We start from the raw sequence: 115343 nt of genomic DNA, 5'->3' as shown, positions 1-115343 counted from the left end.
GCGCTGTGGGGCTGGGCCAATTACGCGCCATACATCCTCGGCGAAAACGGTTTGGCGGCGTACCCGAACGTCAAGCGCCTGTTCGATGAAATCAGCGCTCGCCCGGCGGCCGTACGTGCTCACGGCCTCAAAGAGAAGCTGGTACTGAAAGCGGAATTCGACGAAGAAACCCGTCGCAATCTGTTCCCGCAGAACCAGGCGCAGTAATCCATTCCCCCGCATGCGAAGGTGATGAAATGAGTGATCAAGTCGCGTTTATCGTTTACCTGCCAGCCAAACCGGAACGCTTCGCCGAAACAAAGGAGCGCCTGCTGGATGTGGTGCACCAGATGTCAGCCGAGCCGGACTTCGTCAACACCTGGGTCCACCAGTTGCAGGACGAGCCGAACACTCTGGTGCTCTACGAAACCTGGAACTGCAGCAAGGAAGACTTCATCACCCGTCACCTGAGCAAGCCGTATCGCCAGGACTACGAAAAGCTATTGCCGGAGCTGTTGGCCAGCGACCGTCGGATCGAGTTTCTGGACGTGATCGAGAGCTACCCGGTGCGCCGCGACGTGTAACAGCGTAATCCCCGTGGTGAGGGCCAACCTCTCACCACGGGCACTCTTATTACTCGGCGGCGTCGAGTTTATCCAGCGCCTGGTTCACCGCCAGCTCCCCAAGCATGATGACCTGCGCAATGCCCAACAGCGAATTGCGACGGGTCCCCTCCATATGATCCGCCAGGTCCATGGCCATGACATTGGCCGATGCCAGCGACTCGCACGCATGGCTGAGCAGGGTCTGGACATCGAGTTCCGGGTTGACGCTGAACATGCTGTCGAGTTGCCTTGGCGTGGCGTTGATCAGGGCAATGTGCGCGGCAGGATTGGCGTAGAAGTCGAGGGCGAGTTTGATGGTCTCTTCGAGCTTTTCTTGGTCAGCGCTTTGGGCTGAAGCGGACAGGTCCGGGCTGGGGGGATTGGGTGTTGGTTTGGGCATAGATGGAGCTCCGATGCTACTTAGAAGGAGCCATCAACCTCTCGCTACCAAACGGAGGGTGGCGGCCATACGAAGGTTGGTAGACCGGGCATCGGAACCGGCGCCCCCGAAGGAGCCCTGCGCATGGCCACCATAAAACGCAGCCCTGAGAAAGGGCCGAACAAGGTGACGCTATGCGTCGATGCTGAGGGTCTACCAAACCCGATCACTGTGTTTTCAGCGACCGGAAAACAATAGAACCCACCCCAAAAGCGCACAAGCCGGCGGATTCTTACGTACCTGTAGGCAACGACGCAAGGTGTTGTAGCTTTCATGAAGTAACGCTGAGCGCGGTTAAACAAGCCTTCGTAAATACGTTGATTCGCCGTAAACGCGAGGTTCAAAAGCTTTTCGCTCACCAGAACCCGACCACCCGTTAGCCCACACTGGAATGCTCCACGACCTCCATGGGATGATCGCCCCCACCGCGAGACCACCCTGGAGATTTTGAATGTCACTGTTGAGTAAAAAAGCCGTTGTCCTGCTGCTGGCAGTGGCTGCCAGCCTGGGGGCTTTGAATGCACAGGCGGCTAAAGAGACAGCGCCCGCGCAAAACGTCTCGATGCTGGGCGGAAAATTCAAATTCAACCTGCCCAAGGGCTTCGTTGCCAATCCGCTGCCGGCGGACGCGACCGGTGCGAGTGGCACCATGTACACCAACGCAACCACGAAAACCGTAGTGATTGCCGCTGAAAACACCATTCCTGGTGGCGTCAACGCCAAGGACAACGACGGTGAGTTCCTCGACGCCACGGCGTCCGACTTCGCCACTCAACAAGCCAAGGCACTGCCGGATTTCACCAAGCTCAGTGAGAAAAGCCTGACCCAGAAAGGCACCGGCCTCGGTCTGCGGGAGATCGACAGCATCGCCACCCAGGGCGGCGGCAAGACCCTCGATACCACGCTGATGGCCGCCTCGGGCACGCGCATGGCGCTGGTAAAGGTGATTTCCCGTCTCAGCGACAACGCCGGCCACGAAGCGCTGGTTAAACAGATCGTCAGCGGCAAGTAAGGCTCAGGGGTTGAGGCGCTGCAACCAGGCGCTCAAATCCTGCATTTCGGCGGCACTGATGTTGTGGCCAACGCCTGGGTAGGCATGAAATTCAGGCTTGAGTGACAGGCTCTGCAACAGGCTGTTGGCCTCGGTGCCGTCGTTGAAGGGAAGGCGTTTGTCCGCCGTGCCATGCCCGATGAAAATCGCCAGTTTCTGAAGTTTTTCATCGGGTTTGAGCTCGGACTTGAGCACCGGCAAGATCCGCCCGCTCAACGCCGCGATCCCGCCCACGGCTTCGGGATGACGCAACGCGACCTCGTAAGACATGATCGCGCCTTGGCTAAAGCCCACCAGGAAAACCTTGTTCGGTACTGTGTGATATTTCTTCGCAGCCTGTGCGACGAAATCCAGCAACACCGGGCCGCTGGCCTTCAGGTCATCCGTCTCGCCGTTGTAGGCACCTTCTCCCTTCTTGCGAAACCACTGATAGCTGCCCTCCTCCATGACCATCGGTGCGCGCACCGATAGGTAGTTGTAGTGGGCAGGCAATTCATCCTTGATACCGAACAGGTCCTGTTCGTTACTGCCGTAGCCGTGGAGGAAAATCACCAGGGGCTGATTGACCGATTCGGGGTTGGCCTGCTCCAGGTATTTGAGCGGCAGATCGGTGTGCAGCGGGGTTTCAGCGTGGACGGCGGCGGACGCCAGGAGTGTCAGCAGAGCGAGAACCTTCAACATAAACCTTCCTTCACAGAGCGCAGGATTCGGGGTTGAGCCTAACATTTCCTGTTGCCGATGCACTCGCAGTGCTGCTGATACCGCTATCGCCGGCAAGCCGGTCTCGCTCCCACAGGGGGAATGCATTTCAACTGTGGGAGCGAGCCTGCTCGCGATGAAGGCATCAGCGACACCAAAGCATCCCGGTCAATCGTTAATCAACTTCCCAACGCGGATCGGCTCGCGCCCCGCAACTTTCGCCTGCCACGTCCCCGGTTGCGTATACCGCCCGCGATCAATCGCAAACAACACGCCACTGGTGCCGGCGCACACAGTGGTCACCCGGTCGCTCAACGGGTCAACCACTTCAAACAGTGCATCGCCCTTCTCGACCCATTCACCGGCCTCGCGCAGAAAACTGACCACGCCATGATGCGGCGCAAACAGGTATTCCGTGCCTTCAAACGGCATGCCTTCACAACATTCACTCGGTGCGGCCGGCCAGGTGCCTTTGATAAAACCCTGTTCGGCAAGGAAGCCGAGAATGGCCTCGCAATTGGCCTGAGCCTGATCGACCCGGGTATCGCCCATGCTGCCCAGCTCCAGCGTTGTCGCCAGGTTGGCCGGTGGAATCGCCGCCTCGGGGAATGCCCTGGCCAGGCGCAACCATGGCGAAGAACAGGATTCATCGAAAGAACTGCCGCCGGAATCCTCACACAGCAGCGCAACGCCCGCCTTCAGTCGAGCCGCCAGGGACTTCCATTGCGACCAGTGTTGCGGCAGCGCATAAATATGAATCGCCGCTTCGAAATCGCAATGCAGATCGAGGGTGATGTCGGCGTCACAGGCATGGCGCAGCAGCAAGCGATGCATGGCTTCCAGCTGCGACTTTGGTGCAGGCAAACCGTCGAGAACCTGGCCCATGGCCTGGCGAATCAACGCGATGTTGACCTGGGCATCGGCGCCCAACTGATCGCCGATCAGCTCACCGACCGGCACGCTCAGTTCAACGAACGAGCGGTTGAAATTCTTGCCGCTGCCAAGTTCGAAACGGCCCATGTGACTGCCTTGCAGGTGTTGGTCCAGGCCGATGGGATTGGCCACGGGAACCAACTCGATCACGCCTTGCAACTGACCTTGGGCTTCGAGTTCGGCCAGGCGTTTTTTCAGCTCCCACGCCGTGCGCATGCCCGGCAGTTCGTCCGCGTGCAGGCTGGCCTGGATGTAGACCTTGCGCGAGCCCGTGCCGTAACGAAATACGCTGAGGGTACGTTCGGAGCCCAGGTGGCTCCAGGGCAATGGGTGGTCGATGCGTAGCATGAAACTACTCCTTCAATATCAAACACTGAGACCCCCTGTGGGAGCGAGCCTGCTCGCGATAGCGGTGTGTCAGTCAATGTTTTGCTGTCTGACCCAACGCTATCGCGAGCAGGCTCGCTCCCACAGGGTTCTCGATTCATTAAAGAGAACATAAAAAAAGTGGCAACCGCCTTCACGGTTGCCACTTTCTTATACGGCTGGATTACTCGCCGTAAACATCAAAATTGAAGTACTTGTCCTGCACTTGCTTGTACTTGCCGTTGGCACGGATTTCAGTGATGGCGGTGTTGAATTTGTCCGCCAGCTCTTTATCACCCTTGCGCACAGCGATGCCGGCGCCGCCGCCGAAGTACTTGGCGTCTTCGTAGGTTGGACCCACAAAAGCGAAGCCTTTGCCTGCGTCGGTTTTCAGGAAACCGTCGTCGAGGTTGACCGAGTCGGCCAGCATCGCGTCGAGGCGACCGGAGACCATGTCCAGGTTGGCTTCCTGCTGCGAGCCGTAACGCACCAGGACAATACCGGCCGGTTGCAGCACTTCAGTGGCGAAGCGGTCGTGAGTACTGGCGCGCAGTACACCGACTTTCTTGCCCTTGAGCTCGGTCAGCGGGTCTTTGACGTCGGTGCCTTCCTTCATCACGAAGCGCGCCGGGGTGTGGTAGTACTTGATGGTGAAATCGACGTTTTTCTTGCGGTCGTCGGTGATGGTCATGGACGACAGGATCGCGTCGATTTTCTTGACCTTCAGGGCCGGGATCAGGCCGTCGAACTCTTGCTCGACCCAAGTACATTTCAGTTTCGCCTGCTCACACAGCGCGTCGCCGATATCGACGTCGAAACCGGTGAGTTTGCCGTCAGGGGTTTTCATCGAGAATGGCGGGTAACCGGCTTCGATACCGATGCGGATCGGCTTGGCGTCATCGGCCACAGCGGTCAGGGACAACATCGACAGTGCCAGGGCACCGAACATCACTAGCTTCTTCATTTATAACTCCTGTGGGCGGAGGCTTTTATTGGCAGCGTTCGATTGGTAGCGTTCGGTCAGCGCTTTTTTGTTGGAGAAAACCGAAGTGGCGGGCAGTCTAGAGCGGCTTCAGGCGCGTAAATTGTGCATATGCGACAAATACTTATAAAAAAGGCGAGCTGAATGAACGATGAGATTCGCACGTTGAACCTGATCCAGCACCACCCCGCCGAAGGACCGGGTGCAATTGCCGACTGGGCTGCCTCCCGGGGATTGTCGCTGAACGTCTACCGCGCCGACCTCGGTCAATTGCCGCCAGTCAGCGCGGAACCGGCGGTTTTATTGGGCGGGCCCTATGAGTCCAACGCCGGCCCCGCGTGGCTGGAGGCTGAACGTCAGTGGCTGGCGCGCAGCCTGGAACAGGGCGCGGCGGTGTTTGCGATTTGTCTGGGGGCGCAGTTGTTGGCACTGAGTCTGGGCGGGAATGTGCGGCGAATGGATCGGACCGAAACCGGCTGGACGCCAGTGCGCTTTGCCGATGGCCAGGTATTGAAGGTGCTGGAATGGCACGAAGACGCCATCGACTTGCCGCCCGGCGCGCAGCTACTGGCCAGCAGCGACCGGTGCGAGCAGCAGATGTATCGCGCAGGGCCTGCGCGGGTGGGTTTGCAGTTTCATCCGGAGTGGAATGCCGAATCGGTGGCAACGCTCAATGCGCACTTTGCCGAGGAATCGCCGCTGCCACGGGGAGCACCGGACAGCGCCGCCCATGCCGCCGTTTTTGACTGGTTGCAGGTGACGCTGGATGAGTGGTGGGCATTAGCCAAAGATCGCAAGAACACCCCAAATTTGTAGGAGCCAGCTTGCTGGCGAAAGCTCTGGAAACTTACGTCGATCCTGAGGCCGCCATCGCTGGCAAGCCAGCTCCTACAAGGGAATGCGTTTCATGTTGGAACTGCGTTTTCAGCATTCGCAGCCGATGGCAGCTGGCCGATGCACCTCAGTACTCAACTCAAACCCTTCATCCAGCCACCCGGTCACTCCGCCGATCATTTCCTTGACCGGGTAGCCCAGAGCCGCCAGTTTCACCGCGGCCTTGTTGGCACCATTGCAATGCGGCCCGGCGCAATACACCACGAACAGCGTGGATTTCGCCCAGGTTGCCAACCCTTCAGCAGTCAGCAGTCGTCCCGGAAAATTGATCGCGCCCGGCACATGACCACGCTCAAACGCCAGCGGACCGCGCACGTCCAACAGCACAAAATCCACTTCACCTGCCTGCTGGCTGCTGTGGACGTCGGAACAATCGGTCTCGAAGGTCAGACGGTTGCTGAAATGCATCAGGGCAATGGCCGATGGGGCAGCGGGAATGTTGCGGACCAGGCTGGTCATGAGCGGTACTCCTACGTTTGGGTGGGTGTGAGAAGACTTTATCCGCCGTGCACTTGCGGCTAAAGTGGCGCACAAGACACCTACCGGGAATTTTCCGCCAAATGCAGCCCAACCCTGGATTAGTCGCGATTCTGGCCTACGACGGCCTCTGCACCTTCGAATTCGGCATCGCCGTGGAGATCTTCGGCCTGGCGCGCCCGGAGTTCGATTTCCCGTGGTACGAGCACCGGATCGTCGCCGTGGATCAGGGCCCGATGCGCGCCATGGGCGGCATTCAGGTGCTGGCCGATGGCGGCATGGAACTGCTCGGCGACGCCCGAACCATCATCATTCCCGGTTGGCGTGATCGCAACGCTGCGGTGCCTGAAGCGTTGATCACCGCCCTGCGCCAGGCCCATGCGCGGGGCGCACGGTTGCTGTCGATCTGCTCAGGCGTGTTCGTCCTGGCAGCGACCGGTTTGCTCGACGGTCACGGTGCCACCACGCATTGGCGCTACACCTCGGAACTGGCGGCGCGCTTCCCGAACATCCTGGTGGCCCCTGACGTGCTCTACGTCGACTCGGGCCAACTGATCACTTCGGCGGGCAGTGCTGCTGGTATCGATGCGTGCCTGCATCTGGTGGCACGGGATTTCGGCACCCAGGTGGCCAACTCGGTGGCGCGGCGGCTGGTGATGTCGCCGCAACGCACCGGCGGCCAGGCCCAGTTCATTCCGACGCCGGTCAGTCCTACGCCGCGCAGCGATCTTTCCCGCGTGATGCAGTGGGTTCGGGAGCGTTTGCATGAACCGCTGGAGGTCCGCGACCTGGCCAGCGAGGCGGCCATGAGTGAGCGGACATTCCTGCGTCGGTTTACCGAAGCCACGGGCATGCCGCCCAAAGCGTGGTTACAGCATGAACGCCTGGCGCGGGCCCGTGAATTGCTGGAGAGCACGAGCAGAAACACCGACCAGATCGCCGAGCAGTGTGGTTATCGCTCGGTGGAAAGTTTCCGGGTGGCGTTTCGCAACGTGGTCGGCGTGCCGCCGTCGGTGTATCGGGAGCGGTTTGGGCGGGAGATTGAAGCGAAGATTTGAGGTGTGTTTGAGGGCCCCTTCGCGGGCAAGTCGGATCGCCGCACCGCTCGCTCCTACAAGGTATACGTGATCTTTGTAGGAGCGAGCGGTGCGGCGATCCGACTTGCCCGCGAAAGCGGCTTCATGGCTTACGCAAAAGGTACGTATCCATAATCCACCCATTAGCCAGCCGCGCCGCCTTGCGCACTCGCTCGATCTCGTCCGCCACGTCCTTGAGCTTGCCGCTGATGAGGATTTCATCCGGTGTCCCCAGGTAAGCCCCCCAGTAAATCTCTGTCTCCTGATCCGCCACCTGATGGTAGGAATCTTCCGCGTCGAGCATCACCACCAGGCTGTCGGCTTCGCTCACCTGCCCTGCCGCCAGCCGGCGGCCCGTCGTGATTTCGAATGAGCGCCCGATCCGGTTCAGCGGCACTTTATGCTGGGCTGCCAATGCCTGAACGCTGGTGATACCGGGGATCACGTCGAACTCGAAGACGCAGCGACCGGACGCCAGAATCGCCTGCAAGATCCGAATGGTGCTGTCGTACAACGCCGGATCACCCCACACCAGAAATCCGCCACACTGGCCGTCGGACATTTCCTCATTGATCAGCCGTTCGAAGGTCAGCTGCTTGGCAAGGTTCAGGTCTTCCACACTGGCCTTGTAGTCCACCTCTCCGCGCTCACGCTCCGGGCTGTGGGCTTCAACGAAACGGTAGGCGTGATCAGTGATGTAGCGCTGGCAAATCTCACGGCGCAGGTCGATCAGTTTGTCTTTGCTCTGGCCCTTGTCCATGAGGAAAAACACATCGACGAGGTTCAGAGCCTTCACGGCCTGCATCGTGATGTAGTCGGGGTTGCCGGCACCGATGCCGATGACCATCAGTTTTTTCATCAACAGGCTCCCTCAAGGTCTGTGCCCAACACACGTAAGCGCCAGCGACCATTGAAGCGCAATTCGATGGCTGACAGCGGTTCGACATCGATCAGATTGAACGCGGGACTTTGCAGCACATGGGTCAGCGCCGCGCGAATGACAAAAGGGTGGGTGATGGCAACGCTGTGCCCCGGTGTTGCCTCCAGGGTTTTCAGCCAGGCGGCCACCCGCTCGCCGAGTTGCGCTACCGACTCGCCACCGTGAGGCGCCGAACGCGGATCATCGAGCCAGGCCTGCAAGGTCTCGGGTTCGGAACGCTGCAGGTCGTCGATCCGCAAGCCATTCCAGCGCCCAAAATCACACTCCCTCAGCGCCTCGACAATCTCCACGTCATCGGCGAACAACCTGGCGGTTTGCCGGGTCCGCAATTCCGGACCGCAGAACAGGCGCGATGCCTTCTTGAGTCGGTAACCCAACGAACCTCTTGCCGATTGCCAATCCATCTCCACCGGCTCATCCGTAGGAAAACGCGCCAATTTCTGTGCGACGGTTCGAGCGTGGCACATCAGGGTCAAACGGGTCGCCTGCACGAAGGATCACTCGGTAAAAGGAAAGGAAAACAGCGTCACGCCGCCAACAATCACGCAATTGTGCCGTAAGAAACACGATTGGGGGCGTTTCGTTTTACCCCTTGCCAACGCTTGTCGCCCTTAAAAAACCGCTATCTCCGACACCCCTGTAAGCGAGGACCTACAAGGCTGAGCGACTTTGGTGTAGCCCCCGACATACGGGCATTTCGCCCCATTTTAGGGCCAGAAATGGCCGAGCAAAAATTCACTAGACATGGGGCGATCGTTCCATAAATACTGCCGTAACGGCTAATCTAAACAACACCCTCATCCAGCAGGAGCCCGGATGCCCGCTTCCAGCAACATGCACCACCGCCTCCGCACCCAGAACCCGACCGACAGTGTCAGCATGACGCTGCCTGCGGCAAGCAGCGACTGACTGGATAAGAAAAAGAGTGGCGCCTGGCAAACAGCATCAAGCGACCGCCGATTCAATGCGTGGAAACCGACAGTGATAGTCAGGTTCGTGCCAACCGCCGAACCCTTTGATACAGGAGTGCATCCATGCTGGTCTTACGCCCAGTGGAGTTAACCGACCTGCCCCAGTTGCAGCGACTGGCGCAAGAAAGCCTGGTCGGCGTGACGTCCCTGCCGGACGACACCGAACGCTTGCGCGAGCGGATTCTCGACTCCTGCGCCTCGTTCGATAAAAACGTGCAACAGCATGGCCCGGAAAACTACTTCTTCGTGCTGGAGGACCTGACCACCCGGCGCCTCGCGGGCTGTTCGGAAATCCTCGCCACTGCCGGTTTCGGCGAACCCTTCTACAGCCTGCGCAACCGGCATTTCACCAGCGCCTCGCGAGAACTGAACATCGAGCACGGCGTGCCGGCGTTGTCGTTGTGCCACGACCTCAGTGGCCACACCTTGCTGCGCGGGTTTCACATCGATGCGGCACTGGTGCGCACACCGTCCTCCGAATTGCTGTCACGGGCGCGCCTGATGTTCATCGCCGCGCACCTGCCGCGCTTTGCCGAAGCGGTCATCACCGAAATCGTCGGCTTCAGCGATGAAGAAGGACGGTCGCCGTTCTGGGATGCACTGGGCAAACACTTCTTCGACCTGCCCTACACCGAGGCCGAGCGGCTTTGCGGATTGGAGAGCCGGACATTTCTTGCCGAACTGATGCCGCAATATCCGATCTACGTGCCGATGCTGCCCCAGGCCGCGCGGGACTGCATCGGCCGTATTCACCCCGATGGCCAGGAGGCCTTCGATATCCTTGAGCGCGAGGGGTTCGAGACCAACAGCTACATCGACCTGTTCGACGGCGGCCCGACCCTGTATGCACGGCTCGCCAACATCCGCACTATCGCGCAAAGCCAGAATGGCACCGCCACACCGGGCTCGACCATCGATGCCCGCGGACGCTACCTGGTGAGCAACGATTCACTGCGTAACTATCGCGCCATCGTCGCCGATCTGGACTACACCGCCGGGCAACCCGTGGTCCTCAGCGCCGAGATGTGCGAGGCACTGAATGTCACCGACGGCAGCCCGATCCGGGTGATCGCGCTGTGAGCATCCTCGCGTCCAGTGCCCAACGACAGCGCTCGAGCCTGCGCGTAGAAGGAGCTGCATCATGATTGTCCGTCCGGTCCAGATCACCGACCTGCCCGCCCTGTTGGCGCTGGTCCGGCAGGCCGGCCCCGGCTTTACCACCCTGCCCGCCAGCGAGGACCGACTGGCGCATCGAGTGCGCTGGGCGCAACGGACTTTCGCGGAACAGGTTGAACGCGCCGATGCCGACTACCTGTTCGTGCTCGAAGACGACGATCAGCAAGTGGTGGGTGTCAGCGCCCTGACAGGGGCCGTTGGCCTGCGTGAGCCCTGGTACAACTATCGAGTGGGACTGACAGTCAGTGCGTCACCGGATCTGGGCATCCGGCGGCAAATCCCGACACTGTTCCTGAACAACGAAATGACCGGGCAATCGGAGATTTGCTCCCTGTTCCTGCGTCACGATCAACGCCACGGCAGTAACGGTCGATTGTTGTCGTTGGCGCGCTTGCTGTTTGCTGCCGAGTTTGCGCACCTGTTCGGCGAGAAGCTCATCGCCGAACTGCGTGGCAGCGCCGACGAGCAAGGCTGCTCGCCATTCTGGGACAGCCTGGGCCGGCACTTCTTCAAGATGGACTTCAACCATGCCGATCACTTGTCGGGGCTGGGCAGCAAATCGTTCATTGCCGAACTGATGCCACGCCAACCGCTGTATACCTGCCTGCTCACCGAACAGGCCCAGGCCGTGATCGGCAAGGCTCACCCGAATACCGAACCGGCATTGAAAATCCTCACCGCCGAAGGTTTCACACACAAGGGTTACATCGACATCTTCGACGCCGGCCCGGTCATCGAAGCACCGCTGTCGAAAATCCGCACGGTGCGCGACAGCCAGGCGCTATCGCTGGTCATCGGCACGCCAGACGACCAGGCGCCGGTCTGGCTGATCCACAACCGCCGACTGGAAAACTGCCGCATCACCGCCGCCCCCGCCAGGCGGGTGGGCAACAGCCTGATCGTCGACCGGCTCACCGCCAAACGCTTGCAACTGCAACCCGGCAACTCGGTACGCGCGGTGCCGCTGCTCAATCAACAGCAGCAGGCTGCGGCGGCTTGAAGCAACCTCACGCCTCTCAACGGCGGTTTCGATCAGGCCCGCCCTGCAAATTCGTCATCATTCTTCCCCCCTTTGCGTGATAGCCTTTTGTTTTTTCGGCGTTGACACTTTTGCTCAAGCCCTTCCATTCCATTGGTGGAACTCATATGTCCAGGCTTTCACATCAAGATTTGCGCCGTAACTTCCGTGAACTGTTCGCTTCCAAAACCTGCTATCACACCGCGTCGGTTTTCGACCCGATGTCGGCACGCATTGCTGCGGACCTGGGTTTTGAAGTGGGGATCCTGGGTGGGTCTGTCGCATCGCTACAGGTGCTGGGCGCACCCGACTTTGCCCTGATCACCCTCAGTGAGTTCGCCGAGCAGGCCACTCGAATCGGCCGTGTCGCCCAATTGCCGGTAATTGCCGACGCCGACCACGGTTATGGCAACGCCCTCAACGTAATGCGCACCATCGTCGAACTCGAACGTGCCGGCATTGCTGCCCTGACCATCGAAGACACCCTGCTGCCGGCGCAATTCGGCCGCAAGTCCACCGACCTGATCGGTGTCGCGGAAGGTGTCGGCAAGATCCGCGCAGCGCTGGAAGCCCGGGTCGACTCGGAAATGGCCATCATCGCCCGCACCCACGCGGGCATCCTGCCGGTACAGGAAATCATCAGCCGCACCCAGCAGTACCAGAAGGCCGGTGCGGACGGGATTTGCATGGTGGGCGTGCGGGACTTCGACCACCTCGAACAGATCGCCGAACACCTGAGCGTGCCACTGATGCTGGTCACTTACGGCAACCCGCTGCTGCGCGACGACAAACGTCTGGCGGAGCTGGGCGTGCGGGTCACCATCGACGGTCATGGCGCTTACTTTGCGGCGATCAAGGCGACTTACGACAGCCTGCGCGAGCAGCGGCAGATCCTCACCCAGACCTCGGACTTGAGCGCTACGGAACTGACGCATACCTATACGCAGCCTGAGGAATACATCCGTTGGGCAGAAGAGTTTATGAGCGTTAAAGAGTAATTGCTGTGTGAGCCGTTCTGACGCCATCGCCAGCAAGAACGGTGCAAAACCCTGTAGGAGCTGGCTTGCCAGCGATAGCGGTGCAACCGCCAATGAAGATGTAAAGCTGACGGCCTCTTCGCCGGCAAGCCGGCTCCTACAAGGGATTTGTGCAGGCTTTCAGACCGGATCGAACAGTTCGTGACTAGGTTCGCCCTCGCCGCTACAGATAACCCGATTGCGGCCGGTGGTCTTGGCCTGGTAAAGCGCCTGATCGGCGTCGTTGAGCCAGAGCGTCGCGTCTGTGTGCGCCTGGGTGAAAGCCGCAAGGCCGATGCTCAGGCTGACTTTCAGCGCCGGGCTCTGTTCGTAACTGAGGGTGGCGAAACGATCCCGCAGGGCATCCATGGCCGCCGCGGCGCTGCCGAGCGCAAGGTCCGGGAGAATCACACAGAACTCGTCACCGCCGTAGCGGCCGGCCACGTCAGTCGCCCGAAGGTTCTGTTTGAGCACCTTGCTCAACTGCCGCAAGACGATATCCCCGGCGACATGCCCGTAGGTGTCGTTGATGGCTTTGAAGTGATCGACGTCGATCAACGCAATAGCCCCACCCCGATTCTGTCGTTTACAGCGCTGGAATTCGACTTCCAACTGGTCCTTCCAGGCACCATGGTTGAGCAGGCCGGTGAGGCTATCGGTGCGACTCAGGGCGAGCAATTCGCGCTTTTGCCGGCCAAGCGTGGTGGCCTGGCGAAAGCAGATCCAGCCCAGCGCCAACGGATACAGACACAGCAAGGGTAAACAGGCGTACAGCTGCAGTTGACTGGTTTCAGGAATGAAGGCCGGCGCAAACAGAAAGTATCCAACGCAAACGCCCAGAAGTTGCGCAACCGTGCCCACCAGCAGGAATCGCAAACCGCCAATGGCCACATTGTTCATCGCCATCATGGCAATGGTGGTTGCGCTGGGCAGCGGATTGAATTGCATGGCGGCGACCCAGAAGCCGCCGAGAAAGGCGTCGACCAGCAGGTTACGGTGTTCGGCGTGGTAGGGAACCTTCGCCCGACGCGCCCATTGGTAGGCCACGTGTGGCCAGAAGATTCCGTTGAAGAGCATCATCGCCCAGACCCACAATGGTGGATCAAGCGGGTACATCGCGGCGGCCACACACACCAGTCCCGCGGCTAGCCCCAGGCTTCGCGATGCATAGAGCCTCCTGGCCAGTGAAAGTCCTTTTCCTCCCGTTTTTCCCATAAGGCCTCTGTACCGCTGAACGGAACCTGATCACACCTGGGGTTGCGGGTGTGCTCGAAGTCTAACAGGGCAACGTCAAATAGCCATCACCGGCCAGCAGTCTGAATACCGCGGTATAGACAGGAGGCGAGCCCCAAATGTTTGGCTATACCTGAAGAGACAAATAACGAGAAAAAAAGGAGGCCCATGCAGACTTTCCAAGTGTTGATCATCGGCAGCGGTTTCGGCGGCCAGTGTGCGGCGATCAATTTGCTCAAGGCCGGCATCGATGATTTTCGTCTGTTGGAACGTCGGGACTTCTTCGGCGGCACCTGGTGCCAGAACACTTACCCCGGCGCCGCCGTCGATGTGCCCTCGCCGCTGTATTCGCTGTCCTTTGCGCCCTATCGCTGGACGCAAATGTTCGCCGAACAAGCCGAATTGCACCGCTACACGCAGCACGTGGTGGAGCAATTCGGCCTGCGCGACAGGGTGGAACTGGAGGCGAACGTCGAACGCATCGAATGGGACGACGACGCCAAACGCTGGGCGGTGCACACCGCGAGCAAAGGCACGTTCTACGCGCAGTTCCTGATCAACGCCACAGGGCCGCTGAGCCAGCCCGTCGTCCCACGCTTCGAGGGCCAGGAGCGCTTTCAGGGCAAGACTTTTCATACCAACCATTGGGATCACGCCTACGACTATCGGCATAAACGCGTCGCCATCGTTGGCAGTGGCGCCAGCGCGGCCCAGGTGATCCCGGCGATTGCTCCGGACGTCGCACATTTGCATGTATTCCAGCGCACACCGCACTGGGTGCTGCCACGGGGCGACCGCACTTTTGGGCCTTTCCAGCGCTGGTTGCTCGGCCTTAAACCCGCCTACAAGCTGCTGCGCTGGATGATCTACTGGCAATTCGAAACCCGGGTGATTGCCTTCAAGTATTCGAAACCGGCCATCCGCATGGTCCAGCAACACGCCCTGCGCTTCCTCAAACGACAAGTGCCCGACCCTGAACTCAGACGAAAACTGACACCGGACTACGCCATCGGCTGCAAGCGAGTCATTGTTTCAAGCACCCTGTACCCGGCACTCGGCCGCGACAACGTGACCTTGCACAGCCGCGAGCAAGGCATTGCCGCCATCGACGAAACCGGCATCGTCATGCAGGACGGGCAGCATATCGACGTGGACCTGATCGTCTGGTCCACCGGTTACGACGCCACTGACGGCGTCATTTCCTACCCGGTCAGCGGAAAAAACGGCAAGCAACTCAGGGATTTCTGGGCGACCTACCCTCGCGCCTACCTCGGCACCAGCCTGCCGGACTTCCCCAACCTGTTTATCGTCACCGGTCCCAACACCGGTATCGGCCATACATCGGCGCTGTTCATCATCGAATCGCAGATGAATTACATCCTCGACTGCATTCGCACGTTAAAAGAACAGGGTTTGCGCAGCATCGAAGTACGCCCCGAGGCAGAACGTACCTACACTGAAATGATCCACCGGGAGATGGAACGCACTGTATGGAAGTCAGGAGGCTGCCACAGTTGGTATCAAAGCAAGAGCGGTCATGTAATCGCCATGTTTCCGGGGTTCAGTTTCAGCTACCACCGATTGACCCGGGCACTGAAACCCGCCGATCACATGCTGTCCTGATCAGAGAGAAGGGAGACGCCTGATGCTTTTGTTGGTTGTCGCTATCGCAGTTTTCGCGGCCTGGAGCTGGTTGAGCTACCCGGCCATCGGTTATTGGCTCTATGACTTGAACATGGCGGCCGAAGCCAAGCTGTATCGGCTACACAAAATCGTCGTGCCCATCGCCGAAATGACCGTCTCGACCTGGCAAGGCGGGCCTTATGAAGCGTCAAGCAGTGTGCTGATGCTCCACGGCTACAGCGCCGACAAGAACATCTGGCTGCGTTTCGCCCGGCACTTTGTCGGCAAATACCGGGTGATCATTCCCGACATCGCAGGGCATGGCGAAACCGGCTTCAAGGCCGGCGGCGGTTATGACATTCCCTTGCAGGCCAAACGTATGATCCAGTTGCTCGACGTCTGCGGCGTCGAGAAGGTCCACGTGATCGGCAACTCGATGGGCGGCTACATGGCGGCCTGGCTCGCGGCCACCTACCCGGAGCGCATCGCGTCGGTCGCGCTGATCGACCCGGCCGGTGTCACCGCCCCCGAAATCAGTGACCTGGAACGCCACCTGGCCCAGGGGCACAACCCGTTCCTGGTTCACTCCCGAGAAGAATTCCGGCGCTTCTACGCCATGACCATGGCCGAACCACCGTGGGTGCCCGGCGTGGTGCTGGACGCCATAGCCCAGCGTTATGAACAGTCCCGGGATGAGTTGGCAGAAATCTTCAGCGATTTTCGCGCCAGCCCGCCGATGGAGCCAAAACTGCCCGACATCAAGTGCCCGGCGCTGCTGCTGTGGGGGCGCAAGGACCGCTTGATCGATGTCAGCAGCGTGGCGATCTGGAGCAAAGGCATCGAGGATCTGCGTGTAGAAATCTGGGACGGCATCGGCCATATGCCGATGGTCGAAGAACCAGGGAGCACGGCGCGGCTATATCGGGAGTTTTTGGCATCCCAGCGCTCGGAAAGCCCTCAGGACCAGAGGATGCATTGAGCAAGCAGTCCTTGAAAGAATGAAGTTCGTAAGATTCTTCGTTTGTCGGCGGCGCTGAAGGCTGCGATCTTTTCCGCATCCTTTACGTCACCGCGCCAGGAATTTTTTCATGAGCCACCCGAGCTTTGTCAGCCCTGACCTGATCCGCCAACGCTTCTCCAAAGCGATGTCCGACATGTACCGCGAAGAAGTGCCGCTGTACGGCGCGCTGATGGAACTGGTGGAACAGACCAACCGCCATGTACTGGAGAGCGACCCGCAGATCGCCCGGCAGTTGAACAGCACCGGTGAAATCCAGCGTCTGGACCTGGAGCGTCATGGCGCCATCCGCGTCGGCACCGCCGCTGAACTGGCCACCCTCGCCCGGCTGTTTGCGGTGATGGGCATGCAACCGGTCGGCTATTACGACCTGACCCCGGCCGGCGTGCCGGTGCATTCCACAGCGTTCCGCGCGGTGCATGAAGCCGCACTGCAGGTCAGCCCGTTTCGAGTGTTCACCTCGTTGCTGCGTCTGGAATTGATCGAAGACCTTGAGCTGCGCGCCTTTGCGCAATCGGTGCTGAATAAGCGCTCGATCTTCACGCCAAAAGCATTGAACCTCATTGATCGTGCCGAAACCGAAGGTGGCCTCACCGAGCCCGAGGCCCAGGATTTCGTCGAGCAAGCGCTGGAAACCTTCCGCTGGCACCACAGCGCGACGGTCACCGCCGAGCAGTACCAGAAACTCAGCGCCCAGCATCGCCTGATCGCCGACGTGGTGGCGTTCAAGGGCCCGCACATCAACCACCTGACGCCGCGCACACTCGACATCGACATCGTGCAGGCGCAAATGCCGGCCCACGGCATTACCCCTAAAGCGGTGATCGAAGGCCCGCCACGCCGGCAGTGCCCGATCCTGTTGCGCCAGACCAGTTTCAAGGCGCTGGACGAGCCTGTTGCCTTCACCGATCAGGCCGAAAGTCGTGGCAGCCACAGTGCGCGTTTCGGTGAAATCGAGCAGCGCGGCGCGGCGCTCACGCCTAAAGGACGAGCGCTGTATGACCGTTTGCTCAATGCTGCTCGCGACGAACTCGGGGACTTCCCCAACGAAGGCAACGCCGCACGCTATAACGCGCTGATGACGCAGCATTTCAGCGAATTCCCTGACACCGTCGAGGGCATGCGCCTACAGGAACTGGCGTACTTTCGCTATTTCGTGACGGAGAAAGGCGTAGGAGCGCAGGCGCTTAAATCCTTGTCGCTAGAAGATCTGCTCAGCGATGGCTATTTGCGGGTTGAACCGCTGGTTTACGAAGATTTCCTGCCGGTCAGCGCGGCGGGGATTTTCCAGTCAAACCTGGGGGATGCCGCGCAAACCCACTACGGCGAGCATTCGAACCAGCAAGCATTCGAGCAAGCCCTGGGACGATCGACCATCGACGAGTTGGGGTTGTATGCCGAGACGCAACGGCGCTCGATCGAGGAATGCTTCGCAACGCTCCGTTAATCCCCCCTTGTAGGAGCCGGCTTGCCGGCGATGGGGCCCTTGGACTTGTATTGCTCTTCAGGGCCTTATCGCCGGCAAGCCGGCTCCTACAAGGTTCGTGGTTATTTCAGCTTCGCCAGCAGCGCTTCAGCCGCCGCCTCGGACGACGCCGGATTCTGCCCGGTCAGCAGCAGACCATCGGTCACCACATAACTCGCCCAGTCATCTCCCTTGGAATAAATCCCGCCCTTCTCCTGGAGCATGTCCTCCACCAGAAACGGCACCACATTGGTCAGTTGCACCGCCTCCTCCTCGGAGTTGGTGAAACCGGTCACACGCTTGCCTTTGACCAGCGGTTGACCATCCGCGCCCTTGACGTGACGCAACACGCCCGGCGCATGGCAGACCAAAGCAACCGGCTTGCCCGCCTTGTAAAACGCCTCGATCAATGCGATCGAAACCTTGTCTTCAGTCAGATCCCACAACGGGCCATGCCCGCCCGGATAGAAAACCGCATCGTAATCTTCGGCTCGCACGCTGCCGAGCAACGCGGTGGACGCCAATGCGGACTGGGCTGCAGAATCCTTGCGAAAACGCTCCGTCGCAGCGGTCTGCGCATCGGGCTCATCGCTTTTGGGGTCCAGTGGCGGCTGGCCGCCCTTGGGCGACGCCAGCGTCAGCTGAGCGCCGGCGTCTTTGAAAGCGAAATACGGTGCCGCGAATTCCTCCAGCCAGAAGCCGGTTTTCTTACCGGTATTGCCCAATTGATCGTGGGACGTCAAAACCATCAGGATTTTCATGTCGCGCTCCTTGAATGTGGGAAATGTACGGTTTTCTCAGCGCAGTTTTGACCACCCGGCTGCGCAGTTCGTTGCACTTGTTACACGGGTTCTCTCAGTGATGGCCAACCGCCTTGATGCGCAAGAAGTTGCGCAATCGACCGAGCAAATCCTCCGGTTTCACTGCACAACATCCGGCTAATCAGGGCCTCCAGCCGAGTGCGCAAGAAGTTGCGCAGTGCTGCGCAAGTTCTTGCGCACATTACGCGTAGATCCTTGCGCGGCGTTTCAAAAACAGTCGCAAAACCATCTCAAAGCTTTGTTTTATATGGCTTTTATCGTTTATGGCACGGACCTTGATAACAGTCATGCACCCACCGGGCGATACCGCCTCCCGGGCACCTTTATTTATTCAGCAAGGAGAGCATCCATGGCAACACCAGCGTACATGTCCGTCACTGGCGAAAAACAAGGCCTGATCACTGCCGGCGCCTTCACTGCCGACTCCGTTGGCAACACCTACCAGGAAGGCCACGAAGACCAGGTCATGGTTCAGGCTTTCAGCCACGACGTGATCATCCCGCGTGACCCGCAATCCGGCCAACCGACCGGTCAGCGCGTACACAAGCCAGTCGTGATCACCAAGGTCTACGACAAGGCTTCGCCTCTGCTGCAAGCGGCTCTGACCTCCGGCGAGCGCATGAGCGAAATCGTTATCCAGTGGTTCCGTACTTCGGCTCAAGGTACTCAAGAGCACTACTACACCACCAAACTGGAAGACGCGATCATCGTCGCCATCAACAACAAAATGCACAACTGCCAGGATCCAGGCAACTCGCACTTCACCCACCTGGAAGAAGTGCAGTTCACCTACCGCAAAATCACCTGGACCCACGAAGTATCCGGTACTTCGGGTTCCGATGACTGGCGTGCTCCAGTCGTTTAATTACGGCTGATCGTTACAAGCATCGGCCAGCTCTGCTGGTCGATGTTGTTTACGCCCCTCCAGAATTTCGCGTGCGTTGATCCGCTTTGCGGTTGTCGACGAACGCCGCTCCACAGCACGAGGAACAAGGGATGTTCGCGCCGGCCAATCAGACTCACTTTGCCCTGACCATCGAAGGTCTTTCCAGCGACTTCCAGGTTTTATCCCTGCAAGGTCGGGAAGCCATCAGCCAGCCGTTTGTGTTTGAGGTGGAACTGGTCAGTGAAAAGCCGTCCCTGGACCTCGAAAGCCTGCTGCACAAACCGGCCTTTTTGCAGCTCTCGCCCAACGGTAGCGGCATCCATGGCCAGATCTATCGCGCCGCCCAGGGTGATTCCGGCAAACGCCTGACCCGCTACGCGGTGACCCTGCGCCCGCAACTGTCCTACCTCGCGCACCGCATCAACCAGCGCATCTTCCAGAACCTCACGGTACCGAAAATCATCGGTCTGGTCCTCGAAGAGCACGGCATCCAGAGCAATGCCTACCAATTCAAAGTCGGGGCGATTTATCCCGAGCGCATCTACTGCGTTCAGTACGATGAATCGGACCTGCAATTCGTCCAGCGCCTGTGCGAGGAAGAAGGTATCCACTACCACTTCGAGCACAGCGCCACAGCCCACAAACTGGTGTTCGGCGATGACCAGACGGTGTTCCCGAAACTCGCGCCCGTGGCCTATCAGCAAGATTCCGGCATGGTCGCCAGCGACCCGGTGATCAAGCGCTTCGACCTGCGCCTGGAAACCCGCACCAGCCGCATCACCCGCCGCGACTACGACTTCGAAAAACCGCGCATCAACCTCGAAAGCGAACACCGTGGCGACGCCCTGCCCGACCTCGAAGACTACGACTACCCTGGTCGCTTCATCGACCGCGAACGCGGCAAGCACCTGGCCAAACGTGCCCTCGAACGTCACCGCAGCGACTTCCAGCTGGGCGAAGGCAAAAGCGATCAGCCGTTGCTGGTCAGTGGCCATTTCCTGGCCCTGACCCAACACCCGAAAGCTAAATGGAACGACCTGTGGCTGCTCACCGAAGTCCTGCACGAAGGCAAACAGCCGCAAGTGCTGGAAGAGTCGGTCACCAGCAGCACGACCAACCTGAAAGACGACTTCCATCAGGGTTATCGCAACCGCTTCCAGGCCACCCCGTGGGACGTGCCGAACCGCCCGCCGCTGACGCAGAAGAAACCGCGCATTCTCGGCAGCCAGAGCGCCGTGGTCACCGGGCCAAAAGGTGAAGAAATCCACTGTGATCAGTACGGCCGCGTCAAAGTGCAATTCCACTGGGACCGCGAAGGTCAGGCCGACGACAAGACCAGCTGCTGGCTGCGCGTCTCCTCCGCCTGGGCCGGTGCTCACTACGGCGGCATCGCCATCCCGCGAATCGGCATGGAAGTGCTCGTCACGTTCCTCGAAGGCGACCCCGACCAGCCGCTGATCAGCGGCTGCCTGTACCACAAGGAAAACGTCGTCCCGTACGCCCTGCCGGCGAACAAGACCCGCACCACCTTCAAAACCCTGAGTTCACCGGGTGGCGCAGGCTTCAACGAACTGCGCATCGAAGACAAGAAAGGCCAGGAACAGATCTTCCTCCACGCCCAGCGCGACTGGGACGAAAACGTCGAACACGACCAGAAGATCCGCGTCGGCAACGAACGCCACGACACCGTGGAGAAGAACAGCTACAGCGAATTCAAGGCCGAAGAACACCACACCGTTTATGAAGACCGCAAAGTCGAAGCCCGCGCCAACGACCACCTGACCGTGGGCGTGAACCAGCACATCAAGATCGGCACCGGGCAATTCATCGACGCAGGCCAGGAAATCCACCTGAGCAGCGGCATGAAAATCGTGCTCGAAGCCGGCAGCGAACTGACCCTGATCGGCGGCGGCAGCTTCATCAAGATCGATGCCGGCGGCGTCACCATGAGCGGGCCGGCGATCAACATGAACTCCGGTGGCGGACCGGGCAGCGGGACAGGGGCGGCGCCGATATTGCCGGGGCCGTTGAAGCAGGCGGATGCGGATAAGGCCGGGCAATTGCTGGTGCCCGCGCAGCGCCAAGCGTTGATGCAGAAGAAGCCGATCTGCGCGATTTGCGAGAAGGCCAAACTGGAGGCGCAAAATGCTTAAGTCCGACTGGACGCTGGAAAACGGGTTGCCCCAAGGCCTGCCGTGGAATGGCACCGTCGGATTGTTGCTGGATGGCGTCAGCGTCGAGAAACTGCCCCAGCACCTTTATCAATGGTCGGATGACCCGGTGTTCGAGCCGCTCTACCTCGGCACTCAGTGGGCGGAATTGGGCGACGTCTCGCCGTGCCTGGTTCAGATCAACGCACAGAGCAATCCCATCCTCGCGAAGTTTCTCGCCGAGCCCCGCCAGGAGTGGGGCTACCTGGTGTTCAGCGATCAACCCTGGACACAAATGGTCGAGCACTTCCGCTGGCTAACCAGCGTCATGCACCCTCAGGGTGAAGAAGTCCTGCTGCGCATCGCCGACCCTGCCGTGGCCCACGCATTGCTCGGTCACGCCGAGAGCATCAAGGACCCTACCCTGTTCGGCCCCTGCTCGCAGGTCGTTGCCGCCGACGCGGCATTGGGTTGCTGGCACATCAACCAGCGACCGGGCAAAGCCCCTGAGCCGAACCACAGCAAACGCTATCGCTTGAGCGACGAGCAACTCAGCCAACTGGATGAAGTGAATTTCCGCAGCATCGTCCTGCGTCTGGACCAGCACATGCACGAATACTTCCCGTCCTATCAGGCACAATCGATGCCGCTGCACCGCTGGGAACACCTGCACGCACTGGCCTCGACCTCCTACGATCGCGGCTTCAACACCGAACTCGACATCACCCTCTACGCCAACATTCACGGGTTCCTCGGCGAGCGAGCGCTGGAGGAGCATCCGGACCTGGATGCGATACTCAAGACCCCTTCGGAACAAACGCCCGCTCAGAGACTCGAACGGGTCGCTGATATTGCCCAGGAACGGGCCGAAACCCTGCACAGGAATCAAGGATGACCACGCCAACATCGGCCGGCAAAAGCCCGAACAACGTTGCAAAAAGCCAGGACGACGGCAAGTGCTCCCTGGGTGGCTGCCCCCTGATGAAGGCCAAGATCCAGCTCATCCCGCTGCGTTATGGCCTCGTCGAACGGCTCGACCCATCCAGTGCACTGGCGATGCCGTACAAGACCACTTCCCGTCCACTGGGCATTCGCTTGATCCGCGACGGCTGGCTCTACGTCATCGTCGACAAAAAACCTCAAGCCGTCATGCACGAATACCGCATCCAGAACGGCATCGTGACCCAACTGCTGTGGGAAAAAGGCGAGATCACCGCCAACAAACGCGAAAGCAACGTAGGCGAAGCCGTGTTGGTCTTCCCGCGTTCGAGCAAGCTCTACGTCAACTACTCCGAAGTGCAATGGACCGCCGCCAAATGCGCGCAGGTCATCAAGCACAAGTCCGAGCGTGAATACTTCATGCAGGCAGTGGACCTGACCAAGGCTGATCCGGAGAAAGGCGCGGCTAATCTGCTGACGCCGAGTCAGGCGGAGAAGTGGATTGCGGAAGTGGCGGAGCAGCCGAGTAAATCACCGGCAGCTGCAGGGGCTAAACCAGAGGAAAGCAAAGACTATCTCTGGGAACAAGCGTCGCACTTCAAGAAAACTCAGCTGGGTGCGCTGAAAAAACAAGTGAAAGCGGAAAACGAGCGTGATCACCTGTACCTGGTTGTGCAAGACGATTTAGGTGTTCTGCGCGACCTTGCCGAGCATCAGGATTTGGTAACTGGCTGGATCAGTGACTGGAGTGACGCTGAAGCCAATCAAAAGAAGTATGTGTTTGGTTGCTACATCGAATCGTTGTACACCGTAACCGGCGAAACCATTCTGAATGCCGCCCAAGGCGACCCGCGTTTTGCCGAACTCAAGGACGAAACAAGCGAAGACCAGCGGCAATCGATCGTCGACTACGTCAACGTTAAAAATCAAACGCAGTATTCGGGGGTAGGTACACATCGTGGGGCAATTGCGGCTTCGAAGTCACGGATGCGTTCGAGTCTTCGATCGCTATATTCCAAATACGAAGATCTGATCGAGACCATCGAAGACAACGCAGATGACGCGCTCGACGGCGCTAAAATGGGACAACAGGGCATAAACGATTTAATCGATCGGCCCGCCATGGAAGCCTTCCTGAAACAGCAACGCGCCCAACTCAGTCGTTGGAACAAACGACTAGATCTGATCAGCGATGATCGTGCGAACCTGATCAGTGAGGAACGTTTCCAGCGTTCAGCCTGGTATTTCGACCCCAAATTTGGCGATCAACTCGAAACGACTCTCGCGACTGAATATGCCTGTATGAGAGACATTTGCCGAACAGATAAAGCAACTGAAAAGCTTGCCGATCTGATCGAGAAACAACCAGGTTTTACCGTACCAACCTTCTTTACCTTGAGTTTGACTGATCAGAAGGACATGCACGCCAAGGTCACATCCTTCATCAAGTCCCTGCGCGATACCTATATGGTCAAAGACGACTATCAAGGTGCACAGGCACTCAGCGGAAAATTTGGCAATCTGCTTACTCAAAACCTCGCCTCCGCGATGCAGTTGAGTGAAAACGGCATTATTCTCGGTCAGTTGCGCAACACTGCGTATGAACCGGCAAAGCAATTGCGACTGGCAGGAGCGCTGGATGAGGCCATGCAAGCATTACGCAGTGGTCAGCCACTAGATCCCGCAAAAGTATTGCGCCGAATTCCTGGATCGGCCTGGATAGATGTTCTACGTGCCTTTGGTAAGGGGGGATTACGCTGGAATTTGCCTCTGTCGGTCAAATAAACGCCTTCAAAGCTGATATGGCCAAACTGATAGATCTGCGCCAGCAAATGACCTCGTTGAAAAATCAGATTCGGCAAACCCTGGCCAACGAACGCAAAGGCCGGGCACCAAAAGGCGGCTACAAGACCTTGGTATCTCGCCGCAAAGCCATTCAACAGACAGTCGCTCCACTTGAAGGGCGGGTAGCTCAGGCCATGAGCCCTATTGGTGACGGGCCGGGTAAAGCTGCCTTCAAGATCAAAGGGCTTAACAATGCTCAGGTGCTTGAGTTTGAGCGGATGGCCGATGACTATCGGCTCAAGCGACCTTCCAAAGGAATAAGCAAGGCTGTTTTCGCATCAGCTGGAGGGGATTTGTTTTCTTCAGCGGCAGCGGTTCTACAAATCATCAGCTTTGCGACTGTTTATAGTGAATTCTCTAGAAAAAAAGAAGCGGACTTCTCCGATAAGTTGTCAGTAGCAAATGCTCTCTTTTCAATGATTGGTGGGACTATTGCCGCAGCCCAAGGAATTGCCATTACCGGCCTTTCTGTCGCAATTGAAAACTATGCGAGTGCCGCAGCTAAAATTGGATTAGCCGCCAAATTAGGCAAAATTACAGGAGTATTGGGACCGTTCTCATACCTTTTTGGCGCTATTGCCGCAGGTACGGGTTTGTACGGAGAAAAAGGGTCTGCCGCGAGGTGGACCGAAGCTTTACGGTCGGGAGATGGCGCCAAGCTAGCTGGGGCTAGCATGACGCTGGCTGGGGACTCCGGCCAACTAGTTGTCAATGGCTGGGCGACCGCACGAACAGTTCAATACACGGTTGAAGCAATGACAAATGTAAGTCAGGCGCGCGCTCTTGCGTGGGTTACGGCTGGTGGTAAGTTGCTCAGCGTCGCCGCAAGGGCCAACCTGATTGGCCTAGTCCTGACAGGACTCCAATTGGGTGGTGAGTGGCTTTACAACCGTAACAACAAAACCGAACTGGATAAGTGGCTGCTTAAAGGTCCTTGGGGCAAACAGAGCACGAACCGAAGTCTTGCCGAGGAGCGTTTGATGTTAGCAAATATTACTGCTGCTCCTCAGATAGCCCTACAGCAAATAAACAGCAAACCCATGGCCGTCTTGAGCGTGCCAGGGATGACAGCCAACGATCTGGAGGATGTCAGTTTCTGCCTCAGTGCTTACTGGCTAACTAACCATCAGCGCAACGACTGGGAAGCGTGGAGTGAACCACTATTGTATCAACTCAATTTGCTAGGCGCCCCGGGCGAGCCTCTCAAGCTTGGCTTGGAAATATTCCAACACGAAGCTAACGCCCAGCATGGCCTGGCCGTGGTTCTACGCTACCACCCCGTAGCCGGTGATAAAGCTTTCCAAGAGAAACGATTCGAAACCACGACCCTAAACGCGCAGAATGGCAAGCTGCTTCAATCGGTATCTGTATTAAGGACACGTACTACGGATGCCCCTTGGTTGCTAGTAACTAGCGACTCCCTGTAGTTGCCTAACTCGCCTACACTTTTTCGGTTGAATTGCATGCCATCCAAACCAGAACAGCAAGTCGAACTTGACCTCAAAAACCACCGTCCCATGGCGGGTGAAACTCGTCGTTTTGCCACAGGTGAAGCACTATTTTTCTCTCCGTTGCCAGTTCCTACCGGGCAAATCCCAATGGATCTCGGCGGAAGCTTCGTTGAAGTCAACGACACCTACCTGGACTTGGGCAGCAGCAACCTCAGCAAATCTTTCCAAGCACGTTTAGCTGTTTCGCTTCCTACAGTCGTAGTTCTCGTTTGTCTGTTTGTTCTCCCAACCTTGATGGGCTTCGCAGCATTCATAAATCCATTCGGTAGAAGCTTTTGGTTTTACTTCAGCGATTTTTTTGAGTTTGGACTATCACTAGCGCTCTGGTGTGGAGGAGGAGCAGCGCTGATCGGCCTGTACGCGATTATCAGCACCACCAGAAGCAAAGCCCGTACCCGACCTATCCGATTTAACCGTCAGCGCCGAGAGGTCTGTTACTTCCCGGATGGTTCCGACGAACCAGTGATCCAGCCTTGGGAAGACACGGTTGCGTGGATCTCAGTCAGCACCGGATTTACAGGAGTAGGCGTAATCAGTAGCTACACCTTTGGCATGGCCATAGATAATCCCAAGGCCGATACTGTGCACTTTCTTGTACAAGAGGTCATGACTCCTATTCATGGACTAGGCAAATGGGAAGCCATACGTGTCTACATGGAAAAAGGTCCAGAATTCTGCCCTGGCAAAGCACCCTACGAGGGTCGTCACACCTTCGATAAAGAACGACAAGACATGCATGAGGAATACCAGCACAACGAGCGTTCTGCTTTAGGCGTTGGCTGGTGGTACCTGACACACCTGATCACTTGGTGGCGTTTTCCGTACTGGGTAGCGGAATGGGACCATCGTTTCAGCATGAAGTCTCTACCTGAATCCATTGCTGAGTGGTCTAAACCTTTACCGTCTGAGCAATGGGCCAAGCCGAGCCAAGCTTTGAAAGAGCAAAGCGCCAAGATCGAGAAGGCCTTCGCTCAGGGACAAGATTTCATGACTTACTTCAAGGCAGATCTAAACGTAAATATGACAGAAGAATCGATAAATATCTGAATGGAAACGATGAGCCACGTCATTGAAGCATAAATAAGACTGACTACCTCATGCCGGAGACTTTAAAAGTGAATCCGGCACAGAGGTTGCCTACTGAGCACCTCGACCTATACCTACTGGTATATCACTTCAAGGCAATTACATAGAGACACCAACGACGTTTATTTGGACTTCGCTGTCGGCGTGCAAACTTCTAGTTCATGGCTCGGGCAGGCATCGGCTCGGTAATGTTCATCACCCTTTTCTTCCTTTTTGTATCAGGTTTTGGCTCGTGACTGAGAAGAGACGCTCAGCCTTTCTGGACCAGCTGGATAGATTTTTTATAAACTTCTCCTTGGGCACTCATAAGCCATGACTATCTAATCACATCCACCAAATCTCAAACATCCGGTTAATCTGATGCCAGTATCTGACAATGACACAATCGAAGAAATCAATATAAAACTTCAACGCCCGACAGCCGGAGAAGTACGTAAGTTTGCGACGGGCGAGGCCGTATTCCTGGCTCCACTCCCCGTCCCTACTGGCGACACCGCTATGGACTTAGATGGAAGCTTCATAGAAGTTAATGAATCTTATCTCGACATTGGAAGCAGTAATTCCAACAAGGCATTTCAAACACAAGCTATGATTGGACTCGTCATGGCTTTTATAATTACATGCGTTGTGATCGGCCCCCTTATCATTGGCCTAACAGCTTTTGGGGATCCTTATGGCCGAAGCTTTTCAGATAATTTTTTAGAGTTTTTCTTTCCAGGATTGGAATTTGCTATGTGGGGGGCCTTGGGTTTCTCAGCTATGGGGATTTACGTAATTCTCAGCAGTACTTTTAATAAAACTCGAAGCCGTCCAATCCGCTTCCATCGACAACGACGCGAGGTTTGCTTCTTTCCCAACGGGTCCGACGAGCAGGTCATCCAGCCATGGGAAGAAATGGTCTCATGGCTTTCCGTCAGCACGGGCGTTACAGGTGTAGGCGTCATGAGCAATTACACTTTTGGAATGGCATTCGACGACCAAAAACATAATAAAGTGCACTTTGTTAACCAACAAGTTATGACGCCGACCCATGCATTAAGCAAGTGGGAAGCAATACGTATCTATATGGAAAAAGGCCCGAAATTTTGCCCCGGCAAGGCGCCATATGAAGGTCGACACACATTCGATCAACAACGTGAAATCATTAGTCAGGAATACCGCGAAGGCGACCGCTCCGCGCTTGGAGTTGGTTGGTGGTACTTTTCCCATCTAATCACCTTGTGGCGTTTTCCGTACTGGGTAGCGGAATGGGACCACCGCTATAGCATGAAGTCCTTACCTAACTCCATTGCTGAATGGTCAAAACCTCTACCGCCTGAGCAGTGGGCCAAGCCGAGTCAAGCTCTGAAAGAGCAAAGCGCCAAGATCGAGAAGGCTTTTGCTCAGGGACAAGATTTCATGACTTACTTCAAGGCAAATCTAAACGCAAACAAGACAGAAGAATCGATAAATAACTGAATGGAAACGATGAGCCACGTCCTTGAAGCATAAATACGACCGACTACCTCATGCCGGAGACTTTAAAAGTGAATCCGGCACAGAGATTGTCTACTTATCACCTAGGCCAGTGCCTACAGGTCTTCCGCCTTTCAGTGCTCGCCAGCTGCATCGTGACACCAACGATGTCTTTCTGGACTTTGCAGTCGGCCGTGCAAATTTCGAGTTCATGGCTCGTGCAGGCATCGGTTCGGTAATGTTCATCACCCTCTTCTTCCTTTTTGTATCAGGTTTTGGCTCGTGGCTGAGAAGAGACGTTCAGCCTTTCTGGACCAGTTGGATAGATTTTTTTACAAACGCCTACGTCCAGGGATTCATCTGGTGTCTTTCCGCTGTTTACGTTTGTATATTTTGTTATGCAGTCCGCCAGATCACTGTTCACCCCCCTATCCGCTTTAACCGACAACGCCGTGAAGTTGTGTTCGTACCAAAAAAGGGAGCCGCGCCACGCTATGTCCCTTGGGAGGAGGCAATCGCTTGTGTATCCGCGGGCCAGCTTATTACTCAATATGCGGTGATGCCCGAATACAAGCTAATGATCGGTTTGCGTGATAGTGCCAGTGGCGATGTCTTGTGGTCCGTAGTGCCGAGCAGCAGTTTGAGTCTGGCCGTGTCCGAATGGGAGGCGATCCGCATGTACATGGAAGTGGGAAGTTTCGCGCTGCCATCTGATGAAACGGAAGAGTTTGAAGAAGGCAGCGTTCCCTTTTTCCACTTGTGTCGACGTAGCTACCGCGTGGATCACTCATTTCTACGCTACGTAGGGGGTTTTCTGGTCATTCAATTTTTCAGCGGCTGGACTTTGCCGTGCTATATCTCTGGCTGGGTCAACAACCGCCCAAAAGCCGCCTTCCCTAAAGAAGTCCTAGAGTGGTCAAAACCTCTCAACGTCGAGCAACACGCTGTGCCAAGCGAAGCGTTACTCGAGGAAAGCGCTGAAATCCGGAAGGCCTTTGCCAAAGGGCAAAACCTGCTGGATTACTTCAAGGTGAAATTTTCCGAACCGGCTAAAGAGCCCACAGTGGATGCGTCCTAGGCCGAATACCGTTTATGGCTCTCCGAATGACACCTATCTCTGCGCAGCACGACGAGTTCGATATTAAACAGCAGCGCCCTGCCGCCGGTGAAACTCGTCGTTTTGCTACTGGAGAGGCTCTATTTTTTTCGCCACTGCCGGTGCCTACCGGGCAAATCCCCATGGATTTCGGCGGAAGCTTCGTTGAAGTCAACGAGACATTCCTCGACTTGGGCAGTAGTAATTTCGGCAAGGCTTTCCAAGCTAGGGCAATGATTGGGCTCGGTATGATATTCATCTTCTCATGCCTGATTGTTTTGCCTTTGCTTGCAGGATCTACTACTTGGGGAAATCCATTTTCCGAATCCTTTTGGGACAGAGCTGCAGGTATGTTCCATTTCGGTGTGACCTTTAGTCTTTGGGGAGGAGCAATAGCCGCGCTTCTCGGTACTTACGTTATTTTGAGCACTACCAGAGCGAAGTCCCGCACCCGTCCAATTCGATTCAACCGCCAACGTCGTGAAGTCTGCTTTTTCCCCGAAGGTTCTGACGCTCCTGTCATTCAACCATGGGAAGAGACAGTATCTTGGCTCTCAATCAGTACAGGTGTGACTGGAGTGGGGGTAACAAGCGCCTATACCTTTGGTATGGCGTTCGACGATTCCAGAGCTGACGTAGTGCACTTTGTGAGACAAGGAGTAATGACTCCTACTCATGGCTTGGGCAAATGGGAAGCCATACGTGTCTATATGGAAAAAGGACCGGAGTTCTGCCCTGGCAAAGCCCCCTACGAAGGGCGTCACACCTTCGATAAAGAACGACAAGACGTGCACGAGGAATACCAGCACAACGAGCGTTCCGCTTTAGGCGTTGGCTGGTGGTACCTGACACACCTGATCACCTGGTGGCGTTTTCCGTACTGGGTAGCGGAATGGGATCATCGTTTCAGCATGAAGTCCCTACCTAACTCGATTGCTGAGTGGTCCAAACCCTTACCGTCTGAGCAATGGGCCAAGCCGAGCCAAGCTTTGAACGAGCAAAGCGCGAAGATTGAAAGAGCCTTTGCTCAAGGACAGGATTTCATGACGTACTTCAAGGCCAACCTCAGCAAAACCGAGGCAAAGGAATCAGCGGATAGTTCGGCATTATGAGCGTAGAGATCAAACAGCCCGGTGATTGGCGGGACTTGAGCAATCAGCGCCCTGTCGCTGGTGAGACCCGACGTTTTGCCACTGGCGAGACATTGTTCTTTTCACCACTACCCATTCCTACCGGGCAGACACCAATGGATTTGGGTGGAAGCTTTCTTGAGGTCAATGATACTTATCTCGATGTCGGTAGTAGCAACTTCAATAAGGCTTTCCAAGCCAGAGTGATGATCGCAAGTGTAATGCTCTTGTTGATTGTAAGTTTGATAGTAGGACCTTTTATCGCAGGCTTGATGAGTATCGGTGATCCCTACGACCGAACATTTATATACATTTTCAAAGAGTTTTTTCCCATGGGTGCTGCCATCGGCGCTTGGGGAGCGGCAGGCGCAGCGGTTTTAGGACTGTATGCAGTGATCAGTACCACCCTCAATAAATCCAAGACCCGCCCCATCCGCTTCAACCGCCAGCGCCGCGAAGTCTGTTTCTTCCCCAACAACTCCAACGTACCCGTCATCCAGCCATGGGAAGAACTGGTCGCCTGGCTCTCAGTCAGCACCGGTTCAACAGGCGAAGGCATCATCAGCACTTACACCTTTGGCATGGCCTTCGACGATCCCAAGTCCGACACAGTCCACTTCGTAAACCAAGGCGTAGCAACACCCATCCATGGCTTGGGCGAGTGGGAAGCGATCCGCGTTTATATGGAAAAAGGACCGCAGTACTGCCCCGGCAAGGCGCCTTACGAAGGCCGCCATACCTTCGATCAAGAGCGTGCCGATATGCATGAGGAATACCAGCACAACGAGCGTTCCGCTTTAGGCGTTGGCTGGTGGTATCTGACACACCTGATCACTTGGTGGCGTTTCCCTTACTGGGTTGCAGAGTGGGACCATGGCTACAGTATGAAAGCGCTGCCGGACTCGATTGCAGATTGGTCGAAACCACTGCCGCCGGAGCAATGGGCAACGCCAAGTGCCGAGTTGGTTGCACAGAGCGCCAGGATTGAAAAAGCCTTTGCTCAGGGCCAGAGCTTCATGGAGTATTTCAACGCCAGTAAGCACCCGATGCAAAAAACAAGTTAAGAAAAACGGGCGATCAAATGATCGCCCGTTTTTTATGCACGCTCAGCCAATAAACTCTCTTCAACCTCATACTTGACCACCACCCGATTCTTATAAAGCCGCGTACTCTCCAACACCTGACTCTCCTGCCCCTTGCTCCTCACATCCCGCCAGATTTCATTCTCCCGAAACACCCGCCCGCCTTCACGCACAAACCGGTGTTCCCGTTGATAAACGTGATACCGAAACGCCCGGATCTGATCACACAACAACTCCCCTTCCAACTGCTGCTCAGCCACTTTCAACTTCAACTGAAAGTGCCGATCCGTCGGGTTGTGCAACACCAGGTCGATGTAGTTGTAAAAGATTGCCGCCCCGGAACCGAATGGCAGCACACGCCCCTCGTCAGGAAATGGGTCGAAGCTGTGATTCGATCGTTCGACTACCAGCAGCGGGGAGTGAATCGCCATCCAGTGGATCAGGTTGCTTAGTTGGCAAATCCCGCCACCGACGCCGCTGCGTGCTTCACCAAAGGACAGTTCCATGCCTTCGACGTAACCGCGTTTTCGGGTCGGTCGGCCGACCAGACGGCAGAAGGAAAAGTATTCACCGGGGCCAATGACCACGCCGTCTATTGAAGCCACGGCCAATTTCAGGTTCACGACTTTGTTGTGTTGCAGCTGCAAATCGGAGTCGCCGAGTTTGCGGATCAGTTTGGAGGTGTGTTTGAGGTATCGGTACGGCAAGCGCTCAAAGGTGTCTTTCGGGCGAGCGTAACGTTTGCGGGAGAAGCGCCACGCCAGTTGGCGGAACAGTCTTTTTTGCCACACGCGCAGCCAGTAGAGGGCCGGGTGATAAAGGGAGAGAGGTTTCATCCGTGTCAGAACGGCGGCTGCCGTTTTCATCCTTTACAAGAAATGCTGGGCATCCTATCGGATTTATGCAGTGCATATTGCACTTGAAGAAGGTGTTCGCCCAGTGTAATGGCCTCGGCAATCCATGCACTGGTAAAGAGCCCTGACACTGGGCGAACGGGAGGGATTTTAATAGAAGTTGGCGGATATGTCCGTGTGCATAAACATGAAATTTGTGTACACAATGTTTAACAAAATGTCGATTGCAATATTACACCGACAACTTTTTAAACCCACCAGTTAGACCATTAAATCTGATCATTCCTATACAAGAAACTGTACAGGAATGATCAAGCTGTAGAGCCAAGACTCAACTTTAGTGTTGAGTGGTCACTTTCAATACATCGGTATACGTCACGACGACGCTCTGCCCTACTTTCAAGTCTTTCAGTTTTTCCTGAACTTCAGGCTTTTCAACGTTGACGGTTTTCGAGTGTCCGCGGGGCCCCTTGAAGGTCACCTGGTTTTTCGCCACATCAATTTTGGTGATTTGCAGTTGTACCTGTACCTGACGGAAGGCTTCACCCCCAGGGTTGGGGTCGTCTTTGGTGGCGCGGATTTCTCCGGTGCGTTCGGTAGAGCCCGGCAGACCTTTGTCGACATCAGTGTCGAGGTAAGCGGCGACCGAGCGGATCACTTCGACGGTGACCTTATCACCGACCTTCAGGTTACCCAGATTCTTGGCTTTGTCGCTCAGTTGTACATTCACCTCACGGCCTTCAGCACCTTCAAGGACGACTTGATGGTTGGCGGCGTCTACGGCCAGGACTTTGGTCGTGACTTGATCGGCTTCAACGACGGCAGACAACGGAATGTCCGCTGCCACGGCGCTGAAGCTGACAGTGGACAGCACGGTGGCGAGGGTGATGGCTTTGGTCAGAGCATGAAGTTTCATAAGCGGAACATTCCCTGTGGTGGATGGCAGCAGACGGCTCTGAATCGAGGTTCGGCGCCGTCTGTGCCACTGAGCATAGACGCTGTTCAGCGATTGTCCGCCGTCTCTTGCACGGGTGGACGCGGTACGTCGGAGTATTTCGAGGCACGCGCTGTCGAGAGCTGCGACTCAATACCCGGTCATTTCCAGATAGCCCTGCCCCGCATGACTGCCGCTCAGGCGCACAGGGCCTTCCCAGTATGGAATGCGCAAATTCATCCAGGCATTGCGATTGAGGGCATCGAGGGTGATGTCGAGGTGCTTGGCGGGGATTTTGATTGACCAGCGCACCGGCATCGAACGACCGGCGACTGTCGCGGTGTCTTGTGGCGTGAGGATGATGTCGGCGGCGTGCAATAACTGAGTCTGGCCCTGCGCGTCGATCCAGGTGCCGGTGAGATACGGCTCGCCGTTTTTCTGCCGCATGCGGTACAGCATGACCTGTTCGCCGCTGTCCAGGTGCAGGGAAAACCAGTCCCACCCCGTCTGATTGGCGGTCAGCGGCTGGCTGCTCCACTCGCGGTCAAGCCAGGCTGGACCGCTGACCTGATAGGCCTTGCCGTCGATATCCAACGTGCCGCTGGCCTGGAAAAACGGCTGGCTGTAGTAGTACGACGCCTGGCCCTGTTCGGATTTCTGACTGAAACCCTTGTCGCCCTGAAGCACCAGTGGACGCGTGGACGTCAGCCGCAGCTGGTAGCCGAACGCCTTGTCGCGGGCACTGAGTTGAAGCTCCGCCAGAGGATCGGCGCCCTGGCTGCTGAATCGCCAGTCGTCGATCCACGCATTGAACGGGTCAAGACTCACACCCGCCTGACCAACGCCGCCCCGGGAATAACGCTCGGCAGCATGATGCACCGTGGCAGAGGTCACCGCAGCATGCCCCAACCAGATCACCTGATTGCCCCAACCCGCCACCTCGGGCGCGGCTTTCAACGCACTGCGAAACAGCGTCCATTGCACGCCGAACTCGCGGCCCTGATCGTCCTTGAGGTTAGCCGTGACGTACCACCACTCGATCCGAAAGCCATCGTGGGGACCGTGATCCGCCGGGAAGCTGAACACCCGGCCGGGCACTACCGGTGTGAACGCGGCGGCTTCACCCCCGAGCCCGGCGAAGCCTTTTTCAACCGGCGCCGTGTCATCGCAGCCGCTCAAAAAAAGTGCCAGCAACAACGCGCCGAGCTTAATCCTCATGAGCAAACGTCCTCAGCAGGTCCGCCGGTTGCGAGCGATACAGCGCGTACAGCGGCCACGCCGACGCCAGCAAAGTCGCGAACAACGCCAGCCCCATCAACTGCAACAGCTGCAACGGAAAGACCCGCAACGGCAGGCGCCAACCGAACGCCTGAACGTTGATCACCGTGTCCAGGCACCACGCCAGCGCGATGCCCAACGGCAACGCCAACATCAGTGTCAGCACCGCCAGCAGCCAGGTTTGCCCGAGGTTGAGCAGCATCAATTGTCGGCGCGTCACGCCCAGCGCCCACAGGGGCGCGAGTTGTCCGAGGCGGCTCTGGCTCTGGGTCAGCAGGCTGATAAACAGCGCCACGCCCGCGACTGCAAGGGTCAGGCTGTTCAGTGCGGCAGTGGCGGCGAAGGTGCGTTCGAACACTTGTGTGGACCAGCCCTTGAGCCGGGCCTGATCGACGATGCGACTGTCATCGAGGGCGAAGCGCGCTTGCAGGGTTTGCAGGAACGGCGCAATCAACGGCGGGTCGATGCGCAGGTTGAAACGGTTCGGCGTCAGTTGCGGCCAGCCGCGCAGCAGATGATTGACGTTGACCAGGAGGTGACCCTTGGGGTTGCCGTAGTCGGCGTAGATCCCGACGATTCGCGGCGACCAGGGGCCCGCCGGTGTGGGAATCGTCAGGTGGTCGCCCAGATGCACTTTCAACCGCCGCGCCAGTTGTTCGCTGAGCATCAAGGCGTCGTCCTTGGCCAGCCGGTCCCACGGGTTGTCGCCCAAGGCCTCCAACAGCGGCCAGTGCTGGCGATAGGTCGGGTGATCGATCACGCCGAACACGTCCGCCGGCCAGCCTTGCAACTGGATCGACACCTGCCAGTTGGGCAGCACCGCACTGAGGGAGGGTTGCTGTTTGAGCCAACTCTGCAGTTCTCGGGCCTGGGCCGGATTTTGCGGGTTCACGTAGAGCTCGGCAGTCAGGCGTTGTTCGAGCCAGTTGCTGAAGGTCTGGCGGAAACCGGCGGTCATGCTGCCGGCGCCGATGTTCGCCGCCAATGCCAACAGCAGCGCCATCAGCGCCAGGCTCAGGGCCGGCAGTTGCTGGCGGCAATCGGCGAGAAACCATTGGCCGAGCACCGAGCGGCTGCGCTGCAGCGTCAGGTTCAGCACGCTGTTGAGCACCACCGGCAGCGCCAGTGCGGCACCGATCAACAACGCCGCCATCAGCACAAATCCACTGGCGAGACTTTCGCCCCGGATCAGCGCCAGCAACGCGATCACGCCGGCAATCGCCGCGACCCACGCCTGGCGCCGCAACCAGCGTGCGTGAGCCTGATGCCAGGCTTGCGGATCGGCCAGGGCCAGCAACGGCAGACGCGCCGCCCGCAACAAACTGTTGGCACCGGCCAATAACGCGCCGAGCAGGCTCAGGCCGACGCCACTGAGCCACCACCATGGGCTGAGGCTCAACTGCCCCGCCACTTCGGCACCGTACAAACCGCGCAAACTGGCGGCGACATCCGGCAGCAGCACGCTGGCCAGCAGGTAGCCGCTGGCAACCCCGGCGAGGCCGCCGAGCAGTGCCAGGCCGCCCAGTTCAACAGCGAGGCAAGCGATCAACATCCGTGCGCTGACACCACAGGCGCGCAGGGTTCGCAGCAGCCCTCGGCGTTGTTCCAGCGCCAGCCCGATGGCCGCGTGAACGATGAACAGGCCGACCACGAAAGACAGAAAACCCAAGGCATCGAGGTTCAGGTGAAAACTTTCGGTGAGGCGCGAGAGGTTGTTTTCTTCGCCGCTGCTTTTGAGTTGGAGCTGGCTTTTGAACTGATCCGGCAAGGTGGCGGTGAAATTCTTGGGCAGCAGCAGACGTGACAGTTGCTCCGGCAGCCCCAGAATCTGCTGGGCGAAGCCGATATCCACCAGCAAAACGCCGGGGGCCATGTCGGTTTGAACATGCAGCGGCGGTAAAGTCGCCCCGCTCAACGTCAGTGGCTGCTCGCCTTCGCGCATGCCCAACGCTTGCAACGTCTGCGGCGAAATCCAGGTGCTGCCCGGCGGGCTGAAAAACCGGACGATCTGCTCGATGTCCAATGCCCGCCCGGCCACCGCCGAACCGGCCGGCAGCGACACCGGCTCGATGCCCATCAGTTGCAAGCGCTGGTCTTCATGGCCCTTGAGCGTCACCCGCCCTTGCAGCACCGGCGACACAGGCCAACCGTCGCGGCGCAGTTCGATAAACAATGCCTGAGAAAAAGTCCCGCCACCGGGTGCGCTGAGGCTGGCCTGCGGCTCACCACCGATCAACTGACTGGCCCGCGCATAACTTTCCCGCGCCTGACTGTTGAGCGCCTGCACGCCGGTCAGCAGGCTGGTGGCCAGCCACAGCCCGGTCAGCACACTGAAAAATTGCACCGGGTGCTGCCGCCAATGGCTGAGCAGCGCCCGCAACGTCTCGCGAAAGACTCGCACCTCAGTGCTCGTCCGCGCCAGCCAGACGGCCACGGTGCAGCACTACTTTTTCAGCCAGGCGCGCGGCCACTCTCGGGCTGTGAGTGACCATCAACAACGTCGTCGGACTGTCGTCGAGCAGTTCCAGCAACAACTTCAGCACTTCATCGCTGGTGGCTTCATCGAGGCTGCCGGTGGGTTCATCGGCCAGCAGCAATTTGGGTTGCGATGCCAGCGCCCGGCCCAGCGCGACTCGCTGTTGCTGGCCGCCGGACAACTGCTCGGGATAACGCCGCAACACATCGCCCAGGCCCAGACGCTTGACCAGATGCGCCTGCCAGCGCGCATCATGCCGCCCCGCCAGCCGCGCCTGGAACGCCAGATTGTCCTCCACGCGCAAACTGCCGATCAGGTTGAACTGCTGGAACACCAGGCCGATTTCGGTGCGTCGCCAGTTCGCCAGTTGCCCTTCACTCATCCGTTCAAGCTGATGTTCACCACTGCGGATGCTGCCGCTATCGACCTTGTCCAGCCCGGCGATCAAATGCAGCAAGGTACTTTTGCCGCTGCCCGACTCGCCCATCAGCGCCAGGCTGCTGCCGGATTTCAGCGTCAGGTCGACACCTTGCAGCACCGACAGCGGACCTTGCGGAGTGGCGTAGCTTTTGAAAACGCCTTGGACCGAAAGCATGGGTGAACCTGTTTGAGGGGCGTGGGGCAAAGGATAGCGGCCGCGGAAGTGGAGTTGGGACAAATTTCAGGTTTGCGTTGCACGTTAGGGCCCCATCGCGAGCAGGCTCGCTCCCACATTGGATCTTCGTTGCGCCAAAGATCTAAGGTGGGAGCGAGCCTGCTCGCGATAGGGGCAACTCATTTTCGGCTCAAAAACTCAGCACTTCACCCCCACCCACGTAAAACACAACGGCAATTGCGCCTCTCGCTGCTGATACTGATCATAAATCTCCTCCCGATTGGAGTGCGGATACTCCTTGAAGTGGCTGATCTGCAACCCCGCTTCGATGGCGCCGGTGAACATCTCGCTGAGGGTATGGACGAACCAGTAGGACGTCGCGGCTTGCTGTTCGACTTTGCCTTCGTAGACGATCGGCTGGTCCTGCACGAAAGGTTCGCGGCGGAAGTACGAAGTGACCGGGCGAAAGGGATCGTCTGATTCGGGGTCGAACATTTCCAGGAACGGGTGGGTTTCGTACACCACCAACGCCCCGCCGGGCTTGAGGGTGCGGGCGACGTGGCGGAAGAATTCGCCAATGTCCGGCATCCAGCCCAATACGCCGATGGTGATCAGGGCCACATCGAACCGGTGGTGCAGTTCACTCGGCAGGTGATGAATGTCGGCCTCGACGAATTCAGGCGCGTGCGGCGAGCGGGAAGCCAGTTCCCGCGCCTGATCGAGAAACGCTGCGGACTGGTCAACGCCGACGACGCTGCGGGCACTGAGCGCAAACAGTGAAAGACTTTCGCGGCCGTTGTTGCAGCCCAGTTGCACCACGTCCTTGCCGTCGACCCCAACCTGCTCCAGCACACCGCGCAACGTGTCGTCGATGCAGCAGAAATCGCCCAGTGCCACGGCCTTCAACAGTGACGGCCATTCGGGATTGTCTTTGTGGTGTCGGGCGGAGTCATTCCACGCATCGCGGTTGCTGGCGATGGCTTTTTCTTTGGTCAGCATTTCCATTGCACGCTCCAGAACTCGGGTTTATCAGACCGGCCCGAGTCTAGATCAGCGTTTTTGAAAAACCCATGTAGCGTTTGTTGGAATGTTGTAAGCCGGCAACGCGCCCGTACGGCAGCTATAGTTAATGGCCTTGGGGAATTGCGGGACAACCGATTTCGCAGGTGCTGCCATGAAACACACCGATTTGATGCTGTTGCTCATCTTCTGCCTGACCGCCACCACGGGGGTTCACGCGGATGACAACCTGACGCCGCCGTCCGGGTACAGCAGCGAGTTCAACTATTACGGCGAAAACCAGCCGTTCGCCCACCCCGTTCCGCCGACGCTGAGCACGGTGCCACCGCGCTCGTACATTCCCACGGCGCCGCAGGATTTCATCCCGATCTCCAGCGAGCACGTGTTCTCCGATTCACGGTTGCCGACCGTCGCGGATGCCACCGTCCGGGTGTTCATCCGCTCCTATGACCCGGAACTCGGCGTCTACGTGAACGAAGAAGTCGTCGACCCGACGTGCCTGCTGGCCTGCCTCAGTCGACAGGGCCAGGCGACGCCCGTCTACCACTGACGCTTGTCCGGGCGGGCGAGGCCGAGTTTTTCGATCCGGTAACGCAGCATGTCGCGGCTCAAACCCAGCAGCCGTGCGGACTTGGTGACGTTCCAGTCGGTCTTGTCGAGCATCTTGCGCACCATGTCGCGCTCGACCTCCGGCAGGTTCATCGACTCGTTGCCGTTGTACGCCGGGCGCACTTCATTATGGGGCGCCTCGGGCATCGCCACCGGCTCGTCCACCAGGCTCAGGCAGACGTTCAACTGGTGCGCGGCGATGGTGTCGTACTGGGCCAGCAGCACGGTTTGTTCGAGCATGTTGCGCAACTCGCGCACGTTGCCCGGCCAGCTGTAGCTCATGAGCAATTCTTCGGCCTGTTCGCTGAAATGCAGGTTCGGTTTGCCATAGCGTTTGCCGTGGATGGCGAGGAAGTGCCGGGCCAGCAACAGGACGTCTTCGCCACGGGTATAAAGGCGCGGCACCTTGATCGAAATGATGCGCAAACGGAAGAACAGGTCGCGGCGGAACTTGCCCTGCTGGACCATTTGTTCGAGGTTGCAATTGGTTGCGCTGATCACCCGCAAATCAACCTTGCGCTCCTTCACCGAACCGACCCGGCGAATGGTCCGGTCTTCCAGCAGCTTCAGCAGTTTGGCTTGCAGCAGCAGGTCCATTTCCCCGACTTCATCGAGAAACAAGGTGCCGCCATCCGCCGCTTCCACAAGGCCGACGCGACGGTCCTTGGCGTCGGTGAATGCCCCCTTCTCGTGGCCGAACAGCTCCGACTCCACCAGATTGGAGGGAATCGACGCGCAGTTGAATTCAATGAACGGGCCCTTGCTGCGCGGGCCATCGAAATGCAGCGCGCGGGCCACCAGTTCCTTGCCGGTGCCCGTCTCGCCTTCCACCAGCACCGGCGGCAAATCGGCGTTGGCCATCCGGCGCTCGGCGTCGAGCAACTGGCCGATGGTGTTTTTCAGAAAGACCATGGGCCCCGATTCGCCGATCAACGCCTGCACCCCCGACTTCTGCGCTTCGCGTTCCTGATAGAACGACAGCGTGCGCTCCATCCGCTCGGTGGCCAGGGCCTTGTCCAGCAACAGCTTGAGTTCCGGCAGCGCCACCGGTTTGGTGACGTAATGGAACGCGCCTTCTTTCATCGCCACCACGGCGTCTTCGACATTGCCGTAGCCGGTCATCATGATCACTTTCAGGTCCGGCGCGCTGATACGCAGCTTCTGGATCAGATCGTGACCGCTCATGCCCGGCAACGAGTTGTCGGTCAGTACGACGTCCGGGGCAAACGTGTTCATTTGCTTCAGCGCATCTTCAGCCGAGTGGCAGACCGTCACCTCGAAGTCTTTGCGTTCCAGGTAGGTCTGAAGATTCCCGGCGAGGATTTCGTCATCCTCGACCAGCAGAATGCTGTACCCCATATTCCCCTCCCGTTGCCACTTTGAAGTTCAGACAAACGCGGGTTCCTTCCTGCTCCTGGCTGGTCAGTTCGACCGAACCTTCAAAACGCTCCATTATTCTTTTGACCAGGGCCAGGCCCACACCCAACCCGCCTTGTTTGGTGGTGAAAAACGGTTTGAAAACCATTTGTTGCTGCTGTTTGGTCATGCCCTTGCCGGTGTCGCTCAGGGTCATGCGCAAGAGTCCGGACTGCGGCGACTCGATATCGATGCTCAGCACGCCGCCCTTGGGCATGGCTTCCAGGGCATTGGCGAACAGGCTATTGAGAATTTGCGTGAGCAGCACCTGTTGGCTGACGACCGGTGGGCAAACCTGCGGCGTGAACCGGACTTCGACACCGGAGCGCTTGATCAGCGCGTCAAAGGCACTCAGGGTGTCGTCGATGGCCAGCACCAGGTCCACGGTTTCGTAGTCGTCATTCACCGGCCGCAACGACACCAGCAACTCGCGAACCCAGCGCGACATGCGATCGACCTGGTTGATGATGTCGCCGATGTTCTTCTGCGCGCTCTGACTGGCGATTTCCTGGGCCAGTTCGGCGCTGGAGCGAATGTTCGCCAGCGGGTTGCGCAAACTGTGGGCCACGGCCGAAGACATTTCCCCCAGCGCGACGAAGGTTTCGTTGGCGATCAGCTGTTTCTGCTGACTCTCGATCAGCTTCGCCGCACGCCGCACAATCCAGAACAGCCCCAAGTAGATGGCGGCACCACCGAGCACGGTGGCCAGCCAGATGGCCTTGAAACCGCGCTGGATACGTTCAACCAGATCAGTAGGCTCCTTGTAGACCTCGACCATGGCGATGACTTTGCTTTTGTCGGCGTTGAACATCGGGATGTAGTTTTCAACGAACAGGTACTGGGGCTCGTGCAACAGTTTTTGTTCGGGACGTTCTTCATCGACTTCGTGGTAGCTGGTGGAAACGGGCTCCTTCATTTCGAAAGATTCGTCCAGTTCATCGTCGTCTTCGATGCGTACGCCGATCAGCTCCGGGTTGGTCGACCAGACCACGGTGCGATCCTGGGCATACACCGTGGCCAACAGCAGGTCCGGCAGGTTTGCCACATGATCGAGAAACTCGATGCGCGCCGCAGCACGTGCGCCCGGGTTCACGTCGGGATGGGCGTTATCCAGGCGAGAATCGAGCATTTCGCCCATGGTTCTTTCCGGGGAAATCGATGCGTGGCGGATTTCGGCAGCACCGATGGCCTGGATAAATTGCGCGGTCAGCATGGAATCGCGTTCGATGCTCTCCTCCACCACGAAACGGGTGGAGATGTACCCCAGCCCCGCCGCCACGGCGGCAATGATCAAAAAACTGGCAAAGGAAAACCAGCGCAGCAGATTGAATTCGCCACGCCAGCTCGTGCATTCCCCCGCCGGAAGGTTCGACGGAGCAGGTACTTTTTGTTGTTCGAGTATCTGCATGGTGGGTCCTGAATTCGGTACTGGCTTGAAGCCTATTCAGTGGCGTTTCGCATCAGTGTAGGTGTCATTGATCGAGTCGGCGGTTCAATGATAGTAATTCGCCGCTATGGCACCTGCGCCGCTTGCAACGATTGCTGACGATCGGTTTCCTCCTGCAAAAAATCAATGATGGACTGCGCCGCTTTCTCATCAAGGCGCAGGTTTGGCATCGGGATTTTGTCGAAGCGTTGAAACAGTTCCAGCGCAATCGGGTCTTTTTCGGCCAGCATGCGATCCGGTTCTCGGATCCAGCGATTGAGCCAGGCGGGATCGCGCACGCGGGTTACGCCGATCAGGTCCGGGCCGATGGCGCGCATGCCGATGCCCTGCCCGTCTTGCGGCCCGAGGCTGTGGCACGAGGCGCAACGGGTGCGAAACAACTCTTCGCCGTTGCTCGGCGGGCGGATCTCGGGCGCATCGGCATAATTTTCTTCAACACTGGGTTGCTTCCAGTTCTGCAAGGTATTGGCCAACTGATCGGCGAGGATCCATGGGTTCTCGAACGGTGAGGCTTTCATCCAGCGACCGGTGCCCTGGTTGCCGACGATCAGGCTCAGGTTGTGGTCCTTGCTGCGACCGTTGTCGACGCCCTCGATAAACAGCCCGAGCTTTTTGCGCAGGTCGGTGACGGCCTCGAACTCCCCGGTGAGGAACTGCCAGCCCGGCCCGACTTTGAAGCGCTGCGCGTAGGCCTTGAGCACCTCGGGTGTATCGCTCAAAGGATCGATGCTGATCGAGTAGAAAAAAATATCCTGGCCGACCCGGGGCCCCAACAACTGCTGCACCTGGCGCAGGCGCGCGGTTTCCAGCGGGCAGGAATCGCTGCACGTGGTGAAGATGAAGTTGATCACCACCACTTTGCCTTTGATCATGTCATCGAAAAAACGCACCTGCCGACCGTCCTGGTCGGTCAGCAAGGTGTTGGGAAAGTAATCGCGCCCCCAGGGTGTCGCCGATTCCGTCGGCGACGGCGACAGTGCGCCTTCATGAGCGAGCAGCACCTGGCTGGCCAGCAAAAACGTCACCAGTACCAGAATCAGGTGCATGCCCAGTGCGCGGGAGCGCGGCGTGTGCAGTGTCATGTCGGCTCCCCTGCGGATCATGGCTTGATCACCACTTGTGGGCCGTAGCCATCGCCGGTGCGGAAGGTTGGCAGTGCAGCAGAGTTCACGTAGCGCACACCATCCCAGCTCGGCAGCGGAACCGGCATCAATTGCAGTTGCCCCGGTTTCTCAACGTCCCAACGCAACAGCATGGAGTTGTCCTCATGTTGAGTGTTGTGGCAGTGCTCCATGTACGTCCCGGCGAATTCGCGGAAGTGGATCGCAATCTCGACGCTGTCCAGGCCGTCCTTTTCCGGACCGATGCGGTACACGTCCTTACGTGCCCATTTTTCCCATTCCGGTGGTAGCTTGCCGCCGCGACTGAGGATGATCCCCTCCTCGAAGTGCACGTGAACCGGGTGGCTCCAGCCCTCGCCGCCGAGCTTGATGTTCCACACTTCCAGCGTACCGAAGCCCGTGACGCCGGCATCGGTCGGGCCAGAGGCCAGTTTGGTCGAGACGTTCAGCCGACGAGGGTCCATTCTGAAACCGAAACCGCCGTCGGTCTTGATTGTCCAGGGCGCCGAATCGGTGCCGTCGGAACGACCGAAGGTGAAGGTGCGATGACGGGCCTTGGCCAGCAGCGCCTTGTCGGCCACATTATCGCGGTGAATTTTCAGCGGGATCATCACCAGGCCTTCAGCCTTGCCCGGTTTGGCCGGTTCATAGGCCGCCGGGTCCATGGCCAGGTCCTGACCGGTGTAGGCCTTGACGTTGAATTGCAACACTTTGCCTATCGCCGGATCACCGTCCTCCCACTTCGGCCCCTTGCTGGATTGCCTGATGACGGCCTTGTACTTCTCGGACAGCACGTCAGCCAGGGCGACGGGTTCTTCCGGGCCCTTGCCGTCTTCGTGCACCAGCAGGTTGACGAAGAACAGCTTGTCGCCCGCCTTGACCCCGTTTTTCGAGAAGTTGACGACGATGTCGAAACGCTCGGCGATACCCATGGTTGGCAGGATCGCGTTGTGATTTTGAGTATCGCCGTCGGCATCCAGGTCCATGGTGCCGTCGAATGGCACGGCGTGTTCCATGATGTTGCCGTCGTTGGCAATCATGTGGAACGGCACACGGGCGTACGACAAGCCTGACCCGACAGGCCCTGGGAACTCGCCGCCGGTGCCCTTGATTTCGCGCACCAGCGCCAGTTTGAAGTAGCGCGACACCGAGCCATTGAGCATGCGGAACCGATAGCTGCGGGCGCGCACATCCAGGACCGGTTTCCACTGCCAGTTGACCAGCACCTGATCACCGAGGAAGCCGTCGGTATTGAACGGGTTAAACCACAGTTGACCGTTCTTGTCCCACGCTTTATCGGCAAACAGCAGGTTGACGTCGTAGTCGCGGTTGCCCCAAGGCAAGGCGTTGCCACTGGGTAAACGCAGGTTGACGCCGTCATTCACCGCTTCATTGCCACGGTCCAGGGCGCTGTAGTAGTTCATCATCGCCGCGTTGCCCTTGTAGACGTTCTGCGCGGTGAAATCGAGCATGTGGTCGTGAAACCAGTGGGTGCTCATGGTTTCGCGCCAGTCGCCACGGATCTTGATCGTGCCGTTGTCGCAGGTCTTGCGGCTGGGGATGAGGTCGTTGGTCCACAGGGTTTCGCCCGGCGAGCACGGAAAAGCTGCACGCGGGTCTGTAGCCGTGGTGTTGATGCTGTCGTAGCCAGCCAACTGGATCGGCCAGCGATAGTCGTAGAATTGCCCGGGGAAGAAAAATGCGTTGGCATAACCGTCGCTTTCCGCCGGTTGGTGACCATTGTGTTCGTGGGTGCTGAGGGTGTGCAGACCAAAACCCATGTTCGCCGACGGGTCGATCGGCAAGGCGTTGTAATGGCGCATCAGCACGGGTTGTCCGTAACGCACCATGAGCAATTTCGGTGGCAAGGTGCCGTCGAAGGTCCAGACCGATTTGTGGTTCTGCACCGGCATTTTCGGGTGAAAACGCGCATCGACGCCTTTGGCGGTGCCTACGGTCGTCGGCAGGCCAGCCACATTGTAATAGAGGCCACCGGGGCCAAACTCGCCCATGGCATAGCGGTGCATCTGACGACTGTCACGCAACCCGGTATTCACCCGTGCGCCGGATTGCACAGTCTTGTAGGCGATCTGCGGGTAAAACTCGTTCCAGCGCTGGTGCGACCAGCCTTTTCCTGGTGGACGGCCTTCAGCCGACGAACCGATACGCCGGTTGAGGAAAAATTCGATCTGCTTCTGCCAAGGGTTGCGGTCGACCACGTTGGAATAATGGCTGGGAAACGGGGTCAGTCCGGGTTGCCGCATGAAAGCGTCGAGCGCCGCACTCGGCGGAGCGCTGCGAGCGACGCTGGTGGGATCCTGTTGCGGCAGCGGGCCGATGGCGGCCGGTGGAAACGGCAACTGTGCCGCCGGGGTGGTGGGGTCGAGTTTTTCCGGACCGAACTCTTCGAACAGCACCAGTTGCTGGGTGAACGGCAGAGCACCGTACAACGGGCTGGGTTTGCCGTTGGTAGGGTAATTGAAGCTGGTCTGTATCGCCGGCGGAAGGACGTTTTCCTTGAGCGGGGTCTCTCGGGTGCCTTTGACGCCAGCCGGCAAGTCGAAGGCATCCAGGTTGGCGGGGGGCATGGTCAAAATGGCGTTCAAGGCACCTGCCTTGTCAGCCGGCTCGTCGTAATACGCCGAAGGGTCGGAAGGTGGCGGCTGCCCCTCGTCGTCGATCGGGCTGGCGCGCAGGCTCGTTGTGCCGAGCGTCATGGCCACAAAAACGCTAAGGGGCGTCAGGAGACCAAACCATTTGCAGGGGTGCAGCGCTTTTCTGTCCATCACCAGCCGCCTCGAAGTCGTGAAGGGGGTAATGGGGGTTTTGCAAGGAGCTCGCCAGACTTGCTACAGCCTATACAAACGCACTAATGCTCGTTAAAACAATGGCTTATCAACATCAATTTGCCATGCCCTGAAAAACGACTGGGGAATGACACCCGCAACCGGGGAAAGTTCGTCCCCATTTCAGGGACTGCGTTGGAACGACAGGCGAACACTTGTGCCCTCGCCCTCGCGACTGTCCAGGCTCACCGTACCGCCGCAGCGCTCCATAATCCGCTTGACCAGTACGAGCCCGACGCCGAGCCCGCCTTGTTTGGTGGTGAAAAACGGCCGGAAAGCCATGCTGCGCTGTTCCTCGTTCATGCCTCTGCCGGTATCGCTCACCACCACGCTGACGTCTCGGGCATCCGTCGGCTCCAAAATGACGGTGAGCGTGCCGCCCTGGTCCATGGCCTCCAGCGCGTTGGCCAGCAGACGGTTGAGTATCTGCGTCAACTGCATCTGCTGGCTCAGGACCATGGGCGTGTCCTTCGGCTCGAACACCACATGAACGCAGGCCTTGGCGATCTGCTGCTCGAAGGCCATGAGGCTGTCGTGCACCGCCGCCACCAGGTTCACCGGTTCCGGTTCATCGGTGAGCGGGCGCAAGGATTGCAGCAATTCCCTGACCCACGTCGACATGCGATCGACCTGACCGATGATGTCGTTGATGTTTTGGTGCGCCGGGCCATTGTCGAACTCCAGCGCCAGTTCGGCACTGGAGCGAATGGTCGCCAACGGGTTACGCAAACTGTGGGCCACCGCCGATGACATCTCACCCAGGGCGACAAAGGTTTCGTTGGTGATCAATTGTTTTTGCTGCGCCGCCAACAGGATCGCCGCACGCCGCACGATCCAGTACAGCCCCAGATAAATCAGCCCGCCGCCCAGTGCGGTGGCCAGCCAGATCAACACCAGACCGCGCTCCATGCGGCTGATCAGGTCTTCGGGTTCCTTGTAGATCTCGACCATCGCCGTGACGTGCCCGCCATCGGCATCGAACAGCGGAATGTAGTTTTCGATGAAGATGAATTCCGGCGGCGAGACGAACTTTTGCTCCATGCGTGTCTTGTCGACGTCGTGATAACTGGTCGACACCGGCGTCCTGGAGGCGAATGCGCGCTCAAGGTCTTCGTCGGCATGGATCGTGGTGCCCATCAATGCCGGGTTGGTCGACCAGATCACCATGCGGTCGGGGGCGTAGATGTTGGCAAGGATCACGTCAGGCAAGTGCTCGATGTGATCGAGAAATTCGCCCCGGGCGTTGGCGCGGGCCATCGGGTCTACATCGGGGAAATCCTTGTCCTTGCGCGGGTCCAGCAGCTCGCCCATGCTGCGCACATTGGGAATTGATACGTGGCGCACCTCGGTCAAGGCAATCGTCTGAATGAACTGCGAGGTCAGCAATGCATCGCGCTGCACGCTCTCGGTAATCACAAATCGCGTGGACACAGCCCCCAGCGCCACCGCCACCGTACCAATCACCGCCATGCTGATGAGGGAAAACCAGCGCAGCAGATTGAACGGTTGCTTTCGCGAGCTCAAGCGCACATCGCCCTCTTCGGACTGGAGCGATTGTGTGGGCATGTTCATGGGCGTACTTCCCGGCGATTCCCCCCATTGGTTATAGCCCACGGTCAGGCATTTGCCCGGTATTGGGTGTTGACGTGACGATCCCCTGTTGGATCCATCAATCGATACACGTCGTAACCGTTCGGCAAACACACATTCAGTGGTTTTGCCTTTGCAAACTGCCACGAGCACAGTCTGGCGCTTCCGCGATTTTCAGCAGTGCTTGCTCATGTTTAACCACGCGTGTTTAAAAACACTTCGTGTTACTTCGCGCAGGCTACAACGCCTTGCGCCATTGCCTACGCTTGCGCCAGAATCCGCCGGCTTGTGCGCCTTGATCTTGGGCTTTATCGTTTTCCGGTCGCTGAAAATCAGTGATCGGGTTTGGTAGCCCGAGCTGCATAAGGTGCATTGCATCGCCATTTGAGGCTTCTGGTCTCGCATTTATGGTGGTCATGCACAGGGCGCCTTCGGGCGCGCCGGTTTCCTTGTGCCCGGTCTACCAACCTGCGTATGGCCACCACCCCTCGTTTGGTAGCGAGGGTGATGGCTCCTTGTTGTTAGCATAAGGAGTTTTATTTATGTTCAAAGTAACGCCCAATCCACCGGACACCGATCCGGCATCGCCGCAAGACAATCCCGATTCAGAAGCACATCGCGAAGCTGTCAATCGCGCCCTCGATTTCTACTTCAACCCTGCCGCCCAGAACGCTCACATCAAAGCCACTCCGCGAACACCCACCACCCTGTTTATCGTCAACCCGGAACTCGATACCGAAACCCTGCTGGCCCATGCGTGTGAATCCCTGGCATCGGCCAATGTCATGGCGACGGATCTGGCGGATCAACTGGACGGGACATGCCGCAACTCCCTGCTGGGGATTGCGCAAGTCATCATGCTGGGCGAGTTGGCGGTGAATCGGGCGCTGGATCAATTAGCCCCCACCGAGTAGCGACTGCGTCCGGCTGTCTGTAGGAGCAAGCTTGCTCCTACAGGTTTCCCGCCCTCCCCGGCATCCCCATCGCCCCCCAATGCTGGGGACAGTCGCCCGTTGGTTCGTCCGGCATCCAGGCAACGCTTAATAGCGAAACGCTGTAATGCCGGGCCTTTGCCGGCCGTTTCCAACGATTGGTACGGAAGTTGCCGACTCCCCCGTCAACTGACCCACCCCCCCAAGGGGCAGGTCTCTGATAGAGGGAATACTCATGCACCCTTTACTGTCCAAAACCACGATCGCCCTGGTCGTGTCCGCTCTGGCCCAAGGCGTCGCCCAGGCAGCGCTGTTTGCTGTCGACCCCGGCCCCTATGTTCCCGCCAACGGTAACTTCGCTTCCTGGTATCAGGACACCCACGGTCGAACCCTCGATTTGTGCCTGTCCAAGGCCGTCAGCTCCAGAGTTCCGAGTGCGCCCGGCGCACCGTCCTACATGTGCCTTTTGAATCCGAACCCCGGCATTTTCGATGACACTCAACCCATCGTTTTCCCGACCAACTTCCCCGACGAAGCGTTCTGGTTCACCGGCGACGGATCCATCGTCGATGCCGCACGGGGCATCGACCTGACCTATGTCAGCGCCGTTGAAGCCGCGTTCAGTGGTGGCGACCCGCTGGAAGGCGACCAGGTCAGTTTTGGCCGTATCCGTATTCGGGTCGACGTGCCCACGGCAGGCACCTATGTCATCACCCACCCTTACGGCGTCGATGTCTTCAACGTCGATACCCCCGGGCGCCGCGCGATCAACATGACCCGGGACATCGGCATCGGCTCGCCGAAAACCTACGACGGTGCGCTCAAAGCGGACATCGGCCCCTTCCTGCGCAGCCTCAACGGCCCTTACGTCGAGCCCAACCCGGTTACCGGTTCAACCGACACGTTCGTGGGCGATCCGAACCTGGAAGAGGCTTTCACCGGCAGCCCTTTCAATACCAACTACATCCGCATTGAAGGGCCTAACGGACTGGACTTGCGCACGACGGTAATGGCCATTTCCGGCAAATTATCGACGCTCGTTCGCCCCACTCCGATCATTGCCGAACGCAGCACCTATTCGCGCACAGCCGGCGCCAGCGCCCCGGTGGCCCACCAGGATGTTTTCGTCATGGCCCCGCCACCACCGGCCACCGTGACCCTGGACAGCAACACCCCGGTGTTGAAACTGAGCGAGGCCAACACCACCGGCCACTGGTACGCCCAGTCAGCCACCAACCCGACGTTGCCGAGCAGCTTGCTGGTGACGGCCGACAACCATCTGGCCATCCCTACCAGCACGCCAACCTCCTTGTCCATGCCGCTGACCGACCTGGTGGTGATTTCACGGGCCGAGTACAGCCTGAGCAGCGGGCAAATCACGGTAGTGGCCTCGACCAGCGATGAAACATCGCCACCGATTCTCACCGCCACCTCCGGCACGGGTGTCGCCATCGGCGCCCTCAGTGGCAGCGGCGCAGAGAAATCCCTGTCGACCGGCATCTCGCCGATTCCACCGGCCAAGGTTCAGGTGACGTCATCCAATGGCGGCAGCGATACCGAAGAAGTGGTCATCGTGCAATGAACGCTCTCATGCCCAGATCCGCATCAGGAGGCATCATGAACAAGTGGCCACGCTTCGCGCTCAAGGCGCTCGGGCTGACTCTTTCGCTGTCCGGCAGTGCGTTCGCGCAACTCAATGCCGTCGATACCGGCCCCTACACTTTCGCCACGGGGAAATTCCCCATGTGGTATCAGGACAGCAATTTGCTGTCGCTGGAACTGTGCCAGTCACGGGCTACCAGCACGCGGGCACCGGGTGCTCCTGGCGCCCCCGCCTATATGTGCATCCTGAATCCGGAGCCCGGCATCTTCGACGACACCCTGCCGATGGTGTTCCCGGATAACTGGCCACCGGAAGCGTTCTGGTTCCTCGCCGAGACCAGCATCAACGATGTTGGAGGTTATGGCGTGGATGCCTACGTGGCCGGGATTGAAGCGGCGTTCGCTGCGGAAAACCCTGTCGACGGCGATCAGGCCAGCTTCGCGCGGATTCGCCTGCGGGTGAACATACCTGTCGCGGGCACCTACACCATCACCCACCCGTACGGCGTGGAAACAGTCAACGTCACCACACCGGGCCGCCGGGCGATCAACATCACCCGCGACATCGGCATCGGTGCACCGGGCAACTTCGCCGGGGCACTCAACGGGGAGGTCGGGCCATTTCTTCGCAGCGTCAATGGGCCGTACACCGAAGTGAATCCGGACACCGGCGCCATCGAGACATTCGTGGGTGATCCGAACCTCAGCGAAGCGGTCACCGGCAGCCCGTTCAACAATAACTTCCTGCGTGTCCAGGGTCCGGCCGGGACCATTCAGACCAACCTCTTTACCGTGTCCGGCAAAGTCCTCGACAGCCGTGCGCAAACCCCTGTGGAAATCGGCCGCGCCACTTACCGCCGCCTCCCGACAGGTCCGGGCACGAGCAGTACCCGGGTCGAAGTCTTCGGCAAATCGGCCATCAGTTCGATCCTGTGCTTCCGTGAAACCGTGCCTCTGGTTCCCGGACCACCGCAATCGCCCTGCCTGGTCACCATGCTCGGCAACAACACCGGCCAGTTCTTCGGCCATCGTCTGACAGGCAGCACGGTTCCTCCGGTGGTGGTGGTCACCGCGACCGACCCGAGTGGCACCAACCGGCCAACGGCGGTGTCGAGCAAAGTCACCGACATCGTGAAAATCCAGACCGCACGCTACAACTGGAGCAATCACAGCCTGCTGATCGAAGCCACCTCGTCAGACGAAGTCGTGGTGCCGGACATGGTCGCTCAGGGCTTCGGACGGCTGACGAAAACCGGCACTTTGCAACGCCTGACCGTTGCCGATCTGTCGCAGCCACCGGCCACTGTCACGATCAAATCCGCCGCCGGCGGCAACGACACCGAACCTGTGGTGGTGATCGGCACACAACCGAACAGCGGTGAAAACCAGGCGCCGCTGGCCGTTGCCGACACCGGCAGCACCAGCTTCGGGGTGCCGATCACCCTCAACCTGCTGGCCAACGACAGCGACCCGGACGGCAACACGCCATTGAGCATCGTCGCGCTGACCCCGCCGGCCGCCGGGCAAGGCACCGTGACAATGAGCGGCACGACCGCCGTGGTCTACACACCGCCTCCCGTAGTCACTGCACCGCTGACCACGACCTTCACCTACAAGGCTCAAGACATCAAAGGCCTGGCCTCGGCCACCCCGGCGACCGTGACCATCACCGTGGCACCTAACCGGCCACCGGTGGCCGTCGCCGACAGCGTCGCAACCCTGGGCGTGGCGATACCGATCAGTGTGCTGGCCAACGACACCGATCCGGAAGGCAACGTGCCGCTGGCGGTCGCCAGCTTCACGCAACCACCGAACGGTCGCGGCAGCGTCAGCAGCAACGGTACGGTGATCACATACACCCCACCGGCCAACTTCACCACGGCGTTCACCACGACCTTCACCTACTTCGCCCGGGACAGCTTCGGCGCCCAGTCGACGGCACCGGCGACGGTCACCGTGCAAGTCTCGCCACGGCCACCGGCAGAAACCTTCACGGTGACCACGGCAACGGTGTCGGCACGCTCCAACAACCGCTTCACCTGGGACTTCGCGGGCACCTCATCGGTGACCACCGGCAACGTCGTCACCATCCGGGTGAGCACCCCAACCGGGTTGGCAACCCTGGGCACCGCCACGGTGGCGGTGACCGGTCGCTGGCGGCTGACGGTGAACAACACCACCACGGTGATTCCATCGGCGAACCCGACGGCCACCATCACCTCGTCCCAAGGCACCGTGCGCACCGTGACGGTGATCTCCAACTGAGCCTTGGCCCCATCGGTCACGTGGCCGATGGGGCTGGCCTCTTGCGAAAGGACAGTCTCATGAAAACGTCGACCGCCGCCCTGCTCTGCCTGCTTCTGCTTTGCAGCAGCGCGGGCGTGCGCGCCGACGATCTGATGGAGAACGATGACCTGGGCCCCGGCACCGACCTCGGCGAGTTGCCACCGCCGATTGGCCAGCACGCGCTGATCGACCAGAACGGCCAGGCCAACGTGGCGCTGCTGCAACAGAACGGCCAGTCGCTGCTCGGCACCATCGTCCAGTCGGGGAGCAATCAGGAAGCCTACATCCTGCAACAAGGCAGCGACCTGATGGCAATGATCACTCAGCAAGGTTCCGGCAACTCGGCCTCGATCACCCAGACCGGCAGCCAGAACCGCGCGCAGATAGCCCAGAACGGCAATAACAACGACGCCAGCATCGACCAGGCCGGCACGGGGCTTTCCAGCGCCGTGACCCAATCGGGAAACGGCATGAGCGTTTCAGTCAAACAATACCGCTAAAGCACCGCACCACATGGAGGTTTCATCATGTTCAAACTGACGCCCCTCACCGCCGCGATCCTGGTCATTGCCAGTGCCCAGGCGTTGGCCAACGACAGCATTTCCACCCAGGACCAGGTCGGCACCGCCAACATCGCCAATGTGAAACAGACCAAGGCCCCCTACAGCACCGCCACCCAGCAGCAACTTGGCGAAGGCAACGATGCGGCTGCGGTGCAGGACTCGGCCACCAGCACCATCGACCAGAACCAGGTCGGTGAATACAACGCCGGTTACGCCGAGCAATTGTATGAAGACAACAGCACCATCACCCAGAAACAGACCGGCAGCTTCAACACCAGCCATGCCAGTCAATCGATCGGTGCGGGCGGCGGCGAAGTGCTGCAACAGCAGGAAGGCAGCGGTAACTTTTCGTTCGTCTATCAGGACAGCCAGGAGGGCACTTCCGGTCAAACTTTCCAGTACGGCGACAGCAATGAAGCCAACATCGAGCAGATCCAGCCCGGCATCGGCAACATGGCGGTGATCATCCAGTACGGCACCACCAACTACGCCACCGCCGAACAGATCAACCACATGGGCGGTCAGATCGACATCAACCAGTCCGGTGCCAACAACTATGCCTACGGCGACCAACGCAACGGCGACGGCGGCAACCTGACCATCAACCAGAACGGCGACGGCAACGGCACCGAAATCTGGCAAGACGGGCAAGTGGGCAGCACGGCCACCGTCGACCAGATGGGCGAGACCAACGAAACCGTGGTCGACCAGAGCTTCGGCGAAAACAACACCGCTCAGGTCTTCCAGGTCGGCAACCTCAACGCGATCTACGCCGACCAGTTCGAGTCCACCGGCTCGACCCTGGCGCTGTACCAGACGGGTACGGGCAACGTGCATTTCACCTATCAGTCCGGCGAAGGCCATTCGCTCACCGCGACTTCGGTGGGTAGCGACAACAAGGTCTACGCCAGCAACTGGAAAGGTCCGCAAAAAGGTGGCCAGTTCGGCAGCAACCAGAGCGCAACCATCACTCAGAACGGCAAGGAAAACATTGCCAACTTCACCCAGGACGGCGTCGGCCATGTCATGACCACCAGCCAGACCGGCATGGGCAACAAAACCATCGTCAGCCAGGCGGAGAACTACAACGAGCTGTACTTCGATCAGAACGGCACCGACAACATGCTCATCGCCGACCAGCGCGGCACCACCAACCTGGTCGAGGGCAGCAGTAACGGCATGAACAACCGTAGCGAATTCGACCAGTCCGGCACCGGCAACCTGGCCTCTACCAGCCAGTGGGGCAACGATAACAAGATCACTCTGAAACAGACCGACAGCATGAATGTGGCGTATGTGACCCAGAGCGGTATCGGGAACATTGCCAATGTTGATCAGAGTGGCGTGACGCAGATGGCGACCATTCAACAGGTGGGTATGGATAACCAGGCGACGGTGTTGCAGCAGTAATTGCGGGGGTATAAAAAACCGCGGCCCTTGAGGGGGGCGCGGTTTTTTTGTGGCCTGCTTTCTGTAGGAGCCAGGCTTGCCGGCGAAGGCGTCTTGACAGGCGACGATTATCTTTCAGGTGTACATATCCGTTGCTGCGGTAACGGCCGCTATGGGTTTCGCCCTTACGGCGAGTCACTTGGAAGAGCGCCAAGTAACCAAGCGCTCTTGCCCCTTTCGTTCGGTGCCTCGCCTAGGCTCGGCATGCCCTCGCTCCGGTCCTGCTCCGTGGGCCCGCCGCCATCGGCCATCCCTGGCCGGGGGCGGCTAACCCGGCATCCATGCCGGGTTGCCCACTGCGCAGAACCTGCGCTCGGCCTCTCGAGGGGGCGCTCAGATCAAAAGCGGAAGGCGAGCTAACGCTCGGCCTGATGAGTGGTGAGAAGCAAAAGCAAACGCTGATCCCTGTAGGAGCCGGCTTGCCGGCGAAAAGCGTTTGGACAACGCGTTCATTCAGACACCCCACGTCATCGTTGACGTCCATCGCCAGCAAGCTGGCTCCTACAAGGGAAATGCATATGTGTTGTTGGATAAATACGATCCCCTGTAGGAGCCGGCTTGCTGCGGGCGGCGTTCCGACGATAGCGGTGGATCAGTCAACGTATGTATTGGCTGGACAGACGCCATCGCCAGCAAGCCGGCTCCTACAGGGGGTGGGGGCATTCGTGGGTGAAGGGTCGGCTGCCAAGCCGCCTTCGCGAGCAAGCATCGCTCCTACGAAGAGCCAAGCAACGCACCCGCCCTTCACCACTCATCAGGCCGAGCGTTAGCTCGCCTTGCGCTTTTGATTTTGATCTGCCCGCCCCTTCGGGAGGCCGAGCGCAGGTTCTGCGCAGTGGGCAACCCGGCATGGATGCCGGGTTAGCCGCGCACGGCCATGGATGGCCGATCGCGGCGGGCCCACGGAGCAGGACCGGAGCGAGGGAACGCCGAGCCTTAGCGAGGGGCCGGACGCTGGGGCGAGACCTTTTGGTTCCTTTTGGGGCGTTTGCCAAAAGGGACTCGCCGTAAGGGCGAAACCGTAAGTGGCCGTTACCGCAGCAATGGATATGTACACCAGATAAAAAATGGTCGGCTGTCAGGCCGCCATCGCCAGCAAGCCGGCTCCTACAGGGGTTCGGGTACATCCGCATGAACCAGGTCGACCCGAAGGCCGCCTCGGTCACTCTTCTTCAGGCACCACCTTGTTCTGGGTCAGATACCGGTCAAGCGTCTCACCGCTCTCAGGCGAATTATCCCCCGCCACCTGCCACAAACGCCGCTCGATCCCCTGCGCCAGAAGATGCCCCACCGCCGCCTCGATCGCCGACAACACGCACAACTGCGCCGGCTCGTTCGTGGTGTAGCCAACCTCAGCCTCAAGCAACTTCTTGAACTCGATAAACTTGAACACCCCGGCACTACGGCCCACGGAGTAAATCGTCTTGCTGGTCATCACATTGGCCAGCACCTGCCCACTGCGCACATCCACCGCCCGCAGGTTCACCGTGACCTGATCCACCCGATACTCCCGGGAAATATCGATACCCAGGTAACGCGCCCCTTCCCCGCCGCTTTTCACATTGGTGTCGTACGCAATAATCCCGCCCTCAAGCATCATGTTCGCCGCTTGCAACGGCGGCAATTCACCCTGGATATTCACCGGCGTGTTCGGCTTTTTCTGCGAGGCGCGGATGATCTTGCGCTCGGTCAGCAGGTTCTGCAGCCCCTCCCGCTCCAGCACCACAAACCAGCCGCTGGCCTGCAACGCATCCATCAACATGCTCGCCGCGCCTTGAGTGACGCTGGTAGAAAACGAACTGGCCGGGGTCGGCTTGTATTGCCCGGTCTGGTCGCGGAAACCGTACACCACCGCCATCAACCGGCCCTTGGGTCGTGGCATGTTGATCAAGTCGTAGTAGGTCGAAGCCCTCGGGGTCAGCGTCGGGGTTTCGGTGTCCTGCTCAGCCCCGATCGGCTCGCGCAGACTGCACCCCTGTAACGCCGCCAACATCAGCCCTAGCACCATTATTCTTTTCATATCCTTCCCTCCCCATCAACCCGGATCCCTTCAAGGGGCCAGGCCGCTCACCTGAATTTCGGAAACTTCACCGGTCGCTCGGTCGGTCACGACGATGGTCAATTGGCCGGAGTCGTCGACCACATTGACGATAAAAGCGTCGGTGGTCAGGCTCCCGGTGTTGCCCGCGGAAATGTTGTCCAGCAACTGCCCGAGCAACCGCGACTGCAACTGACTGGAGAACCGCTCCAGCGCTGAAGTACCGGCCGCGGCGGTGCGTTTTTTCAAGTCAGGATCGTCGTAATCGTTTTGCGCCTGGGCGTTGTTGAGCAGCCAGGTCCCGTTCAGCGGGTTACCGCCAAACGAGGGGTTGATGGGCGTGTAGACCAGTTCGGTGGCCTGGACCAGGCCGCAACTGCCGAGCCCGACCAACCAGATGCCTGCCCTTGAAAACAGGCGGTGCTGCGAGAACGTTGTGGTTTTCATAGTTCGTCCCTCTCAAGGTCCGTTGTGTCCTGCAACAAGGCTTCCAGCTTGCGCTGGACGATCTGCCCGCGGACCCAGTCGGCGGCGTCATAGGCCTCTTCCTTGAGTTCCACGGTGTTCGGCGGCAAAAAACGCCGGTAAACCAGACGCTGCTGATATTCCACAGTGACCAGGGCGCCCCACCGCGCCGAAGGTCGTTCGCGTACCACCAGGTTGAAATCCATCGGGCTGGTGGCGCGCAGGCGTTCACTGAACGAGTAGTAAAAGTCGTGACCGATGTGCGAGATCGTGTCATCGACGATGAACCCCATCATTTCGTCCTCTTCGCCGGCCGTGGCGGCAGCAGACGCCAGCATCAGGATCACGGCCACGCAGAATCGGTTCATGGCTGCAACGCTTCGGGCGATTGTGACTGGCCCTTGGCAGGTCCCGATGTGCCTTCGAGAAAGGCTTTTTCGGCCACGAACTGCCAGTCCTTGTAACTCGCCATACCGGCAAAATCCGACCACTGAGAGGGGAAGTCCGCCTGCTTGAGCGGCGTGTCCGTGGAGGCGCTGTTGAGGCCGGTGATGCGGCCGTCGAAACCGCGCATCAGGCTCCATTCGCCGCCGCCGATCGGGTCCGGATACAGCTGCCGGATATGGTGTTTTGGGCTGGGAAAACGCTCGTCCTGCAACAGGTCTTCCAGCGTTTTCGGGTATTGGGCCAGGCCTGGCGAACTGCGGTAGTAGCTGCGCAGCGCCTGGGCGTATTGCGTACCGACCCAGAGCAGCTGGCGCTCACGATCACGGCGCGAGAGGGTTGACCACAACTCGCCGGCAGTGGCCAGGCCCATGCCCATCAGCATGATCAGGAACAGCACGCCCAGGTAAGTGAAACCGCCCTCGTTCGAAGGTTTACCACTCGGAATAGAGGCTGCCATCACGCGCCCTCCCTGTGGCCCCGCTTTTGATATCGGCGACGCCACCCGGTACGCCGTCCGGTGGTGCGACCATGACCCAGAGGTCCTTGCGTTCGGCAATCGGGTCCATCGGCGGGTTGCGCAGGTAGCGTTGTTCCACCAGTTGCTCAAGGGAATCGGGATAACGCCCGGTGTCGCCGTAGTAGTGATCCAGGGCTTCGCGCATCACCGACAGGCTCTGGCGCAGCGTGGTCTCTTTCGAGGCCTCGAGGCTGTTGAAATAACGTGGCAAGGCGATGGTCATCAGGGTTGCGATGATTGCCATGACCACCATCAGTTCCAGCAGGGTAAACCCCTTTTCCCGACGCATAAGCTCACCACTCCCGGTAGGCGATGCCGTTAAGCCCTTTGCCACGCGCCTGGGAATAAACGTCAAAGACGTCTTGGCCCTCACGCGGGTTTTGAGCCGTGCTGTCATAGGAGCGCAAACCCCAGCCGCCGTCGTCGTCACGCTTGACCGGCTTCAGCGGGTCATGGGGCACGCGCCGCAGAAAATAGAACTTGGCCCCCTTGGCGCTGCGCACATCGCGCACCCCCTCCACCAACACTTTCAGGTTCGGCGGATAGCCGCTGCTGTTCAGGGACTTCTCGATGTAACCGGCGTCGAATGCGCGTTTGTACGCGTCGATGGCATCGCGAATCTGGTACAGCGCGGTGCGCAGTTCCTGCTCTTTGCCCCGGCGCACCACGGTCTCGGTCAGCGGCGCGGCCATGCCGGCCAGCAAGCCGATCAGGGCCAGCGTCACCACGACTTCGATCAGGGTAAAACCGCGTTGCGAGGCGCTCATGATCAAGGCTTCTCGATAAACACTTGAGTGGTTGAAGCCGCCACCGGCCGATCGATGTGCTCGTTCTGAATGGGCGGTTCCATCTGCCGGTCCGGCGCCTGAATGCGCATGCTGGTTTCGGTCCCGGTCGGGAATTCCATGTCCGACGGGCTCTGGTACGGCAGGTTGCGCACGATCCGTGGCGTGATCGACAGCACCAGTTCCGATTTGCTGACGTTGTCCTTGTTGCTGCCGAACAACCGGCCCAGGCCAGGAATGTCGCCAAGCCCCGGGATCTTGTTGCCGGTGGCGCCATGGTCGTTGCGCATCAGGCCGGCAAGAATCTGGGTTTCGCCGTCATGCAGGCGCAGGGTGGTCTGGGCGTTACGGGTATCGACCTGCACCGGAATCGTGCCCTGGCGGGTCGGTTCCAGTGGCGTGGCGTTACTCACTTCCAGCGCGATCTTGATCGCCACTTCGTTGTTCAGGTGCACGGTCGGCTGCACTTCCAGCTTCAGACCGACGTCCAGGTAGGTGACGCTTTCGGTGATCACCGGGCCTTGGGTCGACGGCACCGACGTGGCGCTGATGATCGGCACGCGCTGACCAATGTGGATGCGCGCCTGCTCGCGGTTGCTGACACGAATCACCGGGCTGGCCAGGGTGTTGATGTCGTTGTCCTGGGCATTGATCTTGGCTTGCGGCGAAGGCGAGATGGTGATCCGGCTGGAGTCGATGCCTTTCAATTGATCGAGAATCTGCACCGGCGAACCGTCGCCGTTGACCACGCCAAAGGTGTTCGGCCATTGCAGGCCGAGGTCGAGAATCCGTTGGGTGGCAACCTCCATCACCTCCACTTCCAGCACCACTTCGGGGTTGGACTGGTCTTGCGATTGCAGGAGTTTTTCCGCCATGCGGATCGCGTCTTCGGAGTCGCGCATGGTCAGGGTGTTGAGGCGCTCATCGACAAACACGTCGCGGGTCTTGAGCATGGTTTTGATCATGTTCAGCGCGGTGTTGGCATCGATGCTGGTCAGGTAGAAGGTGCGCATCACCAGCTCCTGGTAATCCTTGAGCTTTTGCGGTGAGTCCGGGTAGATCAGCAAGGTGTTTTCGTTCACCACTTTCTGATGCAACTGGTTCTGTTGCAGCAGCAGTTCCACGGCGTCTTCGATGCGCACGTCACGCACGAAGATCGTGGCTTTCATGTCCGGGCGCAGGTCCTTGTCGAAGATGAAGTTCAACCCGGCGACCTGGGACAGCACCTCGAAAATGGTTTTCAGGTTGGCGTCGCGAAACTCCAGGGTCACGGGCCGTTCCAGGCGTGTGCGCAGTTGTGGGTACTGGATGACGTTGCGGCTCTGGACCAGACGGATGTTGCTTTGCAGTTCCAGGGCGCCTTCATTTTTCGGGTCCAGTTCGAGAATCTGTTTGACCTGACGGTCGGCCCCGTAGATGTCGCCGCGACGCAAGTCGCCACGGGCCAGCTCGAGTTTTTCATCGAGGCTGCGCATGTAGTCGAGCTGGCGCATTGCATCCTGGGCACGCCGGTTGTTCGGCTCGATGGTCAGCACCCGGTTGTAGCTGACGCGCGCGGCGGCGAAGTCCCGGTGCGAACGGTCGGTGTCAGCCTCGGTCAGCAGCGCGGTAATCGCCTTGGCGTGGGCGGAGTTGCGGGCCAGGTGCAGTTCGGTATTACGAGGGTTTTCCCGCAGCCCTTCTTCAATACGCGCCAGGCCGGCCTCGTATTGTCCCTGCTCGATCAGCTCGGACGCTTCCTTGTTGGCGACCTGGGCAGAACTGCACGCCACCAGCCCGGCACACGCACAGCAAAAGCTCATCAGCAAACGGGATCTATTCATGGCGTGCTCCCCATAGACAAGGTCTGGGACAAATGCAAAGGCAGGTAGACGAAGCTCAGTTCCACATCGGAAATGCCCACGATCCGCCAGGTTTCGTCGATCACATCCCCTTTGCGTACGACGTATATTTTTTCTCCGCTCAGCAGAAACACTTGCTGGTCTGAACGATCATCCATGCGCCCGATAAACTGGAAAGGCATTGGCGGTGCACTGGGGACGGTCACCACCGGGGTCACGTTGACGGGTTGTTCGGTGACGCTGGCGAGCGTCGGTTCAGCCTTCCAGCTGCGGGCGGCGAACAGGTCGCCCGCCGGGCTCAAGTCCTTGATCACAGCGGTTTTGCCGGTGGCTGGCGCGGCAGGTAGAGCACCGCGGGTTTTGCTGTTGGCCGCCGTGGCCACGACGGTGACGGCCGCCTCGCCGTCGTCCGCCGACATCCAGTAATCAGGCAACCAGGCCAGCCCCGCCGCTACGCCGAAGAACCCCACCCACCCCGCTACGCGTTTGGTATTCATCATGACCTCGACAGGTAGAGGGTCATGCGGATCCGCCCGGTCAGGTCGGTGTCGGCGATCTTTTTACGCTGGAACTCCACGTCCTCCACCACCACCGCCGGCAACTGACCGAGCAAGGCATGCAGGAAGCGCCGCAGTTGCGGGTAGCTGCCACGCACCGGCAGCAGAATCTGATAGCGCGCCAGATGGGTCTTGGGGTCGATGCCCAGGGCATATTCACCGCGTGCCAGGGTGATGTGTTCCTGGGCCGCCAACGCGTAGATCTTGTCGATCGCCACCGTGGCTTGCGGCTGCGAAGGCAGCTTGCTGCGGAAGTCGTCGAGCTGACGTTGTGGCACCACCGGCGCGGCGACGCTGCCGTCTTCAACCCTGGCCAGGTATTCACCGGCTTCGCGGGTCTGTTGGCTGAGCTGTTGCAGCGACTGCCAGTCCGGCATCAAGCCCGCCAGGCCATAGACCGATGCCAACGCCAGCAGCGCCATCCCTGCCAGACCGGGAATGCCCAGGCCTTGCAGGTATTCGTGGACGATCAGTCTAGGGATTTGCATCGCCAATCTCCCAGGTAGCCGACAGGTTGAATTGCACCGGGTGCTCGGGCACGTTGGCCACGATTTCGTGGCTCAGCAGCGACACATCGGACAGCTCGTCGCTGGCCTCGAGGTTGCGGTGGAAGTCGAGCATGGCGTCGAGGTCTTTCGCCTCGGCGCTGATCCGCACCTGGCCTTTGCGCGCATCGGGGGTCAGGGTCAGCAAGGCGATATCGCCCCGGGGCATGGCTTCGAGCATGGCGAACAGGCGCTCCCACGGCCGGCGCAGTTGCTGCGAGACCTTGCGCATCTCGGCGAGGTTTTGTGCCTGCTCGCGGATTTGCGCTGGGCTCAGGCTGACCGTGCCACCGTCGTCGCCGGTGAGGACGCGCTGGGCGGTTTGCAGATGGCCCTGTTGTTGCGCGGTCTGATCACTGAGGTGTTGCTGAACCAGCACGCAAATCAGGCTCAACACCACGCCCACGGCCAGCAGGCTCCAGCCCAGTGGGCCCGAGCGGCGGCGCGGCTGAAAGTCGAGCATCAGGGCGCGCATGTCAGGCCACCGCCCGGGACATGACGTACAAGCCATCGCGTACGGTTGTCCGGTCTTCTTGAAGGGTGCGCAAGTGCACGCCGGGAATGTCGGGTTGCACATCGATACGCGCGGGCGCATGCAGATAAACGTTCAGTGGCCGCTCGCTGGTGGAGGCCTGCAATTGGCTTTCGCGACCGATCAACGCGGTCAGTGCGGCGTCGCTGTCGCCGGTGCCCACCGAACGCACCGAGGCCCAGCGGCCTTCCCGGGCCAGCAGCAATACGCTGCGTACCGGTTCGGCGACCACGAACAGGAAGTCGCCGGTATCGAGGCTTTTATCGAAGTGGTTGAACGCCGTCATCAGGTACGGCTGCACCGAACGCAGGCGCAGGCCCCGGGCGCTGACCAGGGTGCGCAGACGCGTCAGCAAATCCTGTGGCAGTGCGCTGGCGACCCGGTCGTAGCCGGCCGGTTCCGGCGAGAGCACCAGGCTCCAGGGTTGCGTCGGCACACCATAAAGGTCTTCGAAGCACAGCCGGGCAAACCCGAGCAATTCGTCCGGGCTGCTGATCTGTTCGCTCCAGGGCACCAGGCAGAAACGGCTGAAGTGCCCGGAAATCACCACGCTCAAATCGGCACCGGCGTGGGTGTGATCGGCCAGCAGATGATCGAGGGTGTCCAGCGCCACCGCCCAGGCGTGGAAGCCTTCGTCGATAAAACCGACGCTGCCCAGCCACAGGGTTTCGCTGCCACGGCGCTGGCCGAGGCCGACCCCACTGGCGCCGAGCACGGCGATAAAACGATCACGAGACAAAAGTGACACGATTGATCTCCTCGAGCGTGGTGCGCCCTTCCTGAACCAGTTCCAGCGCCGACTCGCGCAGCAAGCGCAAGCCTCGTTTGCACGCATGGGTTTTGATTTTCGAAATCGGTTGGCGCTCGACGATCATCTGCCGCAGCTCGTCGTCCAGGTGCAGCAGCTCGGCGATCGCCGTGCGCCCGCGATAACCGGTGCCCCGGCAATGCCCGCAGCCCTTGCCGTGAACGAAGTGGAAGTGATCGACGTTGTGGGGGTCGAGACCCGAAGCGAGCAGTTCGTCATCGGTCGGGGTGCACGGCGCGCTGCAACTGGTGCAGACCAGGCGGATCAAGCGCTGCGCCAGCACGGCATTGAGCGCCGAGACGAGGCTGTAGGGATCGATTTCCATCTGGGTGAACCGGCCGATGACATCGAACACGTTGTTGGCGTGGATCGTGGTGAACACCAGGTGGCCGGTGAGCGCCGATTGCACGGCGATTTGCGCGGTGTCGGGGTCACGGATTTCACCGACCATGATCTTGTCCGGGTCATGACGCAGGATCGAGCGCAAGCCACGAGCGAAGGTCAGGCCTTTCTTTTCATTCACAGGGATTTGCAGCACGCCCGGCAACTGATATTCCACCGGGTCTTCAATGGTGATGATCTTGTCCACGCCGTGGTTGATCTCGGTGATCATCGCGTACAGCGTGGTGGTCTTGCCGCTGCCGGTGGGGCCGGTCACCAGCACCATGCCGTAGGGTTCGGCGGCCAGCCTGCGCAGTTGACGCAAGGTTTCGTCTTCAAAGCCCAGGGCCTGCAACTGCACACCGCAGACCTTGTCCGCCAGGTCCTGTTTGTCGAGCACCCGCAGCACCGCGTCCTCACCGAAGATGCTCGGCATGATCGAGACCCGGAAGTCGATCTGCCGGCCACTGATGCCGATCTTGAAGCGACCGTCCTGAGGCACGCGCTTCTCGCCGATGTCCAGTTCGGCCATGACCTTGACCCTGGAAATCACCTGCTCGGCGAACTCGCTGCCCTGGATCTTGCTGATGTTGTTGAGCACGCCGTCGATGCGGTACTTGATCACCAGGCCGCTGCCGGTGGTGCCCAAATGGATATCGCTGGCGTGCATTTTCAAGGCGTCGTACAGGGTCGAGTTGACCAGTTTGACGACGACGCTGGCGTCTTCGCTGATGCTGGTCAGAGACAGGCTTTGCAGGGTGTCGGTTTCGATGTTGGCATCGGCCTGGGCGTTGAGCGATTCCACCGCATGGAAGCTCTCTTCGTGACGTGCCAGATAGGCTTTCAGGTCGTCGGCATGCACCAGGTACAGCGGCGCGCCGTGCAGGCAGTCATCGATCCAGGCCAGGCGCGACGTGTCGAACGGATCGGCGAACACGCCGATGATCTCCTCGTCGTGACGCAGCAGGATGAATTCGCGCTTGAGGCATTGGGCCAGGGTGACCCTGTCGAATACGGGAGTGGACTTGAACAGGTTGTCGGTGTCGAGCACCGGATAATGCAGGGTGGCGCCGAGGCACTGGATGAAGGGCATGGGGGCCAGTTCGCACAACACCCCGAGGGCTTCGAGCATCCGCTCGCCGGAACTGGCGGCCAGTGATCGGGCCTGGGCCAATTGCTCACTGGAAAAGCGCGACGGTACGGATTCCAACTGCGCCGGTTCGACGGCAAGGGATAGACGGTCCATGGCTTGCTCTCCAACGCCGGGGGCTTTGAGCCCTGTCGACGCGGCGAGCAATTACGGCGGTTACCGCAACGGCTGGTCGCGCCACTACTCCCCGGTGAGCAATTGTTCGTCGTCTGGTGCCTTGGACGTCGAGGGATTGCGTCGACGATCCGCCAGCACCCAACTGCCGTCGTACAACTGCAGCGGGAAACTCTCGGTCCTGCTCTGGCGTCGTTCGACAAACCCCTCGGATGTGCGCGCGCCTGCTTTGGGTTCGCGCTCCATCCCCAGAAGGTCACAGACTGCACGGGCCAGTTCCGCCATTGGAAACGGTTTGAACAGGATATGGCTGACTCCCACCTGCCGGGCCCGCTCACAGACTTCAGCGGTCGGGTGCCCGGTAATCAGCACAAAATGACAGTTCCTGTTCCGGCGGATGGCATCGAGCACCTCAAAGCCTTCCATATCGGGCAAGCGGTAATCGAACACCATCACATCGGGTGCAAACTGCTCGGCTTCGCCGATAGCCGCCGCACCGTCATGTGCAACCCGGACGTCCAGTGCTTGCGCCTCAAGGTAATCCTTGAGGTTTTGTGCAAGAAGCTGTTCGTCATCGACAACCAGTACTTTGTTTAACAAGGTGGACTCCTTGAAACCGCAGGCCCGAGTTCCGAACCTGGCAGAGTGCTCGCCTTACCGAGGCTAACGCACACTTCATGCCAGGCTGGGTGCCGGGTGTTTCACCACTGCATGTGTTTGATTTTCATAAAAAAGCCTTTCCGCCCAAATACACCGCCCCCCCAAAGGCGGGGGCGCACACGGAATTGCCCTGAAGCTTTTCCCCACTATTGGGGGGGAACCTTCATTCATCGTCAATTCGTTCGATTCGATTACGCGATCGCAGTTGCGCCAAAACCTGCAGGCGAACCTGAGCCTGTTGCTGTCGATCGAGGTACGCCCTGACCATCTCAAGCCCTTGCACCTCTGTGACATCGGTCACCTCCCTGTGGTTCTGCACCTGGATCAAGTGCCAGCCCAGTGCCGTGCGAACCGGCTCACTCACTGCGCCCGGTGCCAGGGCAAAGGCTGCCGCTTCAAACGCTGGCAGCATGCGTCCACGTGGAAAATAGCCCAGATCTCCGCCCTCGCTCGCCGAGGCATCTTCGGACCCCGTCCGGGCCACGCTGGCGAAGTCCGCGCCCTGGCGGATTGTCGCCTGCATGTGCACCAAGCGTAGCCGCGCCGCTTCGACTGTGGCGGCATCGGCGTCCTGGGCAACCTTGATCAGGATGTGCCGCGCCTGCACCGCTTCGGGCTGGCTCATCTGCGCGCGGTGCTCTTCATAGAACGCGCGGACCTGTTTTTCGTCCGGCCCCTCGACGCTGGTCAGCTCGGCAAACACCTGCTGAGCCGCGAGGTCACGGCGGGTGTATTCGACAAAACCGGCCTCGTCGAAACCTGCGTCTTCCAGGCGTCGAGCGAATTTCTCGGCACCGCCAATGGCCTGCCGGGTCTGTTCAACCTGGCGTTGCACGCTGGCATCGCTGATCACCACCCCACGCTTGACCGCTTCCTGCCACAGCAACTCGCGGTCGATCAATGCGTCCAGCGCCTTTTGCCGAAGTTGCTTGTACGCCTTGGGATTACGAATGCTGCCCAGCGCCCGGCCCTGGTCCTCCAGGTACTCGGCAAAATAGCGTTCGAGACGGAACTGGGAAATCTCTTCGCCATTGACCCGCGCGGCGACCGGGCCGTTGCTGCCGAACGCCACGGGCAGCCACAGCGTCAGCAGGATCAACAGAGTCTTGAGCGTCATGATCGAGGCCTCCGGTCAGGGTTTCGCGGTAATGGGCTTGTAAGGGGCGACCAGGTAGAAGCGCTGGTCGGGCAAATCCACGGTGACGATATGCGCGCCGCTCAAGCCCAGCCGCTGGCCCGGCCCGAAGCTGAGGCGCGGGGTCAGGCCGGTGTCGAAGTCATGCAGGCCTTCCAGCGCATAGATCAGCTTCTCGCGGCTGGCGTCGCGCCCGGCCTGCTTCATGCCTTCGCTGAGCAGCAGCATCGAACTGAACGCGCCGACTTGCAGCACCGCGTGCTGGCCACCGAGCCCCTGCTGTTCGCGCAACTGGATCAGGGCCAGCCGCCCGGCCAGGGTCCAGTCGCTGGGCACAAACGGATAGGACAAGAACAACCGCCGGGAAAAACCACTGGGCACTCGCAAAAGGTCACCCGCCACCTGATTCGCCATGGCGAACAGGTAAGGAACCTGCCCCGCCCTCTGCAACCTTTCGGCGAGCAGGCTGAAATCGCTACCGCAGCCCAGGTAAAACAATGAGCGCGAGCCCAGCGGCAGTTGGTCCTTTACCGGGTCGTAGGCCTGCAGGCTGACATTTTGCCAGGCGTGATCTTGCAGATACTGACGCAGGGTATGAGCCGCCAGTCGTTGACCGGGATCGTCCGTGTAGGTAATCAGCGTCGGGCCCTGGAGCACGCGCAAACTCCCGGTGGCGTAATCGGCCAGGGCGATCAGTTGCTCGCGCACCCCGGGCATCGGTTCAAAAATCTGTCGACTGCTCTGCGCCGACCCCTGCAACGAGAGCGGACCGATCAACGGAATACCCGCCTGCTCCAGACGCGAAACCAGTTGCGTATCGAGCGCCGGCGCCAGTGGCGCGATCAGGGCAAACACCTGCTCCTGATAGATCAACTGATCCAGCGCCCGCCCGGCACTGACAGGGTCCGGCCCCGGGTCGAGGATCGTCAGGCGCACCTGCCGGCCATGAATCCCCCCCGCCTTGTTGATTCGCGCCACGCTGCCTTTGAGTACCGCCGCCACCGTCGCGCCCTCCTCCGCCAACGGTCCCTGACTCGGCAACAACGTGCCCAGGTGCAAGCTGTCAGGCGTCAGGCCTGGGTCGCGCTCATCAGCGAGGCGTTTGAGGTAGGCCGTGAGGTTGCGCTGATCCTTCATCGATAGCACGAACCGCGGCATCGCCGGGTCGAGACGATTGTTGGCGGAATCGCGCCCCTCCTGAATCGCCCGGGCCAGGGTGCCGTCGGTGTACGCCGGGTAGTTACGGCCATTGACGTGCCGTTGGCCATAGGTGTTGGTCAGCCGCGACCAGCTCAGATCGGGTGGACGCACCCCGCCCTCGGGCCGGCCCAGGCCATCGGTGCCGTGGCAGTTGGCGCACGGCAGGCTGGTGGCCGGCAGCAACATGCCCGTCGCCCCGATACGCGCCATGATCGGTTCACCGCTGCCCGACACGCCCTCGCGGTACAGCCGTTTGCCGGCACTTTCGTCAGGGTTCAAGGGCAACGTATCGGCAGCGCAATGAAGATTGCCGATCAGGAACAGGCCGAGGATCAGGGAGATTTTCATGGTGCGGGCTCAGCGACCGGCCACGGGCATTGTCAGCAATTGCAAGCGCTGGGCAATGGCGGCGGCCGGGGCATCGGGGCGGATTTTGCTCCAGCGTTTGTTGGCCACGTCACCCACAATCAGTTGCGTTGAATGTTGCTCGGGAGTCGGCACGATCTGGCCGATGCGCCCCAGCACCAGATCCATTTGCGCCTTGTCGCCAGTGAGAAAAAGCCAGTGGGGGCCATTGACGCCCTGCTTCAAGGTGTAAGCCTTGAGTACCGCCGGGGTATCCCGCAGCGGATCACTGGTAAGGGAGATAAAGGTAATGCCGTCTGCTTTATCGCCCAGCAACTCACGCACTTCCTTGAGCTTGCGAGTGATCAGCGGGCAGGCATCCGTGCAACTGGTGAAAATCACGTTCAGCAGCACCACGCGGTTATGCAGCGCGTCGCTGTAGAAGCGCAGGGTCTCGCCGTTCTGGTCCTGCAACGGCGTGTCGGTGAACCAGGTTTTCGCATCGCGCGTGCCGCTCGACGGTTGCGCGGTGGCCACGACGGGAGCGGGTTCTTCGTGCCCTTCGTGAGCGAAGGCCAACGAGCTGAAAATCCAGAAGCACAGGCTCAACGCAACCCAGTCGATGACTCTCATGGTTGCTGCTCCATGGCAATGGCGGTGTGTTTGGCGTGGCTGTTGCGCTGGCCGCTGAGTTTCTCCACTTCACGGGTCAGTACGGTCGGGTCGGTGAAGCCGTAATAGCGCGTCCAGTGGCGGCTGTTGCCGTCGCCGACGAGGATCAGCGGCTGGTGGTTCTTGAAGTCGCCGCTGAACGTGCCGAGGCCTTTGAGGGTGGCGTCGATCGATTGCGCACTGCCGGTCAGCCAGCTCCAGCCCGGACCGTTCTGGAAGCTGCGGGCGTAGGCGTTCAGGCGTTTGGCGTCATCGCGCTGCGGGTCGATGCTGATCGATACCAGTTGCACCTCGGTGCCCACCCGCGCGCCCAGCTGTTTCTGCACTTTGCCCATGATCGACGACACCACCGGGCACACCGTGGTGCAACTGGTGTAAATGAAGCTCATGACCACGATTTTGTTGGTCACCAGATCCTTCTCCAAACGCACCGGTTTGCCGTTCTGGTCCACCAGCGCGACGTCGGCGAACTTGACCTGGGCGCTTTCCGACCGGGCGGCTTTGGCCGGCATGTCGTGCCCGGCGTGTTCATCCGCCGAGTGCGCCAGGGCTTGCCCCACGCCGACGGTCAACAGGCAGAACGTCAGCAGTCCACGGTGTGCGAATCGGTTCATGTCAATTTCCTCTTCAACGGGCATCGCCGGGCAGGACCCGAACGCTGGCAAAGGTCTTGTCATCGAAATTCGCGCCAAGGGACGCCGCACGCACGTGCAGGTACCAGGCGCCGTTCTGGTCGAGCGTCACTGGGGCTTCGTAGATTCCGTTGCCGACCTCAAGGGCCGCGACTTCACGAGCCCGCGAAGTCGGGGCGCGGAAGTAGCGCACCTGCACGTCTTTCACACCGCTGCGCTGGGCTTTCTGTTGGCCCTCAACGATGCGAAAGCGCACGGTGTACGGGCTGCCGAGGGCGGCCGTGGCGTTGTCGAGCAGGAATTCGACTTTCGGTACGCCGGGGTGTCGGCTGAGGCGGGTATCCGGTTCAACCAGCGTCGTGAAGCAATGGATGATGTTCGGCTGGTTGAGCAGGAACGCCACGTCGAAACGCCCGGCCGGCGGCAGTTTGACCCGCGCGCTGTACAGCCCCGGCTCGACTTCGCGCAGGCTGCGATCGATGACCATCGCCGCCCGCGCCACTTGCCCGCGATTGGGGTAACCGGACATCGGTGCGTTCATGCCTTCGGCGTAGAAATAGGTGGTGTTGTCCACCGGGTTGACCACAAACACCGCGTTGTCGTCCCGCGATACCGCAAGGCTCGACGCCAGTGGCAAATCGCCGGCCAGCCGTGGCGCCTGGGGCCCGGCTTCGAAACCCTGGCTGATCGGCTGGCGACCTTCACCGAGCGACGACAGGTTGATCATCGTCACCTTGGGCGACGCCAGCCCGCGCACATAGGCGTAAGCCTTGGTGAACACCAGTTGATACGGTTCGGCGGACACGTCCAGTTCATGGACCAGCGAATCGGTGGCGGTATCGATCACGGCCACCTGGTTTTCCAGGGTGTTGAGGACGATGCCAAATCGTCCGTCGGCGCTGAAGCCCATCGGGCCCAGGCCCTGTTTCATCTTGATCACCCGGCGCACGTCGAGGCTGGCGGTATCGACCACGGTCACGGTGCCGTCCTTGCCGTCGGCGACGTACACCGCCTGGGACAGCGGCGAATACGCCACCGACAAAGGGTGCGAGCCGGTCTTGAGTTGCTTGCTGAGGGTCAGGCTGGCGATGTCGATGATGCTCAGCGTGCCGTCGTCGCGGTTGGTGATGAAGGCAAACCGGCTGTCCTTGCTGAAGGCGATTTCGTGATGCCCGGCGCCGGTGGCCAGGTGTTTGAGCGGCTTCAGGCTTTGACTGTCGATCACGGTGACCCCGGACGCTTCGGCCTTCGGCGCATTGTTGCCGACCCACAGCAGGCGCTCGTCCGGTTGCAACGCGACGCGCACCGGGTGACTGCCGGCGGCCACCGAGGCGATCAACTTGAACTGTTCGCTGTCGATCACCGCCACTTCGCCGGCGGTGGGCATGGAGATGAATACGCGTTTGTTGTCCTTCGGTGTGACCCAATCCATCGGCGGCCGCTTGAGGTCGATGCGGGCCATGGTGCTGGTGATACCGCCCACCGAGACCGACGGGTCGACCACGGAGACGCTGGCATCACGGTTCATCACCAGCAGGAAATAGCTGTTCAGGTCGAGCAGCGGCCGTGCGCCGATGCTCGATTTCAGGAACACCCCGACCCGGGATTTGCAGCTCCGGTCACGGCCCTGGGCCAGGTCGGCGGCAACGGTTTCCGGGTCCAGCCAGGCACCGGGATTGACGCCGGAAAGGGGTTGGCCCGAAGCGCTGTCACTGACCCGGAAGAGCACGTCGGCAAACTCGCCTTCGCGCAGCACACCGTCCTCGGCCAATGGCTGCATTTGCAGGGTTACGGACACGCCGTCACGCTCCAGCGTCTGACCGCTCCAGGTGTCCGGTAGCGCTATCTCGCTGAGCATGTCGGGCGGAGTCGTGCGCCAGACGCCCAGCCAGATCAGCGCCAGCCCGACAACCAGCGCACAACCGGCAATTGCAGTGGTCCTGTTCATGTCACCTTCTCCCCTTACAGATCTGCGCCTGTCTTGCGGCCGCCATCGCTGGCAAGCCAGCTCCTACAACTCGAACCCTGTAAACCCGATCCCTTGCTGGCGATGAGGCCCTTACGCCTTGCATCAATCCCACGGCCGCCATCGCTGGCAAGCCAGCTCCTACAATTTGCCCTGTGTGAACCCGATCCCTTGTAGGAGCGAGGCTTGCCCGCGAAGGCGTCATCCGCCATACCACCTACAACCGAGGTGTCCCCTTCGCGAGCAAGCTTCGCTCCTACAGGGCTGGTGTCGCACAACGTCTAAGGTGCCGGTTCAGGTTCGTTGGTCACGCGCAACAAGCCCCAGAGCCCGGCGGTATTGCCGTAGGCGCCGTAATCGCGGAACAGGTAGTCGCCCGGTATCGCGTTGCTGCCCCCGGCGCTCGGGTGCATGAAGCTGAAGTGCGCCGCCGGCAGGATGCTTTCGCGGGCGCCGATGTACATCGACATCGGGTTGAGCCCGAACCGCACCGAACCCACGCCAGGCGTACTCATCGGATAACCGCTGGTGTCGCTCTTCTCCGACTGGAACGGGTTGACCGACCAGACGTGGCCGTCCAGCTGGAAGGTCGTGCCGCGGCTACCCCCGGATGGCATCAGGATGTGCGTGCGAAACGGTTGCCCCGGTTTCACATAGAGCACCGGCGTCTGCGGATCGCCGCCCACCAGCGCATTGCTGTACGCCATGTGCGCGTTGGGCACGTCGCCGTAACCCGCGCCGTCGGCATGACCGAACGGCGCATCCGGCGCCAGGCCGAAGCGGAACCATATCGGCTCGGACTTGTAGTTGATGGCCATGCTTGAGTTGTCCTGCGGATCGGTCGGCACACCGAAGCCTTCGGCAGCGATGCCTTCCACCGGCCGGCCATTGGCCCAGCGAATGTTCAAGGCTTTCTGCCAGACCATCGCAAAGTCGCGGTAAGGGGTCTGCCCCGGTGCGGTGACCGTCGCCGTGACTTTGCGCGCGTCGTCCACCCAGGTAGCGCCGACCGGCAGGATGCTCATCGCGCCACCCAGGCCTTTCTGCGGTTGCTTGATCACGTCCGCCGGGGTGAAATTCAACCCGCCGAACTCCACGGCCGTGGCGTTGATGTTGTCGACGTTGCGGCCCAGTTGAGTGATCGGTTTTCCTTCACGCTCCAGGTGCCCGGCGTAGTACTGATACGTACGGGTCGGGTAGGCGCCGCTGTTGCCAACCCGCGGTGGCACGGTCTGGATCGGGTTGGCGCCGACGTTGGTGCCGTCGGATTTGGTGATGTCGTACGCCAGCAATTGCGCGTGCAGGCCCACGTGGCTGGACGGCCGCACCAGGTTGTTGCTGAAGGTGGTCGAGCCCTGTCCGCTGTTGCGATCGCGTTTGACGATGCCTTGCATCACCGCCGTCTGGGTCAGGTCCGGCATGACCATGGGCAGACGGTTTTCCAGGGTGATGTTGATGCAGTCCCCCGCCGTTGCGCGCAGCACCAGCGGTTCGACAGGCACACCGGGTTTTAGCTTGCCGGTGACCGTGTCGAGGTCAGCCTTGCGCACGTAAATGATCGCGGTCGGGTCATGCAGCGGACCGCTTTGCCCGCCGATGGTGATGGTTTCGCCATCCTCCGGATCGGTCACCGTGACCTGCGGGATATTGACCACCCGCGAGTTGTACACCAGGGTGCCGCCCGCCGGATTCAACGGCCCGCCGACATGCTGGCCGATGCCCTCCGGATCGCCGAGGACCAGGTTCAGCGGATTGCCAAGAATGTCGTTGGCCAGTGCCGCGACCACTTCATAGTTGCGTTGCACGGTCGGCCGGGTGCCGATGCCGTTCGGGTTGGCGCTGATCCGTGGGCAGGTACCGTCGAACGCCACGGTGTTGCGCATCCCCGCCGGTTTCGGGTTGTTCGGCAGCGCGAACAGATCGCTGCGCTGGGCCGTGTAGTTGCGCATCACGCCCCAGATCCCGCTCCAGTAACCTTCGAGGGAGGCGTCCATCGAGTACAGGTAATCACCCGTGGTCGCCGCCGAACTGGACAGCATCGAGACCGGCGCAATGAAGCCCATTTGCTCGGAGATCCCGATCATTTGCGACGAGCGCCAACCCGAGTTGGAGCTGTTGCCGTAACCGGAACCGCTTTGCAGCCACTTCACCCCGTGCAGGGTCACGTTGTGCTCTTCTTCGTGACCGCCGGCATGCACCCGCAGCCGCACGTTGTCACCGGTGTAGGTACGCAGCATCGGCGTGAACGGATCACCCGGTTCCGCGCCGCCACGGTTGATGTGCGGCGGGAACAAGGTGGTGCCGCCAGTCGGGCCGGTGGCGGCGGTGATCAGGTTCGGCGCCTGGTTCATCGCCGGGATCGCACGGTCGGTGCGGCTTTGCATGGCGTACGCCAGATCGCCGCCGAGGCCGTAGGCCTGCATGCCGCGCTTGCCGTCCGGGCCGATCTTGTAGGGGTCGTATACCCGCAGGGCCAGCGGTTCGTTGCGGTAGTTGACCACGAACATGCCGGGGTCATCGACCGAGATCGCTTGCGGGCACGGCCGGCTCGGGCAACCGGGGACCATACCGCCCTGCACTTCGAGGATGCCGTCCAACAGGGTGCTGGCGTTGTTGCGCACCGGCGGATTGATCGCGTAGCGGAAACTGTCCGCGGTGGCCGGGAACGCTTGTGGATTCGGCACCCCATTGGGACCCGCGCCCACGTACACACCGGCTTCATAGGCATGCTGGAAGTCGCTGTACTCAAGGAAGAACTCACGGAAGCTGTCGTTCTTGCCGTCGCCATCCAGATCGCCGGTGGACACCACGGCTTGCCACGAAGTCGGCCCGCCATCCTGGCGCGCACCGCTGTACAACGGCTCGCCGGTTTCGGCGTGGAACCAGGTGGAACCGGCCGGTTCAGCCAGCACCGTGGCGTACAGACCAATCTGCTGGTGAGTCGATGGCCCGAGGTGATCGTGGGTGAAAATGGTCCCCAGGCCACGGTCGACGCCTTTGCTGTTCACCACCGGGTCGGCAAACCAGCGCTGCATCGCAGTGCGCGCCCCGACCCAGTCGGCCCGGCCAAACTGGCCGAAGTACGGGTGGTTTTTAGCTTTCGGGCAGGCCGGTGTGCCATCACGCGGGTCGGTGCCCTGGCATTGGTTGAACTCGCGGATGGCGTGGATGCGTTCTTGCACCGCACCGGGGGAAAGTACGCCGTCTTCGTAGTTCCAGCCGTTGGCCGAACCGTCCGCCGCCGTCAGGTCCCATTTCGGCAAATGAATGTGCTGGCCGATCACGTCAGTCGGCGTGCGCACCTGATAGTCGTCCATTTCATAAGTGGCCGGCACCAGGTTGGTTTGCTGGTATTGCACGCAGTCGAGGGTGTTCATGCGCATCACCAAAGGCTCTGGCGGACGCTGCTTGGTGATCACCGGCCAGGCGTCTTCCCACAGGGCCAGAATGCGCGCTTGCGGGAAGTGGTAGCCGACCTTGTTGTAGACCGCGTCGAACTGGATGTTCGCCGCTTTGTAGACCCGTGGCCGGTCAGCCGTGAAGGTCGAGGCCCCGCTGAAGGACATGCCGTCGAGCCGTTCGCCGCTGAAAAACTCGCCCATGCCGGCACTGCTGGTCAGGCGTTTTTGCCGGTCGTCCATGCACGGTTCGTAGAAAGGTGCACCGGCGACTGGCAGCGCACCGTTAGTGCGGAAGGCGCGTGCGACGATTTGATTGCCGGGCAGCACGGCGAAGCTCGGGTGGTCTTTTTTCGCGTGGAAGGCCATGGCCGCCTGTTCGACTTCGGTGCCCTCTTCCGGCAGGTAAAGCGCTTTGGCGCGGGTCACTTCCTTGGAGAAATCCAGCGAGGTGGTCACGGTGTTCGCCTCGCCACCGGCAGAGAAACCGTCCAGGGAATGGCGTCCCAAACCGCCGTCCCAGCCACCGGACTGCGCCGGATCGAGGTTGGCCCACAAGGCATTGCCGCTGGTTTTCAAGGCATAGGCCTTGGCGGCGTCGAGCATGTCCAGCGGTGGGGTTGGTGGACGTTGGCCGACCGAACTTTCCATGCCACCGATCCAGAACGGATAACCAGGGTTTTTCAGGCTGCCGTCGGCGTTGCGGTTGGCGTAGCTGCGGTCAACCAGCGCCAGAGAGCCAATGGCCTGGGCCCCACCGCTTTGCTCACCGTCGCCGTCTTCATCATCATTGCCAGCCACCAGGGTCTCACCGACTTTCGGCACGACCACGACCTTGCCCGGCATCGGCGCCATGGCTTTGCCCGGTAGCGGCACAACCGCTGGAATCGGCGTGCCGGCAATGATCTCGCCATCGGGCAAGGCCCGGGCGCCAGCGGCCGGTTTACCGCTGCGCAGTGCATAAGGTTCGCTGTGATAACCGTCGGCGCCCTGCTGGGACACCTCGAGTCGGGTGCCTTCTTCAAACACGTCGTGCACCCGCCACATGCTCCACATGCCTTGGGCGAAGTGCGGATAGAAGTGACAGTGATAGATCGCATCACCGGCGACGCGATTGCGGTTGCCCGACCCGCCGTTGGCGATTTCATAGGTGTAGCCGGCGCCCGGCCCGATGCCTTGGGCGTCCACGTAGTCAGAGTTGTCGTCGTTGGGATTGAACAGCCACTGGTGCCCGTGGAGGTGGAAGATGTGTTGCTCGTGGCCGTTGTGGGTGTTGCGGAATTTGACGAAATCACCGATGTAGCTGTGGTTGACGTTGGACGGCTCGGACGGATACAGCGCCATCGTCGCCTTGACCCCGACCTGATCGGCGCGCGGTGTTTCGCCCGGCCGGATGCTTTCCAGACCGGCGTTGGCCGGTACGTCCACCAGCATCGCCACGTCGCCGACGGTGTGCGAGCTGAGGAAGAATTCTTCATAGGCACAAGACAGGCAATCGTGCATCGGCCCGACGCCTAACCGGTTGGCCACCACTTCGGCGCCCATGCCGCCGGAGCCGTAGTTGATCATGAACGAATCGCGGGTCGGCTCCAGCACATGGGCCATGACCGGGTCTTCCCAGTACGCGGGGAATGCCTGGGTCGCGGCGGTTTCATCCTGGAATTGCGAGGCGAAATCGCGGAACGGTTCCAGCCGGTTAGGCAGCGCCGGGTTGCGTTTGCCGATGGCTTCCAGCGGATAGGTCGATGGTGGGAAGCTGCCGTCGGCGTAGCTGCCCATGACGATCGCATCGCTCTCGCTGGAGATGATTTCGTTGCCGTCGACCATGTTGATGATCGGCGTGCCGGCCTTGCCTTCACGAATCCACGGTTCACGCTGCGGGTAGCGTGCCTGGTAATCGACAATCGGTTGACCGGCCGGCGTACGGCCAGTGCTGGCGAGGCGCATTTCTTCTTCGGTCACGGTGTTGCGATAGGTGCGGCCGCCCTTGGGCACCACCACCACTTCGCCGAACAGGCCATTGGCGACGTTGCCCGCATCGCCTTCACCACCGAACGTTGCACCGCGGCTGCTGGCGGCGAACGCTCCTTCACGCTCGGCGTACAAGGTGTAGGAACGGGTCGCGCCGGGGGCGACCAGCGTATTGGGGTTGCGTCCGGTGTAGGCCGAAATGTCGTCAATGCTGTTGACCGCCTGCAGACCGTTGACCTGAAAGCCGACGTGGCGGTCGGTGACCTGCTCATCGACCTTGAACTGCTCCGCGTTGCCGATTTCTACCTCGCCCTCGATTTCCCCCTCTTCTTCCTCGCCGCTGTCGTGACTGCCAGGGTTGGCCTGATAGGCCAGCAGGTTCTGCAGGTTGATGGTCAGGCAGTCACCGGCAGCAACGCGCAACACCAATGGACGCGGACGCTTGTCGGGCCGCAGCGAAACCTTGCCCGGCACCGCTGCGCCACCGTAGGCCAGGGACACATTGTGATCGTCGACTACATCACGACGCAGGGCGAACATCATGCCGTTGGCGTTTTGTGCGCCGAGGCGGTTGAACATGAGCGGTTGATCCAGCGCCACGACGTTCGCCACCAGATTTCGTTCACAACGCACGGCGGCTTCGGCCAACTCGATGCCAAACAGGGGTGCAACAAGCAGCAGCAAGTTAACCAAATGATGAGCGTGGGGTATGCCGGTCATAATCACGGGCCTCGCTTTGGGTACTCACGGGAATGATTCTCGACAAATCCCCTGGAGCAATCCGCATGCCATAAATTTTTTTGTTATTTTTCAGCTAGCTACGTAAACGACTTGATAAGTCGGGGGATATTCCCCACCCAATCCCCACCATTCGGGTTGCCCTCTGATTCCAGCAAAACGCCCACACTTGTAGGAGCCGTCTTGCTGGCGATCGGATTTGTGGACAGGTGGTGATTGTGAAAATGCTTTCGCCGGCAAGCCGGCTCCTACAGATGAATGTGTTGCCCCACATGTGGGGCCATCACCCATCACAGCGGCGCATCCACGGCCAGGCCTTGCAAGCGGCGATATTGGCGCAACACGCTCGGCACATAACGGCGGGTTTCGGCGAACGGCGGGATCACCCCGCCACGGCTCAGCACCGCTTGCGGCCCGGCGTTGTAGGCCGCCACGGCGAGCGCGATGTCGTTGTCAAACAGGGTCATCAGGCGCTTGAGGTATTTGGCCCCGCCCTGAATGTTGGCCTTGGGGTCATAGACGTTGGTCACGCCCATTTCCCGGGCGGTGTCGGGCATCAATTGCATCAGCCCGCCCGCCCCCTTCGATGAGGTCGCGCCGGAGTCGTAGTGGGACTCGGCCTGGATCACCGCATGCAACAGCGCCGCCGGTAATTGATTGGCCTTGGCGGCCGCCGAAACCAGCTCGGCATAGGGTTGCCGGGCAATCATTTGTGGCTGTTGATCAAGGCTGACCTGCGCCGATTCAGGCTCGCGGATCACCCGTTCATAGGTACGGCCGGGGCGGTGGACATTGGACAAAACGTAGCTGCCCTTGCTGTCCACGGAAACGAATACATCGGCCTGAGCTGTGCCTGCCAGCAACATGCAGCCGAGCAGTCCAGTGGTGAGTGTTTTCATTATTCTGTCTCCCCTGACCGTCCCCGAAAAATGGGGCTATTGCCCCAATGACCGGTAGTGAACCAGCCATACGCAAGCACTGTGCCGTAAGCGCGAAGGCCAGTAATTCAGGGGTTGCGGCAGGATGTCCGGGGGTGAGCATGGCAATTGCATGAGCCTCTGTGGCGACCCTTCTGCCGACTGTGTGAGGTCATCATGAATCATCGTCTGTGTTGTGCCCCGCGTAACGGCTCACCGCGAGCCCAGCGCGGGTTCACGTTGCTCGAACTGTTGGTGGTGCTGGTGGTGCTGGGGTTGTTGGCCGGCATCGTCGCGCCGAAGTATTTCGCCCAACTCGGCCGCTCCGAAGTGAAGGTGGCCAAGGCGCAAATCGAAGGTCTGGGTAAAGCGCTGGATTTGTACCGCCTGGAGGTCGGCCATTACCCGTCGACCGAACAGGGTTTGCAGGCGCTGGTCACCGCGCCCAGTGACGAAACCCGCTGGACCGGCCCCTACCTGGCGAAAAAACTGCCGCAGGATCCGTGGGGCCGCAATTACACCTACCGCTACCCCGGCGAAAACGGTGAATACGACCTGTTGTCCATGGGCAAGGACGGTCAACCCGGCGGCGAAGGCGAAAACGCCGAAATCACCAGTTGGCAGTGACGGGAGGCGAGCATGCGCTTTCATCTCAAGGCCGTCGGCAAGGCTGGCGTGGTCTCGATGACGGTCGAGGCCCATGGGGACAGCGAGGCCCGACGCATTGCCGAAGACCAGGGCCTGCGGGTCGTCAGCCTGCAAGCCGAAAAGCACTGGCGGGCGTTGCGTCTGCAAAAGCGCGAGACGTTCAACCTGGTGCTGTTCAGCCAGGAGCTGACCACCCTGCTTAACGCCGGCCTGCCATTGATCGATGCGCTGGAAAGCCTGGCGGAAAAAGAAACCGCGCCACAGGCCCGCAAAACCTTGAGTGAACTGGTGCGCCTGCTTTATGAGGGCAAATCGTTCTCCCAGGCGCTGGGTCAGTTGTCAGCGGTTTTCCCCCCGCTCTACGTGGCCCTGGTGCAGTCCAGCGAGAAGACCGGCGCGGTGGGCGATGCGCTGGGCCGCTATGTCAGCTATCGCCAGCGCATGGACGAGGTTCGACAGAAGATCGTCAGCGCATCGATCTACCCCATGCTGTTGCTGGTGGTGGGAGGTGGCGTGGTGCTGTTTCTGATGGGTTACGTGGTGCCGCGCTTCAGCCTGGTGTTCGAAGGGCTGGGCAATAACCTGCCGTGGCTGTCACAAGTGCTGATGAACAGCGGGATGTTCCTGCATGCTCACCAGGGTGAATTCTTCGGCACCTTGGCGGCGGTCGTCGTCGCCCTCGCCTTCCTCCAGCGCCAACCGGCCTTTCGCCGGGGCGTGGACCGGGTGATCGAAAAACTCCCGGCAGTCCATCAACGCATCTTCATGTACGAACTGGCGCGCTTCTATCGCTCGCTGGGGATTCTGCTGCAGGGCGGCATCCCCCTCGTCACCGCCATGGGCATGGTCCGTGGCCTGCTCACCGCGGCCTCCCGCGTGCGCCTGGACCAGGCCTGCGAGCGGGTGCGCGAGGGGCAATCGCTGTCGACGGCGCTGGAGCTCAATCACCTCGTGACCCCGGTGTCCCTGCGCTTGCTGCGTGCCGGCGAGCAGTCCGGCAACCTCGGACAAATGATGGAACGCAGCGCGGATTTCTACGACGAAGAAATCAGCCGCTGGATCGAATGGTTCGTACGCTTGTTCGAACCCTTGCTCATGACCTTCATCGGCCTGTTGATCGGGGTCATCGTGATCCTGATGTACATCCCGATATTCGAACTGGCCTCGAGCATTCACTGACCCCGGGACAGGGTACGACTCGTACCGTTCATCGTTCATCGACGTTGCCACTGAATAAACCGGAACGTTGCAGTGTTCTCCCACTGAATCGAGCAGCAAGTTGCATTGTTCATCAACGTTCCAACCTGAATAAAAAGACGGAGAACGACATGCACATCAACAAGCTTTTACTGGCAGTAGCTATTGGCGCGGTTTTGTCGGCGTCTACCGTATTGATTCCGGACAGCCTGTCCGGCGTATCGAGCGCTCAGGCCAAGGATGGTGGGGGTGGTGGCGGCTCTGGTGGTGGCGGCGGTGGCTCTGGCGGCGGTGGTGGTGGCTCTGGCGGTGGCGGCGGTGGTGGAAACGGTGGCGGTGGCCACGGCGGAAGTGGCAGTGGCGGCAATGGCGGCAGTGGTCACGGTGGAAACGGCGGCGGCAATAGCGGCAGCGGTCACAGTGGCAACGACCATGGCTCGGGACATTCCGGTAACACCGCCTCATCCGGTCGCAGCGGCACCCATGCCGAACCGGGAGACGATCACGGCGTTCATCACGCCGGTGAAGTCGGCCACAACCGCGGCGTTCATCGCGCCGGTGAAATCGGTGACGACCACGGCGTTCATCATGCCGGTGAAGTCGGCCACAACCGCGGCGTTCATCGCGCCGGTGAAATCGGTGACGACCACGGCGTTCATCGCGCCGGCGAAATCGGCGATGACCACGGCGTTCATGTCGGCGGTGAACCGGGTGACGACCACGGCGTGCACGTCGGTGGCGAGCCGGGTGATGACAAAAGGTCCTGATCACTACTGATATCAAGAACACCCTAAATCCAATGTGGGAGTGAGCCTGCTCGCGATAGCAATCTGTCATTCAACATTAATGTGTCTGACAAACCGCTTTCGCGAGCAAGCTTGCTCCTACAGGGATCGCGTGGACCTAGAGTCCACCCTCGGTCTGATCCAGCCGCTCGCGCAGAAACTCGATCAACGCCTGCACCGGTCGCGAACTCTGGCGATGCTGCGGGTACACCGCCGACAACGTCAGCGGCTGCGGGCGAAACTCATCCAGCACCGGCACCAGCCGCCCATCCTTCAACGCCGCCCCGACAATGAAGGTCGGCAGGTACGTAATCCCCATCCCGGCAATGGCCGCATCCCTGAGCAACTCACCGTTGTTGACCCGCATCCGCCCGGTCACGTTGACCGCCAGCAGCTTGCCCTGCCCTTCAAAACGCCATTGCACCTGGCGGCCGTGGCCATACGGCAGGCAGTCGTGCGTGTGCAGGTCCTCAGGTTTACCCGGCGTTCCGCGCTCCGCCAGGTAAGCCGGGCTGGCGCAATACACCCGCTGGATCGAAGCGATGCGGCGGGCGATCAGCGTCGAGTCTTCAAGGATGCCGATGCGCAACGCCAGGTCGTAACCCTCGCTGAGCAGATCCACCGGGCGGTCGCTCAAATCCACTTCCACCGTGACATCGCGGTAACGCTGCAAGAACACCGGCAGCAAACACCCCAAATGCGCCACCGCAAACGACAACGGCGCGCTCACGCGAATGGTGCCGCGCGGTTCGGTGGTCTGGCCGGCGATGCCCTGTTCCACCTGCTCGACTTCGCTGAGCAAGCGCAACGCCGACTCGTAATAACTCTGGCCCAGCGGCGTGACGTCCAGGCGCCGTGTGGAGCGGTTGAGCAACCGTACGCCCAGGCGTTCTTCAAGCTGCATCAAGCGACGGCTGACGAACTGCTTGGACAGGCCCAATTGATCGGCGGCCGAGGTGAAGCTGCCGGAGTCCATGACCTGGCAAAAAATACGCATATCTTCGAACGGGTTCATTGTCACTTTCCGGTTGACAGTTAAACGCTTTATAGCCGCTTTTTCCCTTTCGAGCACCCTATTAATCTGTGTCCACGGTGTTGCTGAGGCCTGAGTCCCAGCGCAGCAGCAACCTGACCCTTAGGTAACCAATCTCTAATTAATTAAAAAGGATTTGCTCATGAACCTCGTCAAAAAAACCCTGACCGCTTCCCTGCTCGCCCTCTCCGTCGGCAACGCCTTTGCCGCTGGCAGCCCAGGCGTTGAACACAACACTCAAGCCTTCCTCGAAGCCCTCGCCGCCGGTGGCGGTAAACCGCTTGAGCAGTTGAGCCCGAAAGACGCCCGTGCGGTGCTGACCGGTGCGCAAAACTCGGTCAAGGTTGATCTGTCGGGTGTGGACGTCAGCGATCGTGCAATCAAGGTCGATGGTCAAACCATCAACCTGAAAATCGTGCGCCCGGCCAAGGTCAAAGGTGAGTTGCCGGTGTTCATGTTCTTCCACGGTGGCGGCTGGGTGCTGGGCGATTACCCGACTCACCAACGCTTGATTCATGACCTGGTGGTCGGCTCCGGCGCCGTCGCGGTGTATGTCGATTACACGCCGTCGCCGGAAGCGCACTACCCGACCGCGATCAACCAGGCCTACGCCGCGACCCGTTGGGTGGCCGAGCATGGCAAGGACATCGGCGTCGACGGCAAGCGTCTCGCGGTGGCCGGCAACAGCGTCGGTGGCAACATGGCGGCGGTCGTGGCATTGATGGCCAAGGAACAGAAAGCCCCGGCGCTGCGCTTCCAGCTGTTGATGTGGCCAGTGACCAACGCACAGTTCGACACCGGCTCGTACCAGCAATTTGCCGAAGGCCACTTCCTCACCAAAGGCATGATGAATTGGTTCTGGGACAACTACACCACCGACCAGGCCGAGCGTGCGCAGATCCACGCCTCGCCGTTGCAGGCCAGCGCCGAACAGCTCAAGGGCTTGCCGGCAGCGTTGGTGCAGACCGCCGAGTTCGACGTGTTGCGTGACGAAGGCGAAGCCTATGCCCGCCACCTCGATGCGGCCGGTGTGCCGGTCACGGCGGTGCGTTACAACGGGATGATTCACGACTTCGGCTTGCTCAATCCGCTGAGCCAGATTCCGGAAGTGAAAGCGGCGGTGCGTCAGGCCGCGCTGGAACTCAAGACTCATCTGAACTGAGTCCCCTCGCCCCTCCCACGATCATCGTGCGAGGGGCTTTTCTGTAGGAGCGGCCGGGCGGCGCTCCGTTTGCCGGCGAAGGCGCCCTCAAGTACGCCTTCGCCGGCAAGCCTGGCTCCTACAGGGGATCGGGTTCACACAGTTCAACTGTAGGAGCGAAGCTTGCTCGCGAAGGCGCCCTCAAGTACGCCATCGCCGGCAAGCCTGGCTCCTACAGGGGATCGGGTTCGCACAGTTCAACTGTAGGAGCGAAGCTTGCTCGCGAAGGCGCCCTCAAATACGCCTTCGCCGGCAAGCCTGGCTCCTACAGGGGATCGGGTTCGCACAGTTCAACTGTAGGAGCGAAGCTTGCTCGCGAAGGCGCCCTCAAGTACGCCATCGCCGGCAAGCCTGGTTCCTACAGGGGATCGGGTTCGCACAGTTCAACTGTAGGAGCGAAGCTTGCTCGCGAAGGCGCCCTCAAGTACGCCATCGCCGGCAAGCCGGCTCCTACAAAAAAAATCAGACTTCCGGAGTTCTTCCATGTCCCTCATCTACGGTCATCTGCTGTCCTGGAGTGCGCTGTTGCTGGTCATCGACGCCGTGCTCTGGCACGCAGCGCCGTTCAAGCATCGCGTCACGCGGGTCGGTGTGCGTCTCGCGCTGTTTGTGATGTTCAGCGCGCTCATCATCAACGCCGGCGTCAGCCCGTTGCAGGCGCCGCTGTTGGCAGACGACCGCGTGGCGCAACTGGGCGCGACGGCGCTGGGGATTCTCTGGTGGCTGTACGCCGCACGTGTGCTCACCGAAGTTATCGGCCTGCTGCTGATGCGGCGCATCGGGCACAGCGGGCGGTTGCTGCAGGACGTCATCGGCGCGCTGGTGTTTCTGATCGCCATCGTCGCCGCAGCCGGGTACGTGCTGGAGTTGCCGGTGAAAGGTCTGCTGGCGACGTCCGGGGTGGTGGCAATCGTCGTCGGCCTGGCGTTGCAAAGCACCCTGAGCGATGTGTTTTCCGGGATCGTGCTCAACACCACCAAACCGTATCAGGTGGATGACTGGATCATTATCGACGGCGTCGAGGGCAAAGTGCTCGACATCGATTGGCGCGCCACTCACCTGCTGACCAGCGCCGGCAGTACGGCGGTGGTGCCGAACTCGGTGGCGGCCAAAGCGAAGATCGTCAACCTGAGCCGCCCCGGCAACATGCATGGTGTGTCGATCAGCATCCAGGTGCCCAACCATATCCGTCCGCGTCGGGTGCTGGAGGCACTGGACCGCACGCTGCAAGGCAGCAGCAGTCTGCTGCTCAACCCGGCGCCGAAAGCCGTGCTGAAAGAGGCCGGCGAAACCATGTCCGAATACGTGGCCAGCGGGTTTATCGCCGAACTCGGCAAGAAAAGCGAAGTGCGCAATCAACTGTTCGACCTCGCCCATCGGCACCTCGAAGCGGCGGGTATTTCCCGACAGCTCGACGGCGTGATCGAACCGACATCCCGCGCGCGGTCCTTGCTGGACGAGGTGAAAGTCTTCCGTTCCCTGAGCGAAGACGAACGCGACCGGATGGCCCATTCGATGGTTGCGCAGCAGTACGCGGCAGGCCAGGTGGTGCTGGAACTGGGTGAAGTGCCGGACAGCCTGATGGTCATCGCCACAGGCGTGGTCAGCGCAACAGTACCGGACGGCGTAGGGCAAACCGAAGCCGGGCGCATGGGGCCGAGCGAGGTGATGGGTGAACAGAGCATCCTCACCGATACACCGTCGCAGGCCACGTTCACCGCGTTGACCTCGTGCATCATCTACCGGATCGACAAATCCCTGACCCGCAGCTGCATGGAACAGCGGGTTGAAGTGGGTCGGGCGTTGAACAAGTTGCAGGCGGTGCGGCAGCAGAACAGTCGGTTGGCGCTGCTGGCCAAACCGGTGCCGATCAAGAAAAGTGGTTTTTTGAGTTGGCTGCAAAAACGCCAGGCATAAACCAAAACCTGTAGGAGCGAGGCTTGCCCGCGAAGAACGATCACGCGGTCGACCAGATACACCGAGTCGCCTGGTTCGCGGGCAAGCCTCGCTCCTACAGGAACCGGCAAAAAAATACCCGCACGGAGGCAGGTATTTTTTACAGCGGAGGTTATTTCGAAGTCAATACCGAGTAGCTGTTCATCAGGTTGCGGTAGTTGGGAATACGCGGCGACAGCAGATTCGCCAGGCCTTCCATGTCGTTGCGCCAGTCGCCCTGCAGCTCGCACGCCACGGAGAACCAGTTCACCAGTTGAGCACCGGCGGCGGCCATACGCGCCCACGCAGCTTGTTGCACGGTTTCGTTGAACGTACCCGAAGCATCGGTCACCACAAACACTTCAAACCCTTCGGCCAGCGCCGACAGCGTCGGGAAGGTCACGCAAACGTCAGTCACCACACCGGCGATGATCAGTTGCTTGCGGCCGGTGGCTTTGACGGCCTTGACGAAATCTTCGTTGTCCCAGGCGTTGATCTGGCCTGGACGCGGGATGTACGGCGCGTCCGGGAACTGCTCTTTCAATTCCGGCACCATCGGGCCGTTCGGGCCTTTTTCGAAGCTGGTGGTGAGGATGGTCGGCAGTTTGAAGAACTTGGCCACGTCGCCCAGGGCCAGGACATTGTTCTTGAATTCGTTCGGCGAGAAATCCTGAACCAGCGAAATCAGACCGGTCTGGTGATCGACCAACAGGACAACGGCATCGTCTTTGTTCAGGCGTTTGTACGGAACGTTGCTCATGTGAAACTCCTCGATGGATGGGTATTACGTCAGGCGCCGACACGCGGGTCGGCGCTTTTTTTGATCGTCAGAACGCGAAGCACGAGCAGCCAAAGGCGCCCCAGAAACCGGCGAAATCGCTGACCGGCGCGTTCGACAACCGCGCCTTTTCATGGCTATGGGAGTGCACGCCGCACGGCCCGCTGCAATGGTGAACCTGCGCCTGCATCGGCGACGTCGGGCGCCAGTGACCCGGCACCTTGACCACCGGCGACCAGTCCGGCAGCACCGGCACACTGGCCGGGCCGAGTTTTTCGAAATCACCGGCGGCGTACACCACCTTGCCGCCGACCACGGTCAACACCGACTCGATCCACTTGATCGCTTCTTCGTCAACGCTGAAAAAGTCCGCGCTCAGGGCTGCGACGTCAGCCAGTTGGCCGACTTTGATCATGCCTTTCTTGCCCTGCTCGGAAGAGAACCAGGCGCTGCCGTGGGTGAACAGCTCCAGCGCGGTCTGCCGGGACAGCCCCTCGGCGTGCAGCTCCAGGCCACCGACGGTGCGACCGCTGACCATCCAGTACAGCGAAGTCCATGGGTTGTAGCTGGACACCCGCGTCGCATCGGTGCCAGCGCCAACCGGTACACCTTCGGCCAGCATGCGCTTGATCGGCGGCGTCGCTTCGGCAGCCTTGGCGCCGTAACGCTCGACGAAATACTCGCCCTGAAACGCCATGCGATCCTGAATCGCGATACCACCGCCCAGCGCCCTCACCCGCTCGATGTTCTGCGGCGTGATGGTTTCGGCGTGGTCGAAAAACCACGGCAAACCATTGAACGGAATGTCGCGGTTAACCTTCTCGAACACGTCGAGCATGCGGCTGATGGATTCGTTGTACGTGGCGTGCAAACGGAACGGCCAGCGCTGCTCGACCAAGTGGCGGACCACCGGTTCGAGTTCGTCTTCCATGGTTTGCGGCAGGTCCGGACGCGGTTCGAGGAAGTCCTCGAAATCCGCCGCCGAGAACACCAGCATTTCCCCGGCGCCGTTGTGTCGCAGGAAATCATCGCCCTGATGCAGGGTCACGCTGCTGGTCCAGTTCTTGAAGTCGGCCAGCTCTTCTTTCGGCTTCTGGGTGAACAGGTTGTAGGCGATGCGGATGGTCAGTTGCTGGTCCTTGGCCAACTGCTCGATCACCTGGTAATCGTCCGGATAATTCTGGAAACCGCCACCGGCATCGATGGCGCTGGTCAGGCCGAGACGGTTGAGTTCGCGCATGAACTGGCGGGTTGAGTTGACCTGATACTCCAGCGGCAACTTCGGTCCCTTGGCCAGGGTCGAGTACAAAATCATCGCGTTCGGGCGCGCGACCAGCATGCCGGTCGGCTCACCGTTGGCATCGCGCACAATCTCGCCACCCGGCGGGTTCGGCGTATTGCGGGTGTAACCGGCCACGCGCAATGCGGCGCGGTTGAGCAGAGCACGGTCATATAGATGCAGGACAAATACCGGCGTATCCGGCGCCGCCTGGTTGAGTTCCTCGAGGGTCGGCATGCGCTTTTCAGCGAACTGGAATTCGTTCCAGCCACCGACCACGCGCACCCATTGTGGCGTTGGCGTGCGGTCAGCCTGATCCTTGAGCATGCGCAGGGCGTCGGCCAGCGACGGCACACCCTCCCAGCGCAGTTCGAGGTTGTAGTTCAAACCGCCACGGATCAGGTGCAAGTGCGAGTCGTTAAGGCCGGGGATGACACAGCGGCCCTTGAGGTCGATGACCTGGGTGCCGGAGCCGCGCAGGGCCATGGCTTCGGCGTCAGTGCCGACCGCGACGAAGCGGCCATCGCTGATGGCGACGGCACTGGCGCGTGGGTTTTCACGGTCAACGGTATGAAATTGGCCATTGAACAAAATCAGGTCGGCGTTCATCGCGTTTCCTTGGGCTGAGTGGAGGGGGACAGCCAAGGCGCGAACAAACGCGTCGCCATCGGCATGAACAGGTACACCACCGAAACGACGATGGTCAGCGTGATCAGGAACGTGGCGACCACGTAATTGGACAGGAACGCGTTAAGCCGCAACAGCGGGCCCCAGATCAGCGGCACCAGCAAGGTGTGCGGCAGAATCACCAGCAACGTCACCACGGCCTGCTTCCAGCGCGGCGGCGGCGAACCGGTTTCAGCCTGCGGCGCGAACCAGAATTCTTTGACCGGGTTGACCTCGGTCTGGTCGCCATCGGCGAGCATCGGCGTGGCTTCGTTGACCAGTTCCAGCCGTTGTGGCGAATCGAGCCAGTGCTGCATCGCGTCGGTGGAGCAAAAGCGCAGCACGCAGGTGTACATGTCGAGGCCGGCGCTCTTGCCGCGCATCACATCCACCCCCAAGTGCCCTTCCTGCTGCCCGGCGATGCTGACGATGTTGCGCAACCAGGCTTCGTAGGGCACTTCAAAACCGGCTTTGACCCGGTGCTTGATGACCAGGGTCACGACTTCCTCGAAACGATTGGATTCAGGCATAACGCAAAGCTCCGGCGAATCGGACATTGAGCGCCAGCCGTCCCGGCCCGGCGATAAAGAGGCTGGTGAACAGAATCAACAGCAGCCAGCCGAACTGCCCTTCCTCGAGGCTCCATTGCGGGTGCACAACCAGCAGCGCGATCCACAACACAGACAAAACCGGCAGGCACGCCAGGCGCACCAACACCCCGGCAATGATCAGCAGCGGGCACAGCACCTCGGCAAAAATCGCCAACATCAGCGTGACATTCGCGCCCAGATGGAAAGGGTCTTCGATGACTTGCAGTTGAGCGTTGTAGTTAAGCAGCTTGGGCAAACCGTGCACCCACAGCAGAAACAAACCACCGCTGACCCGCAAAAAAAACAGCCCGATATCCTGGGCCCGTTCATCCCATTGCGAAGCGTTCATGGACTACCTGCACAAATGAAAAACCATCGGCGTCAAAGCGCCGGGACCTCATTCGATAGTGCCGGTGTGGGGGCGGGGAAAATTGAATGTACGTGCTCTTTTTGTGAGCCGATCAGGATCGCCAGCCATCGCCCCCCCTGTAGGAGCTGGCTTGCCGGCGATGGCGGCCTGATAGCCTCCCTATCTTTTATTGATGTACATATCCATTCCTGCGGTAACGGCTGCTATTGGTTTCGCCCTTACGGCGAGTCACTTGCAGAAGCGGCAAGTAACCAAGCGCTCTTGCCCCTTTCGTTCGGTGGCTCGCTAAGGCTCGCCATGCCCTCGCTCCGGTCCTGCTCCGTGGGCCCGCCGCCATCGGCCATCCATGGCCGGGGGCGGCTAACCCGGCATCCATGCCGGGTTGCCCACTACGCAGAACCTGCGCTCGGCCTCTCGAGGGGGCGCTCAGATCAAAAGCTGAAGGCGAGCTAACGCTCGACCTGATGAGTGGTGAAAATCAAAAGCTAACGCGGTCCCCTGTAGGAGCCGGCTTGCCGGCGATGGCGGTGGTCAGGCAATGAATGCGTGACTGACCGGACGCCATCGCCGGCAAGCCGGCTCCTACAGGGAATTGGGGACATTCGTGGGTGAAGGGTCGGCTGTTAGGCCGCCTTCGCGAGCAAGCATCGCTCCTACGAAGAGCAAAGCAACGCACCCGCCCTTCACCACTCATCAGGCCGAGCGTTAGCTCGCCTTCAGCTTTTGATCTGAGCGCCCCCTCGAGAGGCCGAGCGCAGGTTCTGCGCAGTGGGCAGCCCGGCATGGATGCCGGGCTAGCCGCCCCCGGCCAGGGATGGCCGATGGCGGCGGGCCCACGGAGCAGGACCGGAGCGAGGGAACACCGAGCCTTAGCGAGGGGCCGGACGCCGGGGCGAAGCGTTTTGCTTACTTTTGGGCGTCTGCAAAAGTGAGTCGCCGTAAGGGCGAAACCATAGGCGGCCGTTACCGCAGCAATGGATATGCACACCCAAAAGAAAATGGTCGGCCCAAAGGCCGCCACGTTCAACCCGATACAGGCAAAGGCCTGGACATAAACTCACTGATCCGCGACCGCAACCACCGCTCCGCCGGATCATTGTCATGCACCCCACTCCAAGCCATCGAAAGCTGCGCAGCATCAATGGGAAACGGTGGATCCTCAGCCCGCAACGCACACCCTTCAACCAACGCACACGCCGCATAATCCGGCACCGTCGCAATCATCTCCGTGCCAGCAAGCAACGCACGCAACCCACTGAACTGCGGAACACCCAACACCACCCGACGACTGCGGCCAACCTTGGCCAGATCCAGATCGATATTGCCGCTCAGATCACCGGAAAACGACACCATCGCATGGGGTCGCTCGCAGTATTCGTCGAGCGTCAGCAGCCCAGGTCGCTTGTCCCCACGCAGCACCTTGCAGGGGATGTCGCGCAATTTCTTGCACTTCGCATTCGCGGGCAAATCCGTGGTGTAACTCACCCCCACAGAGATCTCTCCCGAAGCCAGCAAAGCCGGCATCAGCAAATAGTTCGCACGCCGCACCACCACAACAATCCCCGGCGCCTCTTCCTGCAGTTGCCGCAACAACGGCGGAAACAAACCGAATTCGGCGTCGTCCGACAAACCAATGCGGAACACATCGCAGCTGCTCGCCGGATCAAATTCCTTCGCCCGGCTGACCGCCCCGGAAATCACATCCATCGCTGGCTGCAATTCCTTGAGAATCGCCAGCGCCCGCGTTGTCGGCTCCATGCCGCGGCCATTACGCAACAGCAACGGATCGTCAAACAGATCCCGTAACCGCCCCAGCGCCGCACTCACCGCCGGTTGGCCCATGAACAATTTTTCAGCGACACGGGTCAGGTTCCTCTCGAACATCAAGGCCTCGAAAATCACCAACAGGTTCATATCGACGCGGCGCAGATCGTTACGGTTCATTGGCACGGCTCCCTTGTGAATGCGTCGGACTTTACTCGATCAGCGGTACTTTCGCCGCACGTTTATAAGGACCGTATTCGACCGGCACCCATTGAAAATGCTTACCCTCTGCGGCGATATGGCCAATGCCCGGAAACGGCAAATGCGCTGCCGTCACCCAGGTTTTACCGGCGGCTGCATCGCTGAACACCTTGGCGCGGCTTTTGATCGCTTGCTGACTGTTGACGTCAAAGCCGATCGAGACTTCCGGGTGCAAGAACTGCACCGCGAGGTTATGCACCAAATCGCCCATGAACAAAATGCTCTGCCCTTGAGAGGTGAAGCGGTACGTCGTGCTGCCCGGCGTGTGCCCGGCTTCCAGCGTGGCCTCAACTCCCGGCACAGGCGACTGACCGGCGTCGAACGTCTTGAAACGTCCCGCCGCGACGTACGGTGCGGTGGAGTCCTGGGCGATTTTGAAATACGGCTTGGCGCCCTCGGGAGCTTTGGCCAGCGCCTGAGGATCAAGCCAGTAATCGGCTTCGGCCTTCGCGGCGTAGACCGTGGCGTTGGCAAAAACCGGTTTCTGCTGGCCATCGACCAATCCGCACACATGGTCCAGGTGCAGGTGGGTCAACAGAATCGTGTCGACCTGCGAAGGCTCGTAACCGGCGGCTTTCATGTTGTCCGAGAGCATGCCCGCCGTCGCACCGATGCATTGACCGGCGCCGGTATCCACCAGGATCAATTGCTTGCCGGTGTTGATCAGGAAGGCGTTGAACGCAGTCTGCACCCCCGGCGTTTCAATCGAGCGACGGGCCAGCAGTGCGCGGATCTGGCTTTGGGTCAGGCCCTTTAGCAGTTTGGGCGACAGGTCGTTGTAGCCGTCGAACAGCGCCGTCACCTCAAAGTCGCCCACCGCCAGGCGGAAGTAGCCCGGCACCTGGGTGCCGACCTGTGCCGGTGCCTGAGCCGAGGAGATTCCGGACGCCAACGCCACCGCGAGGCCCAACGCGCCAACCAGAGAATGTTTCATGCCGTCACCCTTGATCAAGTCAGAAGAGCGGCCATGCACAGGCCCGCCACAAGACGTCGATCATGCCTCGCCCGGCACCGCAAAAATTGCAGCCATGTGCTGAGTCAGCGCTGTTGGCCACCACTGCGCATCGGCGAAATTAACAACGTTTAACTCGCCTGCCAGAGCCCCGCGACCAAGAATGAAGCTCACCGAAACGGACATTTGTCATGGCTCATTCTCAGCAAAACGTCGCCCGCGCGACTGCCACTGAAACGCGAAAGAAAACCACCGGCGGCCTGACCCCGTGGCGCGAAAGCCTGGTCAAGCAACTGATCCTCGAACGCCTCGGTGAAACCGTCGAAGTGACCGAACTGGCACGCGCCTGCGCCCTCTCGCGCAGTCATTTCTCCCGCGCATTCAAGTGCAGCACCGGCCTCTCGCCGCAAGACTGGATTCGCCACCAACGCATCGCCCGGGCCAAGCAACTGATCCAGAACACCGACCTGAGCCTCACGCAAATCAGCCTCGAATGCGGCTTCTGCGATCAAGCGCACTTCTGCCACATCTTCACCCGCAGCGAAGGCATCAACCCATTCGCCTGGCGCTGCCGAGCCGTGCGCGCGCTTCCACGCGTCAACCTGTAGGAGCCTGGCTTGCTGGCGATGGCGATTTTACGGACGCCATCGCCAGCAAGCCGGCTCCTACAGGGATTGTGGGGGTGTTCGGGATTTGGGGATGACGCAAAACCTGTAGGAGTCCGGCTTGCCGGCGATGGCGATTTCGTGGACGCCATCGCCGGCAAGCCGGCTCCTACAAGGGATTGTGGGGTGTTCGGGATTTGGGGATGACGCAAAACCTGTAGGAGTCCGGCTTGCCGGCGATGGCGATTTCGTGGGCGCCATCGCCGGCAAGCCGGCTCCTACAAGGGATTGTGGGGTGTTCGGGATTTGGAGATTACGCAAAACCTGTAGGAGCCCGGCTTGCCGGCGATGGCGATTTCACGGGCGCCATCGCCGGCAAGCCTGCCGCCTTTTACCCTAACGACACCAACCGCTCCAACGCCTCGGCCACGCCAAATCCGTACGCCGGATCGGCCTTGGTGCAGTTGTCGATATGACGCTGGCGGATCGCCTGCGGCACGCCGTTCATGGCACGTGCGGTGTTGTCGAACAGCAACTGCTTGCGCGCCGGATCGAGCAGTCGAAACAGGTTACCCGGCTGCTCGTAATGATCCTCTTCCAACCGATGATCATAATGCTGGGCAAAGCCTTCCAGCGGCAGCGGCGGCTCGGCCAGTTCCGGCGAGTCCTGCCATTCACCGACACTGTTCGGGAAGTAACTGGCGGTACCGCCGAGGTTGCCGTCGGTGCGCATGGCGCCGTCGCGGTGGTAGCTGTGCGCCGGGCAGCGCGGCGCGTTGACCGGGATGTGGTTGAAGTTCACGCCGAGGCGATAACGCTGGGCATCACCATAGGAAAACAGCCGCGCCTGGAGCATGCGGTCCGGTGAAAAACTCACCCCCGGCACCACGTTGGCCGGCGAAAACGCTGCCTGTTCGATTTCGGCAAAGTGGTTTTCGGCGTTGCGATTGAGCTCCATGACGCCCACTTCAATCAGCGGGAATTCAGCGTGCGGCCATACCTTGGTCAAGTCGAACGGGTTGTGCCGATAGTTGAGCGCCTGTTCTTCCTCCATCACCTGAATGCACAATTTCCAGCGCGGGAAGTTGCCCTGCTCGATGACTTCGTAAAGGTCGCGCAGATTGCTTTCGCGGTCCTTGCCGACCACCGCTTCGGCCTCGGCGTCCGAGAGGTTTTCGATGCCTTGCTGGCAGACAAAATGAAACTTCACCCATACCCGTTTGTTGTCGCGGTCGATCAGGCTGAAGGTGTGACTGCCGAAGCCGTGCATGTGACGGAAGCTGGTGGGAATCCCGCGATCGCTCATCACGATGGTCACCTGGTGCAGCGCCTCGGGCAGCAGGGTCCAGAAGTCCCAGTTGCTGGTGGCGTTGCGCAGACCGGTGCGCGGGTCGCGTTTGACCACGTGGTTGAGGTCGGAGAAACGCAGCGGGTCGCGGAAGAAAAACACCGGTGTGTTGTTGCCGACAATGTCCCAGTTGCCTTCGTCGGTGTAGAACTTCACCGCGAAGCCACGGATATCACGCTCGGCATCCGCCGCGCCGCGTTCGCCGGCCACCGAGGAAAAACGCACGAACAGCGGCGTTTGCTTGCCCACCGAGCTGAAGATGCTGGCTTTTGTATAACGGGTGATGTCATGGGTGACGGTGAAGGTGCCGTAGGCGCCCGCACCCTTGGCGTGCATGCGCCGTTCCGGGATCAATTCGCGGTCGAAGTGGGCGAGTTTTTCCAGCAACCAGATGTCTTGCAAGAGCGCCGGTCCACGGGGGCCGGCGGTCTGGATATTGAAGTTGTCGGCCACCGGTGCCCCGGTGGCGTTGGTCAGCTTTTTCATGGTCAGGTTCTCGAAGGATTCGGCTCATCAGGAGCGAGAACGGCGCGGATCTACGCCCGCGCCGTGGGCACATCAACCCTTGAGGAACGCCAGCAGATCAGCGTTGAGCTGATCCTTGTGGGTATCAGTCAGGCCATGGGGCGCGCCGGGGTAGACCTTCAGCGTAGACCCCTTGACCAGTTTTGCCGAAGCAATGCCGGCGGCCTCGATCGGCACCACCTGGTCCGCGTCGCCGTGCACCACCAGCGTGGGGATGTCGAATTTCTTCAGGTCTTCGGTGAAGTCGGTTTCGGAGAACGCTTTGATGCAGTCATAAGCGTTCTTGTGACCGGAGGTCATGCCTTGCATCCAGAACCAGTCGATCATGCCTTGCGACGGTTTGGCGTCCGGTTTGTTGAAGCCGAAGAACGGACCGCTGGCGAGGTCGATGTACAGCTGCGAACGGTCGACCAGGGACGCCTGACGAATACCGTCAAACACCTCGATCGGCAGGCCACCGGGGTTGGCTTCGGTCTTGAGCATCAGGGGCGGCACCGCTGAAATCAGCCCGGCCTTGGCCACGCGCCCGGTGCCGTGGCGACCGATGTAGCGCGCCACTTCACCACCGCCGGTGGAGAAACCGAACAGCACGGCGTCTTTCAGGTCTAGCCGTTCGATCAACTGCGCCAGGTCATCGGCGTAGGTGTCCATGTCGTTGCCGGTCCACGGCTGACTGGAACGGCCATGGCCGCGACGGTCGTGGGCGATCACCCGGTAGCCTTTGGAGGCGAGGAAGATCATCTGCGATTCCCAGCTGTCGGCGTTCAGCGGCCAACCGTGGCTGAAGACGATGGGCTGGCCGGTGCCCCAATCCTTGTAATAAATCTCGGTGCCGTCTCGGGTGGTGAACGTGCTCATGCGATGTTTCCTCAGGAGGGTTGGGGGTGATTCAAACCGGTGAGTGGCTCAGGCGTTCAGCCAGCCGCGCCACGCGTTCACCCAGGTGCGCGGCGGTGCAGCGATCTTCCGGGGGCGGTGCGAATTCGGGGGACTGTTCGACATTCGACTGCGCCATGGCGCCCAGCGAACTGCCGAGGCGATTGAGCTGCCCGTCGAACACGCCGGTGCCGGAGCGTGCCGGCAGCAGGTCGAGGCCGACCCAGATCATCGAATGCTGCGCGGCGAACACCGCCATCTGCAGCAAGGTGTTGAGTTTGTCGCCACACAGGCTGCCGGAATTGGTGAAGCCCGCCGCGAGTTTGTCGCGCCAGGGTTGGGTCAGGTAGAACGCCGCCGTGGCTTCCATGAACCCCTTGAAGCGTGCCGAGGCGCTGCCCATGTAGGTCGGCGCACCGAATATGATCGCGTCGGCGTTGTGCAAACGGTCCCAGTGCTGATCCACGTCCTCGACCGAAATCAGCTGGCAGGTACTGCCCAGGTGCCGCTCCACACCTTGGGCCACGGCTTCGGCCATGACCCGTGTGTGCCCGTAGCCACTGTGATAGACCACCACCACGTTGCTCATTCCGGCGTCCTCATGACAAATAAATCCCTTTTCACAACACGGCTCCCCCTGTAGGAGCCGGCTTGCTGACGATTGCGATGTACCCATCGCCGACAACTTCGGCTGAAATACCGCAATCGCCAGCAAGCCGGCTCCTACAGTTTGAGCAGTTGCGGTGCTGGAGTTTTGGGCGTAGACCGGACGTAGGACGAGTTAAACGTTGTTAATTTTCCCTGGCGCGCCAAAAGCCCCGGCGCCTTCTACACAAGCGCCGCGCCCAGTAAAAACGCAAAGAACAGGGAGGATCGTAAACCGGCAGTCCAAGTGAACACCCGGCAGTCAGTTGGCCAGCGCATTGCGCGAATGAACAAACCTGACGAATATGCTCGGTAACCGCGTACCAGACGGCTGCAAGCAGGAGTGACCCGTTGACCCTTTCCCCCGAACAGGCCATCCATTTCGGCCCTTACCGGATCTATCCCGGACAACGCCTGGTGATGGAGGCCGACCAGCCCCTGCGCCTGGGTCGGCGTGCCATGGATATTCTGTTGATCCTTCTGGAACACGCCGGAAATGTGGTCAGCAAACAGGAACTGATCGCCGGGGTCTGGCCCAAAAGCGTTGTCGAAGACATCAACCTGCGGGTGCACATGGCGGCGTTGCGCAAAGCCCTCGGCGACGGCCAGAACGGCCAGCGATACATCGTCACCGTGGCCCAGCGCGGCTACAGCTTTGTCGCGCCGTTCTCTTTGGAGCACATCGAGCAACATCCGGCGAATGAAGCCCCCGCACCGAACGGCCACAACCTGCCCGTACGGCGTACACGCATGATCGGTCGCCAGGCCCTCGTCGACAGCCTGGTGGTCCAGTTGTCACGCCAGCGCTTCATTACGCTGGTCGGTCCCGGCGGCATCGGCAAAACCACCGTGGCCCTGCGCGTTGCCGAGCAATTGATCGGGCGCTACCGCGATGGCATTCGTCTGCTGGACCTGGCGCCGATCAACGACCCCTCGATGATCAGCGCGCATCTGGCGACGCTGCTCGAACTGTCGTTGCATGACACCGACCCGATGAGCGGCCTCCCCGCATTTTTGCGCGACCGGCAGATGTTGCTGGTGATCGACAACTGCGAACACCTGCTCGACGCCATCGCCGTGTTGAGCGAAAGCATCCTGCGCGCCGCGCCCGACGTGCACATCCTGACCACCAGCCGCGAGAGCCTGCGGGCCGAAGGCGAGTTCGTTCAGCGTCTTGAGTCACTGGACTGCCCGCCGCCCATCGCCGTGCTCGACCGCGCGCAGGCCCTGAGCTTTTCGGCCTTGCAGTTGTTTGTCGAACGGGCGATGGCCAGCCACGACAGTTTCGAACTGCGCGATGACGAGCTGCCGCTGGCGATTGAAATCTGCCGGCGCCTGGACGGTATTCCCCTGGCGATTGAACTGGCGGCGGCGCAAGTCGGCGGCCTCGGCGTGGGCGGCTTGCTCACGCAACTGCAAGGCAGTTTTCGCCTGCTCACCCAAGGCTGCCAGACCACCTTGGGTCGCCATCAAACCTTGCGCGCCACGTTGGACTGGAGTTTCGAACTGCTGAGTGCCTGCGAACAAACCTGCCTGCGCCGACTGAGCGTGTTCAGAGGCGGCTTCACCCTGGAGTCGGCAGCAGCAGTGATCGTCGGCGAACATATCGAACCCTGTGAGGTGTTTGGCTCGATCACACAACTGGTGGCCAAGTCGCTGCTGAACGTCGAGGTCGGCGACGAAGAAGTGTTCTACCGCCTGCTCGACACCACGCGCAGCTACGCCCTGGAAAAACTCGACCAGGCCGCAGACCTGCCGGGCACCCGCGAACGCCACGCCGAGCGTTGCCTGGCCTTGATGCATCAGGCCCAGCAGGACTGGGAGCTGATCGCGACGGCGACGTGGATCGAGCGTTATGCACGCAGTCTGGAAGATATTCGCGCAGCCCTCGATTGGGGCTTGGACGCACAAGGGCCGCAGACGTTGGCGATCCGCCTGGCCGCGACATCGACGCCGCTCTGGCAGGAAATGTCGCTGCTCAAGGAGCACGGCGTGTATGTGCGCAAGGCGCTGGCCCTGCTGGATGCCGCGCCCGAGCCCTGCCCTCGGCTGAAAATGGCCCTCAAGCTGGCCCTCGGCAGCGCCTGCTACCACACCCATGGTGGCACGGCGGAAACCGTCGAGGCCTTCGTCAGCGCCAGAACGCTGGCCAGGCACTGCAACGACGTGGCCGGTCAGTTGCGTGCGGTGTCCGGGCACATGGCGGTCAACCTCTGCTGTGCCAACTATCAAATGGCCCTGGAGCAGAGCCAGCAGTTCGACCGGTTGGGGCTGCACGGCGATGAAGTGTTGTCCCTCAGCACCCACCGTTTGCGGGTGCTGGCGCTGCACTTTGCCGGGAATCAGGAACAGGCGCGGGTGAATGCCGAAGAGGTGCTGCAGCGCATGGCACAGAGCGGCCACCTCAACCGCTTCACCCACGGTTTTGGCGTGCAGTACGACCAGAGCGTCGCCGCCCTGACCATTCTGGCACGCATCCTCTGGCTGCAAGGCCGGCCGGAACAGGCGTGGCGCACCGCCCGGCAAGCGCTGGACATCGCGATGCAGATCAACCACGGCACGTCCATCTGCTACACCCTGGCGCTGGCCGGTTGCCTGATCGCCCACTACAACGGCGACACCCGCACCGCGCGCGAACTCTTGCGACTGCTGCTGGAACAGGCGCAAAAGCACTCGGTGCTGCTGTTCTACACCTGGGCCATGCACTACGCACAGGTGATCGACCACACCGAGCTGCGCTCCTCCCTTCTGCCGGGCGAGGGGTTGATCAAGGACATCATGGTGACGCTGGACACCGGTTTCGTCGATGACGACTTGTCACAACGGGCAGATACCGGCATCGCGGGCTGGAACACGGCGGAGATCCTGCGAGCCAGGGCTGAGGCGCTTCTGGCGCAAGAGTGCCCGTTGAACACCGACGCGGCCGAGGCCTTGCTGATCAGGGCCTTGAACGTCGCCAACCATCAGGGCGCCCTGGCCTGGGAACTGCGCAGCGCTACCTCGCTGGCACAGCTTTGGCAGCGTCAGGGCCGGCACCGGCAAGCCCATACGCTGCTGGCACCGATCTACAACCGGTTCACCGAAGGTTTTGCCACACCGGACCTGACGAAAGTCCGCCGGTTACTCGACGAGTTGCAGCGCCACGTGCCCGCTTGATACCCACCGCGCCCGGCTGATGTAGCGGGCGTAACGCATTTCAACGGTACGCAATTCACCACTGCCCTCGAGTTTCTCCAGGGCGTAGGTGCGGGTGGTGTTGAGGAAACGGTAGCGGGCCAGTCCGCCGCCCTGCTCCAGCGATAGCAACGATTTGAGCGCCAGACTTTCCACCCCTTCAATCAAGCGGGCAGGCAGCAATGCCGCGCAACTGATCACGCCAATGGCGGCATCCAGCGTAAAGGCCATCTTGAACACCGACAGGCGCTGCAACACGGTTTGCTCCAGCGGGCTCAGTTGCTCATAGCTCCAGTCCAGCGCCGCTTTCAAGGTTTGATGCCGGGGCACGGCGGTGCGCCGGCCCTGGGTCAGCAGCTGAAAACAATTGTCCAGTTGAGCTTGCAGGCCCACCAGCGCCAACGCATCAATCTGCGCCGCCGCCAGTTCGATGGCCAGGGGCAGACCATCGAGCCGGCGACAGATTTCGCGCACGACCTTGAGGTCTTGTTCGCGCAGCACAAAGCCTTGCTGACGAGCACGGGCACGGCTGACGAACAGTTGCACCGCCGAATAGCCCATCGCTTCGGCCACACTGTGCAACGCCGAAGCCGGAGGCACCGCCAGTGGCGGCAAACGCTGGACCGTTTCCCCCTGCGCCTGGAGCGGCTCGCGACTGGTTACCAGGATCGACAGGCGTGGCGCCGCCATCAGCAGGTCCTCGACCAGTGTCCGGCAGCGTTCGAGCAGGTGCTCGCAATTGTCGAGCACCAATAACGCATGACGTTGCGCCCATGTCTCCAGGGTGGTTCCGACGCCCAGCTCAAGCGCCCGGGTCAGATGATCGACCACCTGCGCAGGGTCATCGATCACCGCCAGATCCACCAGCCAGACCCCATCCTGATAATGCTGCAAGAGCAGTTCGGCCACCCGCAACGCCACGGTGGTCTTGCCGATGCCGCCGGGACCGGTCAGGGTCATGAGGCGCCGAACCGGTAACTGGCGGACCAGACTGCCGACCAGCGAATCGCGCCCGATCACCGGCGACAGGCGCGCGGGCAGATTGTGTTGAGGTTTCTGAACCGTTTCGATCGAGGCCAGCGTACTCGCCGGCACCCGCTGCACGGACGCGATAAAGCTATAACCGCGCTGGGGAATGTTGACGATGTAGCGCTGCCCGTCCTGCCCGTCGCCCAGTGCGCGACGCAGCGCGGCGATGTGCACGCGCAGGTTGATCTCCTCGACCACCGAAGTCGGCCAGACGAGTGCGATGAGCTCGTCCTTGCTGACCACGTTGCCCGCGCGCTGGACCAGCACCTGCAAGATATCCAGGGCCCGCCCGCCCATGCGCAGCGGCCGGTCCCCGTCGAGGATCAGCCGTTGCCGCAGGTGAAACGCATAAGGGCCGAATCGCAGCACCGCTTCGTTGTTCAAATCACTGACGCTGTTCATGCAGGTCCACGTGCGCAAACCCTGAGCGGCTCAACGGATTGTCATTTCCATTGCGCGCCAGGATCGCGCCTCCATTACAAAGAGTTCACGGGTATCTTCGCAGGCCTCGGTGACGGAACAACGACCACGGTGGGAGCGTTACAGCCATCACGGTGCGCAGAACGGACAAAAAGGCACTAGCTGAACTGTTCGCGGTACTGGGACGGGGTCAACCCGAGTTTTTCACTGAACAGAAACCGCATGTGCCGCACACTGCCGAAACCACTTTTGAAAGCCACGGTCTTGAGCGGCAAGTCACTGGTTTCCAACAAATTTCTCGCACAGTCGATACGTGCGCTCTGGAGAAATTCCATCGGCGTCATGTTCACTTCCCGGGCGAACACCCTGGCGAAATGACGTGGACTCATGGTGGCCAGGCCGGCCATGCGCTCGATGCTGAAGGCTTCGTCGAGGTGGTCGAGCACATAATTCTGCACGCGCGTCACCGGCGTTTCGTGAGGGGCCACCGTCGCCATCAACGGACTGAATTGCGCCTGTCCGCCCTGACGTTTCATCACCACCAGCAACACCTTGGCCACGTCCTGAGCGACTTTCTTGCCATGGTCTTCGGCAACCACGGCGAGTGCCAGGTCAATGCCGGCAGTGACGCCCCCGGAGGTGATCAGGTTGCGGTCCTGAACAAAGATCTGATCGGTCTCCACCGTCGCCTTCGGGAACCCCTTGATCAGCCGTTCGGTGTAATGCCAGTGGGTGGTGACACGGTAGCCATCAATCAGGCCGGCATTCCCGAGCACGAATGCGCCGGTGCAGATCGAGCCATAACGTCCGGCCCGCTTAACCGCACCTTTGAGCCAGCCGAGCAACGGCGGGTGTTTTTCGTTGTAGGCCCCGGGGCCGCCCGGCACCAGCAACAGGTCATACGCCTGATCCGCCTGATCGATATGCACATCGGCCTGCACGTTGACACCGTTGGAGGCACGCAACGCGCCGTGCTCGGTGCCGATGGTCGACAACGCGTAACGCTCGGCCGGTTCCAGATAACGATTGGCGATGGAAAACACCTCCATGGGCCCGGCCATGTCGAGCAGGAGAAAATCAGGGAACAGCACCATTGCCACGGTTTTCATGGGTTCAAAATCACTGAAATCAAAAAAAGAATACTGGCCGTACACGTAACCCTGTAGGAGCCGGCTTGCCGGCGATGGCGGTACATCAGCCGATGTTGTTGGCGACTGACACACCGCTATCGCCGGCAAGCCGGCTCCTACAAGGTTACGTGCATGGCATGAAGACTGTGCTGTGCATTATGGCCAAGTGCGGGGGGATCAGTCTGCTTATTATTGTCAACTAAAACGGGACAGTATTTCAATTTTCATCTACTTATTGCACTACAGGATAAACATTAACCTTCTCCTCACTCGGACGAATCAACGTCCCCACAGGAGATTTCATCATGCTGACCCTTCGCAAAGCTTCCGATCGCGGCTTGGCCAATCATGGTTGGTTGAAGTCGTTCCATACCTTTTCCTTCGCCAACTACCGCAACCCGAAAGAGCAGGGTTTTTCCGACCTGCTGGTGATCAACGATGACCGCGTCGCGGCCGGCAAAGGCTTTGGCCAGCACCCACACCGAGACATGGAAATTTTCTCCTACGTGCTTGAAGGCGCCCTGGAACACAAGGACACCCTGGGCACCGGTTCGGTGATCCGCCCCGGTGACGTGCAACTGATGAGTGCCGGCAGCGGCGTGGCACACAGCGAGTACAACCACTCGGCGACCCGTGGTGTGCACTTCCTGCAAATCTGGATCGTGCCGGACGTCAGCGGCGCCAAACCGCGCTATCAGCAAGAGCATTTCAATACACAGAAGAAACGCGGGCGTCTGCAACTGATCATCTCCCCCGAGGGGAAAAACGGCTCGCTGAAGGTGCGCCAGGATGCACGGGTGTATGCCGGCCTGATCGACGGCAAGGAAAGCGCCACGCTGGAACTGGCCGCCAATCGTTATGCCTATGTGCATGTGGCGCGCGGCAGTGTCGAACTCAACGGCCTGCAATTGCAGGAAGGCGATGGCGTGCGGGTTCGCGATGAACAGTTGCTGACCCTGAGCAACGGCGTGGATGCCGAAGTGCTGGTGTTCGACCTGCGTCCTCAGGAATTGCCTGAAATGCCGTAATCCGGTGTGAAGTAATCGCCACCTCGCTGCGCTCGACAGCTCCTACAGGTACACGCAAATCCCTGTAGGAGCTGTCGAGCGCAGCGAGGTGGCGATCTTTCAGCCGTCACTCCCCTGTCCCCGCAAACCCCGCCACAATCTCATCGATCACCACCCGCACCCTCGCGGTATGCCGCAAGTCCGCGTGCGTCACCAGCCATATGTCATACGGCACCGGCCGTGTGCGTTCCGGCCATAGCCTGACCAGCCCGTCGCGCTCCCCCATGTACACCGGAATTTCCCCGAGCCCGATCCCCGCCGCAATCGCGCGGCGCACCAGCAGACTGGAACTCAGGCTCGAAACGATGCGCCCGCGCCCCAACGGTTCCGAGACCAGCGTGATGTCTTTGTTGTTCTGCAAATACGGCTGATACACCACCAGATCATGCCCCTCGAACGCCGAACCCGGTGCCGGCACACCGTGGGTGTCCACATAGTCCCGGGAGGCAAACAGGCCCACCGGCCAACGCGCGATGCGCCGGGCGATCAGGTCCGGGTTGTCTGGCCGGGTGTTGCGCACGGCGATGTCGGCTTCGCGTTTCGACAGGCTCAAAATCTGCGTCGAGGCATCCAGTTGCACGCGCACGTCGGGGTGCTGTGCGTGCAAGCGGGCAATCGCCGGGATCAGGAAGTCGATGGCCATGGAGTCCGTGGTGCTGACCCGAACGATACCGGTCAGCCGGTCGTCGAGCCCTTGAATCTGGCGCTGCATCTCCAGTGCGGAGTGCTCCATTTTCTCCACGGCTTTCAACGCGGCTTCACCGACGGCTGTCAGCGCGTATCCCTCCGAAGTGCGCAGAAACAGCGTTGCACTCAAGGACTTCTCCAGTGCCGTGATCCGCCTCCCGACGGTGGCCTGATCGACCCCCAGCACCCGCGCCGCGCCACGTAACGTCGATTCCCGGCATACGGCCAAAAACACCCTGGCGTCATCCCAATTCATAGGTTTCTCCACTGCTGCATATACGCATCACCATAACGCAAAATCGCTGCGTTATTGCATCAATGAATCTGGATAAGCTGGGCACCATAGATAAACCTGGAGGACGGCTCCCATGCCCAGCACATCAACCACCCCGCGCAGCGCCATCTGGCTGCCGATTTTCGCCGGCCTCTGCGCCAGCCTGGTCAGCATCGGCCTGGCGCGGTTCGCCTACACGCCGTTGATTCCCTCATTGATCCAGGCGCACTGGTTTTCTGCCAGCGACGTGGTGTACCTAGGCGCCGCCAATCTGGTGGGTTACCTGATTGGCGCGCTGATCGGCCATCCGCTGGCCCGTCGGACCTCCAACAAAAGCGCCCTGCGCCTGATGATGCTGGCGGTGACGCTGTCGTTTTTCGCGTGTGGCTTTCCGTTGTCGGTGAGCTGGTTCTTCGGCTGGCGCTTGCTGTCGGGCGTCGCTGGCGGCGCGATCATGGTGTTGGTGGCCGCGACCGTGCTGCCGCATGTGCCGGCGTCCCGCCGAGGGCTGGCCAGTGGTGCGATTTTCCTGGGCATCGGTTTGGGTATCGCCGGCTCCGGGACGATTGTGCCGCCGCTGTTGAGCCTGGGTTTGCAGAACACCTGGTTCGGTCTCGGCGCGCTGGCATTGGTGCTGACCGTCGCCAGTTGGTTCGGTTGGCCGTCAGCCACGCATGCGGCCACCGCGGCACCGTCCGCTGAACCCTCGACGATGCCGACTGACCCGAACGTTTACCTGCTGTTCGCCCAATACGCGTTCATGGCTGCCGGGCTCGTGCCCGCCATGGTGTTCCTGGTGGATTACGTTGCCCGCGGGCTCGGGGCTGGCGCGCACATTGGCGCTCTTATCTGGGTGATGTACGGCCTCGGCGCGATTATCGGGCCGGTGAGTTACGGTTTTCTGGCTGACAAACTGGGCGCACGGCTGAGCATTCGCCTGGTGCTGGTGGTGCAGGCAGTTGCGGTCGGTTTACTGTCGATTTCAAGTACTTTCACTGCGCTGGCCTTGCTGGCGGTGATCCTCGGCTCGTTCCCGCCGGGTATCGTGCCGCTGGCATTGGCCCGGGTTCACGAACTGATCCCGAACCATCATCAACAGCAGATTGCCTGGAGTCGCGCCACCGTGTCGTTCGCCACGTTCCAGGCGATTGCCGGGTTTGCGTATTCGGCGTTGTTCAACGCCAGCGGCGGGCATCATGCGCTGTTGTTCATCCTTGCAGCGGGCGCCATTGTCATAGCCCTGCTGCTGGAACAGGGCATGCGCTTGCTGAATCGTCGCGGCCGGCTGCAACCTGTATTGAGCTGAGTCACCGACGGCTTGATGTGGCCCCACTTACTGAACATTTCCAGACAGGACACTCACATGAATCTGCCCCACACCATGACCCTGATCGAAATCACCGAACCCGGCGGCCCGGAGGTGTTGAAGCCGCGCGAGGCGTCAGTACCAACCCCGGGGCCGGGCGAAGTGCTGATTCGCGTGCACGCTGCCGGGGTCAATCGCCCCGACGTGATTCAACGTGCCGGCAAGTACCCGATGAAACCCGGCATGAGCCCGATTCCGGGCCTGGAAGTGGCCGGTGAAGTGGTGGCGGTCGGTAAAGGTGTCAGCGAATTTATCGTCGGCGACAACGTCTGCGCGCTGACCAACGGCGGCGGTTACGCACAATACTGCGTCGCGCCGGCCGGCCAGACGCTGCCGATTCCTCAAGGCATGGATTGGGTGCACGCGGCGGCGGTCCCGGAAACCTTCTTCACCGTGTGGGCCAACCTGTTTGACATGGGCGGCGCTGCCAAAGGTCAGCGCGCATTGATCCATGGCGGCACCAGCGGCATCGGCACGACCGCCTTGATGCTGTGTCGCGAATTCGGCGTCAAGGCCTTCGCCACGGCGGGCAGTGAGGAAAAGTGCGCGGCGATCCGTACGTTGGGCGCCGAAGCGATCAACTATCGCGATCAGGATTTTGCCCAGGTCATCCAGGAAAAAACCGCCGGCAAGGGCGTCAATGTCATCCTCGATATCATGGGCGGCTCGTACCTGAATTCGAACATCGCGGCGCTGGGCATGGAAGGTCGACTGGTGATGCTGGGCTTTCTCGGCGGCGCCCACGCCAAGGACGTCGACCTGTTAGCGATCATGAGCAAACGCGCCATCGTGACGGGCTCGTTGCTGCGCCCACGCACCGTAGAAGAAAAAGCCTCGATTGCCGAGCAGTTGCGCGAATACGTGTGGCCGGTGCTCGCTGCCGGGCGTTGCCTGCCGATGATCGACAAGGTTTATTCGTTGGCCGAGGCGGCACAGGCGCATGCGCGGATGGAAGGTGGCGAGCACATTGGCAAGATTGTGTTGCGGGTGGATTGATCCGCAATTGTCGCGCCCCCCTGTAGGAGCAAGCTTGCTCGCGATAGCGGTGTGTCAGTCGACAGCATTGCTTCATGTGCCACCGTCATCGCGAGCAAGCTTGCTCCTACAAGGAGGGTTGGTGAACGGCTGTCGAAAATGTTCCCCTCGCCGACACGCTTCTGTTAAAAACCGGACTTCAGTTTTTTACCGACGGACCATCCGATGCCCTCCTCCCCGCTCACACGTCTGCGCCGACGCTGGCTGCCCTTGCTGTGCATGGCCGCGCTGATTGTCGGTCTGCCGGTGAGTTGCGGCGTACTTGAGCACACCGAGCGCGAGCTGCTGTTTCGTATCGAACCGGGCACGGCGGGCTGGTATCGCGGTTTGCCGAAGGACGTTCAAGAATTCGACATCCAGCCCGCCAGTTTCAAGGATGGGCAAAACCTGCATGCCTGGTGGTGGCCGGCGGCTCGTCGTGATGCGCCTTCGATCCTCTACTTGCACGGTGTGCGCTGGAACCTCACCGGCCAGGCGTTTCGCATCGAACAATTGCGCGCCATGGGCTATTCCGTCCTGGCGATCGACTACCGCGGATTTGGTCAGAGCAAAGGCGATCTGCCGTCGGAAGCCAGTGTGTATGAAGACGCACGAGCCGCCTGGGAACGCTTCACAACGATGCAACCGGACGCCAGCAAACGCCTGATCTACGGCCATTCCCTCGGCGGTGCGGTAGCCATCGACCTCGCGTCAGACCTGGCCGCACAGGCGAAAAAGAACCATGTCGCCGTCCCGGTGCGCGGTCTGGTGATCGAGTCCACGTTCACGTCACTGGGCGATGCCGTGGCCCAAGTGGCCGAAAGTAACCTGCCGGTGAAATGGCTGCCAGTGCGCTGGCTGCTGTCGCAGAAATTCGATTCCATCGACAAGATCGTCGACATCGACATGCCGCTGCTGGTCGTGCATGGCCTGGCCGATGCATTCATGCCTTCGCGCTTCAGCCAGCAGTTGTTCAACGCCGCCAGCGAGCCCAAGCGCCTGTTGTTGGTGCCGGGCGGCACGCACAACAACAGCATGAGTTTGGGCGGCACCCAGTATCGCCAGGCACTTGAAGGCCTGATGAAAGCAAAACCGCCGCAGATGGCCGGGCCGGCACTGGCTCGCGGTTCTCAGGACTCCTGACGTTTAGCGATAACCTCGCGCCTGCAAGTTGAACAATTGCGCGTAACGCCCTCCGGCGGCCACCAGACTGGCGTGATCGCCGCGTTCAAGGATCGCACCCTGATCCAGCACGATGATGTGGTCGGCATTACGCACGCTGGAAAAACGATGGGAAATCAACAGCGTCATGCGGCCTTCGGTGTGCTCGCTGAAATGCTCGAACACCGCCGCTTCCGCCGCTGGGTCGAGGGCTGAGGTCGGCTCATCCAGAATCAGGATATCGGCGTCACGGCGCATGTAGGCACGGGACAAGGCAATCTTCTGCCATTGCCCGCCGGACAGTTCCTGGCCGCCGGCAAACCAGCGGCCCAATTGCGTCGCATAGCCACGATCCAGACGCTCAATGAAAGGCGCGGCCATGCCCTCGGCGGCAGCGGCTTGCCAGCGCTGCTCATCGTTGAACGCCAGGGTGTCACCGACACCGATGTTCTCGCCTACGGAGAACTGGTAGCGAATATAGTCCTGGAAAATCACGCCGATACGCCGGCGCAGCGCATCTTCGTCCCATGCCTGCAAGTCACTGCCGTCCAGCAGGATGCGCCCCTGGTCGGGACGGTACAGACGGGTCAGCAGCTTGATCAGCGTGGTCTTGCCCGAACCGTTCTCCCCTACCAGCGCCACACTGTGCCCCGGCACGAGGTGCAGATCGATGCCCTCCAGCGCCGCGCGGCTCGCGCCCGGATAGCTGAACCCGACGTTTTCGAACCGCAGACCATCGCCGGGCAGCGCGCCTACGGTCAGGCTGCCGGAGTCGGCCACCACGGGTTCAGCCAGGTATTCATAGAGGCTGGACAGATACAGCCCGTCTTCGTAAAGACCACTGATGGCGCTCAAACTGCTGCTCACTGCAGTCTGCCCCTGCTTGAACAGCACCAGGTACATGGTCATCTGGCCAAGGGTGATGCTGCCGTGGACGGTGTCGACCACCACCCACGCGTAGGCCAGATAAAACGCTCCCGTGCCCAGCAACCCCAGGACAAAACCCCAGCCATCGCGGCGCAGGGTCAGCCGACGGTCCTCAGCGTAAAGACGCGCGAACGTATCGCGATAACGCTTCAACAGCAGTGGCGCGAAGCCGAACAGTTTGACCTCTTTGATGTAGCCCTCGTGGGAGAGCAGCGTCTCGATGTAGTTCTGTTGCCGACTCTCCGGCGCACGACGGGTAAACAGCCTGAAGGCGTCCCCGGAAAAATGTGCTTCGGCAAAAAATACCGGCAACGCACCCACCACTAACAACACCAGCGCCCACGGCGAAAAATGCACCAGCAACACGCCAAAACTGATCAGCACGATCAGGTTCTGGATCAACCCCAACGACTTCATCACCAGCGCCAACGGCCGGGTGGACGCTTCGCGCCGGACCCGCACCAGCTTGTCGTAGAACTCGGAATTCTCGAACTGGACCAGCGACAACGTCTGGGCTTTCTCCAGAATCATTGTGTTGACCTTCTGCCCCAACTGCACTCGCAACAGCGATTGCTGAACCGACAGCGCCCGCTGGGTCCCGGACAGCAACGCGAGCACACCGGCCTCAAACAGCACGTAACGCACCACCGGCCACAACGGCGCACTGCCCTGCTGCGCGTGCAGTTGCATGGCGAAAACCACCGCGTCGACAATGCGTTGGCCCAGCCAGGCAGCCAATGCCGGGAGTACGCCTGCGATCAGGGTCGCCAGCACCAGGCCCAGAAACAACCCGCGAGAAGTAGCCCAGACCAGGAGCAAGGCGCGTCTGGCCTGATCGAGCAATGAGGTGACGCGGGAAAGGGCCGCTGGCATGTTTATCGGTTGCGCTTGCGCGGTTTCGTCATTTCTTTTCGTAAAGGTGAAGGCCCGATGGGGAACACCAGCCCGGGGGGAAGAGGACCACCATTTTCCCACTCTTCCATCATCCGCCTCAGCTCAGGCGGCATTTCAGTCGGCGCTTTGCATGACATTTGATCACCCTATTGTTTTGCGAATTCGACACAACTCACTTTTGATACATCAATAACCAGGGCCTTTGCCCTACCAGGTAACAGATTGCCGTCGCTATCGATCCAGCGAGGGAACTCCAGAACGAATTGTCCGTTAGCAGGCTCCGATGGCCATTCGCTTGGCCAGCCAAACAGACGTTTCCCTCCGATCAAATGCAATATCACGAAACCCGGTCTCGATGAAAAAGCACTGTACCACTCGCAAGGGAACGATTTTTTAGCCGTTATCTTCAGTTTCCTGAGTAACGCATGAAGCCTGTCGCCATGAGCGATATGACAGGAAAGAAACCCCATCACCAGCGCAATCACTGCCGACCATAACGCCTCCGATTTCCTGTCCCACACGCCGATCGAAAAAAACCGTTCTCCCGCCAGTAGCAACAGTCCTTCCAAACCGACCACCAGCGACTGAATCACAAGCGTAAAAATCAGTGCCTGGACAATCTGTCCAAAAGTGTCCGGGCGCTTGAACGCCGTGAGCGAGTAAAAAATCCACGCCGCTAAAAACCCCGGAAGCAGATACTGCAGTAGCGGGATCACGTCCTTGATCAAGCTGTCCATTGCCCTTTCCAATCCATTGAAAAATTCGACCCGGAGCAAATAAATACAGCACATCTACAGCCTGTGTCATCCACTGCTGAAGTGCGGTAGTCACAAGAGATTTCGGGACTACAGGCGGGACTACAAGCGAAAAATCCTCCTACATTCAACAAGGAAAAACTGGACAAAAACTCAATCCAGATCCGACGTCACGTGCTCCAAAAACCGTGCTCGATACCGCCCTGGACTCTCCCCCGTCCACTTCTTGAACGCCCGGTGAAACGCACTCGGCTCCTGAAACCCCAACTGTTCGGCAATGTCACCGATGCTGGCCTTGCTCTGCCGCAATTGCTCAAACGCAACCCCGCGCCGCACCTCGTCCTTGATTTCCTGATACGAACACCCTTCCCGCTCCAGCTTGCGGCGAAAGGTGCTGGGGCTCAGATGTTGTTCCAAAGCAAAGGCCTGCAAGGTCGGCCATTGGCTGTAGTGGCTGTTGCGCAAACGCTGGTGGACTTGCGACGCGAGCCCATGCTGGTTGCGGAAGCGAATCACCAGCCATTGCGGCGCGGTGCGCAGAAACACTTTCAGCGAAGCCAGGTCCTGGACCACCGGCAAGCGCAGGTAGTGGCTGGCGAATTCGATTTCGGTGCGCTCGGCGCCGAAGGTCAGGTTCGGCCCCCAGAGCAAACGGTCATCGCTGAGGGACACGCGCTTATGGCGGAAGTCCGCGCGGTCGATGGGGATGCGCCGACCACCCAGCCAGCACATCAGGCTGATCATCAGCACCAGAAAAGTCTCTTCGCCAAAACGCGCAACATCATCGTTTTTCGCGCAGCTATCCAGGCTGATGACTGCACGTTTGCCGCGCACCGTCAGCGTGCCGCGAAAATCGCGAAGGAACAGGGCAAAGTTGTTCAGGCACTGGCGCATGGCTTTGTGCAGGTCGGGTTCCTGAATCAGGGCCCGGCAAATCAGGGCGAAGCTGCCCGGCGGCATGCCGTGGGAGTCGAGCCGGAAGAACTCGTCATCGAACTCGCGGATCTGGATCAACCAGAGTGCAGCAAACGCACTGGCCGGCACCCGCGACACAGGCTGTTCGATCAACGCCGGGTCGATACCTGCCTGTTCCAGCGCAGCCCGCCGCCGCTGCGGATTGTCCCCCAGCCCATGGATCATCGCCTGCACAAAGTAGGCGGCCACCGAATCCTTTTCCCGCATCTGAACGCTTCGCTCCCCATCACCCGAATGGCAAAAAACACCAGCACCGTTGAACAGTTCCGGCATAGGACAACCGCCCCGCCGGTTCTAGACTCGCGGCCAATAGTACGCCTTCGGCCGCTGTGGCGGCCAAGGTATCGCGGGGTTTGACCGGAAGGACGTGTACATGAATCTGCAAAACATTGGCGTGATCGGCGCAGGCACCATGGGCAACGGCATTGCACAAGTCTGCGCCCAGGCAGGGTTCAACGTGACCTTGATCGATATCTCCGAGAGCGCACTGCAAAAGGCTGTTGCGACCGTCGGCAAAAACCTCGACCGGCAAGTTGCCAAGAACACACTGACAGAAGCTCAAAAGCTCGCCGCCCTCGACAAGATCCGCACCAGCACCGACTACAGCAGCTTGCACAACGTGCAACTGGTGATCGAAGCCGCCACCGAAAATCTCGACCTGAAACTGCGCGTGCTGCAACAAATCGCCGCGCAGGTCAGCGCCGAGTGTGTGATCGCCTCCAATACGTCGTCGCTGTCGATTACCCAACTTGCCGCCAGCGTCAGCCAGCCTGAGCGCTTCATCGGCCTGCACTTCTTCAATCCGGTGCCGGTGATGGGCCTGATCGAAGTGATTCGCGGCCTGCAAACCAGCGACGCAACCCACGCCCTGGCGCTGGACATGGCAACCACCCTGGGCAAAACCGCGATCACCGCCGGTAACCGTCCGGGCTTTGTGGTCAACCGGATTCTGGTACCGATGATCAACGAAGCGATCCTGGTGTTTCAGGAAGGCCTGGCCAGCGCCAAAGACATCGACGCCGGGATGCGCCTGGGTTGCAACCAGCCCATCGGCCCGCTGGCACTGGCCGACCTGATCGGCCTGGACACCGTGCTGGCGATTCTTGAAGCCTTCTACGACGGTTTCAACGACAGCAAATACCGCCCCGCGCCACTGCTCAAGGAAATGGTTGCCGCCGGTTATCTGGGACGCAAGACGGGGCGTGGCTTCCATGCCTATGCCTGAGCGTTGCTCACGTTTCGCCGAGTACCGAGACAAGGTGCTGGAGCTGTTTGCCAGCAAAGGTTTCGGTCAGGTCGGCATGCGTGAGCTCGCGACGTGCCTGGGGCTTTCCCCAGGTTCGTTGTATCACCATTACCCCAGCAAACAGCACTTGCTGCTCGACTTGATCGAGGAGTTCTACGAAGAGCTGTTGGCAACCCTGGGGCGCATCGAGCAAAAGTCTCCGGCCAAGCGCGACAGGCTCAACAGCCTGATCCACGCGCATTTGAATCTGCATCAGGAAATGCCCTGGCATTTTCGTCTGGTGGAACGCGACAGCGGCTGCCTGAATGACGAACAGCAGGCGCGCGTTCGGCAGTTGCGCGAACAGTACGAACGCACATTGCTGCTGATGCTCGGGACCAAACCCCGTCTCAGTGAACAGGCGCAACAGGCCGCCGGACATGCCATCGCCAATCTGCTGAACAGCGCGCCCTGCTGGCTGGCGCATCATCTGCTGGATGAGCCTGAGCGTAATGAACTGCTGGAAAACCTCGTGGCAGGGGCCATTGAGCGTTTGCTGCGGCCCTCGGTGCCACGCGCAGCGGCCTGAGAAGCCGGACTGGTTTCAGTGGATCGAGCGAGCCACCGATGCAAAGCGTAAACCCACGCCGCATAATGGCTCGCCCTCAAACACAAAAAGGAATTCGTGTGTTATCCCGTCCCCGCACCCTCTGGTCATGGCTCTACTACCCCCTGAGCTGTATCGCCGTCTTCGTACTGACGCTGCACATCGCCGCCTTTGACTGGTTGCTGATAATGCCCATCGATGTCGGCGGCACTTTTATGGGGGGAGGCATGGCAACCCAGCTGTATCTGATGGGCTGGGGCGCTGCCAGCGTCGGCCTGTTGCTTGCCGTGGTGTGTCGTTTGCCCGGATCAATCTATGGCTGGATCAGCGCCGGACTTTTGCCCGTGGGCATTGGCGCCTGGTGGCAACTGAACTATCCGGCCAACGCCGACCAAATGATTTTGAGTACCAGCCGACAGGAGATCGGCGTGGCCATGCTGATTGGCGCAGTGTTGCTGTGCAGCGGCCTGTATGCCCGCTCGAGGATCAAAAGCCGCGCCTCAAAAACATCGCCGTCACGCTCGGCAATGTCGGGGCGAATGGCCGTGGCGACCACGCTGCTCATCTTGTTTGTCGGCGTGCCCATGGCCATTTTCAAGCAACAGTCGTTACCGAACTGCGCCTTCAACGAAGCCGGTCAACAGTTGACGGTCTGCCTGGGCGAAGACGATGTCCCGGTGGTCGTGGATTGAGCGATAACCCGCACCGTTTCAATAGAAAAAACATCTAAACGATTTTTGCCAATCACCACCTCTAAGGCTTTGCTAATGCCGTTGTAGGAGCGTGCGGTCTGGATAAGCGAGGCGTTCTGGAAACCATCGCGAGCAGGCTCGCTCCTACAGGAAAACCCACCTCCGTCGTTTGGCAACGGGAGCAAACAATGAAAATCAATCCCTACCTCATCTTCAACGGCGACTGTAAAGCCGCGTTCACTTTCTATGCCCAGGCCCTTCAAGGCCAGCTCGACGTCATGATGACCTTCGGTGAAAGCCCGGCGCGCGAGCACTTTGCGGCGGACCTGCACAACCTGATCATTCATACCCGCCTGTCGGTGGGCGATCAGGCGATCATGGGGTCGGACACCACACCTGATCGCCCCACGGATGACATGGCCGGTTGTTCGGTCTCGCTGAACGTCGACAGCATTGCCGAGGCGGAACGGGTCTTCAACGCATTGGCGGAAGACGGCAGCGTGCAAATGCCCCTGGAAGCGACCTTCTGGGCCGCGCGTTTCGGGATGCTGGTCGACCGGTTTGGCGTGTCGTGGATGGTCAATTGCGAAAAGGATCAGTGACGTTACCGGCAAGCAAACGCCCAACCTGAAAAGGCTGGGCGTTCTGGACACTCCCGGACCGTCTGCTACCGTCAACAGGCCACCCCGCCTCGCAGCAGAACCTTCGGAGGAAACCCACCATGCCCGCCCATGACGCGCCCTGGTCCACCCGTTTGAAAATATCGCTGCTGGCGACAGCGCTCGCCGGAACCCTGCTGGGTTTGAGTGGTTGCGCCACGGTCGATGCCCAGACCACTGCTTATGTGGGTGTCGAGCATCCCGCGCCGACGCTGGCCAGTGAAGTCGTGGTGTTGCGTACCGAACCCCTTCGCCCGCACATTCGATTGGGTGAAGTGCTGATCGATGCCAGCGTTGATCCTGCCCCCCCGATCACCCAGGTAGAAGGAAAACTTCGGGACGAGTCAGCCAAGCTCGGTGGCGATGCCGTGGTGGTGGTCTACGACCATATCCAACCGATGGGCGCTTATGTCAACGGGCCGCTGTGGGCTCGTGATGTAAGAACCATTGAGGGACGCAAACTCAAAGGGATCGTGATCAAGTTCAAGTGATGGCGGAGACGGGTCAGTTGCACTCAACTCTGAGCCGGGCAGCCCCTTCTTCCCTGCAATCAATTGTGATCGGCAGAAATCGCTCGATGACCGCGATGTTGCTTTGCAGATGTTCAGTCATCCGTGGCGTAGTGAAACTTCCACCGCCTGCCAACGCCATTGGCAACAGCAATTGATCGGCCAGGTGTTCGGCCACTGCTGCTCCGCTGTTCAGCCAGTCCATGGCCTGATTAATCGCGCCGTCAGCAACCTTTTCCGCGCGAAGGGCCGTTTGGCCGAATGCGCTGAATACTTCGGTTACGTGCTCAAACCTGTGCTCCAACAGCAAAACATTGCCCGGTCCCTGGTCCTGGTTGATCGTGACCATCAGTAGTTCCTCCTGCGCCATGTTCAGCCGCTTGGCGACCCGATCAAGTTCGCGCTCCGCCACATGCGGCGCAAGCCCGGCGATCAGCGCGCTGGCATGTTTCGTGAGCAAGGCGCCGCGTTCCAACAGATGCAACGGCAGCAGTTTCGACGGCTGGACAAACACCTCGATCTCACC

Annotated in this window: 102 protein-coding genes (2 of these 102 only partly in view); 43 read left to right on the top strand and 59 right to left on the bottom strand. The window is 60.2% G+C overall.

Going from position 1 to position 115343, the window contains the following annotated elements:
• Both K5R88_RS02190 and K5R88_RS02185 read left to right on the top strand, forming a co-directional pair.
• A protein-coding gene (locus tag K5R88_RS02190; protein ID WP_008026724.1) for a glutathione S-transferase family protein crosses the window boundary here: on the top strand, positions 1-207 show its final stretch. The gene continues 468 nt to the left of window position 1, outside the view; the window shows 207 of its 675 coding nt (coding positions 469-675); its start codon lies beyond the left edge, outside the window; it ends in the stop codon at positions 205-207.
• 29 nt (positions 208-236) lie between these two features.
• Positions 237-563, top strand: a complete 327-nt coding sequence (locus tag K5R88_RS02185; protein WP_192418420.1) for a putative quinol monooxygenase — start codon at positions 237-239, stop codon at positions 561-563.
• Between the two features lie 49 nt (positions 564-612).
• Here the strand turns inward: K5R88_RS02185 and K5R88_RS02180 are convergent, their stop codons facing one another.
• The gene (locus K5R88_RS02180) at positions 613-984 is read right to left on the bottom strand and encodes a DUF6124 family protein (RefSeq protein ID WP_192228760.1); all 372 of its coding nucleotides are present in this window, start codon (positions 982-984) and stop codon (positions 613-615) included.
• Positions 985-1474: 490 nt separating this feature from the next.
• Between K5R88_RS02180 and K5R88_RS02175 the strand changes: the two genes are divergently transcribed.
• Positions 1475-2035 carry a hypothetical protein gene (locus K5R88_RS02175; protein ID WP_226299084.1) on the top strand — a complete coding sequence of 187 codons (561 nt, stop codon included), beginning with the start codon at positions 1475-1477 and terminating at the stop codon, positions 2033-2035.
• 3 nt (positions 2036-2038) lie between these two features.
• On the opposite strand, the gene K5R88_RS02170 is transcribed toward K5R88_RS02175, so the two are convergent.
• The 3 genes from K5R88_RS02170 to K5R88_RS02160 all read right to left on the bottom strand — a co-directional run bounded on the left by K5R88_RS02170 (position 2039) and on the right by K5R88_RS02160 (position 5036).
• Positions 2039-2755: an alpha/beta hydrolase gene (locus K5R88_RS02170; protein WP_226299083.1), complete on the bottom strand. Its 717-nt coding sequence runs from the start codon at positions 2753-2755 to the stop codon at positions 2039-2041.
• A 186-nt stretch (positions 2756-2941) separates the two neighbouring features.
• Complete coding sequence (locus K5R88_RS02165) at positions 2942-4054, bottom strand: succinylglutamate desuccinylase/aspartoacylase family protein (RefSeq protein ID WP_226299082.1); 1113 nt, start codon at positions 4052-4054, stop codon at positions 2942-2944.
• 202 nt (positions 4055-4256) lie between these two features.
• Complete coding sequence (locus K5R88_RS02160) at positions 4257-5036, bottom strand: ABC transporter substrate-binding protein (protein WP_008026734.1); 780 nt, start codon at positions 5034-5036, stop codon at positions 4257-4259.
• Positions 5037-5210: 174 nt separating this feature from the next.
• Between K5R88_RS02160 and K5R88_RS02155 the strand changes: the two genes are divergently transcribed.
• Positions 5211-5870 (top strand): type 1 glutamine amidotransferase, encoded by a 660-nt coding sequence (locus tag K5R88_RS02155; protein ID WP_226300304.1) that lies wholly within the window; start codon positions 5211-5213, stop codon positions 5868-5870.
• 108 nt (positions 5871-5978) lie between these two features.
• Here the strand turns inward: K5R88_RS02155 and K5R88_RS02150 are convergent, their stop codons facing one another.
• Positions 5979-6407 (bottom strand): rhodanese-like domain-containing protein, encoded by a 429-nt coding sequence (locus tag K5R88_RS02150; RefSeq protein WP_226299081.1) that lies wholly within the window; start codon positions 6405-6407, stop codon positions 5979-5981.
• 101 nt (positions 6408-6508) lie between these two features.
• Here K5R88_RS02150 and ftrA point away from each other — a divergent pair, with 101 nt between their 5' ends.
• Positions 6509-7483: a transcriptional regulator FtrA gene (gene ftrA / locus K5R88_RS02145; protein WP_226299080.1), complete on the top strand. Its 975-nt coding sequence runs from the start codon at positions 6509-6511 to the stop codon at positions 7481-7483.
• A 121-nt stretch (positions 7484-7604) separates the two neighbouring features.
• On the opposite strand, the gene cobF is transcribed toward ftrA, so the two are convergent.
• Positions 7605-8360, bottom strand: a complete 756-nt coding sequence (gene cobF / locus K5R88_RS02140; protein ID WP_226299079.1) for a precorrin-6A synthase (deacetylating) — start codon at positions 8358-8360, stop codon at positions 7605-7607.
• Positions 8360-8932, bottom strand: a complete 573-nt coding sequence (locus K5R88_RS02135) for a histidine phosphatase family protein (protein ID WP_226299078.1) — start codon at positions 8930-8932, stop codon at positions 8360-8362. The genes cobF and K5R88_RS02135 overlap by 1 nt, the downstream gene beginning before the upstream one ends.
• 543 nt (positions 8933-9475) lie before the next feature.
• Here K5R88_RS02135 and K5R88_RS02130 point away from each other — a divergent pair.
• From K5R88_RS02130 to K5R88_RS02120, 3 genes are all read left to right on the top strand, one after another.
• Positions 9476-10492 carry an arginine N-succinyltransferase gene (locus tag K5R88_RS02130; RefSeq protein ID WP_223449695.1) on the top strand — a complete coding sequence of 339 codons (1017 nt, stop codon included), beginning with the start codon at positions 9476-9478 and terminating at the stop codon, positions 10490-10492.
• A gap of 61 nt (positions 10493-10553) precedes the next feature.
• Complete coding sequence (astA, locus tag K5R88_RS02125) at positions 10554-11588, top strand: arginine N-succinyltransferase (RefSeq protein WP_008026743.1); 1035 nt, start codon at positions 10554-10556, stop codon at positions 11586-11588.
• Between the two features lie 146 nt (positions 11589-11734).
• On the top strand, positions 11735-12604 hold the full coding sequence (locus K5R88_RS02120; RefSeq protein WP_008026744.1) for an isocitrate lyase/PEP mutase family protein: 870 nt from the start codon (positions 11735-11737) through the stop codon (positions 12602-12604).
• Between the two features lie 159 nt (positions 12605-12763).
• On the opposite strand, the gene K5R88_RS02115 is transcribed toward K5R88_RS02120, so the two are convergent.
• A complete protein-coding gene (locus tag K5R88_RS02115) occupies positions 12764-13837 on the bottom strand; it encodes a diguanylate cyclase (RefSeq protein ID WP_226299077.1) in 1074 nt (357 codons plus the stop codon).
• A 186-nt stretch (positions 13838-14023) separates the two neighbouring features.
• Here K5R88_RS02115 and K5R88_RS02110 point away from each other — a divergent pair, with 186 nt between their 5' ends.
• The 3 genes from K5R88_RS02110 to hglS all read left to right on the top strand — a co-directional run bounded on the left by K5R88_RS02110 (position 14024) and on the right by hglS (position 17943).
• On the top strand, positions 14024-15478 hold the full coding sequence (locus K5R88_RS02110) for a flavin-containing monooxygenase (protein ID WP_226299076.1): 1455 nt from the start codon (positions 14024-14026) through the stop codon (positions 15476-15478).
• Between the two features lie 22 nt (positions 15479-15500).
• The gene (locus K5R88_RS02105) at positions 15501-16457 is read left to right on the top strand and encodes an alpha/beta fold hydrolase (protein ID WP_008026747.1); all 957 of its coding nucleotides are present in this window, start codon (positions 15501-15503) and stop codon (positions 16455-16457) included.
• Between the two features lie 109 nt (positions 16458-16566).
• Entirely contained in the window at positions 16567-17943 is a 1377-nt protein-coding gene (hglS, locus tag K5R88_RS02100; RefSeq protein ID WP_226299075.1) for a 2-oxoadipate dioxygenase/decarboxylase HglS, read from the top strand.
• Positions 17944-18044: 101 nt separating this feature from the next.
• Here hglS and K5R88_RS02095 read toward each other — a convergent pair whose 3' ends face one another.
• Positions 18045-18722, bottom strand: coding sequence for a type 1 glutamine amidotransferase domain-containing protein (locus K5R88_RS02095; RefSeq protein WP_223415177.1), 678 nt, complete (start codon positions 18720-18722; stop codon positions 18045-18047).
• Positions 18723-19131: 409 nt separating this feature from the next.
• Here K5R88_RS02095 and K5R88_RS02090 point away from each other — a divergent pair, with 409 nt between their 5' ends.
• The 10 genes from K5R88_RS02090 to K5R88_RS02045 all read left to right on the top strand — a co-directional run bounded on the left by K5R88_RS02090 (position 19132) and on the right by K5R88_RS02045 (position 31944).
• The gene (locus tag K5R88_RS02090; RefSeq protein ID WP_007919523.1) at positions 19132-19647 is read left to right on the top strand and encodes an Hcp family type VI secretion system effector; all 516 of its coding nucleotides are present in this window, start codon (positions 19132-19134) and stop codon (positions 19645-19647) included.
• Between the two features lie 131 nt (positions 19648-19778).
• On the top strand, positions 19779-21821 hold the full coding sequence (gene tssI / locus K5R88_RS02085; protein ID WP_226299074.1) for a type VI secretion system Vgr family protein: 2043 nt from the start codon (positions 19779-19781) through the stop codon (positions 21819-21821).
• Positions 21814-22713 (top strand): DUF4123 domain-containing protein, encoded by a 900-nt coding sequence (locus K5R88_RS02080; RefSeq protein WP_226299073.1) that lies wholly within the window; start codon positions 21814-21816, stop codon positions 22711-22713. Before tssI ends, K5R88_RS02080 begins: the two co-directional genes overlap by 8 nt.
• Positions 22710-24542: a toxin VasX gene (locus K5R88_RS02075; RefSeq protein ID WP_226299072.1), complete on the top strand. Its 1833-nt coding sequence runs from the start codon at positions 22710-22712 to the stop codon at positions 24540-24542. The genes K5R88_RS02080 and K5R88_RS02075 overlap by 4 nt, the downstream gene beginning before the upstream one ends.
• A gap of 17 nt (positions 24543-24559) precedes the next feature.
• Positions 24560-26029, top strand: a complete 1470-nt coding sequence (locus K5R88_RS02070) for a hypothetical protein (RefSeq protein WP_226299071.1) — start codon at positions 24560-24562, stop codon at positions 26027-26029.
• A gap of 36 nt (positions 26030-26065) precedes the next feature.
• Complete coding sequence (locus K5R88_RS02065; RefSeq protein ID WP_329959893.1) at positions 26066-27160, top strand: DUF6708 domain-containing protein; 1095 nt, start codon at positions 26066-26068, stop codon at positions 27158-27160.
• Positions 27161-27559: 399 nt separating this feature from the next.
• Positions 27560-28657 carry a DUF6708 domain-containing protein gene (locus K5R88_RS02060; protein ID WP_329959892.1) on the top strand — a complete coding sequence of 366 codons (1098 nt, stop codon included), beginning with the start codon at positions 27560-27562 and terminating at the stop codon, positions 28655-28657.
• A 22-nt stretch (positions 28658-28679) separates the two neighbouring features.
• Positions 28680-29732 carry a hypothetical protein gene (locus K5R88_RS02055; RefSeq protein WP_226299070.1) on the top strand — a complete coding sequence of 351 codons (1053 nt, stop codon included), beginning with the start codon at positions 28680-28682 and terminating at the stop codon, positions 29730-29732.
• Between the two features lie 26 nt (positions 29733-29758).
• Positions 29759-30862 (top strand): DUF6708 domain-containing protein, encoded by a 1104-nt coding sequence (locus K5R88_RS02050; RefSeq protein WP_226299069.1) that lies wholly within the window; start codon positions 29759-29761, stop codon positions 30860-30862.
• A complete protein-coding gene (locus K5R88_RS02045) occupies positions 30859-31944 on the top strand; it encodes a DUF6708 domain-containing protein (protein WP_329959891.1) in 1086 nt (361 codons plus the stop codon). The genes K5R88_RS02050 and K5R88_RS02045 overlap by 4 nt, the downstream gene beginning before the upstream one ends.
• Before the next feature lie 32 nt (positions 31945-31976).
• Here K5R88_RS02045 and K5R88_RS02040 read toward each other — a convergent pair whose 3' ends face one another.
• The 6 genes from K5R88_RS02040 to K5R88_RS02015 form a co-directional block, all read right to left on the bottom strand.
• Positions 31977-32798: a VanW family protein gene (locus K5R88_RS02040; protein WP_226299068.1), complete on the bottom strand. Its 822-nt coding sequence runs from the start codon at positions 32796-32798 to the stop codon at positions 31977-31979.
• 355 nt (positions 32799-33153) lie between these two features.
• On the bottom strand, positions 33154-33732 hold the full coding sequence (locus K5R88_RS02035) for a hypothetical protein (protein WP_226299067.1): 579 nt from the start codon (positions 33730-33732) through the stop codon (positions 33154-33156).
• Positions 33733-33900: 168 nt separating this feature from the next.
• On the bottom strand, positions 33901-34968 hold the full coding sequence (locus K5R88_RS02030) for a lipocalin-like domain-containing protein (protein WP_226299066.1): 1068 nt from the start codon (positions 34966-34968) through the stop codon (positions 33901-33903).
• Positions 34958-37429, bottom strand: coding sequence for an ABC transporter permease (locus tag K5R88_RS02025; RefSeq protein WP_226299065.1), 2472 nt, complete (start codon positions 37427-37429; stop codon positions 34958-34960). Before K5R88_RS02025 ends, K5R88_RS02030 begins: the two co-directional genes overlap by 11 nt.
• Position 37430: 1 nt before the next feature.
• Positions 37431-38099: an ABC transporter ATP-binding protein gene (locus K5R88_RS02020; RefSeq protein ID WP_008034147.1), complete on the bottom strand. Its 669-nt coding sequence runs from the start codon at positions 38097-38099 to the stop codon at positions 37431-37433.
• A gap of 198 nt (positions 38100-38297) precedes the next feature.
• Positions 38298-39104 carry a class I SAM-dependent methyltransferase gene (locus tag K5R88_RS02015; RefSeq protein ID WP_226299064.1) on the bottom strand — a complete coding sequence of 269 codons (807 nt, stop codon included), beginning with the start codon at positions 39102-39104 and terminating at the stop codon, positions 38298-38300.
• A gap of 169 nt (positions 39105-39273) precedes the next feature.
• On the opposite strand from K5R88_RS02015, the gene K5R88_RS02010 reads away from it, so the two are divergent.
• Positions 39274-39669 (top strand): hypothetical protein, encoded by a 396-nt coding sequence (locus K5R88_RS02010; RefSeq protein ID WP_008034150.1) that lies wholly within the window; start codon positions 39274-39276, stop codon positions 39667-39669.
• On the opposite strand, the gene K5R88_RS02005 is transcribed toward K5R88_RS02010, so the two are convergent.
• From K5R88_RS02005 to K5R88_RS01980, 6 genes are all read right to left on the bottom strand, one after another.
• Positions 39660-41087: a sigma-54-dependent transcriptional regulator gene (locus K5R88_RS02005; protein ID WP_207286177.1), complete on the bottom strand. Its 1428-nt coding sequence runs from the start codon at positions 41085-41087 to the stop codon at positions 39660-39662. The two genes, K5R88_RS02010 and K5R88_RS02005, sit on opposite strands and share 10 nt — an antisense overlap.
• Positions 41056-42552 carry a sensor histidine kinase gene (locus tag K5R88_RS02000; protein ID WP_008034155.1) on the bottom strand — a complete coding sequence of 499 codons (1497 nt, stop codon included), beginning with the start codon at positions 42550-42552 and terminating at the stop codon, positions 41056-41058. Before K5R88_RS02000 ends, K5R88_RS02005 begins: the two co-directional genes overlap by 32 nt.
• A 104-nt stretch (positions 42553-42656) precedes the next feature.
• Positions 42657-43673, bottom strand: a complete 1017-nt coding sequence (locus K5R88_RS01995) for an SCO family protein (RefSeq protein WP_008043625.1) — start codon at positions 43671-43673, stop codon at positions 42657-42659.
• Positions 43674-43690: 17 nt separating this feature from the next.
• Complete coding sequence (locus K5R88_RS01990) at positions 43691-46498, bottom strand: multicopper oxidase domain-containing protein (protein WP_226299063.1); 2808 nt, start codon at positions 46496-46498, stop codon at positions 43691-43693.
• 183 nt (positions 46499-46681) lie between these two features.
• Positions 46682-48130 (bottom strand): sensor histidine kinase, encoded by a 1449-nt coding sequence (locus tag K5R88_RS01985; RefSeq protein ID WP_226299062.1) that lies wholly within the window; start codon positions 48128-48130, stop codon positions 46682-46684.
• A gap of 256 nt (positions 48131-48386) precedes the next feature.
• Positions 48387-48566 (bottom strand): hypothetical protein, encoded by a 180-nt coding sequence (locus K5R88_RS01980; protein WP_157222791.1) that lies wholly within the window; start codon positions 48564-48566, stop codon positions 48387-48389.
• A 124-nt stretch (positions 48567-48690) separates the two neighbouring features.
• Here K5R88_RS01980 and K5R88_RS01975 point away from each other — a divergent pair, with 124 nt between their 5' ends.
• The 5 genes from K5R88_RS01975 (at position 48691) to K5R88_RS01955 (ending at position 54941) form a co-directional block, all read left to right on the top strand.
• On the top strand, positions 48691-49062 hold the full coding sequence (locus K5R88_RS01975) for a DUF6124 family protein (protein ID WP_008034164.1): 372 nt from the start codon (positions 48691-48693) through the stop codon (positions 49060-49062).
• A gap of 253 nt (positions 49063-49315) precedes the next feature.
• Positions 49316-50662, top strand: a complete 1347-nt coding sequence (locus tag K5R88_RS01970) for a hypothetical protein (RefSeq protein ID WP_226299061.1) — start codon at positions 49316-49318, stop codon at positions 50660-50662.
• A 35-nt stretch (positions 50663-50697) separates the two neighbouring features.
• On the top strand, positions 50698-52947 hold the full coding sequence (locus K5R88_RS01965; protein ID WP_226299060.1) for an Ig-like domain-containing protein: 2250 nt from the start codon (positions 50698-50700) through the stop codon (positions 52945-52947).
• 59 nt (positions 52948-53006) lie between these two features.
• A complete protein-coding gene (locus K5R88_RS01960; RefSeq protein WP_008034167.1) occupies positions 53007-53468 on the top strand; it encodes a curlin in 462 nt (153 codons plus the stop codon).
• Between the two features lie 27 nt (positions 53469-53495).
• On the top strand, positions 53496-54941 hold the full coding sequence (locus K5R88_RS01955) for a curlin (RefSeq protein ID WP_226299059.1): 1446 nt from the start codon (positions 53496-53498) through the stop codon (positions 54939-54941).
• Positions 54942-56142: 1201 nt separating this feature from the next.
• Here K5R88_RS01955 and K5R88_RS01950 read toward each other — a convergent pair.
• From K5R88_RS01950 to K5R88_RS01855, 20 genes are all read right to left on the bottom strand, one after another.
• On the bottom strand, positions 56143-57000 hold the full coding sequence (locus tag K5R88_RS01950; RefSeq protein WP_008034033.1) for a CsgG/HfaB family protein: 858 nt from the start codon (positions 56998-57000) through the stop codon (positions 56143-56145).
• 30 nt (positions 57001-57030) lie between these two features.
• Positions 57031-57465, bottom strand: coding sequence for a curli assembly protein CsgF (locus tag K5R88_RS01945; RefSeq protein WP_008043342.1), 435 nt, complete (start codon positions 57463-57465; stop codon positions 57031-57033).
• The gene (csgE, locus tag K5R88_RS01940) at positions 57462-57851 is read right to left on the bottom strand and encodes a curli production assembly/transport protein CsgE (protein WP_008034030.1); all 390 of its coding nucleotides are present in this window, start codon (positions 57849-57851) and stop codon (positions 57462-57464) included. The genes K5R88_RS01945 and csgE overlap by 4 nt, the downstream gene beginning before the upstream one ends.
• Positions 57848-58387 carry a type II secretion system GspH family protein gene (locus tag K5R88_RS01935; protein WP_207286688.1) on the bottom strand — a complete coding sequence of 180 codons (540 nt, stop codon included), beginning with the start codon at positions 58385-58387 and terminating at the stop codon, positions 57848-57850. Before K5R88_RS01935 ends, csgE begins: the two co-directional genes overlap by 4 nt.
• Positions 58362-58736, bottom strand: a complete 375-nt coding sequence (locus tag K5R88_RS01930; RefSeq protein ID WP_008034019.1) for a type II secretion system protein — start codon at positions 58734-58736, stop codon at positions 58362-58364. Before K5R88_RS01930 ends, K5R88_RS01935 begins: the two co-directional genes overlap by 26 nt.
• Before the next feature lie 4 nt (positions 58737-58740).
• Complete coding sequence (locus K5R88_RS01925) at positions 58741-59214, bottom strand: type II secretion system protein (RefSeq protein WP_008043347.1); 474 nt, start codon at positions 59212-59214, stop codon at positions 58741-58743.
• A gap of 2 nt (positions 59215-59216) precedes the next feature.
• On the bottom strand, positions 59217-61055 hold the full coding sequence (locus K5R88_RS01920; RefSeq protein WP_008043349.1) for a secretin N-terminal domain-containing protein: 1839 nt from the start codon (positions 61053-61055) through the stop codon (positions 59217-59219).
• Positions 61052-61570 (bottom strand): hypothetical protein, encoded by a 519-nt coding sequence (locus K5R88_RS01915; protein ID WP_226299058.1) that lies wholly within the window; start codon positions 61568-61570, stop codon positions 61052-61054. The genes K5R88_RS01920 and K5R88_RS01915 overlap by 4 nt, the downstream gene beginning before the upstream one ends.
• Positions 61570-62118 carry a GspMb/PilO family protein gene (locus K5R88_RS01910; protein WP_008034015.1) on the bottom strand — a complete coding sequence of 183 codons (549 nt, stop codon included), beginning with the start codon at positions 62116-62118 and terminating at the stop codon, positions 61570-61572. Before K5R88_RS01910 ends, K5R88_RS01915 begins: the two co-directional genes overlap by 1 nt.
• A complete protein-coding gene (locus K5R88_RS01905) occupies positions 62105-62650 on the bottom strand; it encodes a PilN domain-containing protein (RefSeq protein ID WP_207286689.1) in 546 nt (181 codons plus the stop codon). Before K5R88_RS01905 ends, K5R88_RS01910 begins: the two co-directional genes overlap by 14 nt.
• A 1-nt stretch (position 62651) precedes the next feature.
• Positions 62652-63455, bottom strand: a complete 804-nt coding sequence (locus K5R88_RS01900; protein ID WP_226299057.1) for a hypothetical protein — start codon at positions 63453-63455, stop codon at positions 62652-62654.
• Positions 63436-65142 (bottom strand): GspE/PulE family protein, encoded by a 1707-nt coding sequence (locus K5R88_RS01895; protein ID WP_008034012.1) that lies wholly within the window; start codon positions 65140-65142, stop codon positions 63436-63438. The genes K5R88_RS01900 and K5R88_RS01895 overlap by 20 nt, the downstream gene beginning before the upstream one ends.
• An 84-nt stretch (positions 65143-65226) precedes the next feature.
• The gene (locus K5R88_RS01890) at positions 65227-65760 is read right to left on the bottom strand and encodes a response regulator (RefSeq protein ID WP_008043360.1); all 534 of its coding nucleotides are present in this window, start codon (positions 65758-65760) and stop codon (positions 65227-65229) included.
• 223 nt (positions 65761-65983) lie between these two features.
• The gene (locus K5R88_RS01885; protein ID WP_226299056.1) at positions 65984-66937 is read right to left on the bottom strand and encodes a peptidylprolyl isomerase; all 954 of its coding nucleotides are present in this window, start codon (positions 66935-66937) and stop codon (positions 65984-65986) included.
• A 15-nt stretch (positions 66938-66952) separates the two neighbouring features.
• Entirely contained in the window at positions 66953-68503 is a 1551-nt protein-coding gene (locus K5R88_RS01880; protein WP_226299055.1) for a cytochrome c/ABC transporter substrate-binding protein, read from the bottom strand.
• Between the two features lie 9 nt (positions 68504-68512).
• Positions 68513-69133 carry an SCO family protein gene (locus K5R88_RS01875; RefSeq protein ID WP_008043374.1) on the bottom strand — a complete coding sequence of 207 codons (621 nt, stop codon included), beginning with the start codon at positions 69131-69133 and terminating at the stop codon, positions 68513-68515.
• Positions 69130-69786: an SCO family protein gene (locus tag K5R88_RS01870; protein ID WP_207286692.1), complete on the bottom strand. Its 657-nt coding sequence runs from the start codon at positions 69784-69786 to the stop codon at positions 69130-69132. The genes K5R88_RS01875 and K5R88_RS01870 overlap by 4 nt, the downstream gene beginning before the upstream one ends.
• A gap of 13 nt (positions 69787-69799) precedes the next feature.
• Positions 69800-71752 carry a YncE family protein gene (locus tag K5R88_RS01865; RefSeq protein ID WP_226299054.1) on the bottom strand — a complete coding sequence of 651 codons (1953 nt, stop codon included), beginning with the start codon at positions 71750-71752 and terminating at the stop codon, positions 69800-69802.
• 299 nt (positions 71753-72051) lie between these two features.
• A complete protein-coding gene (gene mnxG, locus K5R88_RS01860) occupies positions 72052-77859 on the bottom strand; it encodes a manganese-oxidizing multicopper oxidase MnxG (RefSeq protein ID WP_226299053.1) in 5808 nt (1935 codons plus the stop codon).
• 308 nt (positions 77860-78167) lie between these two features.
• Positions 78168-78776, bottom strand: coding sequence for a lytic transglycosylase domain-containing protein (locus K5R88_RS01855; RefSeq protein ID WP_192228723.1), 609 nt, complete (start codon positions 78774-78776; stop codon positions 78168-78170).
• Between the two features lie 195 nt (positions 78777-78971).
• Here K5R88_RS01855 and gspG point away from each other — a divergent pair, with 195 nt between their 5' ends.
• The 3 genes from gspG (at position 78972) to K5R88_RS01840 (ending at position 81406) form a co-directional block, all read left to right on the top strand.
• Entirely contained in the window at positions 78972-79421 is a 450-nt protein-coding gene (gene gspG / locus K5R88_RS01850) for a type II secretion system major pseudopilin GspG (protein ID WP_008043382.1), read from the top strand.
• Positions 79422-79433: 12 nt separating this feature from the next.
• Complete coding sequence (locus K5R88_RS01845; protein WP_008043385.1) at positions 79434-80621, top strand: type II secretion system F family protein; 1188 nt, start codon at positions 79434-79436, stop codon at positions 80619-80621.
• 149 nt (positions 80622-80770) lie between these two features.
• Positions 80771-81406 carry a hypothetical protein gene (locus K5R88_RS01840; protein WP_226299052.1) on the top strand — a complete coding sequence of 212 codons (636 nt, stop codon included), beginning with the start codon at positions 80771-80773 and terminating at the stop codon, positions 81404-81406.
• A gap of 136 nt (positions 81407-81542) precedes the next feature.
• Here the strand turns inward: K5R88_RS01840 and K5R88_RS01835 are convergent, their stop codons facing one another.
• Positions 81543-82439 carry a LysR family transcriptional regulator gene (locus tag K5R88_RS01835; protein WP_226299051.1) on the bottom strand — a complete coding sequence of 299 codons (897 nt, stop codon included), beginning with the start codon at positions 82437-82439 and terminating at the stop codon, positions 81543-81545.
• Between the two features lie 160 nt (positions 82440-82599).
• Between K5R88_RS01835 and K5R88_RS01830 the strand changes: the two genes are divergently transcribed.
• Both K5R88_RS01830 and K5R88_RS01825 read left to right on the top strand, forming a co-directional pair.
• Entirely contained in the window at positions 82600-83619 is a 1020-nt protein-coding gene (locus K5R88_RS01830; RefSeq protein ID WP_008032696.1) for an alpha/beta hydrolase, read from the top strand.
• Between the two features lie 522 nt (positions 83620-84141).
• Positions 84142-85575 (top strand): mechanosensitive ion channel family protein, encoded by a 1434-nt coding sequence (locus K5R88_RS01825; RefSeq protein ID WP_226299050.1) that lies wholly within the window; start codon positions 84142-84144, stop codon positions 85573-85575.
• Positions 85576-85726: 151 nt separating this feature from the next.
• On the opposite strand, the gene ycaC is transcribed toward K5R88_RS01825, so the two are convergent.
• The 7 genes from ycaC to K5R88_RS01790 all read right to left on the bottom strand — a co-directional run bounded on the left by ycaC (position 85727) and on the right by K5R88_RS01790 (position 92439).
• Positions 85727-86353 (bottom strand): isochorismate family cysteine hydrolase YcaC, encoded by a 627-nt coding sequence (gene ycaC, locus K5R88_RS01820; RefSeq protein ID WP_223453084.1) that lies wholly within the window; start codon positions 86351-86353, stop codon positions 85727-85729.
• Between the two features lie 67 nt (positions 86354-86420).
• A complete protein-coding gene (locus K5R88_RS01815; RefSeq protein ID WP_008043255.1) occupies positions 86421-88259 on the bottom strand; it encodes an amidohydrolase in 1839 nt (612 codons plus the stop codon).
• Positions 88256-88846, bottom strand: a complete 591-nt coding sequence (locus K5R88_RS01810; protein ID WP_008032692.1) for an antibiotic biosynthesis monooxygenase — start codon at positions 88844-88846, stop codon at positions 88256-88258. Before K5R88_RS01810 ends, K5R88_RS01815 begins: the two co-directional genes overlap by 4 nt.
• Positions 88839-89255, bottom strand: coding sequence for a DoxX family protein (locus tag K5R88_RS01805; RefSeq protein ID WP_008043253.1), 417 nt, complete (start codon positions 89253-89255; stop codon positions 88839-88841). Before K5R88_RS01805 ends, K5R88_RS01810 begins: the two co-directional genes overlap by 8 nt.
• Positions 89256-90299: 1044 nt before the next feature.
• Entirely contained in the window at positions 90300-91220 is a 921-nt protein-coding gene (locus K5R88_RS01800; RefSeq protein WP_008030224.1) for a LysR family transcriptional regulator, read from the bottom strand.
• A 31-nt stretch (positions 91221-91251) separates the two neighbouring features.
• Entirely contained in the window at positions 91252-92235 is a 984-nt protein-coding gene (locus K5R88_RS01795) for an MBL fold metallo-hydrolase (protein ID WP_226299049.1), read from the bottom strand.
• 60 nt (positions 92236-92295) lie between these two features.
• Positions 92296-92439, bottom strand: coding sequence for a hypothetical protein (locus tag K5R88_RS01790; RefSeq protein ID WP_223413804.1), 144 nt, complete (start codon positions 92437-92439; stop codon positions 92296-92298).
• A gap of 5 nt (positions 92440-92444) precedes the next feature.
• Here K5R88_RS01790 and K5R88_RS01785 point away from each other — a divergent pair, with 5 nt between their 5' ends.
• On the top strand, positions 92445-92861 hold the full coding sequence (locus tag K5R88_RS01785; RefSeq protein WP_008041154.1) for a helix-turn-helix domain-containing protein: 417 nt from the start codon (positions 92445-92447) through the stop codon (positions 92859-92861).
• A 388-nt stretch (positions 92862-93249) separates the two neighbouring features.
• On the opposite strand, the gene K5R88_RS01780 is transcribed toward K5R88_RS01785, so the two are convergent.
• The 3 genes from K5R88_RS01780 to K5R88_RS01770 form a co-directional block, all read right to left on the bottom strand.
• On the bottom strand, positions 93250-94692 hold the full coding sequence (locus tag K5R88_RS01780; protein ID WP_226299048.1) for a catalase: 1443 nt from the start codon (positions 94690-94692) through the stop codon (positions 93250-93252).
• Positions 94693-94764: 72 nt separating this feature from the next.
• Positions 94765-95589 carry an alpha/beta fold hydrolase gene (locus K5R88_RS01775; RefSeq protein ID WP_008032867.1) on the bottom strand — a complete coding sequence of 275 codons (825 nt, stop codon included), beginning with the start codon at positions 95587-95589 and terminating at the stop codon, positions 94765-94767.
• 31 nt (positions 95590-95620) lie between these two features.
• Positions 95621-96196: a flavodoxin family protein gene (locus K5R88_RS01770; protein ID WP_223436808.1), complete on the bottom strand. Its 576-nt coding sequence runs from the start codon at positions 96194-96196 to the stop codon at positions 95621-95623.
• 407 nt (positions 96197-96603) lie between these two features.
• Between K5R88_RS01770 and K5R88_RS01765 the strand changes: the two genes are divergently transcribed.
• Positions 96604-99408 (top strand): ATP-binding protein, encoded by a 2805-nt coding sequence (locus tag K5R88_RS01765; RefSeq protein ID WP_226299047.1) that lies wholly within the window; start codon positions 96604-96606, stop codon positions 99406-99408.
• On the opposite strand, the gene K5R88_RS01760 is transcribed toward K5R88_RS01765, so the two are convergent.
• Both K5R88_RS01760 and K5R88_RS01755 read right to left on the bottom strand, forming a co-directional pair.
• Positions 99373-100857, bottom strand: a complete 1485-nt coding sequence (locus tag K5R88_RS01760; protein ID WP_223453046.1) for an ATP-binding protein — start codon at positions 100855-100857, stop codon at positions 99373-99375. The genes K5R88_RS01765 and K5R88_RS01760 overlap by 36 nt on opposite strands.
• Positions 100858-101033: 176 nt before the next feature.
• Positions 101034-101984, bottom strand: coding sequence for a GlxA family transcriptional regulator (locus K5R88_RS01755; protein WP_223481944.1), 951 nt, complete (start codon positions 101982-101984; stop codon positions 101034-101036).
• 326 nt (positions 101985-102310) lie between these two features.
• On the opposite strand from K5R88_RS01755, the gene K5R88_RS01750 reads away from it, so the two are divergent.
• On the top strand, positions 102311-103033 hold the full coding sequence (locus K5R88_RS01750; protein WP_008032862.1) for a pirin family protein: 723 nt from the start codon (positions 102311-102313) through the stop codon (positions 103031-103033).
• A 106-nt stretch (positions 103034-103139) separates the two neighbouring features.
• Here K5R88_RS01750 and K5R88_RS01745 read toward each other — a convergent pair whose 3' ends face one another.
• Positions 103140-104015, bottom strand: coding sequence for a LysR family transcriptional regulator (locus tag K5R88_RS01745; protein ID WP_226299046.1), 876 nt, complete (start codon positions 104013-104015; stop codon positions 103140-103142).
• Positions 104016-104127: 112 nt separating this feature from the next.
• Between K5R88_RS01745 and K5R88_RS01740 the strand changes: the two genes are divergently transcribed.
• The 3 genes from K5R88_RS01740 (at position 104128) to K5R88_RS01730 (ending at position 107556) form a co-directional block, all read left to right on the top strand.
• Positions 104128-105339, top strand: coding sequence for a YbfB/YjiJ family MFS transporter (locus K5R88_RS01740; RefSeq protein WP_226299045.1), 1212 nt, complete (start codon positions 104128-104130; stop codon positions 105337-105339).
• Between the two features lie 57 nt (positions 105340-105396).
• Entirely contained in the window at positions 105397-106395 is a 999-nt protein-coding gene (locus K5R88_RS01735) for an NAD(P)H-quinone oxidoreductase (protein WP_226299044.1), read from the top strand.
• Between the two features lie 204 nt (positions 106396-106599).
• The gene (locus K5R88_RS01730; protein ID WP_008041164.1) at positions 106600-107556 is read left to right on the top strand and encodes an alpha/beta hydrolase; all 957 of its coding nucleotides are present in this window, start codon (positions 106600-106602) and stop codon (positions 107554-107556) included.
• 3 nt (positions 107557-107559) lie between these two features.
• On the opposite strand, the gene K5R88_RS01725 is transcribed toward K5R88_RS01730, so the two are convergent.
• The 3 genes from K5R88_RS01725 to K5R88_RS01715 all read right to left on the bottom strand — a co-directional run bounded on the left by K5R88_RS01725 (position 107560) and on the right by K5R88_RS01715 (position 111332).
• Positions 107560-109374, bottom strand: a complete 1815-nt coding sequence (locus K5R88_RS01725) for an ABC transporter ATP-binding protein (RefSeq protein WP_008041165.1) — start codon at positions 109372-109374, stop codon at positions 107560-107562.
• Between the two features lie 167 nt (positions 109375-109541).
• The gene (locus K5R88_RS01720) at positions 109542-110132 is read right to left on the bottom strand and encodes a DUF6338 family protein (RefSeq protein ID WP_223436813.1); all 591 of its coding nucleotides are present in this window, start codon (positions 110130-110132) and stop codon (positions 109542-109544) included.
• Positions 110133-110303: 171 nt separating this feature from the next.
• Positions 110304-111332 carry an AraC family transcriptional regulator gene (locus tag K5R88_RS01715; protein WP_192418293.1) on the bottom strand — a complete coding sequence of 343 codons (1029 nt, stop codon included), beginning with the start codon at positions 111330-111332 and terminating at the stop codon, positions 110304-110306.
• 166 nt (positions 111333-111498) lie between these two features.
• On the opposite strand from K5R88_RS01715, the gene K5R88_RS01710 reads away from it, so the two are divergent.
• From K5R88_RS01710 to K5R88_RS01690, 5 genes are all read left to right on the top strand, one after another.
• Positions 111499-112350: a 3-hydroxybutyryl-CoA dehydrogenase gene (locus K5R88_RS01710; protein ID WP_226299043.1), complete on the top strand. Its 852-nt coding sequence runs from the start codon at positions 111499-111501 to the stop codon at positions 112348-112350.
• Entirely contained in the window at positions 112337-112939 is a 603-nt protein-coding gene (locus K5R88_RS01705; RefSeq protein WP_226299042.1) for a TetR/AcrR family transcriptional regulator, read from the top strand. Before K5R88_RS01710 ends, K5R88_RS01705 begins: the two co-directional genes overlap by 14 nt.
• 38 nt (positions 112940-112977) lie before the next feature.
• On the top strand, positions 112978-113649 hold the full coding sequence (locus K5R88_RS01700; RefSeq protein WP_226299041.1) for a hypothetical protein: 672 nt from the start codon (positions 112978-112980) through the stop codon (positions 113647-113649).
• A 188-nt stretch (positions 113650-113837) separates the two neighbouring features.
• Positions 113838-114251, top strand: coding sequence for a VOC family protein (locus K5R88_RS01695; protein ID WP_008032844.1), 414 nt, complete (start codon positions 113838-113840; stop codon positions 114249-114251).
• Between the two features lie 119 nt (positions 114252-114370).
• The gene (locus tag K5R88_RS01690) at positions 114371-114799 is read left to right on the top strand and encodes a hypothetical protein (protein WP_223452471.1); all 429 of its coding nucleotides are present in this window, start codon (positions 114371-114373) and stop codon (positions 114797-114799) included.
• A gap of 13 nt (positions 114800-114812) precedes the next feature.
• On the opposite strand, the gene rtcA is transcribed toward K5R88_RS01690, so the two are convergent.
• On the bottom strand, positions 114813-115343 hold the 3' portion of the coding sequence (rtcA, locus tag K5R88_RS01685; protein ID WP_192226529.1) for an RNA 3'-terminal phosphate cyclase. It continues 489 nt past the right edge of the window; the window shows 531 of its 1020 coding nt (coding positions 490-1020); its start codon lies beyond the right edge, outside the window — the gene reads right to left on this strand; its stop codon occupies positions 114813-114815.

Origin of the sequence: Pseudomonas sp. MM213, from assembly GCF_020423045.1 — a bacterium.
In the GTDB taxonomy this organism is placed as follows: domain Bacteria; phylum Pseudomonadota; class Gammaproteobacteria; order Pseudomonadales; family Pseudomonadaceae; genus Aquipseudomonas; species Aquipseudomonas migulae.
Note: the sequence above shows the minus strand (reverse complement) of the source record. Positions and strands in the feature narration are given on the sequence as shown.

Bases quoted from the DNA above. Each gene is read 5' to 3' on its own strand.
- K5R88_RS01795 (WP_226299049.1), bottom strand. From the start codon at position 92,235: ATGAAACATTCTCTGGTTGGCGCGTTGGGCCTCGCGGTGGCGTTGGCG.
- K5R88_RS01730 (WP_008041164.1), top strand. From the start codon at position 106,600: ATGCCCTCCTCCCCGCTCACACGTCTGCGCCGACGCTGGCTGCCCTTG.
- K5R88_RS01960 (WP_008034167.1), top strand. From the start codon at position 53,007: ATGAAAACGTCGACCGCCGCCCTGCTCTGCCTGCTTCTGCTTTGCAGC.
- K5R88_RS01715 (WP_192418293.1), bottom strand. From the start codon at position 111,332: ATGCGGGAAAAGGATTCGGTGGCCGCCTACTTTGTGCAGGCGATGATC.
- K5R88_RS01770 (WP_223436808.1), bottom strand. From the start codon at position 96,196: ATGAGCAACGTGGTGGTGGTCTATCACAGTGGCTACGGGCACACACGG.
- K5R88_RS02020 (WP_008034147.1), bottom strand. From the start codon at position 38,099: ATGCTTTCGGTCCAAGGCGTTTTCAAAAGCTACGCCACTCCGCAAGGT.
- K5R88_RS01780 (WP_226299048.1), bottom strand. From the start codon at position 94,692: ATGAAAAAGCTGACCAACGCCACCGGGGCACCGGTGGCCGACAACTTC.
- K5R88_RS01695 (WP_008032844.1), top strand. From the start codon at position 113,838: ATGAAAATCAATCCCTACCTCATCTTCAACGGCGACTGTAAAGCCGCG.
- K5R88_RS02060 (WP_329959892.1), top strand. From the start codon at position 27,560: ATGCCAGTATCTGACAATGACACAATCGAAGAAATCAATATAAAACTT.
- astA (WP_008026743.1), top strand. From the start codon at position 10,554: ATGATTGTCCGTCCGGTCCAGATCACCGACCTGCCCGCCCTGTTGGCG.
- K5R88_RS01885 (WP_226299056.1), bottom strand. From the start codon at position 66,937: ATGACGCTCAAGACTCTGTTGATCCTGCTGACGCTGTGGCTGCCCGTG.
- K5R88_RS01785 (WP_008041154.1), top strand. From the start codon at position 92,445: ATGGCTCATTCTCAGCAAAACGTCGCCCGCGCGACTGCCACTGAAACG.
- K5R88_RS02045 (WP_329959891.1), top strand. From the start codon at position 30,859: ATGAGCGTAGAGATCAAACAGCCCGGTGATTGGCGGGACTTGAGCAAT.
- K5R88_RS02090 (WP_007919523.1), top strand. From the start codon at position 19,132: ATGGCAACACCAGCGTACATGTCCGTCACTGGCGAAAAACAAGGCCTG.
- K5R88_RS01805 (WP_008043253.1), bottom strand. From the start codon at position 89,255: ATGAACGCTTCGCAATGGGATGAACGGGCCCAGGATATCGGGCTGTTT.
- K5R88_RS01975 (WP_008034164.1), top strand. From the start codon at position 48,691: ATGTTCAAAGTAACGCCCAATCCACCGGACACCGATCCGGCATCGCCG.
- K5R88_RS02080 (WP_226299073.1), top strand. From the start codon at position 21,814: ATGCTTAAGTCCGACTGGACGCTGGAAAACGGGTTGCCCCAAGGCCTG.
- K5R88_RS01740 (WP_226299045.1), top strand. From the start codon at position 104,128: ATGCCCAGCACATCAACCACCCCGCGCAGCGCCATCTGGCTGCCGATT.
- K5R88_RS02120 (WP_008026744.1), top strand. From the start codon at position 11,735: ATGTCCAGGCTTTCACATCAAGATTTGCGCCGTAACTTCCGTGAACTG.
- K5R88_RS01720 (WP_223436813.1), bottom strand. From the start codon at position 110,132: ATGGACAGCTTGATCAAGGACGTGATCCCGCTACTGCAGTATCTGCTT.
- gspG (WP_008043382.1), top strand. From the start codon at position 78,972: ATGAATCATCGTCTGTGTTGTGCCCCGCGTAACGGCTCACCGCGAGCC.
- K5R88_RS01745 (WP_226299046.1), bottom strand. From the start codon at position 104,015: ATGAATTGGGATGACGCCAGGGTGTTTTTGGCCGTATGCCGGGAATCG.
- K5R88_RS02015 (WP_226299064.1), bottom strand. From the start codon at position 39,104: ATGGAAATGCTGACCAAAGAAAAAGCCATCGCCAGCAACCGCGATGCG.
- K5R88_RS02070 (WP_226299071.1), top strand. From the start codon at position 24,560: ATGGCCAAACTGATAGATCTGCGCCAGCAAATGACCTCGTTGAAAAAT.
- K5R88_RS01830 (WP_008032696.1), top strand. From the start codon at position 82,600: ATGAACCTCGTCAAAAAAACCCTGACCGCTTCCCTGCTCGCCCTCTCC.
- K5R88_RS01970 (WP_226299061.1), top strand. From the start codon at position 49,316: ATGCACCCTTTACTGTCCAAAACCACGATCGCCCTGGTCGTGTCCGCT.
- K5R88_RS01750 (WP_008032862.1), top strand. From the start codon at position 102,311: ATGCTGACCCTTCGCAAAGCTTCCGATCGCGGCTTGGCCAATCATGGT.
- K5R88_RS02175 (WP_226299084.1), top strand. From the start codon at position 1,475: ATGTCACTGTTGAGTAAAAAAGCCGTTGTCCTGCTGCTGGCAGTGGCT.
- ftrA (WP_226299080.1), top strand. From the start codon at position 6,509: ATGCAGCCCAACCCTGGATTAGTCGCGATTCTGGCCTACGACGGCCTC.
- K5R88_RS01775 (WP_008032867.1), bottom strand. From the start codon at position 95,589: ATGAGCACGTTCACCACCCGAGACGGCACCGAGATTTATTACAAGGAT.
- K5R88_RS02115 (WP_226299077.1), bottom strand. From the start codon at position 13,837: ATGGGAAAAACGGGAGGAAAAGGACTTTCACTGGCCAGGAGGCTCTAT.
- K5R88_RS02000 (WP_008034155.1), bottom strand. From the start codon at position 42,552: ATGCAGATACTCGAACAACAAAAAGTACCTGCTCCGTCGAACCTTCCG.
- K5R88_RS01705 (WP_226299042.1), top strand. From the start codon at position 112,337: ATGCCTATGCCTGAGCGTTGCTCACGTTTCGCCGAGTACCGAGACAAG.
- K5R88_RS01935 (WP_207286688.1), bottom strand. From the start codon at position 58,387: ATGGCAGCCTCTATTCCGAGTGGTAAACCTTCGAACGAGGGCGGTTTC.
- K5R88_RS01710 (WP_226299043.1), top strand. From the start codon at position 111,499: ATGAATCTGCAAAACATTGGCGTGATCGGCGCAGGCACCATGGGCAAC.
- K5R88_RS01880 (WP_226299055.1), bottom strand. From the start codon at position 68,503: ATGAAAATCTCCCTGATCCTCGGCCTGTTCCTGATCGGCAATCTTCAT.
- K5R88_RS01845 (WP_008043385.1), top strand. From the start codon at position 79,434: ATGCGCTTTCATCTCAAGGCCGTCGGCAAGGCTGGCGTGGTCTCGATG.
- K5R88_RS01955 (WP_226299059.1), top strand. From the start codon at position 53,496: ATGTTCAAACTGACGCCCCTCACCGCCGCGATCCTGGTCATTGCCAGT.
- K5R88_RS02040 (WP_226299068.1), bottom strand. From the start codon at position 32,798: ATGAAACCTCTCTCCCTTTATCACCCGGCCCTCTACTGGCTGCGCGTG.
- K5R88_RS02075 (WP_226299072.1), top strand. From the start codon at position 22,710: ATGACCACGCCAACATCGGCCGGCAAAAGCCCGAACAACGTTGCAAAA.
- K5R88_RS01950 (WP_008034033.1), bottom strand. From the start codon at position 57,000: ATGAAAAGAATAATGGTGCTAGGGCTGATGTTGGCGGCGTTACAGGGG.
- K5R88_RS01875 (WP_008043374.1), bottom strand. From the start codon at position 69,133: ATGAGAGTCATCGACTGGGTTGCGTTGAGCCTGTGCTTCTGGATTTTC.
- cobF (WP_226299079.1), bottom strand. From the start codon at position 8,360: ATGAAAAAACTGATGGTCATCGGCATCGGTGCCGGCAACCCCGACTAC.
- mnxG (WP_226299053.1), bottom strand. From the start codon at position 77,859: ATGACCGGCATACCCCACGCTCATCATTTGGTTAACTTGCTGCTGCTT.
- K5R88_RS01700 (WP_226299041.1), top strand. From the start codon at position 112,978: ATGCAAAGCGTAAACCCACGCCGCATAATGGCTCGCCCTCAAACACAA.
- K5R88_RS01995 (WP_008043625.1), bottom strand. From the start codon at position 43,673: ATGACACTGCACACGCCGCGCTCCCGCGCACTGGGCATGCACCTGATT.
- K5R88_RS02010 (WP_008034150.1), top strand. From the start codon at position 39,274: ATGAAACACACCGATTTGATGCTGTTGCTCATCTTCTGCCTGACCGCC.
- K5R88_RS02105 (WP_008026747.1), top strand. From the start codon at position 15,501: ATGCTTTTGTTGGTTGTCGCTATCGCAGTTTTCGCGGCCTGGAGCTGG.
- K5R88_RS01815 (WP_008043255.1), bottom strand. From the start codon at position 88,259: ATGAACGCCGACCTGATTTTGTTCAATGGCCAATTTCATACCGTTGAC.
- K5R88_RS02165 (WP_226299082.1), bottom strand. From the start codon at position 4,054: ATGCTACGCATCGACCACCCATTGCCCTGGAGCCACCTGGGCTCCGAA.
- K5R88_RS01865 (WP_226299054.1), bottom strand. From the start codon at position 71,752: ATGAACAGGACCACTGCAATTGCCGGTTGTGCGCTGGTTGTCGGGCTG.
- K5R88_RS01800 (WP_008030224.1), bottom strand. From the start codon at position 91,220: ATGAACCGTAACGATCTGCGCCGCGTCGATATGAACCTGTTGGTGATT.
- K5R88_RS01755 (WP_223481944.1), bottom strand. From the start codon at position 101,984: ATGAAAACCGTGGCAATGGTGCTGTTCCCTGATTTTCTCCTGCTCGAC.
- K5R88_RS02130 (WP_223449695.1), top strand. From the start codon at position 9,476: ATGCTGGTCTTACGCCCAGTGGAGTTAACCGACCTGCCCCAGTTGCAG.
- csgE (WP_008034030.1), bottom strand. From the start codon at position 57,851: ATGAACCGATTCTGCGTGGCCGTGATCCTGATGCTGGCGTCTGCTGCC.
- K5R88_RS01725 (WP_008041165.1), bottom strand. From the start codon at position 109,374: ATGCCAGCGGCCCTTTCCCGCGTCACCTCATTGCTCGATCAGGCCAGA.
- K5R88_RS02035 (WP_226299067.1), bottom strand. From the start codon at position 33,732: ATGAAACTTCATGCTCTGACCAAAGCCATCACCCTCGCCACCGTGCTG.
- K5R88_RS01920 (WP_008043349.1), bottom strand. From the start codon at position 61,055: ATGAATAGATCCCGTTTGCTGATGAGCTTTTGCTGTGCGTGTGCCGGG.
- K5R88_RS01990 (WP_226299063.1), bottom strand. From the start codon at position 46,498: ATGGACAGAAAAGCGCTGCACCCCTGCAAATGGTTTGGTCTCCTGACG.
- K5R88_RS01925 (WP_008043347.1), bottom strand. From the start codon at position 59,214: ATGAGCGCCTCGCAACGCGGTTTTACCCTGATCGAAGTCGTGGTGACG.
- K5R88_RS01930 (WP_008034019.1), bottom strand. From the start codon at position 58,736: ATGCGTCGGGAAAAGGGGTTTACCCTGCTGGAACTGATGGTGGTCATG.
- K5R88_RS02095 (WP_223415177.1), bottom strand. From the start codon at position 18,722: ATGAAAATCCTGATGGTTTTGACGTCCCACGATCAATTGGGCAATACC.
- K5R88_RS01840 (WP_226299052.1), top strand. From the start codon at position 80,771: ATGCACATCAACAAGCTTTTACTGGCAGTAGCTATTGGCGCGGTTTTG.
- hglS (WP_226299075.1), top strand. From the start codon at position 16,567: ATGAGCCACCCGAGCTTTGTCAGCCCTGACCTGATCCGCCAACGCTTC.
- K5R88_RS01985 (WP_226299062.1), bottom strand. From the start codon at position 48,130: ATGAACATGCCCACACAATCGCTCCAGTCCGAAGAGGGCGATGTGCGC.
- K5R88_RS02180 (WP_192228760.1), bottom strand. From the start codon at position 984: ATGCCCAAACCAACACCCAATCCCCCCAGCCCGGACCTGTCCGCTTCA.
- K5R88_RS01945 (WP_008043342.1), bottom strand. From the start codon at position 57,465: ATGAAAACCACAACGTTCTCGCAGCACCGCCTGTTTTCAAGGGCAGGC.
- K5R88_RS01870 (WP_207286692.1), bottom strand. From the start codon at position 69,786: ATGAACCGATTCGCACACCGTGGACTGCTGACGTTCTGCCTGTTGACC.
- K5R88_RS01895 (WP_008034012.1), bottom strand. From the start codon at position 65,142: ATGGACCGTCTATCCCTTGCCGTCGAACCGGCGCAGTTGGAATCCGTA.
- K5R88_RS01735 (WP_226299044.1), top strand. From the start codon at position 105,397: ATGAATCTGCCCCACACCATGACCCTGATCGAAATCACCGAACCCGGC.
- K5R88_RS01855 (WP_192228723.1), bottom strand. From the start codon at position 78,776: ATGAAAACACTCACCACTGGACTGCTCGGCTGCATGTTGCTGGCAGGC.
- K5R88_RS02185 (WP_192418420.1), top strand. From the start codon at position 237: ATGAGTGATCAAGTCGCGTTTATCGTTTACCTGCCAGCCAAACCGGAA.
- K5R88_RS01915 (WP_226299058.1), bottom strand. From the start codon at position 61,570: ATGAATACCAAACGCGTAGCGGGGTGGGTGGGGTTCTTCGGCGTAGCG.
- K5R88_RS01980 (WP_157222791.1), bottom strand. From the start codon at position 48,566: ATGACCACCATAAATGCGAGACCAGAAGCCTCAAATGGCGATGCAATG.
- K5R88_RS02050 (WP_226299069.1), top strand. From the start codon at position 29,759: ATGACACCTATCTCTGCGCAGCACGACGAGTTCGATATTAAACAGCAG.
- K5R88_RS02065 (WP_329959893.1), top strand. From the start codon at position 26,066: ATGCCATCCAAACCAGAACAGCAAGTCGAACTTGACCTCAAAAACCAC.
- K5R88_RS02150 (WP_226299081.1), bottom strand. From the start codon at position 6,407: ATGACCAGCCTGGTCCGCAACATTCCCGCTGCCCCATCGGCCATTGCC.
- K5R88_RS01690 (WP_223452471.1), top strand. From the start codon at position 114,371: ATGCCCGCCCATGACGCGCCCTGGTCCACCCGTTTGAAAATATCGCTG.
- K5R88_RS02030 (WP_226299066.1), bottom strand. From the start codon at position 34,968: ATGAGGATTAAGCTCGGCGCGTTGTTGCTGGCACTTTTTTTGAGCGGC.
- K5R88_RS02005 (WP_207286177.1), bottom strand. From the start codon at position 41,087: ATGGGGTACAGCATTCTGCTGGTCGAGGATGACGAAATCCTCGCCGGG.
- ycaC (WP_223453084.1), bottom strand. From the start codon at position 86,353: ATGAGCAACGTTCCGTACAAACGCCTGAACAAAGACGATGCCGTTGTC.
- K5R88_RS02160 (WP_008026734.1), bottom strand. From the start codon at position 5,036: ATGAAGAAGCTAGTGATGTTCGGTGCCCTGGCACTGTCGATGTTGTCC.
- K5R88_RS01905 (WP_207286689.1), bottom strand. From the start codon at position 62,650: ATGCGCGCCCTGATGCTCGACTTTCAGCCGCGCCGCCGCTCGGGCCCA.
- K5R88_RS01825 (WP_226299050.1), top strand. From the start codon at position 84,142: ATGTCCCTCATCTACGGTCATCTGCTGTCCTGGAGTGCGCTGTTGCTG.
- K5R88_RS01810 (WP_008032692.1), bottom strand. From the start codon at position 88,846: ATGCCTGAATCCAATCGTTTCGAGGAAGTCGTGACCCTGGTCATCAAG.
- tssI (WP_226299074.1), top strand. From the start codon at position 19,779: ATGTTCGCGCCGGCCAATCAGACTCACTTTGCCCTGACCATCGAAGGT.
- K5R88_RS02110 (WP_226299076.1), top strand. From the start codon at position 14,024: ATGCAGACTTTCCAAGTGTTGATCATCGGCAGCGGTTTCGGCGGCCAG.
- K5R88_RS01965 (WP_226299060.1), top strand. From the start codon at position 50,698: ATGAACAAGTGGCCACGCTTCGCGCTCAAGGCGCTCGGGCTGACTCTT.
- K5R88_RS01760 (WP_223453046.1), bottom strand. From the start codon at position 100,857: ATGAACAGCGTCAGTGATTTGAACAACGAAGCGGTGCTGCGATTCGGC.
- K5R88_RS01910 (WP_008034015.1), bottom strand. From the start codon at position 62,118: ATGCAAATCCCTAGACTGATCGTCCACGAATACCTGCAAGGCCTGGGC.
- K5R88_RS01835 (WP_226299051.1), bottom strand. From the start codon at position 82,439: ATGAACCCGTTCGAAGATATGCGTATTTTTTGCCAGGTCATGGACTCC.
- K5R88_RS01790 (WP_223413804.1), bottom strand. From the start codon at position 92,439: ATGTCCGTTTCGGTGAGCTTCATTCTTGGTCGCGGGGCTCTGGCAGGC.
- K5R88_RS02170 (WP_226299083.1), bottom strand. From the start codon at position 2,755: ATGTTGAAGGTTCTCGCTCTGCTGACACTCCTGGCGTCCGCCGCCGTC.